Source organism: Vibrio sp. 1CM2L (assembly GCF_023161695.1).
GTDB classification, from domain to species: domain Bacteria; phylum Pseudomonadota; class Gammaproteobacteria; order Enterobacterales; family Vibrionaceae; genus Vibrio; species Vibrio coralliirubri.
In genome coordinates this window covers 1-115,343 of record NZ_JALNTT010000004.1, presented here as the reverse complement: position 1 = coordinate 115,343, position 115,343 = coordinate 1, and the positions used below count along the sequence as shown (strand labels likewise).

Genomic DNA, 115,343 nt, shown 5'->3' with positions numbered 1-115,343 from the left:
ACATTGTCTAATACTTTCTCTTGAATGCTTTGCCATTGCTGGGTCGGAACAGAATGACGTTGCGCAGATAGCATTAGGTTATCAATGCTGCTCCAAATCTTATATTCCTCGGAGGCGCTGATGATGTCGGCGTTAATGAGAGCCAACTTCTCTGCATTGTGTTCTGGGTACAGTTGACGAAGTTGAGCTTGGTAACGAAGGTTAAGGCTCACGTAATCTTGATAGTCTTTTACGACGTGTTTAGCGAGCTTCACAACAGGCGACAGCGTCGGGCGTCCTCGTTGATTAGTATTCATCATACTGACTCTAATGCAGAGAATGGTTTTGCCAGAGGTAGCACTTTGACGGCATTCCAGTGAGGCTTACCTTTTACTTCCTCAAGCTCCATATAAACTCTCTGACCTTCCTCTAAGTTAATTTCACCATCAAATTCAATGACACTGATGTGAATGAGTACATCAATATCACCGTGATCAGGTTTAGCAAAACCAAACCCGTTTTCTAGGTGAAACCAGGTGATGTAGCCACGAGTACAAATCAAATCGGACATTTACGAGATTAACTCAGTGAATAGATAATGAGGTGATTCTATCAGTGGGCGCTATGACTAATTTTGATTCAAATCTATTTAATAAGTAATTAATTAAATCCAAATTCTATGTGGAACCCGACACAAAACCCTCGGTATTTGCCAGCAAATCATGACTTAGAACAAGTTTGATTCCGACGGCGCTACAGCTCGACTCCTTAAATCGCAAAACTTGACTCAAAAGGGCGCAAGTCCGTTCATCCATTTGATGTGTTGGTGGGTCATTCCATGAAAAAACAAACTTCAATGCTTCCAAGTACGGTTGCCGTTAATCGCAGAACGCCGAGATCTTCTATGAAGATTTCGGCGTTAGCTGTGCTGGTGGCCGGAGCATTAACGAGCTACGGAGCCTTGGCTGAAAGTGTCAGCTTAAGTGAGCTGTATCAGCAATCTCTCGACAATAACCCTGCGTTAAAAAGTGCAGCACTAGCCATTGATAGTGCGACTTATGGTGCAGACAAAGTAGGTGCCGCGTATTTACCTCAGGTTGATGCAAACCTTGCGTATGGTGTGCTTCGTAACAGCTACACCACACTCAACGAGATAGACACCAACGCGGCACAGGCGTCTATTTCTGTTGGGCAAAATCTTTATAACGCGAAACTGAACGCGGCAAATGAGCTAAGTAATCAACAGGTTGAACTCAGCCAAGTCTCACACCAAGTTGCGTTAGAGAGCCTCGCTTTGCAAGTCGTGGTGGGTTATTTCAATGCCCTTAAAGCGCAAGAGTCGTTAAAGCAAACCAAAGCGACACAAGAAGCGATCGAAGAGCAGCTTAAGCAAACCGAACGTCAATTTTCATTGGGGATGATTCCGGAAAATGACGTGATTGATGCGCGCGCTCAGTTCGATTTGGTTTCTGCATCGGTGATTGTGGCTGAAAACGAAGTTGAGAAATCATTGGACGCGCTTTACGAGCTGTCTGGCAATGAGTTTACGTCGGTTTATCCACTGAATACTGACCGTTACGACGCCAATATCCCAACGCCAGAAAATGCGCTGACATGGCAGGAAAAAGCGCAGCAATTCAACCCTGAGATGCAAATTCAGAAACAATTGGTTGAGCTAAGCAAGCAGCAGATTGAACTTGCGCAAGCTGGGCATCAACCGTCGTTAGGCTTGGTTGCTGAGTACCGTTATACGTTTGCGAGCGAGATTCGTAGAACCGAGATGGGTCAGTCAAAGCAGCAGTTTAATAGCATTGATGACAACTCAACTGTGTTTGCAGGTGTAGCAATGACTTTGCCTGTTTACCGAGGCGGGGCAACCAGCAACGAAGTACAACAAGCCAAAGTTCAATACCAACAAGCCCTTCAGCTTCAAGAGCAATCTTGGAGAAGCGTGACGCGACAAATCCGCGGTGCAGAAAAAGACCTCAATGCCCTTATTAGTGCTCAGCAAGCCTATGCCAACTCTGTTCATTCTGCTGAACGCTCACTTGTTGCGACTCAACAAGGTTTTGAAATTGGCAGCAGAACGATTGTCGATGTGCTGAACGGAACTCGTCAGCTTTATGCGGCGAAGCAAGATCTGACTGAAGCGCAAATTGATTTCATTTTGGTGTCACTGCAGCTCAAGTTCTTGGGTGGCGAGCTTCTACCTGAAGACATCAGTGCAATTAACGCTGGGTTGAAACGCTAGTCGAAAAAGCGGGTTAAAGCGCTCGCTCGAAATCATGGCGCAAGCGCCGAATAGAAAATAGATCAAATGTGATGGCACCTGAGATTAAACCTCAGTTTAAACAGGAAGCGGTCACTCAATGTATCGACGTATTTGTAGAGAACACACGATGAAAAAAACAATAACGTTATTAACCGCAAGTATCTTACTTGCAGGCTGTGGTGGTAATTCACAACCTACGGAGCAAACTGCTGCTCCAGTACCTAGTACACCTGTGACTGTGGTGCTTGCCGAGGAAATGGCACATTCGCCAATCCAATACCACGTCGGAAGAATGGAGGCGGTTGAATCTGCTCAACTGACACCAAGAACCAGTGGTTTCTTGTTAAGTAAACTCTTTGATGACGGTGCCTTTGTCGAAGCGGGCGCTGTGCTTTTTGAAATTGACCCAACGTCATACCAAGCGGCATTTGATGCAGCAAAAGCAACCTTATCTGAAGCGCAATCGGCACTGAGCTTGACTCAGCTAAACCATGAAAGAACCACTCAGATGTTGAAGTCGGGCGGTATTTCACAGTCGCAGCTCGATTTGAGTATTGCGGAGCTAGAGATGGCGAGATCTCGAGTGGTGTCTGCGCGAGCAAACGTAAGAGTTCAGCAAGATAACTTAGACCAAACCCAAGTTAAAGCACCGTATTCAGGTCAGTTAGGGAAAAGTAACTTCTCTATCGGTGACATGGTAGGACCTAACTTTGGTCCATTGATTGACCTGATCAAGATGGATCCGATCGATGCCACTTTCTCGATTAAAGAAAGCGAACTGAGTCAATATCAGCTTCAAGGTAAGCAAGCGACATCAGTATTGCTTGAGCGTGATGGCCAATTGACGGATTACCAAGGCAACATCGCTTTTGTTGATAACAAAGTGAATGCAGCCAGCGGTACGGTGACGATTTCTGCCTCTTTTGATAATAGCGAAGCGGGTCTGCTGCCAAATCAATTTGTTCGTGTTGGGCTAACCAGTGCAGAGCCGTTAAGCGGCGTGCAAATTCCTCATAAAGCGATCCATCAAGATCAGCTCGCTCAATATGTACTTACCATCGAAGAAGGCAACGCGGTACGTCGTGATGTCGTTGTAGGTGATCGAATTGGACAAGATGTTTTCGTCGCAAATGGCTTGGACGCCGGTGAACCAGTGATTGTTGGCGGACTGCAACGTATTCGTCCTGGTGCTCCTGTTTCAGTTGCGGAGTAATAGATTATGATCAGTAAATTTTTTATCGACCGACCGAAATTTGCGTTTGTTATCTCGATCTTCCTGACCTTGATTGGTTTGATTGCGATTAAAACCATGCCGATTTCAGAGTACCCAAGCGTGACGCCTCCGCAAGTTCGTGTCGTCGCGTTCATGCCGGGTGCCAGTGCTGAAACTGTAAAAGAGGTGATTGGTAATCCAATTGAAGAGGAAGTGAACGGTGTTGATGGCATGGTTTACATGCAGTCGCGTTCAACCAACGATGGTCGTTACTTCTTAAACATTACCTTTGATAACAGTGTTGATGCCGATATGGCGATGGTTAACGTATCTAACCGCGTTGCTGTTGCTGAAAACATGCTGCCGTTTGAAGTTCGTGCTCGTGGTGTGCGAATTCGTAAAGCCGCGCCGGATGACTTGCTCGCGATTGCTTTCTACTCTGAAGATCAATCCATGTCAGAGCTAGAGCTTAATAGCTGGGTTGAAGCAAACTTCATGGAGCGTATCGCTCGTATCTCTGGCTTGGCGAGCAGTGATTTGATTGGTGCGACCTATGGCATGCGAGTGTGGCTTGATATGGACCGCATGGCGTCATTAGGTGTGACAACGTTTGATGTGAAGAACGCGATTCGTGAACAAAATGCAGTAGTGCCTGCAGGGCGAATTGGCCAAGGTCCAAGTCGTGAAAATGCCGCATTGCAGTTTAACTTGATCACACAAGGTCGACTGTCGAGTGCAGAAGAGTTTGAACAAATTATTGTAAAAACCTTAGCAGACGGCAATCAAATCTATCTGAAAGATGTATCTAACGTAGAGATTGGCAGCCAATTCTATGATGCCTACGCAACCTACAATGGCGGAGATGCTGCTCTAGTCGCAATGCAGGCTAACCCAGATGCCAACGCTTTGGAAACAGGCGCTGCGGTTAAATCGGTATTGGAAGACATCGAAAGCATCATGCCTGCCGGTATGACTTACGCGATCCCATACGACACCACTTTATCGGTTGAAGCGTCTATTCGCAGTATCGTCGAAACCTTAATTGTTGCTGTCGGGCTTGTGATTGCGGTGACTTACCTGTTCTTAGGTAATGTCAGAACAACACTTGCACCTGTGATCGCGATTCCTGTGTCTTTGATTGGTACTTTTGCTTTCATGCAATTGGGTGGCTTTAGTATCAATACCGTTACCTTATTTGGCTTGATTCTGGCGATTGGTATCGTGGTGGACAATGCCATTTTGGTGGTTGAGAACGTAGAACGCATTCTCAATGAAAACCAAACCATTGATGCCAAAGAAGCCACCAATCGAGCGATGAAAGAAGTCACTGGCCCGATTGTCGCGTCAACATTGGTCATGCTTGCGGTGTTTATCCCTGTGGCATTGCTGCCAGGCATCACGGGGCTGATGTTTGCTCAGTTCTCTATCACCATCTGTATTGCTTTGGTGCTATCCGCTATCAATGCACTCACTTTGTCACCTGCACTATGTGCAATGGTTATGAAGCGTAACCCTAAGCCTGCTAAGTGGTTTGTGGCATTCAATGCAATGTTCGACAAAGTAACAAACGCGTATGGCAAAGCAGTCTCTTTATTGGTGCGTAAATCAGCTGTGCTTCTGGTTTCGTTCGCAGTGGCTATTGCTGCGATGGTGGCGATGAATGACAAGCTACCGACGGCATTTGTTCCAGCTGAAGACAAAGGCGTGTTGGCGCTCGCGATGTTCTTGCCTGATAACGCATCGAAAGAGCGTACTCATGACTTGATTCGTCAAGCTGAAGCGGTATTAAACCAAGACCCAGCAATTGAAGACTTCGCAGGTGCGATTGGCTTCAATGCTCTGACCGGTGGTGTTGCCGCTAACTCAGCGACCATGTTCGTCAATTTGAAAGACTGGGATGAGCGTCTTGCAATGGATGGCGACCATACACAAGCTGCGGTTGCCCAGCGCATCAACATGCAATTGTATGGCATTGATAAGTCGATGAGCATCGCTATGGGTCTACCACCTATTCCAGGTATTGGTATCGGTGATGCACTTGAGTTCATGGTGCAAGACACGTCTGGACGCACTGCTCAAGAACTCGCGCAAGTGACTTACGCAATGATGGCAGCGGCCAATCAAGCGCCAGAAATCACCAATGCGATGACGACTTATCGTGCAAATGTTCCACATTACAACGTCGAAATTGATCGCGAGAAAGCGCGTCAGTTAGGCGTACCACTCAGTGCAATTAACGATGCGATGGCGACACATCTAGCGTCTTCATACGTTAATGACTTTGCACTAAACGGAAGAAGTTACCGAGTTTTTGTTCAAGCTAAAGGGGAACAACGAAATGATCTATCTGATGTGCTACGCATACATGTCCCGTCGGCGCTTGGCGAGCAAGTTCCGTTGTCTGCTGTCGCTACGATCGAACCGACATTAGAACCTGACCTAGTTACAAGCTACAACATGTTACCTGCGGCACGTTTGCAGCTAAATCCAGCTCCAGGTTACTCATCTGGTGAGGCAATTGATGCAATGGAGCGTATCGCCGAGGAAGTTCTTACTCAGGGTTATACCTATGAGTGGACCAACATGGCTTATCAAGAGAAGTTGGCGGGGAACACGGCTCAAATCGCTCTGGTTTTAGCACTGGTATTCATCTACTTGTTCCTTGTTGCTCAGTACGAATCGTGGGCTCTGCCTGCTGCGATCATCATTGTGGCTCCAACCGCGGCTGTGGGCACCTTCGCGGCGCTATTAGCGGGTGGGCAAGCCTTGTCTATCTACGGTCAAATTGGCTTGATTCTATTGATTTCCCTTGCAGCTAAGAACGCGATTCTGATGGTCGAGTTTTCAAAGCTGAAGCGTGAAACTCAAGGTTTAAGCATCGAAGAGGCAGCAATCCAAGGCGGCAAGATGCGTTTTAGAGCCGTAAACATGACGTCATGGTCATTCATCCTTGGCATCTTGCCTTTGGTGTTTGCCAATGGTGCAGGGGCTATATCTCAGAACACCACTGGATTGGCACTACTGGGTGGCATGTTGATGGTGCTGGTGGTCGGTTCGATGATGACTCCGGGCTTCTATGCCATTTTCCAAACACTCCGTGAAAAGCTGAAAACGAAACAACAGTAACCCATAGCCTCAATAAAGTGACGGCAAAGGTGTGTTGTTGCTTTATTGATGGTTTTTACCCCTCGTTATGAATTTTAAAGATTGTTTTTACCGTCTGATAATTGAGGGAGGCAGGGAGTATTTCTCTGACCAAGTTATTAAACATGAGCCATGTGAGTACGGAAGCGGCTATGGCTCCAATGAGAATAAGGTTTACACATGAAAAAACTATTACTGACCGCTTCAATGTTAGCTGCAATGTCTGGTACTGCTTTGGCGAATGAAGAAGAAAGCCAAGTGATTGATCCATCAGATCTAACTCGTGTTTATACACAAGCGGCTTTTTTTGTTACTTCTGACGCTGATATCCGTTTGTCTTCAATGCTAACCGGATCATGGACTGAAACGACTCAGTTCGGTGGCTTTATCGAAGGTAACTTTGGCGACTCAGATGCTAAGCCGGGCAAAGATTCAATGGGCGTTGACTACCTTGGTAGCCGAGCTCAATATTTCCAAGTATCAGCAATTGATAGCTCATTGATGCCACGTGTTGGCTTCATGGCGGACTTCATCCACACTAAGAACTCGGCATTGGGCTTGGATGACAATACCTTGATGTCTGTCGGTGCTATTGGCTTGATTAACCCTGCTTATACCGGCGGTGCAATGCTGTTTCCAAACGTAAACTACACCATCGGTGAAGTGTTTGGTGAAACGGCAGACGGCTACATGCTAAACCTGTTTGCTACTATCCCAATGGGCGATTCTGGCGCGTTCGTTCAAGCATGGCCTGAGTACATGAACGTTTCTGGCGATACAGTGGAACTTGAATCGACGTCTTTCAACATCATGATGAACGCTCCTATTAAGGAAGACCGAACTCAGTGGCTAATGACGAAACTGCAATATGCATCTGCAGATGTCACTCTACCAACAGGCGTTACGCTAGAAGGTGACTACGAGCTAAAAGCAGAAGTCGGCGTGAAGTGGTTCTTTTAAAACACCTGAGTGAGCTAATTATGGTTCAACTAGCCATGGTTTAACTATCTATGGTTTAGCGACCTAACAAGCGATAACTGAGCTATGGTTTAAATAAGAAGAGAGCTAATGATGTTAGGTCTCTTCTTTTGTTTTATGGCGTTAAAGATAGTTTTAATCCAGTTAACTCGATGCTTGAACCATAATTCAACATGGTCATTTCGTTGTTTTAAGATTACACTGCGCCCAATATTTCAGAAGTACATATTTAGGTAGAGGTCACCATGGACCAAGAACATTACGAAGACGCTGATTACGAAGGTCAAGAGCTGGGCGAAGAAGGCGAAGAGATTGAAATTGAAGCAATTGGTATTGATGTTTCATCACAGCCAATCGAGCTCTACAAAGTGTTTAAAATTGCTAACCTAGTGAGTGGTGGCGGTGAAGCTAAGCACATCATCTCTGAAGGCTACGTAGCGGTAAATGGTGAGCTGGAAACGCGTAAGCGTCGTAAAATGTACGATGGCGACTTCTTTGAATTCAACCAAGAATACTATGTAGTGGTGTGTGATCAGCCAGTACAAGAAGAATCAGAAAAGCCGAAAAAGAAAGAAGCGCCTAAAAAAGAGAACAAGGCGAAGAAAGGTCAGTCTAAAAAGGATTCTAAGAAGAAAGAATCTAAGAAAAGCAAAGCAGAAATGCTAAGCGCAAAGGCTGAACCAAAGAAAGAGAAAAAAGAGAAGAAACCGAAAAAGAAAGCGGACACGCCGAAGCCAACACGTGATGACAAAAGCGGCCGTAATTCGATTGAGTTCTTCTAAGTTATAGTTCTAAAGTACAGCTCTAAACTGCTGATCTAAAACTATTCTTTCAAAACGCAAGCAAGGTTAGACCTAGGTTTACGTTAAGCAAATATCAAAAGGCTCACTATTTAGTGAGCCTTTTTTGAATGAGCTAGGTTGAATTTAAATAGAACCCTAACTGACTTGTTCTACTTTGTTTGATTGCTTAGAGCGCTTGAACGCGTAAATCATATAACCGATGACGCTTGTAGCAACAATAACAGAGCAGATTCGGACAAAGTTAATCAACATCGGTGCGTTCTCAATAAACTCGTTAATTCCCCAAAGTAAAACGAGAGAGAATACAAACATGATGAGTAGCCCCCAACAAGGTGCATCGACTTTACCCGGCACAACATACCAACCATCTTCTTTGATCGGTTTGTTCAAACGAGCATATTCTGCTTGTTGACCTTTGACGGTGTAGAGGTGCATTTCTGTCTGTTTACCGGTTAGCAACAAGCTTGCAGCGTATGCGACAGTAGCATTGACTAACACACCGATTACACAGTACCAAGGCCAAGCAATATCAGTCGCAACAGCAACATACCAAATCGCCAAGAAGCTTGCAGCAACACCGATTAATAGTCCCTTCTCTGTAATATGTTTAGAATAAAAACCAAGCACGAACATACAGAAGTTTGCACCTACAAAATAGGAACCTGCTTTACTTAATATTTCTAAAACTGAGCCGGTGCTGGTTGCAAACATGAAGGCTGGAATGATGATACATAACGCCCACATAACCGTGAAGAAACGCGATACTTTGAGGTAATGTTCCTCTGACTCGTTTTTCTTGTAAAAGCGTTTGTAGAAGTCAGAAACAGAGACGGTAGCCATAGAGTTAAAAGCGGAATCTAGACTAGACATGCTTGCTGCAAGAATAGCTGCAGCGATGATTCCCATCAGGCCTGGCATACCATATTCGCTGGCATAGTGCAGGATGATGGTGTTGCCATTTTCGAACTCTTTGCCATCGTAATAAGCGTTGAATAACACGCCTAACAGGATAAATACGAAGTAGATGAAGAAAGCAACGTAACCCATCATTAGCATCGCTTTTTTCGCATCACCCATGTTTTTAGCCGCCATACAGCGTTGAACCATCATTTGGTTACCGCCATAAACAGTGGTGTGGAACATTGTCATTGCGATAACGCCAGCCCATACGGTGGTAACTTGGCTCAAATCTAAATTGGTTTGTAACGCATTCGTCATGCCTTGTGACTTGAGATCTTGCATCACTTCGGTCATGGGTTGTGGCATGCCATTCCAGACGGCTTCAATGATGATAAATGCGCCAAGAAACAGAATGACCGCTTGGATTACATCTGTCCAAATAACGGCGGCAATTCCCCCCATTACGGTATAAATCAGTGCGATAACAGTAACAATGACGATGCAGTAAGTAACGTCGATACCGGTAATGAACTCGAGGATTAGTGAGGTTGCATACAAGACTGCAGCTGAGCTTATTGCTTGTTTAATTAAGAAGATCAAAGACAGAGTGATACGTGAGGCTTTACCAAAGCGTCGTTCTTGATACTCATAAATTGAGGTTAGACCGTTGTTGTAGAAAAACGGCATAAACACAGCAACGATAAAGAAAATCACTAACGGGTAGTTTAGGTGGATAGCGATCACTGATAAGCCTTCTTTGTAAGACCAAGCTGGTCCACCTAAGAAAGACATAGCACTGACATAGGTACACACAACGGAAATACCGATGGCCCACCATGGAATATTTTTATCGCCTAATGCAAATTGGTTAGCGGAAGTCACACGTCTACCAACGAGTGCACCCATAACTAAAGTAAGGACGATATAAGTACCAAGAATTGTCCAGTTTAAAGCTCCAAACTCATACATGCTCACGTCCTTTTAATTGTTCATCCATTTGCTCAAACAGATCGTAACCAAGCTGTTTTAATATGTGCGCTATATCGATAGCGACCCAGTTTTCCTTGAGTAATTCTCCTTCGCGTCGCCAGATATCCATAACACGAAGTTCGATGTGCTTGCCTGTAGGTGCTAACCCTAACCAGCCACTGCTACCAGTATGTGTACCGTGCATGTGTGGCCAACCACCTGTGGATACGTAGTCATTTTTGGACAAAATGTTGAGCTCTATATCGACACTTCGATCAGGGAACGCAAATACAAAAGGTCCTTGATGGTGGTCTCTGAAACCTTGAATTCCACGTGTCGTACCAATTGCAGCAGGCCCGTACCACATGAAATCGTCATGCCAGTAGTTTTCTAGATCCATTGAATCAAGGCGCTTTCCGTCAAATCGACCCAAGCAAGCCAACATGTCTAGGACTAGCTTTTGGCTTTTCTGGCTCTCTTCAGCTGCGATGCTACCCGTATGTATACCGTCTTGAGTCGCTGGGGCAGGGACTAATCCAGCATGACCTAAGCTTTTTCGTAACGGATTAACGCCAGCTTGTTTCATTGCATCAATAAAATCAGGGATTAGATAGGATTCAATAATTTGACCATCTTGGATGCAAACCATTTCGGTGTAGCGCAAGTAGAGCGTTTTTCCTGTTGCTGGAATACCATATAACGGTTGTGTAAATGTGCCGACAAAATAACCCGTAGAGTTTACCCAAGTGCGGCCTTCGTATTCACCTTGCATAACGATTGATGGACGTCGTTCAACATCAGGAAGGGAGGTTACTAGCGGCAATAAGAATGCTTGCTCGGTCGCCTTGACACCAGAGACGTCATTAATCGGATGAGCGACACACCATTTAACATCAGCATTTAGCATCTCGTGGACTACTTGAGTACGTTCTGATGAGTGAGCGTTAAAATAGGTTTTGTAGAAATTCTCAATCAAGCTGTTCAAAATAATACTTCCTTATATAGTTAACCGATTTGGATTAAAATCTGTTTCCAGACCGCACTTTCATCAAGTAGCGTAAACTCTCTACGTAGACCCCAAGGTCCAAACTCTGCATGGCTGATTCCCATGATGTAAACGTCTTTTCCTGTAGGCTTTCCAAACATACCGTAGCCTTCATGCTTGCCTTGCAACGACCAACGAATAGCAGCACGTGGTGACATCATTTCGTCATTGCGACCAATACGGTGGTGAATTTTGAACTCAGCGTTTGGAAATGAAGAGCGAAGTGACATCCAAAACTGGTCTATTTCATTATGAGAGAGTGCTGTTTGCCCACCCGTGTATTCGCCGATACATGCGCGGTCATATTCTGTTGGTATTACTGAGAACTCAGCATTCATTACACGTCGTAGTATGTCTTCATAGCGCTGACCGTATTCACTGTCATTACCTACGCCAAGGTAAGGGCCTTGTATGTCGACCTGAGGAGTGAAAGGGTATGAGCATTGTTCAACGCCACCCTCTACTTCAATTTGTTGACGGGCGTACTCTTCTGACGTCATACCCAGTTGGTTTGAAATCGCAGCGATGTCTCGGATCATCCACTCATCATTGATTTGATTATTGATGGCATGGCAGTCTGCGATAATTCGAAACTTAAGTGTTTTATTCGTGGCTTTACCAAACACGCCATCATTAGTATGAGTTGCTGTTGAAATGATTCGATGTGACGAAAGCATGCCTTGTTCAGGAGTCCCTGACCAAATAACGTCTTCACCCAATAAGGTACGGTTTGGGAACTCGGCTAACGTGCCCATGGTCGCGCTAATGACCTTTTCGTTTCCCTTCGTTATGGAGAGTGGTGTACGGACGATAATGTCAGGTGAGTAATAGTTATGCAGGGTACTCAGACCTCGATCTTCCCAAATTTCTTTAGTGATACCTAGTATGTAGTCTGGAAAATCTTGCCATTTAGAATCAAAGCCAACCATAGCCATTTATCGCCTCCTGATGCGTCAAAAGTTTCGTTATTGAATTAGTTTTGGTTACGTATCCAATATTGCCTTTTGTTGCTATTGTGTCAATGAGGTGTATTGCATATGTTTCTTTATTGTGGATTAGATCTGTTTTTTAACAATTCACTAAATACGGCTCTCTTAAAATAAATTGAATGAATATTAATTATTGATCGAGTGTATATGAACAACAAAATTGGGTTTAAAGGCAATGCTTTGTTATTTAACTTATTGTATTTAATTGATATTTAGTTTTCGTGAAGAAGTGGGTATTAAATCAGATAATGCTCTGTGATGATTTATAATATCGACGTGATGACGAGAGGGAATTTAGAGTAATGATTCTAGTTTGATGGAGTTTGACTTTGATTGTTAATTATTTGTTTAAGATTGTTTAACTAAGAATGAATTCGCATGCAACAATAAGTTTGAGGGTGATTGGATTGAAAAAGCCACTCAAAGGTGAATATCAAGTGGCTTTGTTCCCGGAAACGTTTAAGACAATAACTCCGGAAGAAACAGTGATATGGCTGGAATAAAGGTGATTATCATTAAAGCCACGAGTAGAGCACCTATCCATCCTATTATGGCTCGAGACAAGGATTCAATGGGTATATTACCGACTTGGCTTGCCATAAAGAGGTTGGCGCCGAGTGGAGGCGTCACGAAGCCTATGGCCAAGTTCACGATCATGACGATACCAAAGTGAATTGGGTCCATTCCTAATGCTGTAACAATAGGCAACAGGATTGGGGTCAAGATAACAATCGCAGCGAGCGTTTCCATGAAGGTGCCAACAATCAGCAGCAATGCAGTGATACAAAGCAAAATAAGTAACTTGTTGTCAGTAATCGACAGGATGAACTGTGCGATTTCGGTTGGCAGGCGTTCAAGCGTTAGGATTCGACCAAAGGTGACCGAAGCGCCAACAATAACGAGTACGGCACCAACCAGTAGCGAGGATTCTAAAATGATCTTCACGACCTTTTTATAATCCAACTCTTTGTAAACAAACATGCCGAAAAACAAACCATACAACACACCGATAGCGGCTGATTCTGTTGGCGTGAAGATACCAGAGTAGATACCACCAAGAATGATGACAGGCAGTAACATTGCCCATATCGCTTCTTTTAATGCTGTAATTCGCTCCGGCCATGTCGCTTTTGTTTCGTTGCCTTTGTAGCCGCGAATTTTGGATACGATCAAACAGTAGCCGATTAACACTAAACCAACCACAAGCCCGGGTACGATTCCTGCCATGAACATTTTAGTGACGGATACTTCGGCGGTGATTGCGTAGACGATCATCACCACAGATGGTGGGATAATCACTCCAATGCCACCTGAAGAAGCAATAAGTGCGCCAGCAAAACTGCGGTCGTAGCCCTTTTTGACCATAGATGGAATCATTGTTAAGCCAATAGCCGCAACGGTTGCCGAGCCAGTACCAGAAATCGATGCGAAGAACATGCACGCTACGATTGCGACAATACCCAAACCACCAGTGAAGTGACCAAAGAAGACTTCAGCAACATGAAGAAGGCGTTTGGATATGCCGCCTTGGCTCATTAAGTTACCAGCAAGCGTGAATAACACGACAGCAAGAAGAGGGAATGAATCTAGCCCTGTGACTAACCCTTGAACTAAAAACTCAACGTTTAAGAAGGGGAGGCTCAATATAGCGAGCATGCTTGCGCCAGCAAGTGCTATCCCAACGGGAACCCCAATAAGAAGCAGTAATCCGAAACTACCAAATAACAAAGCAGAGGTCATAAGCTTAACTCCAACAAACGATTAGAAGTGCGATGTTTTGCTTTCAAGTGACGGTAACGATGCTGAGTGAGTCGAACGGGTTTTGGCGAGTAAGCAATGGTTGAAATACGCTTGTTGATACTGACCACTAAGCGAATGGAACTCAAGACGGCACACACAAGGACTGATGCGTATAAGCATGCGATTGGGATTTCCATTGCTGGCGCTATCTGGCCTAACTTTAAACTGCGCCCAATAACCTTGAAACCAAACCACGCCACAGTACAACTGAAAGCTAGATAAATAAGGTCTGAAAGGATCAAGCTGTAGTGGGTTAAGTTCCCCGGTAGTTTGTCGATGAATAGACGAATACGAATATGTCGGTCATCGCGAATACAGTAGCTGATGCTTAAGTACATTGCCCAAACGAAAAGATAGCGAGCGAGCTCTTCTGCCCATGCAATTGAGGCGTCGAATAGGCGCAATGTAATCTGTAAGCATAATAAAGCGGTCATTAACGAAATAGAGAACACAATAAGTGTTGGTTCGAAGTATCGGTCGAACAGGCGAAACCATTTCATACGTCACTCCTAGGAGATGTTGAAAAGGGCATTGAATGCCAGTGAATACACGACAGAATAGGCTTTAGGGCACTCGTTTATAGAATGCCCTTCAAGACCTGGGATAACGATGGTTAGATCGTTAAAATTATTTGTCGGTGACAGGTAATCGATGAAACGAGGCGCTATTTACAGATGCTCAATCTCAGTAATCACGCTATCGAATAGTTCTTCACCTGTTTTACTACGCAGTTCTTGGTAAACGGCGGCATTCATTTTTTCTTTCATCTGAGCTCGAACGTCGGTTGGTACCACATTCACTGTCATGCCTTTGGCTTCAAGCTCTTTAATGACTTCTTGGTTCTGCTTCGCCGCGAGATCACGCTGTACTGCAATGGTTTCTTGGCTCACTTCATTGATAAGAGTTTGTTGATCGCTCGGGAGAGAATCCCAGAACTCTTTATTCATGAATAGCACGTAGTTAGTGTAAATATGGTTAGTTAGCGATAAGTACTCTTGTGCTTCATAAAAACGCTCAGCGTAAATAGAGTAAACCGCGCTTTCTTGTGAATTGATTAAGCCTTGTTGTAGTGATGTGAAGATCTCACCCCAAGAAAGCGGTGTCGGTGCCGTACCTACCGATTTCCAAGCACTGATTTGTGTTGGGTTAGACGCTGAACGAATCTTTAAGCTGTTCAAGTCTTCAATGCTATTAATCGGTTGCTTGTTATTGGTGATGCTGCGGAAGCCAACTTCCATGAAACCTAAGCCATGAAAGCCTTTTGATTCCATTGAATTAAGAAGTGGTTTGCCGATCTTGTCGCTGTCCAATGCTTTGTGTGCTTGCGCTTCGTCTTCAAACAGGTAGAAGACATCAAGTACGTTGAACTCAGGTACGTAAGGTGAAAGTAACACCGATGCGCCAAACGTCATCTGTAAGTTACCTTGCTGAACAAGCTCTGTGGTTTCTCTTACATCGCCCAGTTGACGGGCAGGGTAGATTTCCACTTCAAGCTCTCCGTTAGAGCGAGATTCCAACTCTTTTTCGAAGTGAAGCATTGCTTTATGGACGGGTGATGTTTCTTGGCTGTCGTGAGCAAGGCGGATCACATTGCTTGCAAAGGTATTCATGCTAGACAGCGTTAAGCCGAGGGCAGTAATCGAGGTAAAGATTGCGCGTTTCATCGTTCTTCCTTGTTCATCACATGGCTTTTATGTGCATTCATTTGAGCCATGTTGTTCAGTGGGTTATTTATCCGCACTTCATATCCTAATTTTTGCATACGAATCCAAAATATAAACACACAACTAACAAGTCAATAACAAATCCATAAAAGTGATAAAGAAGTTAATTTGAATCGATGAAATTTTAGACAAGATCACAGAAAGAAGCCCTAACATGGTATTAGGGCTTCTACTCTAAACTGAATGGGTTTTATTGATGGGAAAATAGAGACTTTCGCAAGGCTGAGTGTAGGTTATGTCAGCCAACCCCTTTATTAACTTAATGATGTACTACCGCGTTCTATGATGGTGCCGGGTTCAAGTAGGTACTCGCCCTTCGCATCTTCATTGTCGTTAATCCGTTGCATCAAGTCTTCGACGGCACTTTTTACGATTTTATCGATAGGCTGGGCAATGGTGGTGAGGTTATAGCTTGGCCAAGCAGCCATAGGGATATCATCGACGCCCATAATTGCGAAGTCTTGTGGGATGTTACACCCAAGCTTTCTCAAACCATCCATAACGCCCATTGCGAGAATATCATTGGCACAGAACACGGCGTCAGGTTTTGATGTGTGTTCCATCAGCTCTTTGGCTGCTTCTAACCCTGCTTCAAAACTGTATTTTGCGTTGATGAAGATAGGGGAGGCCGCTTCACGTGTTTTTGCGGTTTCAGAGAAGCCTAACCAACGTTTGTCACTGGTCATTGATCCTGCGTCACCACTTACGTATGCCAGCTGTTTGTAGCCTTTATCAAGTAAATAATCAGCCGCTTGTGTGCCAGCTTGCTGGTTGTCTAAGCCAGCGCTGTTCGCATTAATGCTTTCTGTATAGCGGTTAATGAGGCTTAAGTGAACGCCAAACTTTTCACACTGTGCAAATGCTCGGGAGGTTAGACGGCTGGTGGCGATGATTAAACCATCAACTTGATATTCAATTGCACGCGAGATAGCGAGATCGAGGTCATCTTTGTCGATAGGGCAGAGCACCACTTGACCGCCACGCTTTTGAATTTCCATCGCGAGCGCACGAGATTGCAAGTCGTACATTGGGTTCGACTCACTATCGAGTGCGATAGCTACAAGTCCTGAGCGATTAGAAATCAAGCTACGAGCAATAGCATTGGGTGTATAGCCAAGCTTGGTAGCGGCATCCATCACCATTTTTCGCTTCTTCTCACTGATACTTGCAGTCGGGCTAAATGCCCGAGAAACGGTAGATTGAGATACGCCAAGCATCTTGGCGACATCAATAGAAGTAACTTTCGCTTTTATGGTGAATCTCCTTATAACGCGATAAATCCAAGCGCAACGTCATAGTCAATGAGTCTGGTTTGATAATTACAATACGTGTAACCGTTGAAATCACAAAGAAAAATTATGAATTCATGACGGCTTGCTCATTTCGAAAGCCATCAATGATCATTTTGTGTTCAGAACCCACACAAAAGAAGGACACGCCAAGTTCTTTCCAGTCACGCGCAGCCTGAGCATTTGCGACGAACATACCTACAGGTTTGTTTGCTTTTTTAGCCGCCTCAATGATCTTGATGCTTGCTTCACGCACGCACTCTTCCTTAACGCTCGCTGCTCCGTAAGATACGGCTAAATCAACTTGCCCGATGAACAGTGCATCAATGCCTTCAACTTTTGCTATAGATTCAGCATTTATCACCCCCTCAGGGTCTTCTATTTGTGCAATTACGACGGTGTTATTTTTGCTGTCTTCTAAGTGGTTCGCCATCGGTTTGGTTGCGTACTTTGCTGCTCGGCTTGAACCGGCATAACCTCGGCCGCCTTCACCGTAATGAGACATTTTCACCAGTTTCTCTGCTTGTTCTGCACTGCATACGTGTGGGATCTGAATACCAGTCGCCCCGCAATCTAGCGCATTCAATATGGTCGATGGGTGGCTGTCTTGGACTCGAACAACGCAAGGAAGTTGGTTGGCACGTGCAGCAAGTAGACAAGCATCCAGAGTCGAACGATCAAAAGGTGCATGTTCAGCATCCAATACAACGAAAGGCAGACCTGCTAGCGCAAGCACTTCAATGATGTGTGGGTGGGGCGTTTTGACAAATGTGCCGAGCAGTTCTGCGTGGTTTAGTGTGTTTTTAAAGTTATCCATTTCTTTTATCTCTCCATTGCAAAGGTATGCAAAACTTAACATGTGTGGTTGTAAAAAAAGAGTAAAAACTATGTGATCAATGCAACATTATATGATTGTTTTTTGCTATTAATAAATGCCATGTTGATGGTGATTATGGTTAAAGTTATTATTTAACAGTGGTTTATGTGCTTTTTGTTTGGTTTTGTCTTCGATTTGCCAAGTGTTAAAAAAATGTTTATGTTTATTTTGCATTCGTATCCAAAAGTATACAAAACAAAGAATAAACTCTGTTAAAACCAATAATCAGCAAACACTAGGCATACGCCACAAGGAGAATTACGCATGGCTCGCATTCTAAAACACGGCATCACTGAAGAAGCATCAGCATCAAACAACGCGCAAGTGCGCCAAACGGTAGAGAACATTCTTTCTGACATTGAAAAGAAAGGTGACAGTGCAGTACGTGAGCTTTCAGAAAAATTTGATAACTGGTCTCCGGAGCAGTTTCGCTTAACAGATGAGCAAATTCAGGCATGTGTGGACGCATTGGACGAATCTACCAAACACGACATTGAATTTGCACAAACACAGGTTCGCAACTTCGCTCAAATCCAACGTGACTCAATGCACGACGTAGAAGTTGAAACGATGCCAGGTGTGGTACTAGGACACAAAAACGTGCCAGTAAACAGTGTTGGTTGTTACATCCCTGGTGGTAAGTACCCATTAGTAGCCTCTGCGCACATGAGTGTTCTTACTGCAAAAGTGGCTGGCGTGAAGCGTGTTATAGCTTGTGCTCCTCCTTTTAACGGCCAACCAAATGTGGCGATTGTTGCGGCAATGGCGATGGCGGGTGCGGATGAGATTTACTGCTTTGGTGGTGTTCAAGCAGTTGGTGCGATGGCGCTTGGTACTGAAACGATTGCACCGGTAGACATGATCGTTGGCCCAGGCAACGCGTTCGTAGCAGAAGCAAAGCGTCAATTGTTTGGTCGTGTTGGTATCGACTTGTTCGCTGGTCCAACAGAAACATTGGTTATTGCTGACGAAGAGGGCTGTGACCCAGAATTAGCGGCAGCGGACTTACTTGGTCAAGCTGAGCACGGTTACAACTCTCCAGCGGTGTTGCTAACGAATAGCGAAACCTTTGCAGAAGAGACAGTAAAAGAGATTGAACGTCAGCTAACGATTCTTCCTACCGCTGAAGTAGCTGGTAAGGCTTGGGAAAACTACGGTCAGGTTATTGTTTGTGATAGCTACGAAGAGATGGTTGAAGTAGCAGATGACATTGCTTCTGAACACGTACAAGTAATGACAAAAGATCCTAAGTACTTCCTAGATAACATGACTAACTACGGTGCGTTGTTCTTAGGCCGTGAGACCAACGTTTCTTACGGTGACAAGTGCATCGGTACTAACCATACATTGCCAACGAATAAAGCTGCACGCTACACCGGTGGTCTTTGGGTCGGTAAATTCATTAAAACATGTACTTACCAACGCGTAACGGAATCAGCTTCGCTAAAAGTAGGTGAGTACTGTTCACGCCTATGTGCACTAGAAGGTTTCGCTGGCCATAAAGAGCAAGCAGACATTCGTGTACGTCGTTACAAAGAAAAATCGGTAGAGGCATAACATGACAAAACTCGCCTTAGTTACAGGCGGCAGTGGCGGCATTGGTGCCGCCATATGTCACAAGCTCGCAAAATCTGGTTACCGCGTTGTGTTTACCTACAACAGTAATGAAAGCGCAGCTCAAACAATCTTAGATACCTTGCAAGGCTCAGGTCATGCCATGTATCAACTCAATGTTGAAGACAGCTCTGCGATTGGCTCATTAGCGGACCAAGTTAAAGAGTCGTCTGCTTCATTAGATTTGCTAGTGAACTGTGCAGGCATGACAAAGTTTGTCGCACACAATGACTTAGCATCCTTGAATGATGAGTTGATAGACAAGATCTTCCGCGTCAATGTTCGTGCGCCATTCGCCATGGTGCGTGCGTTTGAACCCTTACTTCGTAGTGCTAAAGGTTGCGTGGTCAACATCACCTCAATTGCGGCGCAAACCGCAATGGGCAGTAACGTGGCTTACTGTGCGAGTAAGTCTGCAGTCGAGAATATGACACGATCTTTAGGTCGAGCATTGTCTCCTGACATTCGAGTGCTCGCTGTCGCTCCAGGCTTAGTGGATACCGAATTTGTCAAAGGGCTAGATGATGAATGGCGTAATGCACAAGAGCAATCGACACCACTAAAGCGATTAGCCAGTGATGAAGAGGTTGCCAACGCTGTTTATGCCGCTGCGGAACTACTGACATTTTCAACGGGTAATACCATCGCGGTGGATGGTGGCAGGCCGCTAGGTTAGGTAAGAAGGAATTTAGAATGACTCTACAAAATACAATAAATAATAATCTCGTTCGTTACATGGAGCTGATCCCGGGTACAAGTGCTTTCATTGATGCACGTACTCCGGGAAGCGATCTAAAAGATAACTTCTGCATCATTGGTGCTGGTGTGGCTGAAAGCAGCCGTCAGCATGTTCATATTCGCGAAACGGCTGGTTTTAACATCGGTGCTGCTGGTCAGCCTCCAGGTATCAAAAACTCTCTGCACTCTCATCATACTGCTGAGCTATTCGTGGTCTTCAAAGGTCAGTTTAGATTCTATTGGGGTAACGAAGGTGAACACGAAGCGGTGCTTTCACACGGTGATGTCATCTCTATTCCGACCAATCTTTTTAGAGGCTTTGAGGTAGTAGGGCGTGATTACGGCTTTATGTACTCTGTGTTAGGTGGCGATAACTCCGGTGGTGGTGTGGTTTGGCACCCAAGCGTAATTACTGATAGCCAAGGTTACGGTTTGTATCTGAAATCAGACGGTACATTGGTGGATACCATTGACGGTGATGCTATTCCAAATGAGTCTGAGCTGATGCCTCTGCTAACGAGCGAAGAGTTGAGCAAATTTGATACTTACACGGCTGAACAGATGATGCCTTTTGTTGCGCTGAAAAAGGATTATCGAGAGGTTTCTGGTGATTTTGATAAGCCGGGCGTTAAACAGTTTGCGTTAACAGGACACCCATCATCTGACTACGACTTCCAAGTTAAAAGCGTTGATGACGTCAGCATCATGGCTTATGAATTGACTGAAGGTGCAAGTATCCCAGTACACAAACGTAGTGAGAAGCAGGTACTGATTAACTTTGAAGGTGACACGTTGTTAAACATCGTCCAAGACGGCGAGCAGGCGCAAGTCTTGCTGACCACTGGTGATGTGTTCAGTGTTCCAGACGGCGCGTCATACAGCCTTGTAAACCTGCGAGGCACTAGCTTTACTTACGTTGTTCTTGGTTCTGATCAGCCACAAACTGTATAGGGTAACGAATGATGAAACCAGAAGTACCACTGTTATGGCTACCTGGTTTGTTGTGTGATGAAACGTTGTTCCAATACGTCAATAAAGAGCTGCCCAATTGGGTGGCTCCTTTTACTTGTGATTTAGGAACGGAAACATCCATGCAAGCCTTGGCGAGTAAAGTCCTAGATAATGCCCCTGATAGTTTCGTGCTTGGTGGTTTATCTATGGGCGGCATCCTTGCGTTTGAAGTCTTTCGACAGGCACCAGAACGCGTGAAAGGCTTAATCTTAATGGACACCAATTCCGCAGATGAAAAGCCAGAGGTGTCGGAGAAAAGAAATGCTTTAGTCGATAAAGCAAAAGCAGGGGAGTTTGAGTCAATAACCCCTGATATTTTAATGCCAGTGCTTATCCATCCGAACCAGTTAGCGAATCAAGAGCTGACTCAAAGAATCACGCAAATGGCGAATAACATCGGTATGGAAAGGTTTGAGGCTCACGCTCAGGCATTGGCGACTCGTCCTGACGCTAGACCACTACTGGCCGATATTCAGGTTCCTACGTTGATCATTACTGGAAAAGATGACCTGTTATGCCCAATCGACAATCACCTGTTAATGGCAAAACACATCAAACAGGTATCACTTCATGTCATTCCTGATTGTGGGCATTTAGCGACGATGGAACAGCCTAAGATCGTTGCGCAGCATATTCGTAGCTGGTTTGAAGCCAGTCAGCTGTGATTCTTAATAGTGAGCTGGCGAAGTCACTTTTCATGTCGAGTATGCAATATAAAGTGGAGTGCGCTTTATATTGCAATTGCCACTGCATCTAAACATGAGAAGCCTTTGTTGATTTATGAGTCGCTTTCAACCTGATTCGCCACAAACTCTACAAACCTATCCCTGAGTGGGTTGTCACTCTCTCCATTCCAGATTAACCCGACAGGCCAAGTCGCGTGTTCACCTTCTAACTCAATGAATTCCACATCGGTGTTACTAATGTACTGCGCACTGCTGGGTACTATGGTGAAACCGATATTGGCCGAAACCAAGGCAAGTAGAGTCAGAATGTCGTCGGCTTCTTGTGTCTTAGATAAGTCGATTTTATTGGCAAGACAATATTGTTGAATCTGTCTGTCTAATCCGGGGCCACGGTGCTGAGCCAATTTTAGATAAGGCCATTTCGATAACTCAAAGAGAACCTGATCGTTACCTGGCGCTTGCTTGAGAAGATCTTTGTGCACCGCAATCACAAGCGAATCATTGAATAGGGTTAGACTTTCTAAACCCAAAGAGTTAGGTATCCGATTGAAGCTGATATCGAGATCATGGCTCAATAACTCGTCGGTCTGTTGCTTAGACGGTGTGTCATTTAAAGTGACATGAACGTCTGGGTATTGCTGTTTATAAGCCGCAATCAGCTTGGGCGCTTCATGATAAGTGGACACGCCAAAGCCTATGTTCAAATGTCCCTGAGTTCCTTTCACCACAGAGCCTGAAAGCTGCTCAAACGCCTGCATTGAATGAACTAAACGTTGGGCTTCTGTCAGTAATGTTTTACCCGCATGCGTCAGCTCTGCGCCATTTCTGCCACGAGAGAATAGACTCGTCCCAATGTTGGATTCAAGTCGTTGGATCTTTTTGGTAAGAGCTGACTGAGTGATGCAGAGCTGCTCTGATGCCAGGCGATAATTGCCCGATTTAGCTAACTGACAAAATGCCTTCAGTAAATCAAATTCCATTCCAAATGCTCATTGAACTAAGAATATCTTTCATTATATGGAATTGAATCGATTTTTTATACTGAGTCCAGACCAAATCAGATTAAGCGAAATTGAGGACGAATCATGAAGAGAGATATTAAAGTAGCGTCGGTTCAATTCAACCATCATGCAGGTGACAAGGCGTATAACCTATCTGTGATAGAAGAATATGTTCGACAAGCTTCGGAGAGTGGTGTGGAGATCATCAGTTTCCCAGAGATGTGCATTACTGGCTACTGGCATGTGTCTGCTTTGTCGCGAGACGAGATAGAAGCACTAGCGGAACCTGTGCCGAACGGTGAATCTACTCAACAGCTGATTGCACTGGCAACACAGTTTGGGATGAGTGTTGGCGCAGGCTTGATAGAGCAGGGTGTGGATGGCGAGTTATACAACACTTATGTGTTCGCGATGCCAAATGGAGAAGTTCAGAAACACCGTAAACTGCACACCTTTGTGAGCCCACATATGAGCAGCGGCGACCAATACACTGTGTTCGATACGCCCCACGGTTGCAAAGTCGGTATCTTGATTTGTTGGGATAACAACTTGGTTGAGAATGTTCGAATTACCGCATTGAAAGGCGCCGATATTTTGATTGCACCACACCAGACGGGCGGTTGCCAGTCACGTAGCCCCAATGCGATGAAGCGAATTGACCCAGATTTATGGTTTAACCGAGATGAAAACCCAGAGGTGATTCGTGCTGAAATGCAGGGTAAAAATGGGCGCGAATGGCTAATGCGTTGGTTGCCTGCAAGAGCACACGATAACGGTATGTTTGTGGTGTTCAGCAATGGTGTGGGTGTTGATATGGATGAAGTGAGAACAGGCAATGCGATGATCTTAAGCCCTTATGGGGAAATCATCACCGAGACGGACAGCGTTGATGACGATATGGTGATTGCGAATTTGAAAGCGCAAGAGCTAGAGATGTGTACCGGGAGACGTTGGATTCGTGGTCGTAAGCCTGAGCTTTATCATTCGCTGACGCAGTCGTTAGGTCATGAATTGGATCCACACCAAGCGCGTTTTGCAGAGAAGTAATGGTGTAAGCTCGGGAGAAAAAGGATGTATTAGTAGCGGTTAGAAGGGTGGGGAAGTTGAAAGAGAAGTGAGGGTTTTTGATGTAGTCTACCCACTTAAATCATGTTTAAGTGGGTAGACTATTTACACATTAAGCATTAGGTATCAAGCATCTAAGTTCTATTCTCAGTGTCTTGTATGAGAAGAAGTCAGCTCTGATGCACGCAATTGAGCAACGGCTTTCGCCAATTCTAGCTGAGCTTGTGCAAAGTTAATGTCTATGTTGCCCTTGTTGATGTTCTCTAGAGCGGCATATTTCGCTTCTTCTGCGCGAGCGCGGTCAATGTCTTTACCATGCAAGGCCGTGTCGGCTAATAACGTAACCACATCCGGCTGAACTTCCAGCATCCCACCAGAAACATACAGCACTTGGCCTTCTGATTTAGGGTCTGTAACAAACACGGTTACGCCCGGTTTGATCTTACTGAGAAGCGGGGAGTGACCGGGGCGAATCCCCAGTTCACCATCAGCGCCAGAAACGGCTAGGGCATACGCTGGACCTGAAAACAGCGTACCTTCCGCACTTACAATATTAAGTTGAAATGTATTATCTGTAATTCCGATAGCCATGGTGCACCTACCTCTTAGAGTGATTTCGCTTTGTTAAGCACTTCGTCGATAGAGCCACAGTACAAGAACGCTTGCTCTGGGATATCGTCATATTCACCGCTTAACAGACCTTTAAAGCCTCTTAGTGTTTCGCTTAGCGGTACAAAGACACCTTTCTGACCTGTAAACACTTCAGCTACGTGGTAAGGCTGCGTTAAGAAACGTTCAATCTTACGAGCGCGAGATACGGTCTGTTTGTCTTCAGTAGACAGCTCATCCATACCAAGAATCGCGATGATGTCTTTTAGCTCTTTGTAGCGTTGCAGCGTTGTTTGTACTTTTTGTGCAATGTCGTAGTGCTCTTGGCCAACCACAAGCGGGTCCAACTGGCGAGAGGTTGAATCCAATGGATCAATCGCAGGGTAGAGGCCCAATGCCGCGATATTACGAGACAGTACAACGGTCGCATCTAAGTGAGCAAAGGTTGTTGCTGGTGATGGATCGGTCAAGTCATCCGCAGGTACGTATACCGCTTGGATAGACGTGATAGAGCCTTGTCTAGTCGAAGTGATACGCTCTTGAAGCACACCCATCTCTTCAGCCAGTGTTGGTTGGTAACCTACTGCTGAAGGCATACGACCTAATAGTGCTGATACCTCAGTTCCGGCAAGCGTGTAACGGTAAATGTTATCAATAAACAACAGTACGTCACGACCTTCATCACGGAAGCGCTCAGCCATAGTCAGGCCTGTCAGTGCTACACGTAGACGGTTTCCCGGTGGCTCGTTCATTTGGCCGTAAACCATGGCTACTTTGTCTAGTACACCTGCTTCTTTCATCTCGTAGTAGAAGTCGTTACCTTCACGAGTACGCTCACCTACACCGGTAAATACAGAAAGACCTGAGTGGGCTTTGGCGATGTTGTTGATAAGCTCCATCATGTTGACGGTTTTACCTACGCCAGCACCACCGAACAGACCAATTTTACCACCCTTAGCGAATGGACAGATAAGGTCGATAACCTTAACGCCTGTTTCTAGAAGCTCAGTGCTGTTTGCTTGTTCTTCATAAGAAGGGGCTTCACGGTGAATCTCGTAGTTCTCTTTCTGACCGATTTCACCACACTCATCGATAGGTTGACCAAGCACGTTCATGATACGGCCTAGTGTTTCTTCACCCACAGGAACCGTGATTGGCGAGCCTGTGTTTTCAACCGTTAGGCCACGACGTAAGCCATCTGACGTACCCATTGCAATACAACGAACGATATTGCTACCCAGTTGTTGCTGAACTTCCAATACTAACGAGCTTGCTTCGTCGCTAGTCACTTTCAATGCATCATAAACGCGTGGGCTGTTGCCGCCGCTGAACTCGACGTCAACCACCGCGCCGATTACTTTAACTATTTTTCCAACACTCATTCTTAAATCCTCAAATTCTGTTCTTGACCCAGTCTTTTCTAGCCCTAGACAGCTTGGGCACCTGAGACTATTTCACTCAGCTCTTGGGTAATGGCAGCCTGACGCGCCTTGTTGTAGACCAACTGCAAGTCATCAATGAGTTGGCCTGCGTTATCAGTCGCCGCTTTCATAGCGACCATTCGGGCTGCTTGCTCACAGGCAATGCTCTCAACAATGCCTTGATACACTTGCGATTCGATGTATCGATGTAACAGTTCTGAGAGTATGTCTTTAGGTGCTTGCTCATAGATGTAGTCCCAACGACGCGCTTTTTTAGGCTCACCACCTTCCTCTGAATCTGAAGGGTGGGGGAGCAACTGCAAGGTCGTTGGCGCTTGAACCATGGTGTTGACGAACTGGTTGTAAACGAGATACAAGCTATCGATCTTGCCTTCGTCGTAATGACCGAGCATCGCGTTCACTGTACCTAAGATGTCTTCTAACTTAGGGGTATCGCCAAGACCTGACGTTTGTGCAATAACGTTGCCGCCGCGTTGGAAGAACGAGATAGCCTTAGATCCCACTAAGGTTGTTTCTACCTCGACTCCCTTGGTGCGCCATAGCTCCATTTCTTCTAATACTTTCTTGAACAAGTTTGAGTTCAAGCCACCACACAAGCCGCGATCGGACGAGATAATGATGTAAGCGACACGCTTAGGTTCACGCTGTTGCAGGTAAGGGTGCTGGTATTCCAGCGAACCCGATGCAACATGAGAGATAACTTTTCGCATGTTCTCTGCGTAGGGACGAGTTAGCGTCATGTTGTCTTGAACCTTGCGCATCTTACTTGCTGCAACCATTTCCATTGCGCTAGTGATTTTCTGTGTGTTACTAACACTGGCTATCTTGGTGCGAATTTCTTTAGTACTTGCCATAATCTGCTCCTATTTGTTTTGATTTCCAGCTAACAAACCGGAGCACTTACCAAGCTTTCATCCCAACAAAACCTTCTAGGATCTCTTTAAGAGCGCCATCGATTTCGTCGTTGTAATCGCCTGTCGCGTTGATTTTTTCGAACAACGCAGGGTTTTGACCTTTGGCGTAAGCAATCAGCTCTTCTTCAAAACGGGCAATGTTGCTTAGTTCAACACCGACCAAGTAGCCTTTTTCTGCCGCGTAGATAACCGTTGCTTGCTCAGCGACTGACATTGGAGAGTATTGTTTTTGCTTCATTAATTCGGTTACACGCTCACCATGGTCTAGCTGTTTACGTGTCATCTCATCTAAGTCAGAAGAGAACTGGGCAAAGGCCGCCAGCTCGCGATATTGAGCTAATGAAGTACGGATACCACCAGACAATTTCTTGATTATCTTGCACTGCGCCGCACCACCCACACGAGATACCGAGATACCTGGGTCTACTGCAGGACGTAAGCCTGAGTTAAACAGTTGGGTTTGAAGGAAAACCTGACCATCAGTGATTGAGATTACGTTGGTTGGTACAAACGCTGATACGTCACCCGCCTGAGTTTCAATGATAGGAAGCGCCGTTAATGAGCCTGTTTGGCCTTTCACTTCACCGTTAGTGAACTTCTCTACATACTCTGCATTCACTCGTGCTGCACGTTCTAGTAGGCGTGAGTGAAGGTAGAATACGTCGCCAGGGAAGGCTTCACGACCCGGTGGGCGTTTCAATAGCAATGAGATTTGACGGTAAGCAACGGCTTGTTTTGATAGGTCATCATAGATGATCAGCGCATCTTCACCGCGGTCACGGAAGTATTCACCCATGGTGCAACCCGCATAAGGGGCTAGGTATTGAAGCGCTGCAGACTCTGATGCTGACGCCACAACGACGATGGTGTTTTTAAGCGCATCGTGGTCTTCAAGTTTACGAACCACGTTAGCGATAGTGGAGGCTTTTTGGCCAATTGCCACATACACACATTTGATGCCAGAATCTTTCTGATTGATGATCGCATCGATAGCTAACGCTGTTTTACCCGTCTGACGGTCACCGATGATAAGTTCACGTTGACCACGGCCGATCGGCACCATGGTATCAACCGCTTTATAACCAGTTTGAATTGGCTGATCAACAGACTTACGTTCGATTACACCGGGCGCAATCACTTCTACAGGGTCGAGTCGGTCACAACTCACTGGGCCTTTGCCATCAATTGGCTCGCCTAATGTGTTTACTACACGGCCAAGAAGTCCGTTACCGACGGGTACTTCCAAGATACGACCTGTACCTTTCACTTTCATACCTTCAGAGAGGTCAGTGTAGGGGCCCATAACCACCGCACCTACTGAGTGGGTGTCGAGGTTAAGTGCGAGTGCGTATTTGCCACCTGGTAGCTCAATCATCTCGCCTTGCATAACATCAGCAAGGCCATTGATTGTGATGATGCCATCACGAACCGATACGATAGTGCCTTCATTGCGAGCCTCGGTGCTCACATTAAATTTCGAGATGCGTTCTTTGATTAGATCGCTGATTTCATTTGAATTTAATTGCATAATTGTTACCTATCTCGCGTGAAGTTGATGAGCCAGTCGGTCAATTGATGTGTTTAAAGAACCATCGATAACGGTTTCACCCGCCTTGATGACCATTCCACCTACTAACGTGTCATCAATAACCTGCTTCATTTCAACCTGACGCTCTAATTTCTTCTCAAGTGCAGCTGTTAGTGACGTAACTTGATCCTGTGTCAGCATTTCTGAACTGGTGACAGTGACAGGCACTACACGTTCATGTTCGTCCTTTAGCTCGCAGAACAATTCAAACAGGTCTCTTACAACAGAAAGACGGCCGTTCTCGGCCAAGACTCGAATAAGATTAATGACGTGGTCATCAACGAGTCCTTGGCAAATATGAATGATGAGGTTTGCCAGCTCTTCTGTTTGGTGTGTAGAAGCACCTTCTGCTGAAGAAATCTGACTAGCGATCGTTTCTTCTTCCGCGACAGCCACAAGAATGGACAGCATTGAGTGCCACTCTTGTAACTGGTTTTCACCTAAAGCAAATTCAAACGATGCTTTGGCGTAGGGATGAGCAATATTGGTGTAATCTGACATATTGCCTCTCCTTAGAGTTCGCTAATCATTTGGTCAACTAGCGCTCGGTTCGTTGCGGAATCTAGGTTTTTGCTAATCAGTTTCTGTGCACTTTGAATTACTGCGTCTGCCATATCTGCCTGAAGTTCACGGCGTATCTTTTGGCGTTCGCCTTCTAGCTCAGCTCTACCTTGTTCTAAGATGCGTGCCTTTTCTTGCTCGGCTTCTTGTTGCGCTAAGCTGATGATTTCATTGCGGCGTTTTCGGCCTTGTTCAACCAGTTCAGTCACATCTTTTCTTGCATCTTCGATGAGTTGCGCGCCATTTGATTTCGCTAGTTCTAGCTCTTTCGCAGCGTTCTCTGAGTGGCGTAAACCATCAGCGATTTCTTTTTGGCGCTCGTCTAACATCGCGGTGAGAGGGGGCCATACATATTTCATGCAGAGCCAAACAAAAATCACGAATGAGATTGCTTGTCCAAACATGCTTGCATTTAAGTTCATACCTTCCTCACTAAATCTTGATTATGTATAAATCGATCTTTCAAAGCGGTTTGATTAAGCCACGGCGAAGATGATGTATAGACCGATACCAACACCGATCATCGGTACTGCATCCACAAGACCCATCATGATGAAGAATTGAGTACGAAGCATTGGAGTAAGGTCTGGTTGACGCGCAACACCTTCAAGGTATTTACCTGCTAAGTTACCAATACCAGATGCTGCACCTGCTGCACCTAAACCGATCAGTAATGCACCTGCTACATATAAAACTGCGCTTACGATATCCATTTGTATCTCCGAAAATAATTTGTTAGTTAATTTTTTAGTTATTAATTAGTGGTGTTCTTCTGTTGCCATTCCTAAATAAACAACGGTCAGTACCATAAATATAAATGCTTGTAAGAATACGATTAATATGTGGAATAAGGCCCAAGGTACACTCAGTGCCCACTGCATCCACCAAGGCATTAGTGCAATAAGGATGAATATCATCTCGCCTGCATACATATTTCCGAATAATCGTAAGCCTAGTGATATTGGCTTTGAAATTAATGTTATTAATTCAAGAACTAAGTTAACAGGATATAAAAGAGGGTTATCAAATGGCTGAGTAGTTAGCTCTTTGATAAAGCCTTTCAAACCTTTATTTTTAAATGTATAGGTTAACAGTAGAATAAACACACCGAGTGCCATCGACATTGGTATATTTACGTCTGCTGTTGGTAGGTCTCTAAAGTGCTCTAGACCCACAGCTCGTGTTAACCCCGGGATTAAATCAATGGGTAATAGGTCGACTGCATTCATTAACAACACCCAAACAAAAGTGGTTAATGCCAGTGGCCCTATTAATTTATCTTCCGCTTGAAAAATCTCTTTGACGAGATTATTCACAAAGTCAAAGACAAGCTCGATAAAACATTGAAAACGACCTGGCACGCCGCTAGTGCCACGAGTGGCTACATAGCGAAATGCACCGATGAAAAGTAAACCTGTAATCCAAGATACCAACATCGAGTCAATGTTAAACGCCCAGAAACCATCACCTGTAGTTAAGAAGGTTAAGTGATGCTCTATGTATTCGTGAGCGGTAGTTACTTGATCCATACTACGCGTACTCCGATCTATTAGAGGCGGTAATAAACGGTGTTAAGAAGTATCCAACCATAGTAAAGATGTACGCATATAATATTACTGGGTTATCCAATTTGAAGAACTGGAACGCCAAGATAAACATCAAAAACGTATATGTTATTTTTACGACACGACTCATTTGCATTAAGTCACGTAAACTATAATTAGGATTCTTACGCACCTTTAGGCTTGCATATATAAACCCAAACAGCGGTGGCAACATTGCAATTACGATGCCCAAAGCTGATGATTCCATATCTACTTTATTACCAAAAAACACTTCATATAAAACTACACCGATGGCTAATACTATTTGGCAGAGAACAACTCTTTTAGCGGCAACAAGGATGTCGCTACTAATCCCATTAAGCCTCATAATAAAACCTTATGTTAAACAGTGTAAGTTAATATAAAACACAGTTTAAATTTAACTTGTTATTACATTTCACTTGTTAATAACACTTGATTTGCTTTAAAGAAAAACCTTTGCTGGTTTTATATCTCCTGACGAAATGAAACGAATTAAGCTAATTCACTATCGTTTCGACAAAATATAAATTACGCCTAAAATTATGTGATCAAAACGACAAATATTGACATCAATAATTCCATTTTTGAAATGAGTGTTTTTCATTTATGAAAGTAATAGTTCTATCACTTTATTCATGAATATTTAAGATGCTTTATCCTTGTGAAAATGAGGGTCTTTTTAGAAGGGAGTAGCGAGCTAAATTTTCAACTTATGATCTTATCAATTAAGACTATTCAAACACTTAGGTTCATTTACAAGCTGAGTTGTGAAGTGTGATTTTGGCACGGGTTAAGCTTGTTTGAGGCAATGATGGAAGCTCTCATTTTTCTGGTAAATTAAACGTACGTCGCTCCTTATCAATAAGCGAATATTTTTTATATTGTTGTCAGCTTGTCACTATTTGCGTGTGTGAGAGTGAAAATTCAGCGCCTAAATGTTGATGATATAGGAGTGAAATGGGGGACTGGGTGTGTGTGAATCATGGTGCGGAGAAGAAACACCGAGTTTTGAGGAAGTAAATGGCAGCAAAACGCTGCCTAATTTACTTAATCTAGGCTCTCTTATGACTCTTCATAACTGAGGTATTGAATACATAAGTCATGGAAAGCCTGTGCTTGTGGCGAGATCGTACGATCAGACAGTCTAAAAATGCCGATTTGTCGTTGCAAGGGTGGGTCAATTAACGGAATCCACACCAAGCGGGTTTCATTGGTTGGGAAAGCCAGCTTAGGTAGCGTGGTCACGCCTATCCCGAGCTCTAACACCGAAAACAGCGAGGTGATGTTCTCGACTGAGTACAGGGCTTGTTCACTGAGCATTCGCGCAGGTGTTGGGTCCAGTAGGGTGCAAGTCCCGTTACGAATGAAGGGCTGCTTTAACAAGGTTTGCCATTCGATTCCTTCCCGTTGAGAGGCAATAGGGTTGTCTTTGAGGCACACCACACCGATAGGATCAGAAAGTAAAGGCGTGAAGTCGATGCTCTCTTCTTCTAAATGGGAGCTATTGCCGAGGGCAACATCCACCTCGCCAGATAATAATCTTGCTTCTACACCTGCCGCATTATCATCAATCAAACTCACTTCTACATTCGGGTACTGCTCACAAAAAGCCCCTAAAACACTAGGGATTAGTTTTGCGGCCACCGAAGGCACGCTCGCTATTCGAACTCTTCCTTGTTGTCCTGCTGCCGCTGCGCGCAAATCATTGTCTAATGCTTTGTAAACATTCAGAAATTGAATGATCTTTGGCAAGCATATTTCGCCAAAAGGCGTCAGTGTCGATTTGTTGCCTGTTTCAAACAGTGGCTGGCCGAGTATTTTTTCCAACTCTTTTATCGAAGTTGAAAGTGCCGCTTGCGATCGATTTGCACGGTGAGATGCCGCTCGAAACCCACCTTCTTCGACCACCAAAACAAAATGTTTTAACTGTTGTAGCTTAATACTCATGGCGCGAATCCTTCTCTAGCCCTTGCTATACCTTACTTTTTGCAAGGTGATAGATTTCATTTATCAAATGCACAAAATTTACCGTTAGATTTATCAGTCGTCAAGGTGCAGTATTTAACCATCTTGAAACATAGTTGTTACAAAGTTGGATGAAATCGTGAACGAACAAACTAAAAAACACCCAGTAAAAACCGAGCTTTTCGCTTCAAAAGCACCCCTAGAGTGGGCAATCGTTAATAACGGCACTCTATACACCGCGCAGATTCCAATTGATGAAACTGGCGCAGTAGTAGAAGGCGGTATTGAAGCGCAAACGCGTCAGACTTTTAACAACCTTGTTCATACGTTGGAGTGTGCAGGCGAATCTATGGATTCAGTGCTGCAAGTTCTGATTTACGTGACAGACCGTGAATACCTAAAAACGGTAAACAGCGTATATGGAGAATACTTCAATGCACCTTATCCAAACCGTGCTGCGGTCGTCGTTGCAGGGTTAGCAAGAGAAGAGATGTTGGTTGAGTTCGTGGTTTACGCATCAGCCTCTCAACCTGAATAAAGATACTGTGAACTGAGGCAATTTGCGGATTAAAGCTGTTTTGAATTAAAGCGGTTTATTGATACAAGCGACTTGGTTCAGTTTTAGATACAAGATTTAAACGTAATTACTTATATAAATTAACGTTTTATTCATTAATCAGATGGTTGCCAGACTCAACCGCAACCTAACCGTTACAAGGACAGAATGATGACTCAATTACAGAATGTTCAAGCAGAAAACGCACTTTACATTGGCGGCGAATGGCAAGCGGGTGTAAGCACCGTAGCGAACATTAACCCATCAGATATTTCTGAAAACATCGGTAACTTTGCACAAGCAAGTGCTGAACAAGTTCAACAAGCGATTTCAGCAGCAAAGCACGCTCAACCAGAGTGGGAAAAAACGCCGATTGAGCGTAAACAAGCAGTGCTTCAAGCAATTGGTGATGAGCTGATTGCACGTTGTGATGAACTAGGTAAGTTACTTTCTCGTGAAGAAGGTAAGCCTTTTGCTGAAGGTCGAGGCGAAATTTACCGTGCAGGTCAGTTTTTCCAATACTTCGCGGCTGAAGTGCTTCGTCAAATTGGCGACAACGCAGAATCCGTTCGCCCAGGCGTTTCTGTTGAAGTGACTCGTGAAGCTGTTGGTGTTATTGGCATCATCTCTCCTTGGAACTTCCCAACAGCAACAGCAGCTTGGAAAATCGCTCCTGCGCTTGCTTTCGGTAACAGCGTTATCTGGAAACCAGCAAACCTAACACCAGCGAGTGCGGTTGCGCTTACTGAAATTATCCACCGTCAAGGTATCCCAGCAGGCACGTTCAACCTTGTTCTGGGTAGCGGTTCAACAGTCGGTGATGCACTGATCAACTCTAAAGAAGTGAATGGTGTGAGCTTTACTGGTTCTGTTGATACGGGTCGTAAGGTTGCCGCTGCAACAGCGCCAAACTTCGTTCGTTGCCAACTAGAGATGGGCAGTAAAAACGCACTTGTGGTTGCTGACGATGCTGATATCCAAACTGCGGTTGATGCAACGATCGCTGGTTCGTTCTCTGGCGCAGGTCAAAAATGTACAGCATCTTCTCGTCTAGTGGTTATGGATGGCATTCACGACCAATACGTTGAAGCACTAATCAAACGTATGAGCGAGCTGAAAGTGGGTCACGCACTAGAAGACGGCGTGTTCATGGGCCCTGTTGTTGACGGCAACCAACTTGAAGCAAACTTAGGTTGGGTTGAGAAAGCACGTCAAAGCGGCGGTGAGCTAGCGTTTGGTGGCGAACGCTTGAGCATGAAACATGAAGGCTTCTACATGTCTCCAACGCTGTTCTTGAACACGAAGAACGATTGGGAAGTGAATCAAGAAGAAGTGTTTGCACCAATGGCAAGCGTGATTCGAGTGGCTGACCTAGAAGAAGCGATTGCGACAACCAACGATACTCGCTTTGGTCTAACGGGCGGCATCATTACTCAAAGCCTACGTACCAGCGCAATGTTCAAGCAACAAGCGCAAACAGGTTGTGTGATGGTGAACCTGCCAACAGCAGGCACCGATTACCACGTACCGTTTGGTGGTCGTAAAGAGTCTAGCTTCGGTCCTCGTGAGCAAGGTCAATACGCGAAAGAGTTCTACACAGTAGTGAAGACGGCTTACCAGCGTCCTTACTAGTCAGCTCTCTATTGATAAGAATTGGCCTGATTCACAGAGTCAGGCCAACACCCAAACCCAACACAGCAAATGAAATAAAGACGTGATTTAACCCATTTTTGAAAACATGTTATTTGAGCGTGTTTTCAAAACCGAGCTAGAACACTGAGCTTTCAATAGGAGTGGTTATGTACCAGCAACGGATTGTTATAGATGGATTGCAATACTGCAATTGGAACAGAGAATATTTCCAAACACTAAAGGCGAGCGGCATTACAGCAGTTCACGCTACCGCGGTTTATCACGAGACAGCTCGTGAAACCTTATCTCGCTTTGCAGAGTGGAACTTAAGATTCGAGCAGAATGCAGACATTATCATGCCAATTCATTCAATGGCGGATGTTGAAACTGCAAAAGCGACCGGCAAAGTCGGCATTTTCCTTGGTGCTCAAAACTGTTCTCCAATCGACGATGAGATTGGTCTTATCGAAGTGATGCGCAAGCAAGGTCTTTTGATCATGCAGCTTACGTACAACAACCAGAGCTTATTGGCGACGGGTTGTTACGAGAAGAACGACACCGGTATCACACGTTTCGGTAAGCAAGCGATCGAAGAGATGAACCGAGTGGGAATGATCATCGATATGTCTCACAGTGCGGAGCGTTCAACGCTTGAAGCGATTGACCTGTCTTCTCGTCCTATTTGTATCAGCCATGCGAACCCAACGTTTGCTCATGATGCACTACGAAACAAATCAAACGATGTGATTAAAGCCCTAACCGCACGCGGTGGCTTAATCGGATTCAGCTTATACCCATTCCACCTACCAAACGGCAGCCAATGTACGTTGGAGGACTTCTGTCAGATGGTTGCGACGACAGCCGACATGGTTGGCGTTGAACACCTAGGAATTGGCAGTGACCTATGCTTAAACCAGCCTCAAGCGGTTCTAGAGTGGATGCGAAATGGTCGTTGGTCGAAGGCAATGGACTACGGCGAAGGTTCTGCAAACAACTCAGGTTGGCCAGATGCACTGCCTTGGTTCTGTGGTAGTTCGGGTATGGAAAATATTTATAACGGATTGATGCGTCATGGTTTCAGTGAGTCTGAAGCTGGGCAAGTCTTGGGAGAAAACTGGTTTAACTTCTTGAAAGATGGCCTAGAGCCGCAAAGCAAGGGTTAAGCGTTTCTCGCTAGTCATCATCTAATAGGCAGCCTGCTAACAGACGTTCATTTAGTCAGTGCTGCTTTAAACAAATTCATTATTTAAAAGGAACAACGGTCTATTTCGCAACGCGGTAACCCAAACATGGATTAGCCTGCCCAACACAAAAAACAATAGGGCGGGTGTTAAATACACCCTTGTAGTCATCATTCAAATGACAGCTGCAAAGAAACCTCTGGAGTCAGAGTATGTCTGATTTAACCAATAGCGTGAAATCTTCAAACGTAAATGCGGGTCAAGCACACACAACAAGCAGTAAAACAAGTAATACAAACCAGTCTGAATCGACTTCAGACAAATTAGGACTTACCAACCCAGCACTATGGTACAGCGGCGGTTTTATCGCTCTGTTCGTAACGCTTGCTTTATTTGATGGCGAACTGTTATCAAGCCTAGTAAACACAGGCTTTGCTTGGTCGGTAAAAGTATTCGGTCCTTATTGGCAAATGCTTCTTCTTCTGACTTTTCTTATTGGTCTTGGCCTGGCGGCAGGGCGAACAGGCAAGGTTATCCTAGGTGGTATTGCTAAACCTGAAATGGATGGCTTCCGTTGGATGGCTATCATCTTCTGTACGCTACTTGCGGGTGGCGGTGTATTTTGGGCGGCAGCAGAACCTATCGCACACTACGTTAACCCACCACCGTTGTATGGCGCTCAAGAGAACGCACAGCAAGGTGCAGTGAACGCGTTATCGCAGTCATTCATGCACTGGGGCTTCCTAGCGTGGGCAATTGTGGGCAGCCTAACGTCTATCGTGGTTATGCACCTTCACTACGACAAAGGCTTACCGCTTAAACCTCGTATTCTACTTTACCCTGTATTAGGTGAAAGAGCACTGAAAGGCCATACAGGCGCACTGATTGATGCATGTTGTATTGTCGCTGTAGCGGCGGGCACCATCGGTCCTATCGGCTTCTTGGGCTTGCAAGTGAGCTACGCGCTGAACGAACTGTTTGGTATTCCAGATGGCTTCACAACACAGCTGATCATCATCTTGTTCGCTATCGTTCTTTACACACTGTCGGCATTAAGTGGTCTTAACCGCGGAATGCAAATGCTAAGCCGTTACAACGTAATTTTGGCGATGGCATTGATGGTTTACATCCTTATCTTTGGCCCAACGAACTTCATCTTCAATGGCTACATCCAAGGTGTAGGCAGCATGATTGATAACTTCATCCCGATGGCAACATACCGTGGTGACGAAGGTTGGTTGAGCTGGTGGACAGTATTCTTCTGGGGTTGGTTCTTAGGTTACGGCCCAATGATGGCAATCTTCATCGCACGTATTTCACGCGGTCGTAGTATTCGCCAATTGGTATCAACGATTAGCTTGATTGCACCGTTTGTTACTTGCTTCTGGTTCACGATTGTTGGTGGCTCTGGTCTTGCGTTCGAAATCGCAGACCCAGGCAGTGTAAGTAAAGCGTTTGAAGGCTTTAACTTACCAGGTGCGTTACTGGCAGTAACTCAGCAATTACCAATGCCGATGCTTATCTCAATTTTGTTCTTGATCTTAACCACGATTTTCATCGTAACGACCGGCGACTCAATGACTTACACCATCAGTGTTGTGATCAGTGGTGAGACAGAACCGAATGCAATTATTCGTACCTTCTGGGGTGTGATGATGGGGGTAACAGCGTTAATTCTGATTTCCCTAGGCTCTGGCGGTATTTCAGCGCTGCAATCCTTCATTGTTATTACCGCGGTACCGGTGTCCTTAATCTTGCTTCCATCACTTTGGAATGCGCCTCAAATCGCAATCAAGATGGCAAAAGAGCAAGGTTTTTAGAGAGCAGGGTTTTTAAACAAAAGGGCTCTGTAAAACAAGAACGAATCAGCCTTTGAAAGAAGGCTGATGCAAGATTCCGAAAGGAACAGAAAAACCGTACTGGTGAAGATACATCGGGCGGCACGTATTTAGGTCAATCGATCTAGTCAGGACAAATAATAAGGGGTGAGCTCGCTTACCCCAAATAACGTGAAAGCTAACCAACACACTGTAACAACGAATGCTTCAAATGATGGCAACGATCGGTTCTGAATGGCTAGCAAAATCCTATAACTATAAGGTGGTGAGCAAAATGGATGCACATCGTTCTACCTACACTGAATCAGCACTACGTGACGCGACTGTCGTCATGGCACCGGAAAGGCTAGGTGCAATGCACCAAACACGTATCAGCTTCGTTAGAACTCTGATTCGTAAAATGGCGCAGCAAGAATGGAAAGTGACCAAACATGAGTGGCAATTAGACGCTCAAGGTTTTGGTCATGTTATCTATAAGCTTGCGACGCCAAACCATGTTTATCATTTGGTTGTTTTCTGCGATGAGATTGCAGATGACGAGCGAAATGACCGTGTAATTGCTGAAAAGTGGGACGTAACGTTTGCGCTTGTTCTTGGTGATGTTGATGTCGCCCTACTTGAAAGACTTCGTGCGAATGTACCGCTTCAAGAAGCAGGCCGTAATCCAAATAACGTGCTTGTGTTGGCACGTGCAAACAAAAGTGTACGTGTGTTTGAACATATCGTTAGTCACTTGGCTAAAGGTGTTCAACCAACGCCAAAAGAGCTGGCTGAAGTGGGTTATATCCTGCGAACGACAGCGGTTTACGGTAATGGCAAATTTGGCATTGCTGACTTTAAAATCTTAGAGAAAAATGAAGATTTTAATCAGTCGTTTAGTGCACAAATGTGTGCGGTTTATATGCTGCGTGAGTTCAGCCTAGATTGGGTTCATTACCTAGCCGAGCAACAGGGCGGTGAACAAGCAATTACCTTGCATAGAGGATTACAGCGCTACCTTGGTGTTGGTAATGCGACTGGTTTAGGCATGGCGCCATACCTTATTAACCACCCAAGTATTGTCGATCAATGGATGACCACTCGTGAACATGCATTGGCGGACGTGTTGGCTAGTCAGACCGATACGGCGTTGATCGAGCCACTACGTAGATACGTTAAAAAAGCGATTTGTCATTTAGAACAAGTTGTTACCATCAATGAAAACCAGCAAGAGTTGAACAAAACCGCTGTTGATGAGTTAAAACACGCAGAACAGTCACTAGAAGCTTCTGTAAACCATTGCGATACATGGGCGCAGTTAGTTGAACAATCTAAGCACATGAGTATGGAAGCCCAAGAAATCCTTATCTCATGCTTGATGGAATTGTACCCAGAATTAGTGGACGCCCATCAAGAGCAAATGAATTGTAGCGAAACACTCTCGCTTCCTAGTGGCAAAAAGATCCAAGACCTTTTGGTTGTGTTAGAAGAAAAGTACCGTTGGGCGATTACGACTGACTTTACCAAAGCAGAAAACAACTACTGGTTCTGGTATCGCTCTCAGGACAAAGAAGAGCCAAGGCTCGGTGTTCGAGGCGAGGAACTCGGCGAAGAGCGCGAACTGCCGTTAGATATCGGCCGTCAAGCTTATCGTTTGTACCATGCTTTATTGCAATTCGCACCAGAGCTTTCATTGGCTGAATTCCTCGTTAAGCAGCCACAACACCGTGCAATTGCACGCCGTGTATGGACGCTAGGCAACAAAGCAATGGGCGACATTCAAATGAATGTACTGCATCAAGATTCGCCGCCAATGCACTTACTACGTTGCAAGCTAGCGATGTTTGGTGCAACGAAGTTTGATCCTCGTTCAGACCGTTGGGTACGAGTGACGTTTTTCCAAGGCGCACCGCTGCTTGATGAAATTCATCAGGACGAATGGGTGTTTCCAATCTTACCAAGTGAAGCGGAGATCGCTAACTCACAAAAAGCTACTACACATATCAACGCTCAACATGGAGGTAAATCGTTATGATCGTTTCTCACAATGAACTGGTAGCGGCCGTTAATAAAGCCTTTTTGGGTATGCGTCGTACATGTGGTGAAGCCGATGTGATAGCGAATATGGTGGCAGATTTACAAATGGTTGGCTTGGATGGTGTTCGTCATTTTAACAATGCGAGCAATTTTATGGGACTAGAAGACGATTGCCCTGTAGACATCAAAGTGACAAGCGACAACACAGTTGAAGTGGACCTGCACAAGGCGAGCTTAGCGTGTCATCTTCCTGTGGTGATGGATTACGCCATTGAAAAAATGGTCGGCAAAAAGACGCTGAAAATCGAGCTAAACAACTGCCACAACCGTTGGTTAGCGTACAGTGAGCTTGTGAAACTCGCGGCGAAAGGTATCGCGTGTACCGCACGTTGGGATAATGGCTCAAACCCTAAGAGCACTTTGTATGTGCTTAACCGTGGTTGCGTTGCACCAGAACTGTTTTTATCAGATTCGCCACTGACATCGGACGAACATGTCCACAATATGACCATCGAACTTTCCGTCCAGGATTTCGATATCGAACGTTTGTCAGATGGCTACCAAACACACATTGAGTCGGAAGCACTTTTTAAAACTCAAGAGAAAGCGTGGAACGATGGCATTGAAGTTGATGAGGCAGAGTGGGGCGCGTTAAAAGAAACCGCAACGGCCATTCTTGTCGAAAGCAGCCAACGTTCGATTCAAGGTGCAGGTGAGCTAACGACTTCATAATTTAGTGCTTAGTGCTTAGTGCATTGATAGCATTATTGATAACACCCGCTATAACAGATAAAACCAAAGAGCTTAACGTATCCTCACCTCGTTAAGCTCTTTTTATTTGTCTCCCGTTTTCATCATTCCTCTCAATAGACCGCCTCTTAAACCTCCTGTTTTGAAACAAGTTGTTACGCGTATAAAGCTAATTGGGCGATTTAATGAAGTACCTTCACATTCAGGCTCAACAAACGGTTTCATTTACAAGCTAGTATGCGTATCTTGCTAAGGAAGGTGCCAAAGGGCGCCGTTTTTATTCGTACCGATGACTTTAGAATCAGATAAAAAAGGAATGAAGCGTGCAAGCTAACTTTATTGATGGAACCACCCTGTATCGTCAGCACTCATTTGAGTTGCCACTCGACTATCAAGCAAAAGATGGACAACAGATCCAAGTTTTCGCACGTGAGCTGGTTGATCTCGCTAAAGATGGGCAAGAACTGCCGTGGTTGATCTACTTTCAGGGCGGCCCAGGTTTTCCTTCTCCACGAGTGAGTGGTCAATCGGGTTGGCTAAAGCGTGCATTACAAAACTACCGTGTCCTGCTGCTAGACCAACGTGGTACAGGCAACAGCACGGTTATCAGCCATGAAACGTTGGCGCATTTGTCACCAGAACAGCAGGTTGAGTACTTAACGCATTTCAGAGCGGATAACATCGTTCGTGATGCGGAAGCGATTCGTGAGCAGTTCGGTATTAAGCAATGGTCGACGATTGGTCAAAGCTTTGGTGGCTTCTGTACACTGAGCTATTTGTCACTGTTCCCACAGAGCTTGCAACGTTGCTACGTGACGGGCGGTATTCCGTCTATCGATCGAGAAGCTGACGATGTTTATCGTGCGACTTATAAGCGTGTTGAAGACAAAAACAGAGCCTTCTTTACTCAGTTCCCACAAGCGCAAGCGATGTGTCGTGAGATCTCTGATTACCTGCTTAACAATGATGTAAGACTGCCCAACGGTCAGGTGTTCACGGTTGAGCAGTTCCAACTTATTGGCATTAACCTTGGTGGCGGTGAAGCGAACCTTCCTATGTACCTCACTCTGGAAAGTGCCTTTGTTGAAGTGAACGGTAACAGACAGCTGAGCTACAGCTTCCTAAATCAAATGCAGCAAGAGCAGGGATATTTAACTAACCCAATTTACGCAATTCTGCATGAATCGATTTACTGTCAAGGTACAGCGTCTAACTGGTCGGCACATCGAGTACGCGAGCAGTACCCGCATTTTAACTACCAATCGGGCAGTGAGTTCTGGTTTACCGGAGAAATGGTCTACCCATGGATGTTCGATCAACTTGAAACGTTGAAGCCATTACGCGAAGCTGCCAATCTATTAGCTGAAAAATCGGATTGGGGTACTTTGTACAACGCTGAGCAGCTGAGCGAGAATACGGTTCCGATGGCGTGTGCGGTTTACGCAGATGACATGTACGTAGAGCTGGATTACAGCCGCGAAACATTGGCTAATATTCCGAACTCAAAAGCGTGGATTACCAACGAGTATGAGCACAATGGTTTGAGAGTGGATGGTGAACGAATCGTCGATAAGCTAATGACGATGGTTGATGCATTAGAAAACTTGCCAAAATAATCAAACTCTCTGCGTAGGTTATCTACGTTAGAAGCTCTTTACGTTAGAGACAAGATACGTCAAAAACAAGAAAACGCTGCATCCGTGCAGCGTTTTTTTTATGTCATCGAACTATTCGATTTAAGGAACTAGGAGGGGTAGCCCTTGAAGCCATTAAGGTTGGATGACGATATCTTGATTTTCAGTGGTCGATAAGCTGGCGCGGTTCTGTTCGATAAGCTGAGCAGCATAAGAGGGAGTCACAGCTTGAATTTCGCCTTTTGAACGAATCGTTAATGCTTCCCACGCATGATCACGGTATTTGCCTGTTTGTGTATATTCAATAAGTACTCTCATGATTCTTCCATCCGATGTGTGGTTAACGTGCTACTAACATTAGCGCCATTATTGTGGTTACACACCTGTTAAAAATGGAACATAAGATTAACCAAATGAGAATGCGTGTAACTTGAAAAACAGACCCAACTGCACTTATCGCAATTAACCGTACTTATAGAAATTAACCGTATTTATCGCAACTAACAGTATTTATCGTAACCAACTTTACTTATCGTAACCAACTTTACTTATCGTAAATAGCGTCCATAAAAAAACGCTGCACGATGGCAGCGTTAAAGTTGAGATAGGTTGAAGATTGCTTAGCTGTTTTCTAAGCCAACAATCTTGCGTGCAGACATCACTGCACTATCCAAATCGGTCAATCTACCAGCACTTGCTGGACCAAGAACTGATGAATACAAAGCCAACTGCTTCTCAAATGATAAATCTAATTGGTTATATAGATTTTGGCGGATTTGAGCGTGTTGCTGTGGCTTTGCGCTCGATAGGCCTTCCAACGTATCGTAGATGAGTGTAGTTGTATCCATAACTGTCCTTAGTACATCTTTAGAAAATTTTGCATATTATGCACTTGGTGTCATCTTTGTTCTGCGAGATTGATCGCATTATGTGCAGCTCTGCTTAATTGTGTAATCAGTTAGTTACAATTGTGTTGTATGGCAAAGTATCGAAAACTTGGGTTTGGGCAAAAGAAAAGGAGACACAGTGGTCTCCTTTTGGCTTGTTAGCAAAGATAAAAGTTACGTGCTGTTCGCTGTTTATTGAGCCAATCGGCTACGCACAGCTACAGCGCCTATCGTATGTTAATGTTCTTATCTCGATTTTCGTACATTTCAGGTGTGGTGTGTAATCCACCCGCATAACCTGCTGCTTCAAGTGTTTCTCTTACCTCTCTAACATGCTCAGCCGTGACTGGTTCATTTCTGGCGCCAAGGTTTAAACGCACAAACGTGATTAACTCAGCTAAGCGTTGATCCGACAGTACATCCTCAAAACTTGCCATCGGCATGAAGTTTCGATCTTTGTCGAGATAGGTGGGTTGCAAGCCACGAACGGTTACTGCAATGGTGTTGAATGGGTCGCTGTGCATGATAATGCCGTTATTCAGCAGAGTAGGGGCGATTGGATCGCGACCTTTACCATCGTCACCATGACACGCCCCACAGGTTTGACGATACGTGGTGTAGATTTCACTGGCATACGCAGCTTCATCAAACCCTCTAGGCTGCAACTGAACGGCATCACTGGCAATGGTGTTGTTAATATCCCCACTGAGTAGGTAATAGGACATCGACTCAATATCTTCACGTGTCATCAAACTTAGGCTGTTTTTCACGACATCAGCCATACCCGCAAAAGCGGTGCCTTTGTCTGAATGCCCTGTGTGTAAAAAGTCGGTGAGTGTTGCTTCATCCCAACCATCGATATAGAGCTCATTAGCTGTGATATCAGGCGCGTTCCAACCGTCAATCAAGTTACCTTGGAAAATACGTTCTGGTATCAGTGCTTGGGCAATGTTTCGTGGCGTATGGCACTCCGAACAGTGGCCAAGTCCTGCGACCCAATATTTGCCTTGCTGCCACTTATCGACATTCTCAATTTCTCCTTTGAGCTCCTCTGGTACTTCATAATCAATAGGGTCTGTATCCATGAATACGATGTTCCAGCCAAGCAAACCTAAGCGAATATTGGATGGAAACATCATGCTGTTGTCATCATTGCGTCGCGGCACGGCGGTGATGGACTGCATGTATTCCCATAAATCCACCATGTCTTGGTCGGTCAGGTATTGATAAGAGGTGTAAGGCATTGCAGGGTAGAGGTAACCATTCTTACCTTTACCTGCAACTAATGCGGCTCGGAAATCATCGAAGTCATAAGTCCCGATCCCTTCGGTGGTGTGTGGGGTTATGTTGGTTGAATACACGGTACCGAAAGGGGTCACAAACGGTAGGCCGCCAGCGAAGGGTTCGCCACCTTCTGCACTATGACAAGCCACACAATCACCGGCGTAAGCGAGATATTCTCCGCGCTTAACAGATGATGCTTTCAAACTCGCGAGCCTTTGTTGTTCTACTTCACCAGCGTGTCGGATATAAGCCCCAAGCGCGAGTATTTCGTTCTCGGTGAGCTGCTCATCAAACGCAGGCATTAGGTTGTTCAAACCGTAATTAATGGTGTGCTGAATCTCTTCAATACTGCCGCCGTGAAGCCAGATGTCATCGGAAAGATCAGGTACACCAATCGCTGGGTTAGCGACAGCACCATCAGCATGACAAGACGAACAGTATTGGACGAACAAGGTTTTACCGAGCTCGACTTTAATCTCCGGCACATCGGTATGACGTTGGTTGAGAGACGCTAGGTAGTAGGAGACCTTCGCCACCTCGTCTGGGCGCATGATTTCACTCCAACCCGGCATAGCACCGTTCCGGCCTTTGGCAATCGAATGAATCACAGCTTCATCACTGCCACCATAAAGCCACTCTTGGTCTATCAAGTTAGGAAAGTGCTTTTGTCCCTGAGCATTATCTCGGTGACAAGCAGCGCAGTGAGTTTGGAATAGAATTCTACCGCTGTTCACGATCTCTGAGACGGCAGCTAGTCCTTCTAACGTGGTTTCACTGGTTTGTGCAAATTGCTCATTGAGAGTGGTGGATGGTGAACTGAGCTTATCATCGCTTTGTTCCCAATCGACTAAGCCTTCCCACTCGCCAAGCCCAGGGTAGAGCACCAAATAGCCTGCAGATAAAAGAAATGCGACCGCATAGCTTACAAATAACAGCTTAGGTGGAGGCGCATCTTTCTCTTCAATACCATCAAAGGTGCCAATGGTGTGGTCGTGATCGGCCTTGTGATTGCTACGCCAGTATTTAACGACAACAGACACCATCAGAACAAAGAATATTAAGGTTAAGAGTACCGCCCATAGATTCCAGAATGTGCTCATTGTGATACCTCCTGTGACGTATCTTTACCCAGGCTTTGTAAATAGCGAATCAGCGCTTCACCTTTGGTTTTGCCTCTTACTTGTAAACGGGCATCACCAATTTCTTGATCGGTATAAGGCACACCTAAGGTACGTAACACTTCCATTTTGGCGCTGATATCATCGCCAGTCAGAGTCTGCTCAAACAGCCACGGGTAAGAGGGCATGATCGAGGTCGGTACAACTTTTCGAGGATCAATTAAGTGAATAACATGCCATTGGTCAGAATACTTTCTGCCTAAATTAGTGAGGTCAGGGCCAGTACGTTTAGAGCCCCACAAGTTAGGAAACTCATAGATATCATCTGCTTCTTGGTTCGGGCGACCATTACGTTTCACCTCTGGCTCTAGAGGGCGAACCATTTGTGTGTGACAAACATGGCAGCCTTCACTGATGTAGATGTCTCGGCCTGCTAACTCAATCGGTGTGAGTGGCATCGCTAAGCTGCCTTTGGCAATATCGTCGCCACGGACAATGCTTGGCACTACCCAGACCAATAAAGAGAAGGAGGCCACGACAACAGTGGTCAAAATTAAAATGACGATTGAATGTGTAAAGTCTTTACTCATCATTTAAGCCCCCTCATTAACGGTGTGTTTAGCATCATGTACTGCGGGCATACGAACCGTTTTGTACAAGTTGAAAGCCATTAAGAACAATCCAAGTACAAACAGCGCACCACCAAAGAAACGCATGAATAGCCAAGGTGCTTTAAAGTCCATAGCTTCTACAAAACTGTAAATCAGTTCGCCATTTTCATTTTGAGCGAGCCACATATACCCCTCGCCGATGCCTGCGATCCAAAGTGCTATCGCATAGATGGCGACGCCAGCATGAGCGAGCCAAAAGTGCCATTTAATCAATCGTCGTGACCAAAGATCGGTTTGGCCCCATAAGCGTGGAATGAAGTAGTAAAAAACCGCTATCCCTGACATTCCAACCCATCCGAGAGCCGCGGAATGTACGTGTCCGATGATCCATTCGGTGTTGTGTGCCACCATGTTAAACCAGCGAATGGCGAGTAGCGGACCTTCGAATGTCGCCAAGCAGTAGTAAAGAATCGCTGAGAAAAAGAATAAAAGAATGTAGTCGGACTTCAGCTTTTCTTTGTTTTGTAGGAGGGTCATTGCGCTATTAAACGCACCCGCCCAAGAAGGGAGCCACAGGATCAATGACATCACGATGCCGATGTTCTGAATCCAGATAGGAACGGAAGAATAAACCAAATGGTGCGTTCCGGCCCACGTGTAAAAGCCGACCAAGCCCCAGAAATGGATCACAGACAAACGGTACGAGTAGATAGGTCGATCCGCCGCTTTAGGTATGAAATAGTAGTTCATACCAATCACACCAGCGGTCAGCAAGAAGCCAACGGCATTATGTCCCCACCACCATTGAACAATGGCATCTTGAGCGCCTGCAAACACAGAATAGGACTTCATCGCCAACACAGGCATCGCGAGGTTGTTCACGATAAAAATCATTGCAACGACGATGATGAAAGCAGCAAAGAACCAGTTAGCCACAAAGATATGGCTGACCTTTCGTTTAGCAAGGGTGCCAAAGAACAACACCGCATACAGCACCCAAACCAGCACAATCATCAAGTCGATTGGCCATTCAAGCTCCGCATATTCTTTTGAGGTAGTGTGGCCTGCGGGTAAGGAAATGACCGCAAGTAACAAGATGAATTGCCAGCCCCAAAATACCATCCATGAAAGGCTTTTGTTGAACAAGTCACAATGGCCTGTTCGCTGGGCAATGTACAAAGACGTCCCCATCAAGATATTCACGACGAAGCCGTAAATCACTCCTGATGTATGTAACGGACGCAGTCGACCAAATTGGAAATATTGAGAATCAAAGTTTAAGACTGGCCAATATAATTGCGCGGCGAGAATCACGCCGATGATCATACCTACAATCGCCCACACTAAGGATGCGATGATGAAGTACTTCACGACCTTGATGCTGTATTGCGTTGTCACTTGTTCCATAACAAGGCTCCTTGCCTAGATATTTTGAATCGCTGACTTAATTTGAATCGCTGAGCGAGCTTGCTTCGTTGCCGAGCACTGAGTAGAAATAGGAAATGTCACGAATGTCTTGGTCTGAGAGCGTGTCGGCTTGTTGTTGCATAAGAATCGCTAAGCCACTGGTTCTTTCTCGAGTCTGGTAATCTTTCAATGAAGAGATGAGATAACCCACTTTTTGACCGCGAAGGTTCGGGTAGGGATCTTGTGTTGAGATGCCATCAGCGCCATGACAGGTCATACACACTTTGGCTTTTTGTTTACCTAATTCGAATTGTTCTTGATTAACTTCAGCAGAAACAGGAAACATGACCAGCGTCATTACTAGGGTAGAAAGTGTCGCCATGGGGTTAAATTTTTTTATATTCAAACTCATTCTCGATTCCCTTGATTATGAAATGAGTAAGCTTTCTAAGATCAATACACGAGATCAAATGGTGAAGTAGAAACGACTGGAACTCGTTATTAAGTCTCTTAAAGCTGCTTACGTTCGATTAAAGGTTATGCAGCAACCAGCATTCTCGCTACTTACTTACTCATATTTATTGTTAATTTTGTTGTTTGATACGTATTCATAAGGCTGATTGGTTTACTTACGCAGAGTAAAATACGAGTTTTTCTTACTCGATGGTCGAGAAGGAATACGTCAAGCGGCTAGGGAGCGCTGAACGAGAGCGGTGATGGAAGAGACAGAGAAACGGCGAAGTTATTGAAAAACAGCGAGGTGTAGGAGCATTCGGAATAAAGCGATACCAATCAATCTGAGTGGTATCGGTACAAGTTAAATGGTCAATTTATACTAGACTCAATTTAGTGACCTTTTTAAATGGAGTTTAGTATGAGAACTGTATTCTTGTTGATGCTTTGGCTTTGCTCGTTTTCGATTTTTGCTGCCTCTGAGTTAACGGTTTTCGACCACTCTGGGCAAAAACATGGTTTTAGTAGAGAGCAACTCCTGTCACTTCCTCAAAAAGAAATTACTACCACCTTGCCTTGGGTCGAGGGTCTGACCGTTTATAGTGGTGTGACGTTACAAACGGTGCTTGAAAATATGGATCTACCGATATCATCACAAGTCACTTTCGTAGCATTGAATGACTATAAAATTGCGGTGCCCAAAGAAGATTTTGATACCTATGAACCCATCATTGCGATTAAAAAGAATGGTGAGTTTATGTCTGTGAGAGAGAAAGGCCCGTTTTGGTTGATTTACCCACTCTCTGCGAACCCTGAGACCAATACCCCTGATTTCCATGCCAAAATGATTTGGCAGATTCGTGATATTCACCTGTAGAGGCTAATTATGAAGAAGCTGTTGTCTATGGCTGCAATCAAAGTCGTTGTTTTGTCTTTGGCCGTGGTTGTTCTATCCGTCAATATCTACAGCGTTACTCGAATTAATGACATCAACAAGAGCTTTTCTAATCGCCAAAATGAGGCTACATGGTTTGTTTTTCAACTTGTCAAAGAGTATGCAAACTTCTTGATGGTTAGCCACGCAAAGACGATTGATTATGATGAACTTTGGTTGGCTTATGACATTACTTGGAGTCGTTTTGATATTCTGATCAACAGCACTGAATCGTCCAATTTTATTCGCTCAGCAAACTTTAAGCCTTACTTTACCTCAGAGTTTGAAAAGTTTAAGTCGCTAGAATCGTCAATCAAGTTGGTCAGTACAGGGCAATTACCTAAAGAATCGCTGCAGAAGAAAGTCGATATTTGCTACACCACCTTGGTTGAATTCATTAACGAAAAGTTTCGATTACAAAGCCCAGTTATTGAAGAAAATACGTCCATGGTAGGCAAGTTTGTTGTTGTTCACCAAATTAGCAGCGCCTTTCTTGTCTTGATTCTGTTGATGACAGGCATCATTTTCTATCTCGATTTTTCCATCAAACGAAAACTTCATTCTACCGACTTTATTACTGGCTTTCGCAATCGAGTCTCGCTCATGCAGTTTGTTAAAAACAGCTATCCAACAAACGGTAATTTCGACCTTTACTTTGTACGCATCAGAAACCTCAATGAGATTAACCAAAAGTATGGGCTTGAATATGGTGATCTGGTAGTGAGCTCCGCCGCTAAGTCTCTGACGGCAAAGGTTCCGGAAAGTACTATCTCGTTTCGTAGCAGTGGCAGCCAATTTCTATTCTTCATTCCTGAGCACTTGTACACGAGTGATGAGATACAGGAAAAGTTCAATGACGTGCTCAAGGATTATATTTCGGCGGGCAATTTAGAATTGATGATTGACGCTGTAGTTAGGCATAAGAAGAATATCAGCTCTAAAGATATGATGGAGCTACTGACGACAATGCAAAGTTAATCCCCGCATCAGCGATAAGTTAGATCATTAGGTTTTGTTTACTTTACTCTCGCCATTCTCCCGCTTCACTAACATGGCTTTTGCCATCCTTTATTTGCCTCCTCATTCAATGTGTAGCCAACGCAGAGCTCCTGCTCTGATGAAGATAGTTCTACTACTAGTTATAGCTATAGTGGCTTTCCGCGCTTGAATAGGAAGAGAGGCTTTGAGGTTTAGGTTTAGGTTTAAGGTTACTGCTTTTGAGTGAGTGCAACGATTCGCTCGTTAGATCTCGAACTGCTAACAGACTGCGGGTTTAAAATTGCTTGCGGGTTGTGGTTTCGAACAAAGTCGATGAATTCCAGATAAGTGAGTGGCTGACTGAAGAAGTAGCCTTGTATTAGGTCACAGTTGGCTTTTCTGAGGTAATGATACTGTTCTATCGACTCAACACCTTCTCCGACGACTAGCGTGTCACAAGAGTGACCTAAGTTAACCATAGATTCGACCATCTTGCGGTCGGCCTTGTAGTCTACCATGTTATCGATGAAGCTCTTATCAATTTTGAGCTCATCCACAGGGTAGTGGAGAAGTTGGTTAAACGCTGTGTAGCCCGTACCAAAATCGTCTAGGGAGACCTTTAAACCTAAGCTTCTGAGGCTCTCGATAGTTTGCACCGTAAGCTTGGTACTTTTCACGTAACTGGTCTCGGTAATCTCTATAATAATATTGCCAGGTGGCACTTGATAACGTTCGAGTACTTTACGGATGTTGTCGGCAAAATTTCGGTTGTAGAGCTCCATCGCCGAGATATTAATCGACAGGGTGCCCTTGTATTGATGAAGTTCTGAAAGCTCTTTATAGCTTTTGATAGCGGTGCTAATGACCCACATGTCGAGCCTGGCAATAAGGTTACTCTTTTCAGCAACTGGGATAAATTCTTCTGGTCCCGCATCGATATCAAATAAGGCTGGGCAACGAATCAGGCACTCCGCGCCATCTATCTGAAGTGTCTTGGCGTTAAAAATAGGCATAAAGCGAAGTTCAAAGTTATCACTTTCGCAGCACTCTAAGAGTCTTTTCTCTACAACGTCATGACGTTCCAAGGTATGTAACAACTCTTCGCCATAAACAATACGACTTTCGCCATCACTATGAGACTTCGCATTAGCTAACATTTCATCGATGCATCGGTGCCAAATCTCATCGAATTTTGGCGTGTCGAGCGGTAAAACACCTGTTGCGAGTGATAATCGAAACCCATAGTAGTCAAGGAAGGTGGTGCCGGTCAGCGTATTGTTGATGTTCTCAATTTCTTCGTTTATCACTTGGTTCTTACCCATCTCCAAGATCGCGATAAACTGATTCCCTCCCAGTCTTGCCAAAGAATAATCACTGCAACTAAAGCCCAAAGATGCTTGTTGGTTTTGTAGTGTCTCTTTCAGTGCTTTAGCTAAGCTTATCAGTACATTATCACCAACTTTTGCACCATAGAGGTCGTTGATTTTACGAAAATCGATGATGTCCCAACAAACCACATAGCAGTGTGGGCTCATCGAGCTTTTTAGTCGTACATCAAGGTGTCTGATGAAAGAGCGTCGGTTAGCTAGCTTGGTGAGTTGGTCGAATTCGGCTTCGAACTTCAATTCGGTTAGCGAGTCTATGTACGCGTTCTTTAAACCATCAATTTCACTTTGCCCTGATGAGCGTTTGAAGTATCTAAGCTTGAGCCCGCCGATGGATATCTCTTGCAGTAAGTCTTTAAGCGGGCGCACGAGTTGGTAACGCACCACTAAATGCACGATCAACATGATCGTAAAGAGAGTGCCAAAACCACCTAACAAGGTTTGTTTAGCGATGATGGCTTTCTCATGGTTGAACTTTTGTTCTCGAATATTTACTTGCGCGATGAGATGTCGGCTGGTCATCTGCACATTGATATTATCTTGGGTTTGCTCAATTGATTTGATAACGAATTGGGTATTTTCAATGTTGGCAGCGTCTGAGGATGGCTCGATTAAGAACTGAATATTGTCATCGTCATTGTATTTGATTAGCAGGCTAGAGAGTTGCATCAGAGGCCCGTCAGCAATCAAGATGTAGCGATTTAAACTGTTACTTGCACGTTTGTCTTGAGGAAGGAGGTAAGGGTCAATTGCCGCAACATACGAGTATCTGAGCTCTCCACTGATCGAGATATAAGAGAAGCCTTCGTAGGAGAGTTCATTTTTGCTGATTAACGAGGTGTATATATCGAAGACTCTTTCGTAAATCTTGTCAGGGATTTTTAGCCCCTCGAAAGGGTCGGCTCTGAGAGTAGAAAGCGTTAATTTGAATTTAGGGTCCACGATATAGACATTACGTTGCCCGAATTGATTGACGTGGTTCTGGCTTAATACACGAAGTACTCGTTTCTCCAATAGCGATAGAGTCGTGTAGTCGCCTGGGTTTTGAATATAGCGAAGAAACTGTAACGAAGACCCAATATCTTTGACCAGTAAGGATAAGCCGAGTTGCTCATACTCTGCAGCGACTAAAGCGGTGTTCACATCAGATTGCACCTTGTCTAGGTACATATGCTTAGCATGATTTGACGCGAAGTTGTATGACACGATTCCTGCGATCAGAAAGACCAACAGTAGCGTCGGTAAAAGTACGAAATAGAGCTTCTTCAAAACAGGCATGAGTTATCTCAAACTGTCGACAATACGATTGCGAATTTGAATGCTACTCGGTTCTAACGGCTGATAAAGGTAGCTGCGATCTAATACTGCTTTACTCGGGAAAAGTTCGGGATCGTTTTGATACTCCTGAGAAGTGAGTGCTTTTGCTTTTGAACTTGGTGTTGCAAACCATGAATCCATTGCGTTTTGAGCGGCGATTTCAGGTTGTGATAGGAAGGAGAGGATAGTGGTTGCCTGTGGAGATAACTCTCCGTTGTTAATTGCAGCCATACACTCTAACCATAAGGTCGTTCCTTCTTGAGGCACTGTGTAGGCCCAAGATGCCTCAGGTTCGGCATCATTAAGCACATAGCTGTCACCTGAATATCCGTAGGCGAGGTCGATATTGGCTAAGCGCTCAAGCTGGTGGATATGGTCGATGACATACTCATTGCTTTCGAGATGTGGTTTTTGCAGTTGTAGCGTTTTGTACGCAACACGAAGTTCTTGTTCATTATTAGTAAATGGGTCAAATCGATTGACCAATAACGCCGTGCTCACCAAGTCGGTGGGGTCGTAGTACATACTTATACGGCCACTGACTTTAGAGTCGGGTTCAAGAATCGCCATCCAAGATTCTGGGGCGGAGACTTTATCACTGCGATAAAGAATACCGGATGTTCCCCACGCGTAAGGAATTCCATACTCACCACACCCATCCGCCCATCTGGGATCAAAATTGCTTTCAATGGATTGTTGTAAGTCACTTAGGTTATGGAACAGGTTTTGTTTGGCTAATGCCTTAAGTTTTACGCTTTCGACGATGACCAGTTCAAAAGCGCCTCGACGCTCGCTTAATAAAACCTCATCCCTTATTGACTCATCAGAGAAGAATTGTTGCTTTAGTGAGATGCCGTAGGTATCACTTAACTGGGTAACGACGCTGTCAGATAAAAATTCATCCCAATTGTAGAGATAAATATCATGCTGCTGGCCAAATACAGGGCTAGCCAAAAAGGATGTTGACGCGAGAATTGATACACAAAACGCTTTCACTGACGGATTCCCTTTCGTACGTGATAACTAAATCGTAGCCCAAAATCTGCGACATGATTCAAATTTAGGCACTTAATTTAACTTCAACTTCATGCATTTCATGCAAATAGCAACTTGCTACTCCTAATTGATACCGAACCTTTATCGTGTGAGGCAAGGATGATTCCGTCGTATCGTATTCAACACAAGTACGTATTCCAGTTTATTGTCCGTGAATGGATTATTTAAATTAATATTCATCATAATATCCATTCTTACAAGTTATTATGCAAATATTAAGCATTAAATAATGATGTGGTGATTACCTTTTTCGGGTTTTCGCTCGCATTAATCGTCGTTATTCCTTTGTTTTGCCATTGCGATTTACTCTTATGCTCAATGTTCTTTTGTCCCTAAAAACACTTCTATAACGTTTCGTCTGTCATTTGTTTCGTTTCTCAATAAGTATCGATAAAGTTGTTGCTAAAGACTTGTAGCACAAGGTATTTGTGCTTATTGTGGTCAGCAGTATCTAGGTTATGTCCCAACGAGCCATGATTGCCGATTTGGGAAACGTTGTGCATTTTAGGAGTCATTGTGGATTTAGAGATATATCAAGTAGATTCGTTTACAACTCAAGCGTTTAAAGGGAACCCTGCCGGGGTCTGTATCTCTAAAGAGCCGTTGGATGAGTCGTTAATGTTTTCAATCGCAGAAGAGATGGCGGTATCCGAAACGGCTTTTCTTGCGCTTAACACGATGACGCTTAAATGGTTCACTCCCGAAGTCGAAGTGAAGCTATGTGGGCATGGCACACTGGCAACGGTTCATGTAATGAAAGAACAAGGACTGCTTGAGACAGGTGATAATGTCGTGTTTAACACTTTATCTGGGGAGTTATCTGCCGCAGTTTGTGAATCGTCTATCGAGCTTGATTTCCCTAGCACCAAACTGTCAGTACATTCTGAACCCAACCTCACGCTGCTTGAACATTTAGGTTTAGAGCCGCATCAAGTCGTTTCATTCAGAGAATTTGACTCTAAGCAGTTAATCGAAGTTTCCAACGAACAAATGTTATTGGAGCTTTCACCAAACTTTGATGCGTTAAAAGGTATTCAAGGGCGAGGTGTTGTGGTGACAGCGCTGGCATCAAATACCGAACTTGATTTTGTTTCTCGCTACTTTGCACCTTGGGTAGGGGTTAATGAAGATCCTGTTACCGGCTCGGCACATTGCGCATTGACGCAGTACTGGGCAGAAAAGCTCAACAAAAGCAGTTTCAGTGCTTATCAGGCGTCTCGTCGTGGTGGTTATGTGTCGACAGAGCTCTTAGCTAATGGGCGAATAAAATTAATCGGTTCTGCGACCACTGTGATTAGTGGCGTGTTGAAGCTTTAGGTCTCTATAAAAGCTATAGAGCGCTGTTTGACCTGTATCGTTGGAACCGCCTAGTACGTTTTATTCGACTGTTCACAGTTAAAAGAGGTGGCTAGGGCGTAATGTATTATTGAAGGAATCACCGTGTCTGCCTTTTATCTTTCTCAAGTATTAGTCGCGATAGCCATTTGTTTTGATCTTCTGTCATTCCAATTCAAGGAAAGGAAGAAAATCGTCACTTGTCTGTTCTTTGCTGGCGTTCTTATTTCGAGTCACTTTATCCTTCTTGAACAATGGACAGCGGCGAGTTTAATGACGATTGCCACGATTCGCTATTTGACGAGCGTATTTTCTACCTCGTCTAAGTTTAAATATTTGTTCTGCTCGATGTCGGTGGTCGCAACCGCAGTGACTTACTCGGGGCTGACCAGCATATTGAGTTGCTTTGCCTCCGTATTTCAAACCTTTGCTGCCTTCAATAAAGATGACCGTCGATTAAGAGAATTGATGATCATCGGAACCAGTTTTTGGTTGGTTCACAATTACTTAGTTGGCTCGCCAACAGCGGTTGTTATGGAGGCGCTGTTTATCTGCAGTAACTTGGTGGGTTATTACCGTTTTTACTTCAGAAAGAGTGCTGTTGCTTAGGTTTTACAGTGCAACTAAGGCCCAAGTTGTTAACCAATTCAAATCAATTCAAATCAATTCAATGCTAGCTAGGAGAGCTTGATGCCAAACATTTACAATGATGTTCCTTCATCAATACCTAATGAGATATTCAATGACCTGATTGCCAACGACAGTGTTCGAATCGAAAGAATATTGTCGCATGGGCACAGTTCACCAGAAGAGGGTTGGTATGACCAAGATGAGAACGAATGGGTGATGGTGATTGAAGGTAAAGGCGTCATCGAGTTTGAAGATGGGCGTGTTGTTACCTTGTCTAAAGGGGATTACATCAACATTGCTGCGAGAGAAAAGCACAAGGTTATTGGTACAGATAAAGATACGGTGACGATCTGGCTCGCTGTGTTTTATCGTTGATATCTTGCTCTAAAGCTGAGGCTGTTAGGTTATAAAGCTTACTGATTCAGCTGTTTATTTGCACCTCAGAAAGGACTTAAGACAAAAGGAGTATGTCGTGGTTAGAATTCGAAACTATCAAGCGAGTGATGACAAAGCATTGTGGGAGATCTTCTTTCATACCGTACGTAACGTGAATGTTCGAGATTATTCTCAACAGCAAGTCGAAGCTTGGGCACCCAGTAGCTTTGATTTTGCGTTATGGCAAAAGCGTATGAATGGGTTACAACCCTTTGTAGCTGAGCTCGATGGCTGCGTTGTTGGCTATACTGACCTGCAACCCAACGGCTTGATTGATCACTTTTTCTGTCACCACGAATATCAAGGGAAGGGTGTAGGGAGAGCGTTGATGGAACATGTTTTCACTGTGGGTCGAGTTCGTGGCGTATCGAGATATTTCTCTGAAGTAAGTATTACCGCAAGACCTTTTTATGAGCACCTTGGCTTTAAGGTGGTTAATGAACAAGAAGTCGAAATGCGTGGCGTAAAGCTGACCAATTACGTGATGGAAAAGGTAGTTGAAGATGGGCAAGGCAGCTGAATAGGTGGACTCGTGTTCTTAGGGATACAGCCATCGAGTTTGAAATATTAATGAACCTTTTTAAGGATAACTTTTCCTGATCTATTGATATTGTCGATGAGTTCAAATTGTGTGCAAGATAATTTGTCTAATCTAAACATTGAGTGAATACAAGGAGTGTTGTTCATGAGTCATGTGAGTAGATCTAAACTATATACATTAGTGTCGATGTTGTCCTTCGCTGCTGGCGTTCTTGCCTTAGATGCTGGGGTATCGGGGCTATTTCCTCTCTTTGTTGTTGTCATTTCATTCTTTTCATTCGTCATCAACTCGTTTCTTTGTTTGTTCGGAGGTAAACGTGAAGATGGCTTTGATGCCTATCAAAAAGCAAATCAGACTCGGTCGGGAGCACTGGTCAAAGGCCTAGAAGACTCGAGCAAATAAACCTACGTCTTCAGGCGAACGGTAATCTCATTTGTGATACAGTTTTTACCTGCTTTTTGTTCTCTTATTCAAGAAAAATCATCACTTTAGAGATAATATTCACTTCAACTAATATCAGTGAAGGAAGAAAAGTGGGTATTGAAGCTTTAGCGTTTGTGATGGACGCATTAATCACCGCATGTTGCATGTATATCGCCTCTAAAATGTCTTTCGTGGTCGCAGATTTTAAATCCCTTCTTACTATTGCTGTAATCGTTGCTTTGGTGTCATTGATTCCAACAGTGGGCTGGGTGTTAGGGTTGATTCTGTTTGTGTTCCTACTCGGGAAAGCGACGCACTCTAGTATTGGTGATTGCATCTGGGTGGTGGTCTTCACGAAGGTGGTATCGATGGCGGCATTTCTGATATTCGGACGCTTGTTTATGTAATGAGGGTTCTTGCTTATCAAAAGGCAGGCTCGGCTAGTTTGATACCTATCTTTACTTGGTATTTAAACATGAAGAGGGAGTGAACCTGTCACACCCTCTAAGAACCTTTGGACTGGGTTAGTCTTTGCTATTTAGGCAGTAACACACCATTGATCACATGGATGACACCATTGCTCGCTTCAACATCTGCCATCACGACCTCGGCTTTATTAATCATGACGCTACCGTGATCTATCCCTACCATTACCGCTTCGCCTTGCACTGTTACAGCACTATCAAGTTTCATCACTTCTGACGCCATTATTTTTCCTGGCACCACATGATAGGTCAGTACTGCGATTAGCTTGTCTTTGTTTTCTGGCTTCAACAGCATATCAACCGTTCCTTCTGGTAGTGCAGCGAACGCTTCATCCGTCGGCGCAAACACAGTGAAGGGACCATCACCTTTCAATGTTTCAACTAAGCCTGCCGCTTTTACTGCCGCTACCAAGGTATTGAAAGAGCCGTTTTCAGCCGCCACGTCAACGATGTCTTTCTTCATCCCGTGGTGATCAGCGTGAGCAAAAGCCGTAAAAAGAAGCGTCGCAACTAGCACTGACATGGTTTTGATTAATTTATTAAACATATTGTCTTCCTTTGAGTTTTGTCCGTTATTTTCGAGAGGTATTACGAAGGCCCAATCGTGATAGATCAATTTGTTGTGTCTTTGAGTGAATGGTTAACGATATCGACTGCGCCAAGCGAATAAATTTATATTGTTAAATGCTTGTTATAATTTCATTTTAATGCTTATAGTTATTTGATGATTATTCAAATAATGGATGTGAATATGAGGTTTGTTTTACCAGTAGTCTTTTCTGCATTGGCTTCAATGCCTGCATACAGCGGCCTTGCTCCAAGTGAAGGCTTCAGCGGTAACTTCAGTGTATTAACCGGTTTCTACTCTGACAGTAGTAATTTGAGTACTGAACAAGATTCGAATCAAGCCACCAACACCCAGGAAGGGGAGAGTGAAAACCAAGGGCTACTCGGCTTTTTGGGTACAGTTCAATATACTTTTGGCGAATCGCTGACTCACCAAGTGTATGCGGGTACGACGCGAGAGGATATTGCAACAGGTACCATCGCGTTTGAGATCGGTTATAGATACCAACTTTCTGGTGGCACTATATTAGACTTTTCTGTTCTTCCTACGCTTATCTCGGGTAAGGCTTGGTCTGACCCATATGCGGTTGGCGTCAATCGAAACGAAACCGATGTAAAAGGTAATGTTGGGCGATTGCAAATGACCAACATAGGCGGCACTGGCTTTCGAACGGATTTCGCGATTGGTGAGTCTGACGTTGATGATGAGTTATCGGGTACCCTAGGCACCCAACCCATATCGTCAGAAAAAGCAATGCTTTTAGACAGGGAAAGAACCTATGTATACGCCAAAGCAGGGTATCCTTTCATCTTGCCTAACCAAGCGGGTGTGTTCGTCCCATCTATGGTGTATTTTAATTCAGATGCAGAAGGCAGTGCGTTCAGCTTTGATAGCTATGGTATTGAATTAAACTACGCGAAGCGAATTGGCCGCCACGGTTTTGTTGTTACGTTAGATGCACATGATCGCCAATACAATGAAGCCAATCCAATCTATGAAAAAGTACGTGATGAGAACGAGTATGGTGCCTTTTTAGCGTACGAGTTTGGTGGTTTGATGGGCTATAAAGACTGGTCGTTTATTTCTTTACTGGGTTTAAGAAGCATAGACTCTAATATCGATTTCTATAATTCAGAACAAGTATTAGCGAGTGTGGGTGTGGATTATAAATTCTGATATTCGCACTATGTTAAAACACGAATCAAAGCACAAGTTTAAGTTCAGTATTTCTATTTATTTAATTATTTCGGGCACTTACACCTTTAAAGGTTGTAGGTGCCCGTTGCTATCCGTAATATGAAAATGAACTTATGGATAGAAATAATAGGATAAGGAAGCGCTTTGGAAATACAAATTAGACATTTAGAAGCAACGGATAGCCAAGATATTTTCGATATTTATCGCCGCCCTTCAGTTTCAGAAAACACCTCACAAAAGCCTTATCTTAGTTCTGACCAAGTGGAGCGACTGTTTGGCCATTCAGACCATTTCACTCTGGTTGCGGAGGTATCCGGCAAAGTAGTGGGCCACATTACTTTATTCATGACCACCAAGGTAAGAGACAGGCACTGCGCGGGTCTTGGTATTGCGATTCACCCGGATATGTATGGTAAAGGGGTTGGTAAGGCGTTAATGCAAGAAGCGATCAATCAGGCGGATAACTGGCTTAACCTCGTGCGTCTTGAGTTAGAGGTTCATGCCGATAACCACGCCGCTATTGCTTTGTATGAACGTGTAGGTTTTCAGTTAGAAGGCACAAAAAGACTCAGTACGTTCAAAGGCGGTAAGTACATTGATATGTTGTTGATGTCGAGAATACGACCAGATTACCTATGAAGGCGAAGTGACTCGATATAACTGAAACAGTTGAATAAGATATTAATTAACAAAGTCATTTTAATAAAACCCTCAAACTTTATTTGCTTGAGGGTTTTGTGTTTATAAGCATTCGTCACTATCAGATCTTTTAATAATATCGCTATGGATTATCGATGCCAAAGCCATTTCGCAGTGCAAACTGAATCAGTTCGGTATGGTTGTCGAGTTCCAAAATATCCAACATGCGGTATTTGTGTGACTCAATGGTTCTAGGGCTTAAAAAGAGGATCTCAGCACATTGCTTTGCGGTATAACCTTGTGCCAATTGAGTCAGAACCGCACACTGCCTTTTGGTCAGCAATAATAGCTTTTCACTCTCGTTAATATTATTGGTTTCATCGCTGGTGACACTACGCGTCATTTTGGAATGCTGCCAAAAACAGAGCCAGATATCACTCAGCAATTTGATTCGCTTCATTTCAGCCTCTTCAATTGGCTTATCGTAACGATTGAACCGTGAGAAGCCGATAGCTCCCCACTGCTGACCAAACAACGAAAGGCTTACAATCCCATGCCAATGAGCACCTTCTTCATAAAGTACACGTAACGGGTCGAGTTTATGGCTCTTTAGTGTTTCTTCAGGGAACAACTGCCAACACTCTTTTGAACGTAAAAGCTTAAGGTAATCAAGATAATTGCCTTTTAGAAAGCGTTCCATTTCAAGCGGTGGAGTATCTGTTTGGGATACGGAAATACTTTTTCCTGTATCCAGAAGAATCATTGAGTTTGGAAATAGGGTAAGCCTGTCGAGCTTAAACCAAGCGAGCGCTTCTCTTGCCAGTAACAAAAAAGCGCTATCGAAATCTTTGGGTTGGCATGCGGTCAAAGTGTTGGTTTGGTGAGAGAGGAGATCCTCAAAGCTCGCGAATGGGTTGTTTTTCATATCGACCGTCTTTTGTGGTTTTAGACAAAATAGCGGCAATAACTGAAGTGTGTCAACCTAATATTAGAATGTCGTTCTGAATAAGGTGTGGCGAGTATTCTGAAATGCTACTGAGTAATTTATTAGTTTTATCGAGAAACGATTAGTGAAATTCACACTGAACTCTGTATAGTAGCAACCGTTTGCTTCGTATAACCCCAATGATATGGTTTGGGGGTCTCTACCAGCTCCCGCAAAGTGCTGATTACGAAGGGTTTAGATCACAATTGTGTTCTTACTCTTTGTAATGGCGTTCAAGAAAACCTCCTGTCTATTATTCAGAGTAAGTGCACACCTAAAATCCATAGTAGGTGAAACATGAACGCATTTATTCAAGGGCTCCCAAAAGTAGAGTTGCATTTACACATTGAAGGCTCGCTCGAACCTGAGTTACTTTTCCAACTTGCTCAACGCAATGGCATTGATCTGCCTTATTCATCCCCAGAGCAACTAAGACGTGCATACGAATTTGATGATTTGCAATCATTTCTGGATATCTATTATCAAGGTGCCGATGCATTGCGCACTGAACAAGATTTCTATGATTTAACTTGGGCGTATTTAGAGCGCTGTAAAGCCGACAATGTTATTCATACTGAGATTTTCTTTGATCCTCAAACACATACGGAGCGTGGTATTGCATTTGAAACTGTGATTAACGGGATTCATCGTGCGCTCGAAAGTGGTCAAAAACAGTTAGGTATCTCTTCTCAAATCATCGCTTGTTTCTTACGACACCTGTCTGAAGAGAGCGCCATTCAAACGTTCGCTGATGTATTGAAGCATCAAGATAAGATCGTCGGGGTTGGACTGGACTCTTCTGAATTAGGACACCCACCCGAGAAGTTCAAGCGTGTATTCCAACAAGCAAAACAAGCGGGCTTCTTAACGGTGGCGCATGCAGGAGAAGAAGGGCCTGCTCAAAACATTGTCGATGCGATTGAAATGCTCAGCGTGAGTCGAGTGGATCATGGTGTGCAGTGCATGACAGACGAAGTTTTAATCGAAGAACTGATTGAAACCAAAATGCCACTGACGGTGTGCCCACTGTCGAATATTAAATTGCGCGTATTTGATGTGATGGAAGACCACAACATTGTCGAACTGTTGAGAAAGGGTGTGGCTGTAACGATTAACTCGGATGACCCTGCATACTTCGGTGGTTACATGTCGGATAACTTTAATGCGGTGAGCCAAGCTCATGAGATGACGTGCCAGGAGCTAGCGCAGTTTAGTTTGAATGCGATAGACGCGAGCTTTATTGAAGCGCCATTGAAGCAGCAATATCGAGAGCTTGTTCTAGGTTACTTAACCAAAACTAAAACTAAAACTAAAGCTAAAGCTGATTCTGAGTAGTCTGTCGTTTAGACTTCGACGGCCAAAACTCTGAAGCATAGCGCCTTATAACGACCGACATATGTTGGTCGTTTTTATATTGGCTGCAAGCGATTGTTAGACCAAGGAACGACTTAACTTATTAAAGAATATGATCTTATTTAGCAAAAAACAGCTTACCTTGGCTGTGATGCACTACATTTAGAGGGAGTGTAGAGATACAGTAACCACGCTGTATAGATACAGAGTTAGCGATTGTCGGAGGAGGAATACAGCGTTGTTAGACCCAACAATCAGTGAACAAATAGAGTGGCCATGTGAATTACCACAAGAATTGATCGATAGCCTAATCGAAATTGCTGTTTTCAAAACGAGTGTTCATAGCCTCGAAATTACCCAGAAATTCCAAAACCTGCCTGGCGTTTTCTATATTCTCAGCGGCTCCGCGGGAATCTGCTTTTCTACCGAAAATATGAAAAGCATATCCGGAGGTGTGATTGGACGGGGTGATTGGATAGGTGCTTTGACTATTCATGCCAACTACAACCTCTTTGCTGTGGCAGAGGAGGTAGAGCCTATCACTATGGTACTGTTTCCCGCCGAGAAGGTGTTAGCGCTGGCTGAAGAGCAGTGCATGGTATTCAAATGGCTGCTGCATAGTGGGACCAGAGCGCAATCTATTTGGATGCAAGCTTACTTATCCTCGATTCATGAAAAAGAGCAGAAAACCATTTACGTTTTGTTGGAACTTGCGGCGCGCCAGAATAATATTGCAGGTGCAACCGTGAGTATAAATATCTCACAAACTCAATTGAGCACCATTACCGGGATCTCGAGACCCAGATTGAATGAGGTGCTTAAGGGTATAGAGCAACAGGGCTTAGTGAAGATCCAAAGAGGGAAGGTGTTTATCACCGATATTGAGGGTTTGTATGAGCGTATTTCACCAATGAATTTGATGATGCGCGATCCTGTCGCTGATATTAAGGTGTGAAACTCTAACAGCAGAGCTAACCTTTGGATTATTAGATTTCAATGATTAATAAATATCAAAGAAAAAATTATGCACAGTGTTCTTTTAGGAACATACATCAGAAGAGAATATCTATAATGTTCACTCTAGATTTATAAATTGAATTAGAGCGGAATAGAATTGTTATGAAAATGGCTGTATTGGAATATAAAGTATTGGGACTTGGTGACTGGATTAAAACAAGGGTTTCTAGCCGCTGTGCTCACTTACTGGCAGCTGAGTATAAAGCGCTAGGGTGGCCAACTAAAGTGGATGGTAAAGTGTTATCGACTGAGTCTGCTTAATCTCTAAAAGCCTAAATCATCTAGATGAAGACAAAAAAGAAGCTGGCAGTGTGCCAGCTTCTTTCATTTTTAAATTAAGACCATTGAGCTACTTGTTCACGTAGTCTTTGAATTTCTGCTTGGTTTCAGCATCCGCTTTTTCGTACCAGAAATAGAGCATCTCTTCAGCTGTATTTGCTGCATTTCCGTCAATCTTTGCTGGAAGCGTTACTGGTTGTGCTACAGCTGCTGCCGCGCCCGCGCTAGCACCTACTGTAAGTGCAGCGATGCCACCTTTCTGGTTGTATTCCTTCGCTTCTTGCGGGTACTTACGACCAATCTGCATGCCATCTTTGATTAGCTTATCTTGCTTAACACTGATTGCATTTTGGTTTTCATCAACCAGTTTCCAATCTAAGTTTTGAAGGCCTTTTTTCGCTTCGTTGGTGTTACGGAACTTAGGCATGTCAAACGTCAATGCTGTGTCTGTCGCATCAAAAGTAGCAATGATGGTATCGCTATCGACAAACTCGCGGTCGTTACCTTGGCTGAAAGCCAGTTGATATTTGAAAACGATTTGGTTCACGCCATCTGGAACGGTGATCGTTTTGCTCGAAGAGAAGAAACCACCGTCGAGATCAGGTTTAGCCTCATTAACAGCTAAGACTTCGACTAAAGCATCTGCGCTAGAAGGAACTTCAATTGTTACGTCAGCTAACACTTGTGGTGCTGCGATAATTGTGGAAAGCAGCGCAATGGATTGTAATGTTTTCATAGTCATACAGTTATTTAGGTGAGTTATATTACACTCGCATGCATAAAGCAGTATTTCAAGCTACCTTGTCTCGATTTGGAAAAATTCACCGAAACTTAACCAAAGCCTAGTTTTTGAACGTGTCGATTGTACGGTTTCTGTGCGAGCGAGGGCGTGATCTTGCACTTTCCTCTGTCACGTCATCATCGACGTCCAGTGAGGCTTGAGAAGAAGGTAAAGAGATATAAATAGGAATAATTGCCGCCACCCAAATGGCATAGATGGTAATGACTCGGTTGAAGGCGACGAACCAGGTTTCACTGCCGCTACCAGACAAGTAGTAACCCAATAAGGTAAGTAAGGTGCAGGCAATAGCCCACATCACGGCTGATAGTGGATCTTTCGTTGTGGCTGCGAGTAAGACTATCGTAATGTAGGGCACGGCCATGGCAATGCCCAAAGGTACATGACAGTCGACCACAAAAATGATGGTGGCACCGAGTGCTAAGAATAAATGTGGGCCAGTGCTAGGTAAATTTACATTCCAAATCATATTACACCTTCTGTTACCCCGTTTTTCGTTGCTGGTGGAGTTTGTGTATTAAGCGTGTTGCTTGATGGCTGTTGACCATTAACCGATTGATGAGTTGCTGAAGTAATTCAGCCTCGGGCATGATGTGCTTCTCCGTTACCTTCTCAGCCTCGGTTGCGAGCTCGAATACTTCACTCATTTCATACCTTGATGCAATCGCTTTAACCGCCTTTAATGTTCTGGATAGATCATCTTGCTTGGCATCCGAAAAGAGCTCTATCAACTCATCGATTTCGTTTTCTAGCTCATCAACGAGAGAAGTTAAGCATTTGAGCTTTTCGTCTGATTTAAGCTCATCGTTAGCTAAGAATTGGCTACGCGACAGTTCTTCTTCTGTGAGTGGCAGTTTGTTCTTAGGATGACGCGTTAATATGGTTACGTTGCTTTCTGCCTTGTTTGGAAGATTGTGCGCGTTAGCGGAGTTATGGCGGTTGACTTCAAACTGGTGATGAAATTCATTGATGGCGTTTTGTAAGCTGTTTTTCTGCAATGGCTTGGTGAGAACGAAATCTGCACCCGAAACGATGAATTCATCGTGAGCTTCTTTGAATACGTCCGCTGTACAGGCGAAAATAACGGTAGTGAGCTTGAGTTCGTCGCGGATTTTTTGAATCGCTTCGATACCACTCATGTTGGGCATGTGGTTGTCCATTATGATGAGGTCGTATTGATTTGATGCTAGCTTATCGAGTGCTTGCAAGCCGTCGTAGGCGTTCTCTACGGTTAAGTTGATTGATTCACAGAATTTCCTAATTACCATTGCATTGATTTTGTTGTCTTCGACTAACAATACCGACAAGTTATCGAGTACATCATTTGCTTTAAGCGTCTCTTTTTCGACGACTTTTTCTTCGGCTTCATGTATTTCAAGAGGAAGTGAGATGGTAAATCGAGTACCGAAATTAAACTGGCTGGCCACTGTGATTGTGCCGCCCATCAGTTCGACTAACTGTTTCACAATGGAAAGCCCTAATCCTGTTCCGCCAAACTTACGAGTCGTTGAGAGTTCGGCTTGTTCGAATGCCGTGAATATATGGTCGATCTTGTCTTCTGCTATACCAATACCCGTATCCGTCACTAAAATATTCACGCTTGGTGGAGTAGTAGGGGCTATCAAGAATTCTACTTCGACCTTTCCTGACTCAGTAAATTTGACTGCATTGCCTGCCAAATTGAACAGTATCTGACGCGTACGTGCTGAATCACCAATAAGCTGAAGATTGGTTGGGACATTGTCTTTAATGATAAAAGCGAGGCCTTTGTCTTCTGCAAGAGGCGTCAGTGTTTGATCAAGGTGTGTCACGACGTCAGTAACCGAGAAGGGGCTTAATTCGAGCTCCATTTTTCCTTGTTCGACCTTAGAAAAATCAAGAATGTCATTCAATATGGTGACGAGATGCTGACCAGAGTCGATGATGATTTGGGCGTGTTTACGAGTATTCTCGCTGTGTGAATCCTCTTTGATTATCTGAGCAATGCCTAATACGCCATTCATTGGGGTGCGTAACTCGTGGCTCATGGTCGCGAGAAAGAGAGATTTTGCTTCGCTGGCTCTTTCTGCTTTGTCTGCGGCTTCTTGGTAAGAGACGTTGTTTCTCTTGAGTTCGAAGATTCTGAGGATAAACAAGGTGAACGAGAAGGCGAAGGTCAGTAGTGCAAGTGTGAGGATCAGCTTAACGGTAACGTCTTTGAGTTGGTCTTGAAGCTCAGTAAATTGGTGTTCTATGTGCTCAATATACTCAGTGCTATGTAAATCAAGAACTTGAGATAGAAGAAGGCTATGTTGTTGGTTAAGTTCGACAAATGTCTGTGAAAGATTCGCTAAGTCTGAATCTACGCCCGAATGTTGCATATTAACGCCTGAAAACAACACGCTAGCAAGGAGCTCACTCTGAATGATGAAGTCAGATTCTACGCCAGAATTGTTATTTGTAGGCTGACTATTCGTGAGTCGCTCAGTCATGGATTGCAGAATGAACTGACGAGCGACACTGAGCCCAATGAGCTTGTCTAGTGTATCGACATTCGACATAGACGCATCATGGAATTGATCAAGCAGTTCCAGTGTAGGAAGGTGTTGAAAGAAGGTCGAGTGTATGTTTTCACCTTGATAGCTATCTCTGAGCGCTTGCAGTTCTTTTTCTAGGGTGACTAAATCTGCAGACATTTGGTAAGGATTGGAAATCTCGGTGAGCGCAGAGTTAGTTATGTGGTCGCGCATCTCCAGAACCTCATGCCCCAACTCACGAATGGCTCCTCCATATTTCGAGACTTTATCATGCTCTGAATACGTCAATACGATAAAACTGATCAAAACAACAAACAGGGAGATAAACACCAAAAAGACGAGTCTGACTTTATTCATTTTCAAACTCCAATAACATTTGAGGGCGGTTACCTGTTAGGTTTTCTAGGAAGACTTTGATATCGTTAATGGTCTGTTTTTCAAACGTTTTACCGAGTTGGCTTTCACCCATGATCTTTATGGCTTCCTCTAGAGTAGCGGTTTGTCCGTCGTGAAAATAGGGCGCGGTTATCGCCACGTTTCTTAAGCTAGCAACACGAAATAAATGCTTGTCTTGTGGTTGCGCGGTAAACATAAAACGGCCTTGGTCTTCACTTCGCTCGGCTCCTGTTTTCGACAACCCAAAGTAACCAAATCGCATCACCATGCCGCCACCAATATTGGTTCCTTGGTGGCAACGAATGCAGCCTTCTTCTTGAAAGGTTTCCCAACCACGTTTAGCGGTTTCAGACAGTGCTGCGTTGTCACCTTGTAAATACAGGTCGAAAGGGGCGTTTGGTGTCGTCAACCCCTGCATAAATTCAATAAGTGCTGCCTTAATTGAAGCTTCGTCAATGGGCGTCGATTGTTCTTGGAATAAATTGATGTAAGTATCCGATTGAGACACATAATCCGTAATGTGTTGCCAGTTTGAATCCATTTCATCGACGTTGTGCACCGGGCCATCGATTTGATCGTCGAGGTTATTTACTCGGCCATCCCAGAAAAACCGATAGTTAAAGACTGCGTTAAAAACGGTGAGTGAATTTCTCATTCCTGCGCCGTTTACGCCAATCGAAACAGGAATCACCTCTGCGCCGTTGGTTTGCAGGCTATGACAACTTTCACAGCTCACACTGCGATTAGAAGAAAGATTCGGGTCTTTAAATAGCACCCAACCAATTTTGGCAAGCTCATGATTTATCTCGGGGGAATTTGGAATCGGAGATATGGGTTGGCTTGAAGCCACGGTTTTATGTGCGTGTTGTGAATGAGAAGAGTGTGGTGAAGCGTGAGAGTCATCATGATCGCTTTCATGGGCGTGATTTTCTTGGTGTTCGAATGAAGTGTGCGTTTTCGAAGAGGCCGCGTCATAAACTAGCAAGGCGACTGAAACGACAATGACAGTGATGCTTATTCCTGCTAAATATGGCGTTTTCATAACATTAGTCCATCTAGTTTTGACAAGTATGGCAACTCAGAATCCTTCTGATATCACCCTCATTTCACTTTCCAATGATAGGTGTTATTTATAAACCTAGTTGCGCATGTGTGATGTTGCAAGATAAGGGGTAGGAAATTAAATCGCTTAGGCGGTTATCTAGCGGGGATTGATGGGTAGCTCTAGTTAGAATTGGATGAAGCTCTTTCAATTGAATTCAAGCCGAATGATGTTAAACGAAAAAAGCCGTGGCCACTCAAGTGAGTAACCACGGCTTTCGTGCTCGATTATGTATTTGCTATAAATCTTAGTGCAATACACATCGATACAGTTTGCATCGCCTAGATAGGCTTATTTAGCTTGCGCTGCTGCCGCTTCTAGTTGCTTAAGTTTACCTTGAAGCATGTATGCATTCTGGTTGAAGTTACCAGGGTTCAGTACTTGGCTGTTCTGCATTGGGTAGTCAGGTAGCGTGTTCATGAACTCTTGTACTTTGCCGCCTACTGGTACGAATAGCCACATGTTGTCTGCCATCCAACGTAGGTACATGCCAGATTCATGCGGTGCTTTTTCGAATGGGTCTGCACGTAGGTGAACGACTTGAGGCCAGTTTGGTTGGAAACGCACAGCATCTGTGATGTTACCGTCCATTACCGCGAACGAAATCTTGAAGTCATTCCAACGTACCGCGTTTAACTCAGCGTTTGCAGAGAAGTAAAGCATGCTGTCACGAGGGCCTTTCTCTTCTTTACCTTGGAAGTAAGGCAGGAAGTTGTAACCATCTAGGTGTACACGCCAGTTTTTACCGTTGTAAGTTGCACCTTTGTCAGATGCTAGCTTCTCAACCACTTTATCATCACCAGCGGCTGCTAGTAGAGTAGGGATCCAGTCTTGGTGGCCCATGATGTCGTTGATCTTCGTTCCCGGTTTGATAGTACCAGGCCAGCGAACTAGCTGAGGAACACGCATACCGCCTTCGTAAGTTGTACCTTTCTCACCGTGGAAGTAAGTAGCACCACCATCAGGCCAAGATACGGTTTCTGCACCGTTATCGGTCGAGTAGATAACGATTGTGTTGTCTGCGATCTTAAGCTCATCAAGCTTGTCTAGAAGGATACCCACTTGGTCATCGTGCTCTAGCATGCCGTCTGCGTAGATACTGATACCAGATTTACCTTGGTATTTCTCTTGTAGACGAGTCCACACGTGCATACGAGTCGTGTTGTGCCAGATGAAGAATGGTTTGTCAGCTTTCACTGCTTTTTCCATGAACGCTAGAGATTCTTCTAGGAACTCTTCATCTGCGTGCTCCATACGCTTACGCGTCATTGGGCCTGTATCTTCAATCTTACCGTCAGAAGTCGATTTGATTACACCACGAGGGCCAAAGTTCTTACGGAACTCAGGATCTTTAGGGTAGTAGTATGTCTCTGGCTCTTCTTCCGCGTTCAGGTGGTAAAGGTTACCGAAGAACTGGTCAAAACCGTGGTTCGTTGGAAGGTGTTTGTCTTGGTCACCCATGTGGTTCTTACCGAACTGAGCTGTCATGTAGCCTTGTTCTTTAAGAAGGTCAGCGATTGTTGGAGCCCAATCAGGGATACCGTGGTCAGAGCCCGGCATACCGATAGTCAGTAGACCTGTACGGAAAGGTTCTTGACCGGTAAGGAATGCAGCACGACCAGCAGTACACGATTGTTGACCGTAGTGGTCAGTAAATAGTGCGCCTTCGTTAGCAATACGGTCGATGTTGGGTGTTTCGTAACCCATCATACCGTTGTTGTATGCACTGATGTTGAATACACCAATGTCATCACCCCAGATAGCAAGAATGTTTGGTTTTTCTGCTGCTGTTGCCGCTGAAGAAGCTGCTAATAAGCCAACACCTAATGCTAGTTTATTAATTTTAGTACCCATAAGGACTCCGATTCACTTTTAAGATTAATGCGTTAGAACAACACATCGATGAGCAAATGTTATTCCCAAAATTCCGTTCCGTCCTTTTATAGTGCTTATAACCAATCGTTATGATGTCTAGGTAACCTATTGATTAATATCAGTTCCAGTGGGTGGCTAGAATAAAGCCTTAGTTTGTATGTGTGATCCTAATCATGTTTGTTGGCGTAAACCTTATCGATGATTTCTGTATCCGTATCTCAATGAAAATGACAAAAAGATTAATAGCTTAGGGAATCTCGCGCATGCGTAAAAAATGAACTATACGTTGTAGGGCAGGATGCAAATAACTTACGAAGAGGTTTTTATGACAGCGAAATATGGCGCTAAACGTCGATTAGCGATTTTGGGTACAGCAATGATGGCCGCGTCCAGCGCCACTTTTGCGGCAGAAAAGCCAAATATATTGGTCATTTGGGGGGACGATATTGGTCAATCCAATGTGAGTGCATACACCTTCGGTCTCATGGGTTACAAAACTCCGAATATTGATAGCATCGCGAAAGAAGGGATGATGTTTACCGATTACTACGCAGAGCAATCTTGTACTGCGGGTCGATCTACCTTTATTACGGGACAAAGTGTATTACGAACGGGTTTGAGTAAAGTAGGCTTGCCGGGCGCAGACATTGGCTTACAAGCAGAAGACGCGACAATCGCAGAAATGCTGAAACCTATGGGTTACATGACAGGTCAATTTGGTAAAAACCACCTTGGCGATAAAGATGAATTCCTTCCAACAGCACACGGGTTTGACGAATTTTTTGGCAACCTTTACCACCTAAATGCTGAAGAAGAACCAGAAAATGAAGATTACCCAACTGACCCAGAGTTTCGTAAGAAATTTGGCCCTCGTGGCGTTATCAAATCATTTGCTGATGGCAAGATTGAAGATACTGGTCCACTAACGCGTAAGCGTATGGAAACGGTCGATGAAGAAACACTAGACGCGGCACTTGATTTTATGGATCGCGCAGTGAAAGCGGAAAAACCATTCTTCGTGTGGTGGAACGCAACACGTATGCACTTTAGAACGCACGTGAAAGCCGACAGTAAAGGTGTAACCGGTGTTGGTAACTACGCTGATGGTATGGTTGAGCACGATCGACACGTTGGGCAACTATTGAAGCAAGTGGATGAGTTGGGAATCAAAGACAACACGATTGTTTTCTATTCAACGGATAACGGCCCTCACATGAACTCGTGGCCTGATGCGGGTACAACCCCGTTCCGTGGTGAGAAAAACACCAACTGGGAAGGCGCATACCGTGTACCAGCCATGGTTCGTTGGCCTGGTAAGATTGAACCAGGAACCGTATCCAACGAAATCATGCACCATATGGACTGGATGCCAACCTTCATTGCCGCTGCTGGTGATGACCAAATCAAAGAGAAACTACTCAAAGGTCATACTGCCGGTGATAAAACGTTTAAGGTTCACTTAGATGGTTACAACTTCCTGCCTTACCTAACGGGTGAAGAAGAGAAAGGCCGTCGCTCGGAGATCTTCTACTTTACCGATGATGGTGATTTAGCGGCGCTTCGTTACAACCAGTGGAAAGCGGTGTTCATGGAGCAGCGTGCAACGGGTACGATGCAAATCTGGGCTGAACCGTTCGTGACGTTACGTCTTCCTAAGCTGTTTAACCTGCGTATGGACCCATACGAAAACGCAGACATTACATCGAACACATACTACGATTGGTTGTTAGACCATGCTTATATGTTCGTTCCAGCACAAGCGTATGTCGGCAAGTTCCTAGAAACCTTTGCTGAATATCCGCCACGCCAAAAAGCCGCGAGCTTTAGCTTGGATCAGGTAATGGAAAAACTTCAGGAATCTCATAACAAGTAAGTGATTGTTTGAGTGAAACTGAACAGACGAAAAGAGCTCTTAGGAGCTCTTTTTTTATGCGCATACCGATGAGTAAATCTCGGTCGTGAATATGAGTCACAACAATCGAGCTCACTGCCACTAAATAATTGTAAATTCGTTGTTTTTACGTCTACCTTATTAAGCATAAGGATGTATAAAAACAAGGAATGTTATGTCTGCATGGTTGTGCTTACTGGTAAACGGATTGAAACGCCAGCGAGTCGCAGTATTATCCGCAATCTTGTCTCCACTGATGTTGTCGCTGTTCAGTTTGAACGCTTATGCCAACGAGCAAGATCCTAATATCAACTCTGATATTTCAAAGACCAGTTCTGTAGCTTCACACGTTAGCTCTGACGCTTTACCTATCGGCTCTAAAGCCACGTATGTCGGTTCGGAAGCGTGTATTGATTGTCATAGTGAAGAAGTCGAAGCGTGGGAGGGCTCTCATCATGATATGGCGATGAAGCACGCTACAGACGAATCTGTATTAGGCGATTTCAACGATCAAACAGTCACTCATGACGGTAAACCCAACCGATTTTTTCGCAAGGGCGAAGAGTTCTGGGTCAATATCGAAGGGCCAGACGGCCAGTTTAAAGATTACAAAATCAGCTATACCTTTGCCTTTGAACCACTACAACAATACATGGTTGAATTTGAAGACGGCCGTGTACAGTTGATTCCTTTCGCTTGGGACTCTCGAACTGAGGGCGAAGGCGGCCAACGCTGGTTTCACCTCTATCCTGATACCACCAATACCGATGAATTCTACTGGACCAATAGCGGTCAAAACTGGAACTTCATGTGTGCCGATTGCCATTCAACGAATCTAGAAAAAAACTACGACAGCGCGAGTAATGCCTACAACACCACATGGTCGGAGATTAATGTCGGTTGTGAAGCGTGTCATGGCCCTGCGAGTGAGCACGTTGAGCAGGCCAAGCTAGCCAAAGCTAACGGCGGAAAGGATGTTCAAGTCTCGGCGCATTATGGTTTTGATCGCGACTTGTCGAAGTCGGTCAAAGAGTGGATCTATCAAGAGGGTAATTCAACCCTGCAACCAAAAGACATCATCCATACCAACCAAGTTCAAACCTGTGCTCAATGCCACAGCCGACGTACTCAGTTGAATGAAACAGGTGACCACGTGAACGGGTCATTCTTTGATAAGTATCGCCTGAGCTTAATTACTCCTGAGCTTTACCACAACGATGGTCAAATCTACGATGAAGATTATGTTTACGGATCTTTCCTTCAATCCGTGATGGCTGAAAAAGGCGTCACATGTACTAACTGCCACGATCCCCATACCGCTGAACTAAAAATTGCGGAAGAAGCCGTGTGTAGCCAATGTCACATTGCATCAGAATACACGCCTGAAAAGCACACATTCCATGAAGCGAATACTGAAGCTTCACAATGCACGACTTGTCACATGCCAGAGACGACTTACATGGAGGTCGACCCAAGGCGTGACCACAGTTGGCATATCCCGCGTCCTGATATTAGCCAACACATTAAAACGCCGAACGTGTGTACTAGCTGTCATGAAGACCAAACCGACCAGTGGGCAGATAAACAAATCGGCGAATGGTTCCCAGATTCTAAGTACCGTAATCAGCAGCACTTTGCCGTTGCCTTTTATGCAGACTCAATAGGACATCGAGGGGCAGAGGATGCTTTGGCGTATTCGGCTCAGGATTCCAGCTTAAGCAATATCATTCGAGCATCGAGCTTAGAACGTTTGGGCGGTAATACGGGCAAGAACACGCTTATCTCGCTGGCAAGAGCGGTGAAACATGATGACGAAATGATCCGTTTGGGTGTGGTGCAAGGCTCGTCTGGTTTCCCATTTACTGATCGTTGGCAGATTCTAGAGCCGCTACTGAAAGATCCTGTATTGTCGATTCGTTCAGAAACCGCAGGCGCATTAGTGCGTTACTGGGGAGAAATGAACCCTTTGCAGAAAGACCAAATCAAACCTGCACTGGAAGAGTACATTGAGATACAGCAATTTAATGCCGACAGAGGGTTTGGACGCACTAACCTAGGAAATGTTTACCGAGATTTAGGTCAGCACGATAAAGCAATCGAATTCTATTTAGGTGCTATCGAGATTGAGCCTTACTTCGAAAACAGCTACGCCAACTTGGCGGATTTGTATCGAGCGCAAGGTAACGAAGCAAAAGCGTTGTCGACTTTGAAGCAAGGTATTGAAGCTCAGCCTAAATCGAGTGTTTTACCATACAGCACAGGACTGTCTCTGCTTCGTGTAAAAGATTACGAACAAGCAACAGACTACCTTAAACAAGCCGCTGAAACTGCGCAAACCGACCCACAATATTGGTATGTGTACGGATTGGCTTTGGAAAAATCAGATGTGCTTGCAGCTAGTAAATCACTGCACAAGGCTTACCAATTTAGCCGCAACCCACAGCACCTGTATGCCCAGTGTGAAGTGTTGGCGCGAAACAGCCATATACCGGGCGTACCAAAGGCGTTTGAGCAATGTATTTCATCATTGAGCAAAGTGGCACCGCCGGAAGCCATTAACCAATTGAAAGCTAGGTTTAAATAAAGCGATGAGGTGAGCTTGGCTATCGAGCTTGCTGCTTATTCCGCTTGTAACCAATTATCGCGTTTATAACTAATAGTTATGGGGCTTGTGAGTAGGATGTACGCAGCCAGATTGAATTAAGGGAAGACCTATGAACCATGCGCAACAAGCAATAAACCAACTGATTGAACAAACAGAGAAAAGTGTTATCGGTCAGAGCCACGTCGTTCGGGCTCTGGTGATAGGGTTATTGACTAATGGCCATGTGCTTTTAGAGGGACTTCCCGGTACAGCGAAAACTCGCTCAGTAAAATCGCTGGCGAATCTACTGAACACCAGTTTTGGTCGAATTCAATTTACGCCAGACCTGCTGCCATCTGATGTGACGGGCACAGAGGTGTATCAAGAGCTTGATGGAAAGCCTCAGTTGCATTTCCAACCGGGTCCTATTTTCAACAGCATTGTATTAGCCGATGAAGTGAACCGTGCGCCTGCAAAAGTACAGGCTGCTCTGCTTGAAGCGATGGCGGAAGGGACGATTACTGTGGGTGGTCACACTCATATTCTGCCAGATCTGTTCATGGTATTAGCTACGCAAAACCCAGTTGAGCAAGAAGGTACGTATCCACTCCCTGAAGCTCAAATGGACCGTTTCATCATGAAAGTGACGGTCGACTATCCAGAAGATGAAGCTGAACGCGACATCATTCGACTTGTGCGCAGTGAGGAACTCGGTAGCGAAACCAGTTCAGAATTAGTCACGCCACAACATATTGAACCTGAGTTGGTACTTGAAGCTCGTCGCCAACTTCCAGACATTGCCGTTTCCGATTTGGTTGAGAACTACATTGTGGCCTTGGTGATGGCGACTCGTAAGCCAGAGCGTTACCCAGAATCAAACTTGTCTAAATGGATAGAAATTGGTTCAAGCCCGCGTGCTTCTATCGCATTAGATAAATGTGCTCGCGCTTATGCATGGCTGCAAGGACGTGACCATGTCACGTTAGATGATGTGCGTGCCATGTTGCCAACCGTGTTAGGTCACCGATTCTCGCTGTCTTATGATGCATTGGCCGATGGTGTTGACCATCAAAGAGTGGTTGAAGAACTGCTCGATAATATCGAGATTGGATAACTAGGGGGCGTCATGGCGAAGCCAACACAAGCTCCCAGATCGCAAGGCCTTGATCCACGACTGTATTGTGATTACTCAAGGTTAGTGCGAATTCAGGCTCAAGCTGAGTCGTTTTCGCTACTGCCTCATCTAAAGGCGGGCAGCGTGCTGTCGGGTAGACACAACTCATTGTTCCGAGGTCGAGGTTTGAATTTCGAGGAGCTACGTCACTATCAACTTGGTGATGACATTCGTAACCTTGATTGGAAAGTCACGATGCGAACAGGTAAACCTCATGTTCGTAGTTATACCGAAGAGAAAGACCGTAATGTGATGATCTGTGTTGATCAGCGCAGCTCGATGTTCTTTGCGTCTCAAAATACCATGAAATCCGTTGTGGCCGCTGAAGTCGCAGCATTGTGTGGATGGCGAGTGCTGAAAGATGGTGACCGTGTCGGCTTCGTTTTAGCCTCACATCAAAAGCTCTTTCATACCAAAGCGCAGCGTTCTCAATCGGACTTATTGGCTCAGCTAAAACATCTTACCAAAGCCAATCAAAGCTTAGGTGTCAGTGTGAGCGACAGCGAAGGTGTTGGTTTTAGCCAATGGATTGAACTGATCAAACGAATGAGATTAAAGCAGTCGACCTTAATCTTTATTAGTGATTGGCGAGATTGCCAAGAGCAACATCTTGACCGACTAAAACAACTGCAACAACACAACGATATCTTAGCCATTATGGTCACCGATCCATTAGAACAATCTTTGCCTCAAGATTTGGCAAGCGCAAACTGGGTAGTGGGTGATGGTCGCTTTCAACTTAATCTGGATAGCCAATCTAAGGTTAACCTCGCAAGTGAAAGCCTTGCTCAAAAAGCAGCACTCCAGAAGCAGTCGCTTGCTAAATTGATGGCGATGAAAAACCTTCCTTATATCGAATTAGACACGTCAGGCAATCACATATCTCAGCTTCAAAAGCTGGTGGGAGGGCGCTAGATGGCTGTAGAACATACCCCTCCAAGTACTTATATTCTTCGCGATCTGCACGATGTCGCCATTCCCGAGAGTGTGAGCTGGATGCCGCAAACCATTGGTTGGAAGATCCTCGGCGTTATTCTGTTATTGGTCGCTATCTATCTGGCCTATCGTTTGGCGCAGAGATGGTGGAATAACCGTTATCGTAAAGAAGCGCTTCAAGAGCTCATGGTATTGGATGCAAGAGACAAAAACTCAACAGAACGAACCTTTAAAGTCCTCAAAGTGGTGCTTCGCTACCTAGACAGCAGCAATGCTAAGTTGTTTGGCCAAGCTTATGTAAACCGTTTGAATGCCTATCTGCCTGTTAACGCTAACGCGAGTGAAAAGAGCAATGCGTTCTTTGCTGATGAAGTCTCGGAATTATGGATGCAGAGCTTAATTGACCCTAATGTGCGTTTGAGCTTTGAACAGCGTTTAGAGGTGATTCAAACTGCGATGATGTGGTTAAAGCTTCATAAACCCGATGTACAAACAAAACCGAATGTACAGGTAATGGCTGAGGGGCAAGACAATGTTTGATGTTTTATCTGCCAGCTTTGAATTTGCGCATCCGCTATGGTTTATCGCGCTGCCTCTGCCGTTGTTGGTCTACTTCGCCGTGCCAGCTTATCGAACTAAGCAAATGGCGATTAAGGTGCCATTTTTTCGAGAATTGGTTGAAGCGATTGGAGAAGCGCCGTCAGAAGGTGCAAGCCAGCTAACACCTAGCTGGTGGCAACGAACCACGCTCATTATTACTTGGGTATTGGTCGTGTGTGCGTTAGCGAAACCAACCATTCTTGGTGAGCCACAAATTCGCGAACAATTGGGTCGGGATGTGATGGTGGTGGTCGATTTGTCAGGTTCAATGGCAGAACAAGACTTCACCTCTAAACAAGGCGACAAAATCTCTCGTTTAGATGCGACCAAAGAGGTGTTAGCCGATTTTGCGAAAACTAGAAAAGGAGATCGACTCGGTTTGATCTTGTTTGGTGATGCAGCGTTTGTACAAACGCCATTTACCGCGGACCAAGATGTATGGCTTGAACTGCTTAATCAAACCGATGTCGCGATGGCAGGGCAAAGTACGCACTTAGGCGATGCAATTGGCTTGGCGATCAAGGTGTTTGAACAAAGCGAAAAGCAAAGTGCTGCCGTTCAAGATTCAAACGTCGATACCAACGAAAAAGAGAAAGTCGTGATCGTATTAACTGACGGTAATGATACGGGAAGCTTTGTTGAGCCTATCGATGCCGCAAAAGTCGCTAAGGCTAAGGGCGTTCGAATTCACGTTATTGCGATGGGAGACCCGCAAACCGTTGGAGAGGTTGCTCTGGATATGGAAACCATCAAGCGTGTGGCTCAAGAGTCTGGTGGCGAAGCCTTTGAAGCACTTAACCGCGATGAATTGACCAAAGCCTATGCTCAGATTGGTGAGCTAGAACCTCAGCTGTATGAGAGTACCACTTATCGCCCTAAACAGGGGCTGCACCACTACTTGATGGCGATTGTTGTAGTGATGTATTTGACCGCATTCAGCTTAGCAACGATACGCCGAAGATCGCTGTTCGTTTCTTCGGCTAAGAATTTGAAAGGAGAGAGTGATGCCTGATTCTCTCACGATACAACAGTTTTTTACCCAGTTTCATTTTATCCGACCATTGTGGTTGTTGGCCTTTATTCCAATGTTTTTCCTATTATGGGTTCGTTGGAGAGAAGAGACCAAACCAACGTGGAAAGACATTTTACCGGCACATTTACGTGATGCATTGACGATTGGCGAAACAGGCTGGCGCAAGCAGCTGCCGTTGAAGCTATTGGTGGTGATTGTGACTATCGCCATCATTATCTGTTCTGGTCCAACATGGCAACGTGAAGCATCGCCATTTGGTGAAGATAAAGCGTCGATGTTGGTTGTGCTCGATAATAGTGAATCTATGCTCGCTAAGGATTTGCCTCCAAGTCGCTTGGAACGATCTAAGCAGAAAATTAGAGACTTATTGGCAGCTCGCAAAGGCGGTAATACGGGCTTAGTGGTTTACGCAGGCAGCGCACACGTGGCGATGCCTGTCACTCAAGACAGCAAGGTATTCGAACCGTTTCTTGCGTCTATCACACCCGACATTATGCCGGTTTCAGGTAAATCAGCAGAAGAAGCGTTGCCGCTCATAAACCAGCAATTGTCTGGTGAGTTAGGTTCGTCAGTGTTGTTGGTATCAGATGGTGTGAATCCAAGTACGACGCGAGCTTTTGAAACCTTTTTCAACGAAAACCCATATCAGTTGCTTATTTTGGCTGCCGGAAATAGCGATGTGGTGAGCGATAACCCTGTTGACCTCGATTCATTGCGCAATTTAGCGAATAAGACAGGTGGTCGAGTGATAGAGGTGACCGTTGACGATTCGGATATTCGACAACTGAATCAAGCCGTTGAAAGAAACATGCAGCTCAACGGCGAATCTTCAATGCCTTGGAAAGACATGGGCTATGGCCTGCTTATTCCAATGGTGATCATCATGTTGTTGTGGTTCAGAAAAGGATGGTTGGTGCAGTGGTGTGTCGTTGGCCTAGTGATTTCAGGCAGTATTTATTCACCAAACACTTTAGCGAAAACAGTCAACTTAACCGCTGAGAAACCCGTCGTGGTGGAGTCGGTTACGGCTTGGGACAAAACAGCTCAATGGTGGTGGGACTTATGGTTAACGCCCGACCAGCAAGGTCAACGCCTGTTGAATCAGAAAGAATACCTTGAAGCGGCAAAACATTTTACTGACCCAATGCGAAAAGGTGCGGCTTACTACTATGCTCGTGATTTTAAGCTCGCTCACAGTGCATTCCTGCAAACCAAAACTGACCTTGGTTTATACAACGCGGCGAGCGCGTTAGCCAGACAGCGTGAATATCTTGCCGCGCGAGACCTTTTGAAATCATTAAGCGAGAAAGAGGATCTGTCACCAGAACTAAGAACGGATGTCGAAAACAATCTTGCTGTACTTAGTGGAATTGTCGAAGAGGTAAACCGAACCAGTGAAAGCCAGTCCGGAACCACAGATGGCCCTGAAGAGTCGTTAGAACTCGAAGACGATCAGCCGCGAACGGGTGATGGCGCTGAAGAAGAAACGGTCGCAGAATTGATGCTTAAGGAAACACTTAACGCGAATGAGATTTTGGGCAGCCAAGAGCTTGCCGACAAATGGTTGAAGCGAGTAGAAGCCGATCCTAAGTTCTTCTTGAAGTCCAAGTTCCAAATTCAGTTAAGAGATCCTGCACCGTCTATTGAACAGACGCCAAAACAGGAACAGGCATCAAAACAGGAGCAAACCCAATGAGTCGATATGATTTAGCTCTTGAAGCCATTCAATCAAAGAGAGTGCGATTCAGATCCCATAAGTGGTTACTGTCGATGACTCTTATATTGAGTTGGTTTTCTCCTTTTGTTGCTTCTGCTGCCGATATCTTCGATCTCCAAAAAAGTGGTGACGTTGAGCTTATCGCTTGGGTTGGTGAGAAACCCAAGTCAGGCGACAAGATAACGCCGACCAAAGTCAGCGTAAATGAGCAGGTCATTCTGAACATTGAGGTGGCGACACCGCGCTGGTTAACAGGCGGCACTCGAATTGGCAGTATCGAAATCCCTAACGTGATCGCTAAGCAGCGTAACCAACTCGCGACGAACTACACAGAAAGAGTCGGTGGCACCACATGGTCACGTCAGCGTTGGGAAGTGACGCTTTATCCGATGACTTCTGGCGAGTTTGTTATTCCAACCGTACCGGTTCGTATCCAAGTTTCTGCTCCTGATGGTTCAAACGTGGGCGGTACGCTTTACACGCAGCCGATTAAGTTTGAAGCTTCGTTGCCTTCAGGTTTACTCGATAATGAAACGCCTTGGTTTTCCGCGACAGAAGTAGATGTAGAGCAGCAATGGCAACGTTCAAGTGAACAGCTAAAAGTTGGCGATGCCATTACTCGAACTATCACGATTAAGGCAAAAGACAGCCTTTCTGTGTTGCTGCCAGACGTGCTAACCAATGAGTCCACTCAGCAGTTCCAAGCTTACCCACAGCCCAACCGTTTGGATGATACTCAAGAACGAGGTGATTATCGCTCAAGCCGAGTTGAAGAGACGGTATATGTGATTCAACAAGGTGGTGAGTTTACGCTCCCAGAGTTTTCATTTCAGTGGTGGGACAGCAAAAATCAACGCCTTGAAAGCGTGGTGATTAAAGGGGATGTGTTTGAAGCCAAACACACAGTCCAATCTTTCATCAAGGCCTACATGTCGGTGTTTATTAGTGTTGGTTTGGCTCTGTTAGTCTGTATTGCGTTGATTGTTTCCGTTAAGCGTTACTACGCAAATCGCCCAACACCGAGTTGGCTAGTATTACGTCGTTTACTCAAGCAAGGTAATTGGGCTGCATTAAGAACCTTTATCTACCGTCAATTGCGAAGCGAAACCACTCAGTTGGAACTGAATAAAGCGCAGCTAAGTAAAGAGCAACTGGGTAAAGCGAACGAACAAAAGCGTTGGCTAGAGGATAGCGAAGCCCTTCAACAAGGATGTGAAGATAAAATCGTATTCACTCGTTTATGGAAAGGGTTACGTAACTTGCCCAACGACAAATCAAGCCAGAGTCAATCTCGTTCAATTGCCGCTCGCTTGAAAATCCCTAAAGCCTTGCCAGACTTAAAAGATAGAACTAAGTAGCAAACTTTAGTCATTCGCATCGAACATAATCGGCAGGTTCTCTACTATGGGGAACCTGCTTCTTTAATATGGAACTGTATGAAAAGTACCGAACTAAATCTAATTCCTATATTTGTTGCTATCTATGAAGAGCAGAACTTATCTAGGGCTGCTAATCGCATGGATATAAGCCAACCAGCAGTGAGTAAAGCACTTGCAAGGTTGAGAGATATCTATGATGAGCCACTGTTTCACCGCACCACATCAGGCGTAGAGCCAACCACATTTGCTATTGATATCTATCCTGCAATGGCTGCCGCACTTAAAAACTTTACTTCTACCTTGTCCGCATCAAGAGACTTCGATCCTAAAACATCTGGCCGTGTGTTTTCCATTGCCTGCGTCTCGGCAGCGAGCTACGAAATGATGCCAAAAGTCATGCAGTTAATCAGCCAAGTCGCGCCAGGTATCGCGTTAGAGGTTCACCCGCTGTTTACCGAAGACTATGAGTCCGATTTAAGGCTTCAAAGACATGACGTGATTGTTGATATGACGCCTAAAGGAAGAACCATGCTTAAGCATGAGGTGATTTCTACAGAAGAGCTAGTCGTGGTGTGTAGTAGTGATCACCCTACGGTTGGCGATACGATCGATATGGAACAGTTCTTAGCACTCGAGCATGTGGTGGTCTCTAGGTGGCATGCGCGCAAAAGCTTATTGAGCTCTGAGCACTACAGTGATCTTGAGAAACGTAGAATCGTGTATCGTGCAGCGGGCGTTGTAGAGATGCTGCCTGTTATCGAAGGCTCTGAGTACATCGGTGTAATGCCTATTTCATCGGTGCGTTGTTTTGCTGAAAAGTACTCGGTTAAAACACTGCCATTACCCTTCGAGTTGGAAGATCTTGATATGTGTATGATTTGGCATCCAAGCCGTACTAATGAACCAAGCCATAAGTGGTTACGAGCTAAGATCAAAGCGGCAGCAAAAGAGTTATCAAGTTAGCCTATACAAGGACATAGCCATGGAAAGCATTCGCGCGATTTTAAACGGAAAGAAAGCCAATATCCCGGAATTAAGGCAAGCCATCTTTGCGGTGAGGGACAATGATATTGACCTGCAAGTTAGAGTGACTTGGGAATCGTCGGATATGTTCCGTTTGGTAAGCGAGGCAATATGCGATGGTGTTAAGCGCCTGATTGTGGCGGGTGGCGATGGAACGGTGAATGAAGCCGTTAACGCGCTCAACCAGTTCCGTGTCAGTGAGAGACCACAATTGGCGATTATCCCGATGGGCACTGCGAATGATTTTGCTACCGCAACGGGAATACCTAATGATATTCAGGGGGCCTTTGAGTTAGCGCTGGAAGGCAAGGCGTTTGCGGTTGATAGCGTGCGTGCGAATGACCGCTACTTTATGAATGTCGCTGCGGCGGGTTTTGGTGCTGAAGTCACAGCTGAAACGCCAGTCGAGCTTAAAGATTTTCTTGGTGGTGGCGCGTATACGTTAACAGGTGTGGTGAAAGCACTCGGCTTTAAGCCTTACAGTGGCACGTTGACCATAGACAAAGGTAGCTTTACTGGGGAGATCCTGGTTGGTGCTTTTTGTAATGGTCGCTTAGCGGGTGGAGGACAAGAGTTAGCACCCAAAGCATTGATTGATGACGGCTTGATGGATCTTACTTTGGTCAAAACCTTTGTGGCTTCTGATTTGCCAAAAGTCATCGAAGAGCTCAAACATCCGGCGGACAATGGCAAGTACATTGTCCATACTCAAGCTCGTTGGTTAGAGATCGATTTTCCTCAGTCACTGCCCATTAACCTTGATGGTGAACCTTATCGTTCCAACCAAATACGTTTTGAAGTCATGCCATCCAGCATTTGTTTGGTGTTGCCAGAAAACAGTCCTTGTTTGGTAAAAAACCGGTAAACCACTTCGGTTGGGCAAACGGAGTGATCGACCGATAGGGTCATTCACTCCGCTAAGATTTGTTATGCCTCTTTTTGCGTTTGCTCTGAATTAAGCAAGAAGTAAGATAACCAGTCATCAATTGGCAGAGGACGCGCAAAGAAATAGCCTTGAGCGTATTTACAACCGATCTGGCGCAGTGTCTTCACATGGCTCTGGGTTTCAAGGCCTTCTGCAATCACTGAAAAGTCGAGTATTTGTGCGAGCTTGAGAACCGCGCAAGTAATCTCATAATCTACTTTTGACGAGTTAATATCTTCAATAAAGCTTCGATCTAATTTTACGCAATCGGCGGAAAGATTCTTCAACACCGACAACGAAGAATAACCCGTTCCAAAATCATCGATAGCGATCTTGTAACCTTTAGAATGAAGTACCTCAATGGTTCTCGAACAGGTTTCAAAATCACGCATCATGTCTCTTTCGGTAATCTCAAGCAGCAATTGATGAGGTTGGCAATCCGTTTCATCCAATATCACTTGTAGCTGCTCGGCGAGGTCTGTCATATAGAACATTCTCGCTGAGAAATTGATTGAGAAAATCACGCCTTGTAGGTCTATTCCCGTTCGTTGCCATTCAGTGATCAAGTTTGCCACTTTCTTAAACACCCATTTATCTATGTCGATAATGAGGTCACTTTTCTCCGCAACCTCAAGGAAATCAATCGGTGGCAGTAAGCCCAATTTAGGATGTCGCCAACGAATAAGTGCTTCGGCGCCAATAATGCCCTGTGAGTCTAAGTCGACCTTAGGTTGGAAGAACACTTCAAGCTCGTCGTTAGCAATCGCTTGATGAAGTCCGATGTTGGTTTCGATTAAGTCGTTCACTTCATGGGTCATTTTATCCGCGTAGACTCTGTATTGATCTCTACCATTACGTTTGGCGTGATACATGGCGGTATCCGCGTTGCGAATTAAGGTTTCACGATCCAAACCATGAGTAGGGTACTCACAAACACCAATACTCGCGGAGACGAAGATAGAATTATCATCGATGTAATACGGCTTTCTTAATGCTTGGTTCAAGCGATCGGCGATCGGTTCACCTTCTTCTAAGCCAATGTTGGAATAAACAACCAAGAACTCGTCGCCACCCATTCGAGCAACAAAGCCTTTATCGCCGACTAGGCCACTCAAGATGTCAGAGACATTGACTAATAAGTTGTCTCCGGGCGCATGGCCTAAGGAGTCGTTAATGGTCTTAAATTCATCAATATCGAGATAAAACAATAAGAAAGAGGCGTTGCTCTCACTGGATTTTCTAATCTCTTCATCCAATTGTTTGGTGGCCAACAGTCTGTTAGCCAAATTCGTTAGTGGATCATGGTGCGCGAGGAAGTCGAAATTCTTCTTTTCTTCAGTGAGGTCGAGATAGGCCTCAGACAGCCTTAAAGCCATGTCGTTATAGGCTTTTTCTAAGTGAGACCATTCGTCACTTCTACCCAAGTTGATCGGGTTTTTGAGGCTGCCGGATTCTAAACGGTCGAAGCCATATCTAAGGGCATTGAGTGGTTTTCGAATGTGGTGTCTAACAACGTGGCTAACCAGCAACATCGATAGCACGACGGCTGAAATGCTGATAACAATCGCATTGAGCCTTGATAGGCCAATCTCTTGTTCAAGCTGGTCGGTTAGTTCTAAGGCTTGGCTTTGTACACGTGATTCGGTTTTTTCTACCATCTCCAACAAGTCACTTTGGGCAACTAGCAGTGATGCCATCACCAACCAACGCTGTTCCAGATTCGCTCGAATGCGTTTTAAAGCCGCGTTGTATCGTTTTACCGTTCGATGAATTCTTTTCTTCTCAGCAATCACCGCTGAGGTTTCGATATCAACGTTTTCTAAATGGAGTAAGAATATATCGAGCTCTTTCTCGACCTCGATAAGCAGGACTTTCTCCGTTTCTGGCGTGATACGGCTGTGAATGTCACCGACCATTTTCCCCGAAGTGAGAAACGACTCTCGTAGCATGTTGATGAGATCCAATTCATTGTTATAACGAATGAAATTGGGTTGGTCCAAGTGCCTTAGCTTGCTGTCGGCGATCGCAAATTCGAGTTGATCAAGTTGTTCGGCTAACGCAGCGTCTATTTGATTGGTCTGCTTAAGGATTCGATTCAGTGCTAGCGAACTGCCTAAGAAACGGTGGAAGTTATCGATAAAGGCATCGATCTTTTGCGAGAAACCTTCGTTGGTCGAAAGATCTCTCAGTCGTTGCAGTTGGAAATCAACATTGAACGCTTCTTCAGACAGCGTGGTTTCACTGAACAAAAAAGTCTGTTCCAGCAGCTTAACTCGAGAGGTGAGCGTAAACACGCGACGACTGATTTCAGAGTTAACAATCAAATCTGACACGTGTGTCGAGGTTTCCGTTTTGAGCGTCGACTCGACGTAATAGAGCGAGCGGATCACCATGATGACCGCAAGGCTAACAATCAATAGCGAAACCAGATTCGAAATAATGAGCCGTTGGGTGATGTTTATCTGAGGTAGTTTCATTGTGGCTTCCAAATTTTCAGATACGCTTCACGGTAGCCATTTTTAGGGTCGTAGATGCCTTTGTCTGACTGGCTGATGAGTTCTTCAACATTATCGGGCGTGACGAGATGCACAGGGGCAGAGTAGCCACTTGGAGGCATCTGGTTGAATGCTCGATTGAGCTCGTCGACAATTTGCCAACCTTGTAGATATAAGGGTTCAGGTACAGTTGCCAGTTGGAATTGACCGCTATTGATTCTTTTGTACGCGGCTTTGCTGCCGTCACCCGCTGAAATGTTTTGTGGTATTAGTCGATACTCTTCGAGGTTAGATTCCAAAGAAGGGATCGCATAATCAATGTAGAGGTCGTTGATGGCTAAGATATGCGTTATTTTTTCGCCATATTGCTCATCAAGGTTCTTCAACGTCGCAGGCATCTGTTCGGCAATTTTATCGAGCGGTAAGTAGTTCAGCTCAAGTACATCACAGGTACCGCAACGCTTGATGGTGTTGACCATCGCGTTGGCTTTGATCATCGCTATTTCATAGTTCGGGTCGGTAAACACCACGGTTTTTGCTCGCCCGTTTGAGTTCACAATCGCGAGTAGCGCGGCTACCTCTGCCACATCGAGAGGGTCGGTTGTGATGTTGGTGTATAAGCCGATTTCAGGGTTGCCACCGACCAGTTCAGTCGCGTGCCAGCCAATAACAACGATTCCGCGATCTTCCGCTTGTTTCAAAATGGTTTTGTGTCGAACAGCATCAATGCCACCAAGAACAATGGCATCGGGTTCAAAGCCAATCGCTTTTCGGATAGCTGCACCTTGGCGTACTTCTGAGCCTAAGCCATCAATGAACCTCAGATGCCAATTGATATTTGAAATGGCCTCAGAGATGCCTTTACCCACCCCGTAAACGCCACCATTACGTAAATCAGACGCGACAAAAATAACGTTTTTTTCATGACGCACCGCAGGGCCTTGCATTGGGCCATCCCAAGTTCTCTGGTTAGAAACCGCTCGCATCACTTTTTCTTCAGCATACTGGAAGAAATCGTCTTCATGATTACCCGCAAAACTCTGAGAGTAGCAAGTAGTAGCGAGCAACAAACTCGCAAAATTTAATCTCTTATTCATATGGCTTATAAAACGCTTTAACTTATAATCGCTCTATATTTATAATATTGTTAATAAACATTCAAACATTTGGTAACAGTTATGCCGGGTCAACTTTATAAAAATATTTTACCAACCCTACTGACAGCGTGTTTTTGCCTCCCTTTGTACGTCAATGCTGACGGGGTAAGGTCGGAGGCTGATGTAAAGAAACTTGAAAAATTTCAAGAGACTGTAAGTGGCGAGCCAATTTCATTAGCTCCGATGTCGGTAGAAAAACCGGTAAGAATTGCGCTGATTTATCCAAGTGCAGATATTTCTGACTTTTGGACAAGAAATTACACCGCATTGAAGCAAAGGCTCATCGCTTTGGAGCTGCCTTTTGAGATCAGTGAGTTTACCTCAAGGCAAATTGAGCACTCATTACAAACCCAATACACGGAGCAAGTCCTGAATTCTGAGACGCCTTATGACTTCGTCATTTTTGGTCCTTCTGAATTGGGTATCCAAGCCAGTAATATCCAAAAACTGTCCGCTTCAAAAGATTTCAAAACCTTTATTTGGGCGTTTCACACGCCTAATGAGCAATGGAAACATCAACCAGACAGTTGGTTTGATTTCTCAAGCGCGATGGGGGCTGAGGTGCTTTGTGACCATGTGGTGAAAGAACTCGGAAATGAAGTCGAGTTTTCAGCTAATCGAGGAATCCCGGGAATAACAGATACTCAACGTTCACAAGGTTTCATTGATTGTGTTGAAGAAAAAGGCGATTGGTTAACAGTGTATGAACACTTCGGGCAATACCAGAAGATAGGTGGCGCCGATGGGATTCGTTTGGTACTCGGTAACTTCCCCGAAGTGACCATGGTTCACAATGCTAATACTGCGATGACCATGGGAGCGGTGGATGCTTTAAACAAGGCTGACATGTTGTCTGAAATCTATGTGACGGGTTGGGGGGGTACTGCGAAAGAGATAGAAAAGATTCGTTCCGATGAATTAGACGCGACGCCTATGCGAATGAGTGATGACCTTGGTGTGGCAACGGCCGAAGCGATTAAGTTTCACTTGGAAGAGCGAGAGGCAGAAGTCCCGTTGGTTTACTTAGGTCGTATCACCGTTGTGCACAACAAGATGAATGACGACCAATTAAATCAGCTAACCAGAGAAGCGTTTCGTTACTCGGGCAAGAATTAGGTTCGATTCAATCTATCCGTTATCAATCAAAAAGAGCCGCTTATCTGTTTTGACCTAGTAAGTCAGAATTAGATAAACGGCTCTTGTATTAAGTGGGTGCTGGATTCGAAATCTGGCTCACGAAACCTTAGAGATTGAGTCTACTCAGTGATCTCTTGTAACACCTCTCCAATAGACCCACTTGGTTGGGTAATACCCAGTTTGTTCGAAAGCGTTGGTGCAATATCATATGGCGTCACTGCTCGCGATACCTTCTTAGCTTCAACATCGTAACCTGCAAAGATCACAGGCACATGTGTGTCGTACTTCCACGGAGAACCATGTGTAGACGCAATTTGAAGGCCTTCCATGTCGTTAATGTAGCTGCGCGGTGCAAATACCACGTATACATCGCCAGAACGAGCAGGGTGGTAGTTGTTTTTAATTAGCTGCATCACATGCGTGTCCGGTACTTGGTTAGCCGCAATGTCACTGCTTGATACAGCAAACGCAACACCTTTCACTTTTGCAATTTCATCCGCAATAGCTTCTTGGACCTTAGCCAGATCAAGCTTCTTCTCAGCGATCAGATCATGATTCAGATAGATGTAAGGTTGTGCGTACAAGCGAATCGCGTCTTTGGTTAAACCAAATTCATCCTTCAATCGTTTCTCAACACCACTCGAGAGTAATGTGTCTTTATTGAAGTATTGAGCTTGATTGAAACCAAGCGCATTTGCCGCAGGTGAAGATTCAGGTACACCGTGGTCGGCAGACAGCACAATCAATGTGTTTTCTAGCCCGACTTGGTTATCAACGGTCTTGAAAAGCTTAGCGAGAGTCTTATCAAGTCGGATAAGGTTGTCTTCTGTTTCTAGGCTTTCAGGGCCGTAAAGGTGCACCACGTAGTCGTTTGAGGAAAAACTTACAGACAGATAATCGGTCACGTCACTTTGGCCAAGCTTCTCTTGCATCAGCAATGTGCTAGCGAAGTTTTCCGTGATCTCGTCACCAGCAGGGCTCACGGTTAGGGTGGTGCTGTAGTATTTGTAGCTTGCCGGGCCATAAGGATGAGGGAAGGTGCGTTGGAAATCACCGAGTTTCACTTTGTGTTCGGTATCGTGTTCTTGCAACGTGTATTTTTCACGCGGTAATGAGAGCTCCCATTTCTGTTTGGAATACTGAGCAGCAATCGCTTTCTCGTTCCAGCGCGATACCCAATCTGGATACTCGTCGTAGTAATAGTTACTGGTGACAAACTCAGATTGTGCTTTGGAGAACCAGAAGGCTTTACCGCTGTGTCCTGCTAATGAGATTGCGCCGCGGTCTTTCACAGACACACCGAACACTTTTGATTTGCCACTATTGGAAATCGTTAGCTCATCACCAAACGTGGTGGAAAGTATTGGCTCTGGAGAGCGGCCGTCGCCTTGTGCTGTCTTCTGCGTTGGGTCTATTTCTGTTGCTTTATCCACACCTGCACCAGAGGTCAGCATTTGGTAGTTACCGTCTTCTACGTTATACACCAAACGTTCTTCGCTACGGTCATACCAAACATTACCTACCATGCCATGTACGCTGGGTGGAGCGCCTGTTGCAAGCGACACATGGCCCACGATCGTTTCCGTGTTGCCATGTTGGTAGTTTGCGTTGGTGTAGTAGGTACCATCATCCATTAAGTACCGGAAACCGCCTTCACCGAAGTTGTGCTTATATCGTTCGATTAGATCTGCGCGCAGGCCATCTACCGTGATTTGAAGGACTAGATTTGGCTTTTCCTCAGCTGAAGCTGGGAGAGCGCAGAGTAACGCGAGGGTTAGTCCTGAAAGCTTGGTGTATTGCATAGAGTTTCCTTATTCACTGTTACCGCTGAGTTCTAATGTTTGGTCAGGTTTGTAACGTGTGTACAGTGCGAATCGTATTTTTAGTATTGTTGGTGACGATTAGTGAACCATAACCTTCGGCATCTTTAGTTAGTTCGCTTTGCTAGCTAGTTCACAGCTTTAGTTCGTATCCTTAACTAAACGCAGCCCCATATCTGACATAGTGATCGATTGGCTTGCAAAGTCACGACGGTAACTTTCAGATTCATTTTCGTCATAAGCAAAGCTGCCACCGCGAACCGATTTGTGCGATAAACCAACGTCGCTGTGTTTTGCGTTGTTAGGGTTGTCTGTTGGACCGAATCGGTAGAAGGTGTCATCGAAGGCATCGATAACAAACTCGCCCACGTTTCCTGTCATGTCATATAAGCCTAGTTCATTTGGTTTCTTTAGCCCGACTGGATGTGCGCTATTTTTAGAATTTGCTGAGTACCACGCAACATCATCTAAGTTATTGGAACCACTGTAAGTATAGCCTTTACTTTTGTTGCCACCTTTGGCTGCAAATTCCCATTCAGCTTCAGTAGGCAAACGGTATTCTTCGCCTGTAAGTTCGTTCAATTGCTCGACGAAGTAGTTCGCTTGTTGCCAGCTAAGGTTATTGACTGGAACTTGTGGGTTTTGGAAATAACTGAGAGATGAACCCATCACCGATTCGAACAATTCTTGAGTCACCTCAAACTTCGCAATATAGAAACTATCTACAGTTACATTACGTGCAGGACGCTCTGCTTTGGTCGCTTCTGGATCGTTCGACCCCATGGTGAATGTGCCGCCTTCAACCAACACCATCTCTTGGTCAATTTGTTGGGCGATAGGGTGTGTAGGCACGCTTGCACAGCCACTCAGAAGAATAGTCATGGTGACGCTGCTAATTGTTGCTAACTGTTTGTAATTAAGAAATTTCATCACGTGCCTCAGATGTTCGAAATAGGGTCTAATTCTAACGTTTAAGGTCATTCCTATTGGTTATAAAGGGTATAACATGTCACCTGATCGAATAGGAATTATGATGGGTCCAGAATACTAAAATAGGTAGGTAAATCATGCATATTACTCAAGGTCCACAATATAATGGTAAAGCGTCTAAGCGCTTGCATGTCATGGCTAAGCCGATTGGCGCAGCGTGCAACATTGACTGTAAATATTGTTACTACCTAAGTAAGCAAGATTTGTTGGAGTACAAGAAAGGCAGTTCTCCAAGAATGGATGATGAGACGTTAGAAACCTACATCCGACAATACATCGAAGGTCAAAACACACCAGAAATCATCTTCTCATGGCAGGGCGGTGAACCGACCATGCTGGGTTTGGCGTATTTTGAACGCGTGGTTGAGTTACAGAAAAAGTACCGACCTGAAGGTGTGTTGATTTCAAACGATTTACAAACCAATGGCACATTGTTGAATGATGATTGGGCCGTATTTCTTGCGAAGAATAACTTCCTGATCGGTTTGAGTATTGATGGCCCTGAAATGCTTCACAATGCTTATCGTGTCAACAGAGCCGGCCGTGGCACATTCAAACAAGTGATGGCGGCGGTGGAGCTGCTGCATAAACACCAAGTGAAGTTCGCAACGTTGACTTGTGTGAATAACCTCACCAGTCAAAATGCACTTGAAGTGTATCGCTTCCTACGTGATGTGGTGAAGTCACCGCAAATGCAGTTTATTCCTATCGTTGAACAGAAAACGTTCAGAACGGTCGCGCCACAAACATCCCAAGTGAGCGAGCAGCTCAAACAAGGCGACAAACGCCTGATCCCCGGACATAAAGATTCGATAATGGAATCGTGGTGTGTGTCGGACTTGGCTTGGGGTAACTTCCTTATTTCTGTGTTTGATGAGTGGGCTAAGAACGATATCGGCAAGGTGTTTGTTCAGTATTTTGAAGCGAGCGTAGAAACATGGATTGGGCGTCCGAACCCACTGTGTACCTTGAACGAGATATGCGGCAAGGGTTTGGCAATGGAGCCAAATGGCGATGTTTTCTCATGCGACCACTATGTTTACCCTGAGTACAAAATTGGCAATATTCATCACGAGAAACTTGATGATTTAGCGTACAGCGCACCACAGCAAAAGTTTGGTTTTGCTAAATCCCGTACACTGACCAGTCAATGTCAGCAGTGTGATTACAAGTTCGCTTGTCATGGTGAGTGCCCTAAGAACCGCTTTATCAAAACTCGTGCAGGCGAACCGGGCTTGAACTACTTATGTGCAGGTTGGCATAAGTTCTTTTCTCATGTCGATAAGTCGATGGCGTATATCGCTCGCGCGATGGGGCATCCTGTTGCTCATGGTAAATTCAGCGACTCAGTATTGATGGCGCATCGAGCAAAACAGGTGCAACAAGCCACGTTCGAGACCAAGTTTTAACTTGTTCTTTGGATCAACAGGTCCAAGATAAATTTAATCAGATACGAGTCTAAGGACAGGCTAAGTTCTCCAGTTTAAGGTAATACTATGATGAAGAAGAGTTTAGCGACGGCTGTTGCTTTATTGGTTTCAACGTCCGCATTGATTTCAACGTCTGCGATGGCTGCGAATAGCGTTCAACAAACGGTTGACGCGCCAGCACAAAATATCAATCAAGTGCTTGAAATGACGGACACTCAAACCCGCATTCAACAGTTGTCTTACATGGCACAAGATCAGAATCAATCTGTTGAAAATCGTACTGGTGCACTGCAAGAGCTTGCTTCATACCCAAGCCAAAATGCGCTGGTGGCGGTGGCAAGAGGCTTAAAAGATCAAAACCCTGAAGTGCGTGAAGCGGCGGTTATCGGTTCTGAACCTTACCAACTTGAACATCGCTGGGCGTTAATTTCACCCCTACTAAAAGACAGCGATACCATGGTTCGCCACACGGCAACATCCAATTTAGTTCGTGACTTCAATGCGTTAGATGACGAGCAGAAAGCACAAATTGAACCACCTGTAACAGAGCTGATTAGCTTCTTGGAAACGCAAGAATCTGAAAAGTACCAATTACTGTTTGCTGATGTGCTTCGTTGGCACAATGACTGGGATAAGGCGGAAACGGTTTATCTAGAGCTGATCAATACGCATCCAAAAGAAGCGCAAGTTTGGTTGAGCTACGCAGATAATTTTCGAGCTCAGAACAAAGATAAGCAAGCAGTCGAAGTATTAGATCGTGGTTTGGAGAGCGTGCCAAACAACGCCGCTCTGCATTATTCGAAATCGTTGACTCTGGTTCGCCTTGAAGACAAAACTGCGGCAGCCAAAGAGATTGAAGTGGCTGCGAAGCTAGCGAAAGATAACAGCTACTACTGGTACCTAAATGGGGTATTACAAGAAGAGTTGGATATCGACAAGTCGACTAAATCGTTCGAGAAAGCATATTTGATCTCTGGTTCTCCAGAGCAGCTATACGCGGTATGCGATATCTATGTGCGTTACGGCAATGAAAAGACCGATGATTGCTTAGGTGAGCTAGGTAAAGTGGCTCCTGATTATGTAATTGAGCAGTTGAAAGAGAAGCGAGTAGCGCCAAGCTCATAATATCCTAATGAGTAATTGGCGAAGCCGATAATGAAAAGCCAGTCGACACGTTCGACTGGCTTTTTCGCATCCATGAACTGCTTAGATAAGGCTCAAGCGACTAAAGACAAAATAAGGGCAAGCCTGTTACTTGCCCATTTCGTTTTATTATTCACCCATAGAGCTTGATGCACGGCGTCTGTCGGTCGCGCCATAGATCTTGCCATCTTTGACTTCAATGGCATTCAAGCCACTGACGACGGGAATGACATGCACCGGATAACCGAGTTGCATGAACTCTGGTACTAACATTTCGGCGTAGGTTTTCTTCTCGACGAGTAAACCTGTTGGGTCATAAGGCTTGGTGCGATCAATCTTGGTGCCATATTGAATGTTTGGAAGGTCAATGGCTTCTTGCGCAGACAAATCCCAATCGAGAACGCCTACCACGGCTTTCAACACGTAACCCGGAATTTGCGAACTGCCTGGAGAGCCGACAACTAAACGCAGGTCGTCTTTTTTATCCATAACCATTAATGGTGTGATTGCAGAGCGTGGTCGCTTACCTGCTTCGATGGCGTTTTGAGTCGGTTTACCGTTTATGGTGGGTTTAGTGGAGAAGTTCGCCATTTGTGCGTTAAGAATTACACCATCGACCATCACTCCAGAGCCCATGCCCGTGCCGACGGTGCTAGTCATGGCAATGGCATTACCGTCTTTGTCGATAATGGATATGTGCCCGGTATCTTGGCTCTCAAAACCTTGATACTGAGCGTAATCAGTATTGGATAGCTTGCCTGCTTTCGGGTTTGTTTTTGAAATACCACTCTCTGGAATGAGCTTACGTCGCTCATCGATGTAGGCTTTGTCGAGTAGGGCAGCAACTGGCGCTTCGATGTAATCTGGGTCACCGGCATAAGCGATGCGATCGGCCTTAGCGATTCTCATGGCTTCGGTCATCAAGCGCCAAGGTTCAACATCGGTTTTAGACATGTCGGCTAAGTCATAGGCCTCTAACATTTCGAGGCTTTGAGCAACCATCACGCCACCAGAGGCTGGATAACCGAACGAGACAATCTTGTTGCCTCGGTAGTCGCTTTCAATAACCTCACGTTGTTTCACTTGGTACTGTTCAAAATCTTCAATAGAGAGTTTTGCATGGTCGGCGTCGATTCGGCTGTTAACCGTTTCAACGATGTGCTTACCAAACTCGCCACCATAAAGGTACTTATCACCTTGTTGAGCAATGTTGCTCAGAGTGTCGGCAAGTTTGGGGTTCTTCATCAATGTGCCGGTCGGTTTGATTTGGTCGCCATTCCAATACAGGGATTCAATTTCTGGGTCTTCAATCAACCTTTCTTGTTCGCGAACCACGATGTCGTAGGTGTAGCTGTTCATCGCGTAGCCCTTGCTTGCCAGTTCAATTGCGGGTTGAACAAGCTCGGACCATGGCAGTTTTCCGTATTGTTGATGAGTGCTATAGAGCAAACGAAGTGTGCCGGGAACAGCAACAGAACGAGCCCCTAAAATCTCGTTTCGACTTAGCGCTTCTCCATTTTCCATGAACATGTCTGGAGTAGCAGTTGAAGGGGCTTCATCTCGTCCATCAAGTGCGAGGAATTGATCTTTGTCTTTTTGGTAAAACAGCGCAAAAGTACCACCGCCGATCCCTGTCATATCCGGTTCAACCACCGACATTGTCATCTGCATCGCCACCATTGCATCGACTGCATTACCGCCTTTTTTGAGTATCGAATACCCAGTGCTGCTTACATATGGATTCGTCGCACTTACCATAAACTCTTCGCCAGTTTCGTCTGGCGTAATTGGAAAAGGATTTGGCTCAGCCGCGAAACCGACCGCTGAAACCAAACTTAAAGATAAAGTAGCTATTCGCATGCGTTCTCCGTTTAAGGTATCTGTTTATTCGCTTTTAGGTTGACCAAATTAAGGTAGTGAAGTTCGTGAGTTTGCAGCCTTCTTACACAATATTGACGGCTCTGACATTAATCGCCAAATCACCTAAATGTTTCTGTATTGAAGGATAGTTACGACCAATGTTATGGCTTGTTAAGCATGACAATTCAAAGACATAAAAAAGCCCAGACTGTTTGATTAGCTTGGGCTTTTATTTCTATAGACGATGATTTTTACGCATGATTAGAAAACGAAACTCAGCATGATGGTGTAAAGGACGGCATCTTTGTCATCAAAGGCACTTCGTGGATAGAACTCTTCGACAAACGCACCGTTTGCTTTGCGAGCTTCAAAATATTGCACTTCACCATTAATAGAGACATTTGGTAGCACATCGTAATCCACACCAATTAGGTAGCTGTTTCCTGTTAGGTGTTCGTGTGAATCAAACTCTGCCCCGTAAACGACGTATGGAGTGAATAAATCTAGTCTATAGCCCAAACTCGCGTACATCGAGGACGAGAAGTCACTGATCTGTCCTTCACTTGCAAGCACCGCTTGACCTAATTCATACTCAGCACCTAACGACCAAAGTTGGATGTGTTGGTTATCTGCTGTTGGGAGGGTACCAACGTTTTTAATCTTTACTGTTTGGTCAAAATTTGAATCTAGGAAAGATAAATTCCAACGATAATTTTCACCACTCAATTGAAGGTTGGCACCGAACATTCGATTGGTTTCAAATTCCAGCTCAGTACTCGAATTAAAGTCGACTTCGTTTTTGTCTTTTATACCGAAGAAGGGGGAGAGTAATAGCGTTGCTTCGTCACTGACATCATGAGTCCAACTCACTTTAATACCATTGAACGCAGTAATGCCTAAGACGGAATTGTATACCTCTGTCGGTGGCCTTGCTGTCATATAGGCTTGGCCCACATAGTAGTACTCAGAGGCAAGGAATAATGGTAGTCGTAATCGACCAACGCTGACATCAAAGTCATTAAATTCATAACCTAAGTAAGCCCACTCTAACTGCGGCTCACTCCAATCATATTGGGGTGGCTTTACAACTTGCACGGAAGCTTTGAATGAATTGTAGAAGTAATCGAGTTGAACACCAAATGTGGTATCACAGTCGTAACAGCTCTCATCAGTAAAACCGCGGTTGATGATTAATGGATTATCGTTATCCGATGTTGCCCAAGACGTTGAGCCAAAGCCACTGAGGGATAAATTATCGGTAAGTTCGATATTCGCAAAAGCCGGAGAGGCCATTGAGGCACATAACACTGACGTAATTATTCTTTTCATATTATTTCTCCGAACTTATAACGTAGAGAACGTTGGCATTTTGAGGAACCGAAGAGAGTGGGGAGTAACCAATACGGTTTGGTTTGTCATCAAGCCAGTCCACTAAGCTGTCGGTTGATGCCGTTTTGATTTCTCTTGGATAACGAGCTTTTCCTGAAAAAGATAACCCAGCCCAATGTGCATTCATTTGAGCGGCATTTTTTCCAAGTAAAAGCTGATAAAATTGTTCTCTCTCGGCGCTGTTCTCAGGCCAGTCTGATAGTTCTACACGTTTGCCATTGAGGCGCTTGGTTTTTCCTCGGTATAGCTTTCTCGCTTTGTTTATCGATATCTCTTCAAACCCAGAGTCTAAAGAGAATATGGCGTAATCTTCTGCGGCATGAGCGGGGCTGAGAAGGAGTAAGCTTCCTAACAACCCTATCACTGCGGGTAGCAGCGCTCTGCACGAGAGTGTTTTAATTGTTTTGATCCAATCCATTGGTTTCTCCTAACAAGTCGCACTTTCTATTTGGTGGAACAGTTTTTCTTTTCTTACGGGCTTCGCTACGTACCCATCCATTCCTGAATCAAAGCACTTTTGAATATCATCATCGATAACACTGGCGGTTAACGCGATAATAGGAGTTTTGCTTAAGCCTTGGTTTTTCTCGTGTTCTCGAATCTCCTTAGTTGCGGTGAAACCGTCCATAACAGGCATCATGCAATCCATCAAAATAATGTCGAAGCTACTGTCGTTCTGGTACATATCAACGGCAATTTGTCCGTTGTCTGCTATTTCAAAGGCGTAGCCGGCTTTTTTAAGCATCACTGAAGCGACTTTCTGGTTCACGCGATTATCTTCAACCAAGAGAATCTTCTCAGATTTGCTTGGTACCGTGTTCAACTCAGGTTGCTCTGGCAATGTTTGTTTGGTTGTTTGTACGCTATGAATCGGTGTGACCGTTGAGTTTAAAGGTGCTGCAGGTACGCTTTGCGGCAGTGGCATCGCTTCTACTGCTGCGAGAACCTTCTCTTTCAACATCTCGAATTTGAATGGTTTAGGCACGTAATCGTCCATGCCTACGTCGAAACATTTTTGAATATCATCATCAATCACACTGGCTGTAAGAGCGATGATAGGAATACGACGAGCGGAGTTAGCCTCTTTTTCAACGCGGCGAATATTAGCTGTTGCTTCAAAGCCATCCATCACTGGCATCATGCAGTCCATAAGAATTGCAGCGTAATGCGGGTTGGCGGTAAACATGTCGACCGCTTCTTGCCCGTTATTAGCGAACTCGAATTCGAAACCGCTTTTACCAACGTGAAGCCCCGCGATTTTCTGGTTGATCTTGTTGTCCTCGACGATAAGAATCTTGTGCTGAATTGCCTGACCTTGTTGATTGGCTTCGGACAGCTCAGCAAGACCTTGTGAGTCACAAAGTTCAATGGCTTTTATTAAGCGCAAGCCGAGTAGGGGCTGTGATACTTGAGCGGTAATACAGTGCCCAATATCTGCGGGGTCACTTAGGAATGAACGAATCAAACAAATCGTTGCGCCATTCTTGTTGAGTTTGTCTAGGTTGTCTGAATAGTCACTCGCTTGGAATGAATCGTCTTCAGCAAAAATAACGGTGGTTGGTTTGTCGTGTTTTTTCGCAGAAATTTGCTCGTTAATGGTATCCGCGCTGTTGGTTTGCTGAGTAACTTTCAACCCATAGAGATTAAGGTCGCTTTCTATACGTTCAGAAAGCATGTTCTCGTTACCTAGAATATAGATATTTGCTGAGGCAGTGCTTGGTTTCGGTAACATCAAATCAACGGCCAATGCTAGGTCGAAGTAGAAACAACTACCTTCACCTTTAACTGAATCAAGTTGTATCTGGCCACCCATTAATTCAACCAACTGAGTACTAATAGCAAGGCCAAGACCGGTACCACCGAATTGTCTGGTTGTTGAATCATCCTCTTGAGCGAAGGGTTCAAATATTTGTTTTTGTTGCTTTGAATCGATACCAATACCTGTGTCGCTAACGGCAAATCGAATGGTGACATTATCGTCCGATTGTTCGAGTGTTTTGATCGATAGTGTTACGCCACCTTCAGCCGTGAACTTAACCGCATTCGACATAAAGTTCATCAAGATCTGTCTTAAACGGTGATCGTCTATCATCACGCGTGCCGGTGTATCAGGGCTGATATCGACGTTAACCGATATTTTTTGCTCTTTGGCTTTAGGTGCAACAATAGATGCTATGTCGTAAATCGATTCTCGAATTGATGCTGAATGAGGGCTGATCAACAGCATGCCAGATTCGATCTTAGAGAAGTCCAAAATGTCGTTGATAAGGCTTAATAGCAATTGAGAAGAGGTCTCAATGGTATCGACATAATCGCGTTGTGTTGGTGTCAGCGGTGTATCAGACAAGATCTCAGAAATACCAATAACCCCATTCAATGGAGTACGAATCTCGTGTGACATGTTTGCCAAGAAGCTACTTTTGGCCTTACTGGCTTGTATCGCGTGATCTTTTGCTTCTTCAGCGTCTTCTTTAGCTCGCTCGGCGTCTTCTTTTGCTACTGTCAGTCTATCTTTCGCGAGTTCTCGTTCGATGGTCAATCGTTCAACTTGTTGAGCAAACAGACTGAGTTCATCTTTACCTTGGATCAATTTATCTAGACAAGGGCGCGTGTCATCATTTTCGCTTTTTAAGAAAGCTAATACCAAATTTAGGTTGTTGGTGACTTGTCTTGCCAAGCTTAGGGTTAGCCCCATAACGATCATTGCGAGCACAGCAACAATGGAAATAAACAAGGTTCGTTGTACTTGCGCGTCGTAGATGGCTTGCTCAACCTCTTGTTGGAATTCTTGCTTGATCACATTGCCTAGGCTTTGCAATAAATTAAGTCGAGCACTCATCGCCTCCAACCCTACAGATACTTCTTGAGGCGTCAGTTGGCTGATAGCGTTTAGATCGAGTAGTGCGTTTCTGATCTCTTGGCTTTGTGCAAAAACATCATTTCGAAACACTTCAACCATTAGTGAAACTTGGTGTTCGTTGGCATTCAACGAAACAAAGCGCTCTAGGAACAACTGTTGTCTTTCGCTCAAGGTTTTGATTTGCTCAGCGAGTTCTGGGTCGTATTCTTGGGTGCTTTGGAATATCTCAATCAATGAAGTACCTAGCTTGAATTCTTCGTTTGACCAGAACATCAACCATTCAAGTTGTTGCAATGCGGTGAGGTGTTGTTGAATTTCACGCTTGGTGTTTTCGAAAGGGACTTTTTCGACTTCAAGTAACAGTTGTTTGTATAAATCACTCTGCCATTCGAGGGCGTCCAATTTATCGTAAGTGTCAGTCGCTTCCATCGTTGATAGAGTCGCTTCACTGAAATCTGAAACCAGTTGATTCATTTCATCAGAAGCGCCTAAAAAAATGATAGGCGAGAGTGTTTTCAATTCTGCCTTTACTTGGCTGCTTTGTGTTGCGAACTCTTCAGGGCTAGAAGCGAGGGTGCTTCGATATAAGACCGAGATATCTTGAAGATACACAGATAACTGATTGGTCCGCTCAAAATCGGTTAATTGAGTCGTTAAAATATAAGCTTGTCTGCCTGCAAGGAACAGCAGTAGTGAAATGGGAAGTAGAACTAAGCCAAAGAGTTTATGTTTGACTGAAAGGTTATTCCAGACCGTAATTGCCATATAAGGATCCATCCAACTGTCGTTATATAAAAACAGTAGAATAAAAATTCCGATATGGAAACTTTGAAACGGTAAATTTTACGTAAGTGTGGGAGGGGTATAAGTTCTTGTGATTCCAAAGCTTATTTTGAAATGCGTTCTTTTATTAGTAATTTATAGCGTTTGGCAGTTTGTTTAATTTTATGCTTATTGATGAATAACTTAAAAAGCGTATTAATGAGGACGATTGTTATCGAGGCTTAATTCGAAAAGAAGTTGCTCTAAAACCGTTTTTGCAGAGGGTTCTAATGTCCAAATACCGAGCATTCTGTTTAGTGCAGCGCGATACACTCTGTTTTTGAGTAGGAAGGCGAGTGTGCTCGTATCGTTGTTAAAAACGTGTGTTTGTATGATTGTGAGCTCTGGTTTATTTGCGATTTCAATTTTCTGTAGGTTAAAAGCAGGCAGGAATGAACACTCGTACCAAATCTCAATGATCTCTCGAAGTTCGATTTCTTCTTCAGGCACGTCACAGCCCTGAAATATATGATTCTCAGGAATTGCGGATAAGTAAGCTACATCAAGCTTGTCTGCAACGAATGTGTACATTTTCTTCCTTGTTACCTGTGGTATTGGGGCGAATCATCTCTCTCACTTATGATTTTGTCAATTACATCCATTTCCCTAAATAGCGAATTGTGACTAAGCGTTGAGGTTTTAGCTCAAGCTGTTTAAGTATTTGTCTGTTAAGCCAAAATATTTCAAATTCCCATCCGGCTCTAACACTAAACTCATGTTTGATGTTGCGATCAAACCAGGGTCATTAGTCGAAAAAATCACGGTTTTATTCAACAATTTATCGGAGAACAGGCGATTAAAGTATTGAGCGTTTTCTTGCTCTGCACCGTTGAACGGTTCATCAATGATAATCAGAGATTGCTCACAGTTACCTAGGCCAAGTGCCAAACGCAATTTTTGTTGAATTCCATTCGGGAGACTTTTGCATTTATCCACGCTTAACTGAGTAGCCAAGCCTTCAGGAAGCCATTCATCTAATTCAAAGAAGCTGATCATCTCTTGCATCTTGTCTGTTGGAATCAGCCCGTTGTGTAGAATGAAGTTGGTCTCAAGTGAGCCTTCAAAAATATGTAAATTGAAAGGAATGTAGTTAATCGACGTGCGATAACGGTAGCTATTGAACTGTTTAATGTTGTAACCATCGACAGATACAGCGCCTTGATAGCGGTCTTCTAACCCAGCAATGATTGAGATTAAGGTGGTTTTGCCGCAGCCCGTAGGGCCACAAATGACCACTTTGGCACTGGGTGGCACTTTGAAACCAAGGTTGGTTAAGCCGGTCGCCGCTCCTGCATATCGGTGACTGACACCGCTGCCCACAATGCTGCCTTGGAACTGGCGAATAGGTGGGCTTTTTTCTAAGGTCAATTTGTCGTCATTCATCGACATCAGGTTGTTTATCTGTGCTGATGAAGCCTTGATCGATTGGAACTTGGAAATTGAGTTATAGATACCCATGATTGGGCCTAACGCTTTCCAAACCAAAATTACGGTCGCGAGCATGGCACCTGCATCAGAAGTGCCTTCCATCACGCCGATTACCGCGGTCACGATACTTGCTGTACCAATCACTTGAATCAAACTGCCGCCAGCGGCCTGAATCTTACTGTTCGTTACGGCAACGTTCTCTGCATCGCTGGTGCTTTGCATGTGCGATGCACTGAATCGAGATTGAACGACACGAAGTAAAGGTAGGCCTTGAATGGTCTTGATACCACGAAGGATTTCGTTCCATTGATACGAGACCATAGCATTGGCGCGCGAACTTTTGGATGTGGCTTGCGAGTAGATATAGCGCGAGTAAATACAGAACACTAGCATCAGTATTAAACCACCCATTACCACCAATGCCGCTGTACCAGACATCAGAGCTATGGCGATGATAAATACAATCACAAACGGCATATCAAAATAGCTGAGGGTTGATTCTGCAGTCACTAAGCGTCGGAACGTATCGATATCTTTCAAACGAGCTAACTGGGAAGATACCCCAGCTGTAGATGTCATCGCATAAGGTAGCCACAGTAGCTTAGATATAACGGCTTGCGAGATGTGCACGGCGAGATCTTTACCGGAAGTGGCAATGATGTTGACCCGCATTTTCTTAAAGAAGTATTCAGAGAAGCCGACAATGATGGCAAACAGAGTCAACCAATACAGTGTCGCCTCAGAACTCGAAGTCAGTGCGAAGTTATATACACTCATAATAAAGAATGGCTGCAGTGCACCGAGAATACTGATGACGAAGCTGAGAATGATCAGGCTTTTAAGTTCATTGTTATAACGATAGAAAGCGTATTTAATCCAATTACTTCTGTCTTGCGATTCCGGAGGTGGTTCGCGGAACAGACGAGAATATTCGCTAATCGCAATCAGCAAACAGGGCTTTTTGCACATTGGGTATTCAATAGTGTTGTTGTTCGTGTAATCAAACAGCAGCAACTTTCCATCTTTGGTGCCTAAGAAGATCGCACTTAGATTCTCTATTTCAATAAAGCATGGGTGAGGGTGCTTATCGATATTCTCGAGTGTCTTTAGCTTAGTCACATCACAGCGATACCCAAGGCGCTCTATGGTTGCTGTGAAGCTGTCGCCATCTTTGGGTTTTGGAATAAAAGCATCGCTGAGTATAGCGGGAGTGCCTTCCCATTCGAGTGCTATCAGGGTGTAGGCCAAACCACGAATAAGTGGCGATTGACTGTAACGTTCGTCGTATCCACTAGATTCAAAATCCAAGACACGTTGCGGCACATTATTGAAGTCTACTAGGATACTCATTGCTCACCTCCGGTAAGTTTTACACGTTTGAGGCGGTGGTTAAGTTTGTCCATTTTATTACTGGCGATGATCAAGATTTTGTCGTTGGCACGATAAGCCGTACTGGTGAGAACCACTCTCGCAAATTCCTCATCAAATACACAATCGATATCATCAAATATCAATACACGCTTACTGGCGAGTAGAGCGCGAACCAATAATAAGGCGTAGCCAACTTGGCGAGAGAATGGGTTACGCATATGGCCTTTGAGTTCTGTATAAAACCCTGCAGGAAGCCCATCGATTTGTGCCTTGATGTTCATGGTTTCACACAGTGCAAACGCCGTGTTATTCAAGCTTGGGCGGAAACAGGTTAGGTTATCGATAATCGTCCCTTCTACGAAAGAACTGGTTTTATCAACCATCAGCACGCTATTGCGCCAAACGTTGTAATTGACGTCATCCAAAGGCGTGTCGTTAATCATGATATCGAGTTTGCTATCACTGTTCTGACGCGTAATACAGTTAGCGAGGTGGGTCTTGCCTGAACCACTTTTCCCTGTCAGCAAATAGGCTTGGCCTAGTTCGAACTCGATGCGCTGCTTTTCAGAATACTTAACCGAAATACGTTCAACCTCTGTTGTCTCGTGTTGATGTTCAACAGAAGCTGCCAATTCAAGCAGGTCAGCGATACGTTGGATATGGAGTTTGTTTAATTCCCAGCGGCTCGCGGTACGCATTACTTGCTGGTAAGGCGCAAAATAACGGTTGGTCAGCATGATGATCGCGGCCATGATGCCTTGACTCGATTCCATATTGATTACGGCAGTCGCCAAGACCACCACAACGCAAGCAATGGATAGCTGTTGGATGAGCGCCAAAATCAAGCCAAAGTTCGACTCGATTTGCTCATATTTGATGTTCTCCACTTCACGCTCTTCGACCATTTGTGTCATCAAGCTTTCAACGCGGTACTCCATGTTTCGCGCTTTAATATCAAGCGGGCTAGAGATGATCTCAATGATTTTGGAGGTAGTTAACCCTTCGATGTCTGACTTATTCTGCAAGCTACCAATTTTCTGTTTGGAAAGACTCCAAGCGAAAATCGCTAATACGGCCGAGGCAATTAGAAGGGTGATACCAGCCCATATGTTGATGAGACCGATAATAAGTATAGTAATCGCGCTAACAGCAAGGTTGATAAGCGCTCGAACCGATTCTCCACCAAAGAAGGTCTTAAGTTCAGGAATCGTTGAGATTCGTTCTAGGTATTCGCCTGGCTCCAAACGGCGGAATTTAGAGATCTCCGCCAAACAGATGGATTGGAATACCTTGTTGGTTAGGTTGGTTTCAAACTGCCTCATGATAACGGAAGATATCTTCTCTTCCTGACTTTTTAAGTGGTAGTCGAGGAAGATGGAAATCAAAATAATCGCGAACAATAAGAACAGCGTATCTTGTGCTTGGTTGGGTAACACTCGATCAAAAATGATCAGAATAGAGAAGGGCAGTACCAAACCAAACAGGGTCGATATTATCGTTGAGAAAGTCAGATAACACTTATCTGCCATGTTGATCTTTTGCGAAAACTGCTCAGTTTGCATTATGACCTCCTTTCCTCAATGACTCCGTTGAGAGAAGATGTTTTGGCACCAAATCTTGATTGTCTCGTCCCTCAATATCACTCATTAATTGCATCACGCTTTCGATAGATTGAATTGAGAGTATGCCCTTAATTTGCTCAAGCTTGATGGTCTCGATGATGTAGTCGTATCGTGCGCTTTCGTAGTCTCTTAACGCGCTGAACAGTTTACTTTCCGCCGCCAGCAAGTCGGTGATAGTACGCGTGCCCAATTGGTAGGCTCTTTGGATCCCTTTATAAGACGCGTAGTTGGCGCGAATGATGTTTTCGTAACTGCTTATAGACTGCGAGAAATCGTTAATGTTGAGCACTGAGGTATTCACGCTGTTACGTGTGGTATAAAGCGAATCTTGGTAAAGCAGTTCAGTACGCTCGATGGCCGTTGATGACTTCTGATAGCCGTAGTAATTAGAGCCACCGGATAAGAGAGGTACAGAGAGGTTTAATCCGACACTGGTTGAGTTACTTTCGCCCGTTGCTGTAATGTCAGTTTTGTCGTAGTTATTGGCGTCATCGTGTCGATAGCTGGCTGAAAGCGACACGGTCGGTAAGAAGTTCGAACCGCTCTCTTTCAAGCTTCTGCGGCTTCTTTCTACGTTTTTCCTTGCTACCAACAAGTCGTTATTGAGCTTTAACGCCTGATCCATGATCGTGCGTTGTTCGGTTTCGTTGATCTCTTTTAAAGGCACGCTTTCGTATATGTCTTGCGACGGAGTAATAGGGTATTGAATTTGAATTGAGAGCCCGTTGAGAATGACACGACGATCTTTCTGCAAGGTTCTTAATCGGTTCGACACACCTTCTTTCTGAGCAATTACTTCGTATAGCTCACTGGCTGCGGTGTTACCAAGCTCTACATTACGTCGCATTTGATGTTCACGTGTTTCGGACGATTTAAGCTCAACCTTGGTCGCTTTGATTTGGGCGTTGTTTTTTAAATACTCAAAGTATTGAGAGCCGATTTCCGAAATGGTGCTTTGGATTTTGTTCTCGTGTTTAATCTCTTCGATATTGAAGTCGAGCTTTGCTGTCCCATATTTGAAAATGTCACCAAGATTGAATATGGATTGCGAAAACGAAAGGCTGTAGCTGTTTGAGTTATAGCTAGAGGTTTCATCCGGCACGCTCGATAGCAAGGTTTCATTCTCGTTCCATGTGGTATCGGCAGCACCATTGAGGGAAGGCAGAAATTTAGAGCGACTGATACCAATGTTGTACTCGTTTTCTTCAACACCTTTATCACTGGCGCGAAGAGACAGGCTGTTTTGCAGGCCGAGCTCTACCGCTTCAAGCAGGGTAGTCGCCGCTGCTGAAGGTGTCGTGCTTAATAAAAGTGCAGCCATGATGCTGCTAGTTAAGTTTTTGTACCGCCACATACTTGTTGATCACCTTGATGATTTGGTCGCTTTTATAAGGTTTGCTGATCACGTAATCCATTCCGGCCTCAATACAAGCCTGGTGTTCGTTACTGCTGGTCAATGCGGTTGCACCTATGATGGTACAAGGGTTTTTCTCGTTTTCTTGTTCGAATTGGCGAATGCGTTTTGTGGCTTCGATGCCACCCATACCCGGCATGATGCAATCCATGAAGATGATGTCAGAACGCTTATTCATGAAGTGCTTCACCGCATCGGCGCCATCGCCAACCATGTCGGGTTCATATTCTTGCTTGGTCAAGATTCGTTTCAGTAAGATCTGCTGAACTCGGTCATCCTCTACGATAAGGAATGAGCTGTTTTCCATCTGTTCTTCCGATGCTTCCGCTTCCATAATGGTGAGCAGGTTTGGAATGAACTCGTAAGGAATAGCAGGAGCGTTGATGATTTTGTCCACAAAGCTATGACACTCTTGTGCTTGCTGAGTGTTGGTCACTGACAACAGTAACTTGGTGTTTGGGTGATTCTTAAGCTGAGATTTTACCGTCTTACTCAACGACGGCAGTTTGTTGGGTTCAAAGGTATCGGTCAACATTATCGCATCGTAATCACCGAACGTTTTCGCCGCAGAGAAAAGCTCATTTGCAGTGCGAATTTCGGTGATCTCTAGCCCCAAGTTACTGAGCATTTTTTTCATCACATCGATACGAACTTGAGTATTAGCACACAAGAGTAAACGCTTGCCATCAAAGCGAGTTTTCTCTGTGTGGAAGTTCTTAGCCTTAAGATCCAGTTCAATCTGGAAACGTTCCTGAGCCCCTGATTGGAACCAGTGACTCTCGTAATATCCGTAATCTTTTAATACGCTTTTTGCTAAGTCATCTGTGCTGGCTGTATGGTCTTTGTGGGCGCTCCAATGGAGTTTATTGAGCTTGGCAACAGAGACATCCAGCGTTGATAAGAAGTTGAGGTTGATGGTGACACGGGTATTTTCCATGTCAGAAGCCGCACCCGATTCAATCGTCACAAACAGCTTCTTATTTGATTTGAGTTGAATAGCGTTAGAAAGTTGAAGGAACAGTATCCAGAATAAGCTGGTGGATTGGCCTGCAACACGATTCGGCAAGTTGTCTGAGATAAAACAGTCAAGTTCGCCTTCATTTCGCTGAATTTTGGCACTGATATGAATCATCAATTCCGACAAGACGTTGAGTAGTGAAAATTCTTTCGATTTACTTTCCGTACCCTGTGAAATCAAGCGATTATAGTTTTCTGCTAACTCAGATAGTGTGCTACACGCAGAGGTAATATCCTTCGCCATCAACACGCCGTTTTCATCGGTTTCTTGAACCAGATATTGGACGCCACCGTTGATGGTGTTTGTAATTCCGCGAATCTCATAACCGATTAACGCATACAACTGTTTGTAGAGATCGTTATTGCGCTTTTGGTCTTCTAATTTACTGAAGATAAGTTTGAGATGAGAGTAAATCTGACGCTGCTTGGGGTTGATGCTCACTTCATTAAGAAGCTCTTCAAGACGTTGTAAATCTAGCTGCTTCAGCTCTTGATACAGGGCATCGAATTCATAGTCGATTTCGCGTTCGTTCGAGCTGGATTTTTTCAGTTTCAACATAGCAACTGAGTTGGATAGAATCGTGATAACAGCCAATATCACGACCACCATAAACAACCAGATAAAGAACTCGTTCTTCTCAGACATCAAGTCATTCGCATGGTTGTTAAACATGGTGCGATAGTTGTCATCCATCTTCAGGTAGTTATTGGTCAATGAAAGGTACAACCCCAATACGTCGTTACGTGTTTTGGAGCTATCAGAGAAACGATTAATCGCCAATTCCAGTTGTGTGTATTCGGTTGCTCCAACCAAGCTGAACTCGGTTTTGTTCAAAGAGGCTAAAGAGCGAAATTCATCAATTTCACGCTTCAAGTTAACCAGGTTGAATTCGTTAGTACCGCAAGTGTTGGTACTTAAGCACTGCTGCAGAGTTTGAATATCTTGTTCTATGGTCTGATTAAGCTTCTGGGCTTGTATGAGCAGTGGGGCGCTTTGCACTTGTGCGACTGAGTCTACTTTTGACCAAGAAAAGTATAAATAGAAAGCGAGCGCAGCCAATACCACGCAAAATAGTATGCTTAAACGTAGAGCGGGTACGGAAATATTGTACGAAGGTTTCCTGCTCATTGATTATCTCTCATCGAAAGCATCCTCTATGGCTGACATCACAGGTTTCGCTGCGTATTCGATCACGCGACGTGAGCCTGTTTTTACATCGGCGGTAAATTCCATATAAGGTGATAGCTTGTATTGAGTGCCTCCTCGTTCAAGAAAGTTTCGGTCAATTTCAATCTCTGCTAAATAGAATTCAGCGTCTTCTTCTTCGTATGATGAACGGCTGATTGAGGCGATGGTTCCCTCAACAAACCCGTATTTTGCAAAGTTATAGGTATCCATTTTTACTTTCACTGCCTGACCAATTTCGACAAACCCCATGTCTTTACGTGGGATCTTCGCTTCACCGTGAAGGGAGTTATTGATCGGTGCAATATCGGCGATACTTTCTCCTGGAGGAATCACAGCAGAGCGGAAATTGAAATGCAGTTTGTCGACCACACCATCCACCGGAGAGTAGACGATTAAGCGATCAACCTTGTCGGAATGCTGTGGTTGTAAGATTCGCTTTAGCTTGAGGTCTTTATTTGCTTGAATGATTTGCGCTTGATACTCAGAGTTTCGGTTCTCAACCAAGTCACGGTGTTGCTTTTCCAATTTGTCGAGTTGGAAACGCTCATTCATCACAGACTCGTCAAGGTTCTCAATCTCACGCACCATATTCGACTCTTGTACTTTCATGTTAAGTACGTCGACATATGACGCCATCTCTTCTTTATAGAGGGTGTTTTTGATGTTGAGCTGCTTACGTATCAGAGAGAGTTGATTCTCTGAGCTTTTGCGACGCTTTAGCATTGAACTGATTAACGAGTTCTTGTGCTTGATATCGTGAGTGATGAGTTCTTCATTTGAACGGTTTTTAGAGAACTCTTGCCTCCACGTATTCATGTTGACCTGAACTTGCTCAGGGTATTTCTCAATGAAGGCGTCGAAGTTAGGTTCTACCATGTCGCGTAAGCTTTCATAACGAATCTTATCGAGCTCAATCTGAATAATTTCAGTATTCACGGTATCAAGTTGAGTGTTACGGTCGAGTGAGCGTATTCGAGCGATAGGTTGGCCCTCATAAACGACTTCACCTTTCCTGACTAACAATTCTTCTAATATCCCGCCTTCTAAATGTTGAACTTTCTCGACATCCGATTCCAATAGCAGCTCTCCACGCACGGAAACAACAATGTCGATACGTGCTTGTGACGCCACGGCGATAGCGACCAAAGCGAGCAAGAATATAATGAGCAACGTTTTGTGAACGCTGGTCATGGCACTAGCAAGTACAATAGTGTCATCAGCTGTGACCTTAGAAGCCTCGTTATTGGAAACAAGTGCTTTTCTGAGGTGATGTTCTATTTGGTTATTGCTCATGACTGACCTCGGTTACTTGCCATCTATTACTTCCTTAATATCCAACAAGTGGTTGATTTGTCGATTGACGTTGTGCAATTCAGTTTTTACATCCTCTATTAGATCTTCCGGCGCAGGGAACTCGTGTCTACTCAAGTGTTCCAATTTGGCCATTTTGGGCGGAAGGTCTTGGTCGCAAAGCAACGTTAAGATGGTCTTCAACTTTTTTGAGTAACTATTGAGTTCATCAAAACGATTACTCTTATGAAGCGCTTCTATATTTAGGGCTGCGTCAGAAAAGTCATTGTAAAAGTCGCCTAATAGCAATTGCAGCCCTTTGTGGTTGTTGTCGACCGAGCGCAACAAATTCGTCATGTCTATCATCACTTCACTGCCTTAATTGCTTTAATCACAATAACTAAGGATCTTTAAACGCAGTTTTCAAATTTTTTTTGATTCTTTCTCTTTAAAAAGAAATTATGAAAAATGTTGTATAAAAAATTGGTTTTTCAAAATGATGTCCTTTAATGCCTCTATAAATACGATCAGTTAGCTAGTAGCAACGGAGGCTGTAATGGCAGGCGAAAATAACCAAAACAACCAAAATGAAGATCTAAATGACGCGGTAGAACAAACGGACACGAACGACGCGGGTACGCCCTCCCAACAGCAAAATCAACAAAATCAACAAAATACGATTGCGTCGACAATAGCGACGGGTGCTGAAAATGCGGATGCGGCAGACGAAGTTAACCAGGCTTTAGACGAAAATCCGAGTGGTGCAGGTAATGCTGAAGATGCCTCGGCTTCTGGTGCGGCTGTGCAAGAAGAGACGCCAGAAAGTGATGGAGACTCAGACGCTGCACAATCCAATGTAGTTGGTGGGGCCGCTTCTGAAGCTGGTTCGGATAACGCTGCTGGCAGTGGTGGCGGTGCCGGAGCGGGCGCACAAGCTGTAGGTGGTGATAACGCAGAGGCTGCGACAGGTGGTGCAGACGCAGAAGGTAATGATGAACAAGGCCAAGCTGCGCGTACTTCAGCAGCGCCGAGTGCGACATCTTCAGAGTCGGGTGACCAGCAAGTTGGTGATGATCTAGATTCACAAACAGTAGAAGAGACATTTGCAGTTGATGTTCAAGCTTCTGACGAAGAGACCATCAGCGAAGTAGAAGATGACTTTGATTCTGAAACGGTAAGCGAAACGTTTAAAATCAAAGTCGAAAGTGAAAATGATGCACCAGAAGCTGAACAAGATCTGGCTTACATCATGGATGAAGATGGCTCCATAACATTCACTCAAGAACAATTACTCGAATACGCAAGTGATGTAGATGGGGACGAGCTTGTTGCTTCTAACGTCCAAGTTGGTGCTGATGCAACAGTTCAAGACAATGGTGATGGTACTTTCACCGTTGTTCCTTCAGCTGATTTTAATGGTGAACTTGACCTTACTTTCGACATCAGTGACGGCCAAGAAACGATTAGCAGCGCAATTGATTTAACGGTACGTCCGATTAATGATGCTCCTGTTCCTGAAGATAAAACGTTTGAAATTGAGGAAGATGGCACGCTCATTTTCACCGATGCTGACCTATTAACCGGTGCTACAGACATTGAAGGTGACAACCTAACGGTTGAAGGTGTGACTTACGATGGCGGTGACGGTATTCTTACCGACAACGGCAATGGTACATATACCTTCGCTCCAAATGAGAACTTCAATGGTGACGTAAACTTCGGTTTCGATGTCTCTGACGGTACCGATACGGTGTCAGCGAACATCGATGTGAGTGTTACGGCGGTTGATGATGCGCCAGTATCGGGTGACCTAGCGTACTCAATCGATGAAGACGGTTCGATTCGTCTAAGTCAAGAGCAATTGCTTTCTCAAGCATCAGATGTGGAAGGCGATGATCTTACTGCTAGTGGCTTAACGGTCGGCGGTGATGCAACAGTTACTCAGAACGATGATGGCAGTTTCACCATCACGCCAGATGAGAACTTCAATGGCGACATCGATATCAGCTTTGATATCTCAGATGGCACTAATACGGTTCAAGCTTCAGCAGACTTAACCGTTAACCCAGTAAATGACCTGCCAGTACCACAAGATCAACAGTTCAGCGTTGAAGAAGACGGCACGTTAATCTTCACCGATGCTGACCTATTAACAGGCGCAACGGACATTGAAGGTGACAACCTAACTGTTGAAGGTGTGACCTACGATGGCGGTGACGGTATTCTTACCGACAACGGCAACGGGACTTACACCTTTGCTCCAAACGAAAACTTCAATGGCGATGTAAACTTCGGTTTCGATGTGTCTGACGGTACCGATAGGGTGTCAGCGAACATCGACGTAAGCGTAACAGCCGTTGATGATGCACCAGTGTCTGGCGACCTAGCGTACTCAATTGACGAAGACGGTTCGATTCGTCTAAGCCAAGAGCAGCTGCTTTCTCAAGCATCAGATGTTGAAGGTGATGACCTGACGGCCAGCGACTTAACGGTTGGCGGTGATGCAACGGTTGTAGCTAACGATGACGGCAGTTTCACGATTACGCCAGATGAGAACTTCAACGGTGACATTGATATCAGCTTCGATATCTCAGATGGTACCAATACGGTTCAAGCCTCTGCAGACTTAACCGTTAATCCAGTAAATGATTTACCAGTACCTCAAGATCAACAGTTCAGCGTCGAAGAAGATGGCACGTTAATCTTCACCGATGCAGACCTATTAACAGGTGCAACGGACATTGAAGGTGACAACCTAACGGTTGAAGGTGTGACTTACGATGGCGGTGACGGTATTCTTACCGACAACGGCAATGGTACATATTCCTTCGCTCCAAATGAGAACTTCAATGGTGACGTAAACTTCGGTTTCGATGTATCTGACGGTACCGATACGGTGTCAGCGAACATCGATGTGAGTGTTACGGCGGTTGATGATGCGCCAGTATCGGGTGACCTAGCGTACTCAATTGATGAAGACGGTTCTATCCGCCTAAGCCAAGAGCAGCTTCTATCGCAAGCGTTTGATGTTGAAGGCGATGACCTTACTGCTAGCGGCCTAACGGTTGGCGGTGATGCAACAGTTGTGGCTAACGACGATGGCAGTTTCACGATTACGCCAGATGAGAACTTCAATGGTGACATCGATATCAGCTTTGATATCTCAGATGGTACCAATACCGTTCAAGCTTCAGCAGACCTTACGGTTAACCCAGTAAATGATTTACCAGTCCCTCAAGATCAACAGTTCAGCGTTGAAGAAGATGGCACGTTAATCTTTACCGACGCCGACCTATTAACCGGTGCTACAGACATTGAAGGCGACAACCTAACGGTTGAAGGTGTGACCTACGATGGTGGCGACGGTATCCTTACTGATAACGGTAACGGCACGTACACCTTTGCTCCGAATGAAAACTTCAATGGCGATGTAAACTTCGGTTTTGATGTATCTGACGGTACCGATACAGTGTCAGCAAACATCGATGTGAGCGTAACTGCCGTTGATGATGCACCTGTCTCGGGTGATCTAGCGTACTCAATTGACGAAGACGGCTCGATTCGTTTAAGCCAAGAGCAGCTTCTATCGCAAGCCTCTGACGTGGAAGGCGATGACCTTACTGCTAGCGGCCTAACGGTTGACGGTGATGCAACCGTTACTCAAAACGATGATGGCAGCTTCACGATTACGCCAGATGAGAACTTCAATGGTGACATCGATATCAGCTTCGATATCTCAGATGGCACCAATACCGTTCAAGCCTTAGCTGACCTAACCGTTAACCCAGTTAATGACCTGCCAGTGCCTCAAGATCAACAGTTCAGCGTGGAAGAAGATGGCACGTTAATCTTCACCGATGCAGATCTATTAACAGGTGCAACGGACATCGAAGGTGACAACCTAACGGTTGAAGGTGTGACCTACGATGGCGGTGACGGTATCCTTACTGATAACGGTAACGGCACGTATACTTTCGCTCCAAATGAGAACTTCAATGGCGACGTAAACTTCGGTTTTGATGTCTCTGACGGTACCGACACGGTATCTGTAAACATCGACGTAAGCGTAACAGCCGTTGATGATGCGCCAGTGTCTGGCGACCTAGCGTACTCAATCGACGAAGACGGTTCGATTCGTCTAAGCCAAGAGCAGTTGCTATCGCAAGCGTCTGACGTGGAAGGCGATGACTTGACGGCCAGCAGCCTAACGGTTGGCGGTGATGCGACAGTTGTAGCTAACGATGACGGCAGTTTCACGATTACGCCAGATGAGAACTTCAATGGCGACATTGATATCAGCTTTGATATCTCAGATGGCACCAATACGGTTCAAGCTTCAGCCGACCTAACCGTTAACCCAGTAAATGATTTACCAGTCCCTCAAGACCAACAGTTCAGCGTTGAAGAAGATGGCACGTTAATCTTTACTGATGCAGACCTGTTAACCGGTGCTACAGACATTGAAGGTGACAACCTAACGGTTGAAGGTGTGACCTACGATGGTGGCGACGGTATCTTGACCGACAACGGTAATGGTACTTACACGTTTGCTCCGAATGAAAACTTCAATGGCGATGTAAACTTCGGCTTTGATGTCTCTGACGGTACCGATACGGTATCTGCGAACATCGACGTAAGCGTTACTGCCGTTGATGATGCGCCTGTGTCTGGTGACTTAGCGTACTCAATCGACGAAGACGGTTCGATTCGTCTAAGCCAAGAGCAGTTGCTATCGAAAGCGTCTGACGTGGAAGGCGATGACCTAACGGCCAGCGACTTAACGGTTGGTGGTGATGCAACGGTTGTAGCTAACGATGACGGCAGCTTCACGATTACGCCAGATGAGAACTTCAATGGCGACATCGATATCAGCTTCGATATCTCAGATGGCACCAATACCGTTCAAGCTTCAGCAGACCTAACCGTTAATCCAGTTAACGATTTACCAGTACCACAAGATCAACAGTTCAGCGTCGAAGAAGATGGCACGCTCATCTTTACTGATGCAGACCTATTAACCGGTGCCACGGACATTGAAGGTGACAACCTAACGGTTGAAGGTGTGACCTACGATGGTGGCGACGGTATTCTTACTGATAATGGTAATGGTACCTACACCTTCGCTCCGAATGAGAACTTTAATGGCGACGTAAACTTCGGCTTTGATGTCTCTGACGGCACCGATACAGTCTCTGTAAACATCGACGTAAGCGTAACTGCCGTTGATGATGCGCCAGTGTCTGGTGACCTAGCGTACTCAATCGACGAAGACG

At 44.7% G+C, this 115,343-nt stretch carries 95 protein-coding genes and 1 riboswitch (1 of these 96 running past the window's edge); of the genes, 44 read left to right on the top strand and 51 right to left on the bottom strand.

Annotated elements, in window-relative coordinates; genetic code table 11:
* Positions 1–299, bottom strand: partial view of a hypothetical protein gene (locus MSG34_RS15350; protein WP_248338319.1) — the 5' end (the start) only. It extends 1,090 nt beyond the left edge of the window; only the first 299 of its 1,389 coding nucleotides appear in the window; its start codon is at positions 297–299; its stop codon lies beyond the left edge, outside the window.
* Complete coding sequence (locus MSG34_RS15345; protein ID WP_048608625.1) at positions 296–550, bottom strand: cold shock domain-containing protein; 255 nt, start codon at positions 548–550, stop codon at positions 296–298. Before MSG34_RS15345 ends, MSG34_RS15350 begins: the two co-directional genes overlap by 4 nt.
* A gap of 267 nt (positions 551–817) precedes the next feature.
* Here MSG34_RS15345 and MSG34_RS15340 point away from each other — a divergent pair, with 267 nt between their 5' ends.
* The 5 genes from MSG34_RS15340 (at position 818) to MSG34_RS15320 (ending at position 8,368) form a co-directional block, all read left to right on the top strand.
* Positions 818–2,230, top strand: coding sequence for a TolC family outer membrane protein (locus MSG34_RS15340; protein WP_248338317.1), 1,413 nt, complete (start codon positions 818–820; stop codon positions 2,228–2,230).
* A 148-nt stretch (positions 2,231–2,378) separates the two neighbouring features.
* Positions 2,379–3,464 (top strand): efflux RND transporter periplasmic adaptor subunit, encoded by a 1,086-nt coding sequence (locus MSG34_RS15335; RefSeq protein ID WP_248338315.1) that lies wholly within the window; start codon positions 2,379–2,381, stop codon positions 3,462–3,464.
* Between the two features lie 6 nt (positions 3,465–3,470).
* On the top strand, positions 3,471–6,590 hold the full coding sequence (locus tag MSG34_RS15330; RefSeq protein WP_248338313.1) for an efflux RND transporter permease subunit: 3,120 nt from the start codon (positions 3,471–3,473) through the stop codon (positions 6,588–6,590).
* Positions 6,591–6,788: 198 nt separating this feature from the next.
* On the top strand, positions 6,789–7,568 hold the full coding sequence (locus MSG34_RS15325) for a hypothetical protein (RefSeq protein ID WP_243584905.1): 780 nt from the start codon (positions 6,789–6,791) through the stop codon (positions 7,566–7,568).
* Positions 7,569–7,831: 263 nt separating this feature from the next.
* Complete coding sequence (locus MSG34_RS15320; RefSeq protein ID WP_048611027.1) at positions 7,832–8,368, top strand: RNA-binding S4 domain-containing protein; 537 nt, start codon at positions 7,832–7,834, stop codon at positions 8,366–8,368.
* 156 nt (positions 8,369–8,524) lie between these two features.
* Here MSG34_RS15320 and MSG34_RS15315 read toward each other — a convergent pair whose 3' ends face one another.
* From MSG34_RS15315 to MSG34_RS15280, 8 genes are all read right to left on the bottom strand, one after another.
* Positions 8,525–10,258 (bottom strand): sodium/solute symporter, encoded by a 1,734-nt coding sequence (locus MSG34_RS15315; RefSeq protein WP_248338311.1) that lies wholly within the window; start codon positions 10,256–10,258, stop codon positions 8,525–8,527.
* Positions 10,251–11,249, bottom strand: a complete 999-nt coding sequence (locus MSG34_RS15310; protein WP_348983365.1) for an ester cyclase — start codon at positions 11,247–11,249, stop codon at positions 10,251–10,253. Before MSG34_RS15310 ends, MSG34_RS15315 begins: the two co-directional genes overlap by 8 nt.
* A 14-nt stretch (positions 11,250–11,263) precedes the next feature.
* Positions 11,264–12,238, bottom strand: coding sequence for an ester cyclase (locus MSG34_RS15305; protein ID WP_248338308.1), 975 nt, complete (start codon positions 12,236–12,238; stop codon positions 11,264–11,266).
* A 513-nt stretch (positions 12,239–12,751) separates the two neighbouring features.
* Positions 12,752–14,032: a TRAP transporter large permease gene (locus tag MSG34_RS15300; protein WP_050643927.1), complete on the bottom strand. Its 1,281-nt coding sequence runs from the start codon at positions 14,030–14,032 to the stop codon at positions 12,752–12,754.
* Positions 14,029–14,592 carry a TRAP transporter small permease gene (locus MSG34_RS15295; RefSeq protein WP_086774247.1) on the bottom strand — a complete coding sequence of 188 codons (564 nt, stop codon included), beginning with the start codon at positions 14,590–14,592 and terminating at the stop codon, positions 14,029–14,031. Before MSG34_RS15295 ends, MSG34_RS15300 begins: the two co-directional genes overlap by 4 nt.
* Before the next feature lie 168 nt (positions 14,593–14,760).
* Complete coding sequence (locus MSG34_RS15290) at positions 14,761–15,756, bottom strand: TRAP transporter substrate-binding protein (RefSeq protein WP_086774248.1); 996 nt, start codon at positions 15,754–15,756, stop codon at positions 14,761–14,763.
* 314 nt (positions 15,757–16,070) lie between these two features.
* Positions 16,071–17,033 (bottom strand): substrate-binding domain-containing protein, encoded by a 963-nt coding sequence (locus tag MSG34_RS15285; protein ID WP_248338306.1) that lies wholly within the window; start codon positions 17,031–17,033, stop codon positions 16,071–16,073.
* A gap of 139 nt (positions 17,034–17,172) precedes the next feature.
* Entirely contained in the window at positions 17,173–17,922 is a 750-nt protein-coding gene (locus MSG34_RS15280; protein ID WP_248338304.1) for an aldolase/citrate lyase family protein, read from the bottom strand.
* 324 nt (positions 17,923–18,246) lie between these two features.
* Here MSG34_RS15280 and hisD point away from each other — a divergent pair, with 324 nt between their 5' ends.
* From hisD to MSG34_RS15260, 4 genes are read left to right on the top strand one after another with little or no spacing between them, the layout of a single operon-like run.
* Positions 18,247–19,539, top strand: coding sequence for a histidinol dehydrogenase (gene hisD / locus MSG34_RS15275; protein WP_048608595.1), 1,293 nt, complete (start codon positions 18,247–18,249; stop codon positions 19,537–19,539).
* A gap of 1 nt (position 19,540) precedes the next feature.
* Positions 19,541–20,272: an SDR family oxidoreductase gene (locus tag MSG34_RS15270; protein WP_248338302.1), complete on the top strand. Its 732-nt coding sequence runs from the start codon at positions 19,541–19,543 to the stop codon at positions 20,270–20,272.
* A gap of 17 nt (positions 20,273–20,289) precedes the next feature.
* Positions 20,290–21,285 (top strand): cupin domain-containing protein, encoded by a 996-nt coding sequence (locus tag MSG34_RS15265; RefSeq protein WP_248338300.1) that lies wholly within the window; start codon positions 20,290–20,292, stop codon positions 21,283–21,285.
* An 8-nt stretch (positions 21,286–21,293) separates the two neighbouring features.
* Entirely contained in the window at positions 21,294–22,010 is a 717-nt protein-coding gene (locus MSG34_RS15260) for an alpha/beta hydrolase (RefSeq protein WP_248338298.1), read from the top strand.
* A 113-nt stretch (positions 22,011–22,123) separates the two neighbouring features.
* On the opposite strand, the gene MSG34_RS15255 is transcribed toward MSG34_RS15260, so the two are convergent.
* Positions 22,124–23,011, bottom strand: a complete 888-nt coding sequence (locus MSG34_RS15255; protein WP_248338296.1) for a LysR family transcriptional regulator — start codon at positions 23,009–23,011, stop codon at positions 22,124–22,126.
* A 105-nt stretch (positions 23,012–23,116) separates the two neighbouring features.
* On the opposite strand from MSG34_RS15255, the gene MSG34_RS15250 reads away from it, so the two are divergent.
* Positions 23,117–24,079, top strand: a complete 963-nt coding sequence (locus MSG34_RS15250; RefSeq protein WP_248338294.1) for a nitrilase family protein — start codon at positions 23,117–23,119, stop codon at positions 24,077–24,079.
* Positions 24,080–24,244: 165 nt separating this feature from the next.
* Here the strand turns inward: MSG34_RS15250 and MSG34_RS15245 are convergent, their stop codons facing one another.
* From MSG34_RS15245 to MSG34_RS15200, 10 genes are all read right to left on the bottom strand, one after another.
* Positions 24,245–24,688 carry a F0F1 ATP synthase subunit epsilon gene (locus MSG34_RS15245; RefSeq protein WP_017060844.1) on the bottom strand — a complete coding sequence of 148 codons (444 nt, stop codon included), beginning with the start codon at positions 24,686–24,688 and terminating at the stop codon, positions 24,245–24,247.
* A gap of 14 nt (positions 24,689–24,702) precedes the next feature.
* On the bottom strand, positions 24,703–26,088 hold the full coding sequence (atpD, locus tag MSG34_RS15240; RefSeq protein WP_019820615.1) for a F0F1 ATP synthase subunit beta: 1,386 nt from the start codon (positions 26,086–26,088) through the stop codon (positions 24,703–24,705).
* A 44-nt stretch (positions 26,089–26,132) separates the two neighbouring features.
* Entirely contained in the window at positions 26,133–27,002 is an 870-nt protein-coding gene (gene atpG, locus MSG34_RS15235) for a F0F1 ATP synthase subunit gamma (protein ID WP_248338292.1), read from the bottom strand.
* A gap of 46 nt (positions 27,003–27,048) precedes the next feature.
* Positions 27,049–28,590, bottom strand: a complete 1,542-nt coding sequence (atpA, locus tag MSG34_RS15230; protein WP_048608585.1) for a F0F1 ATP synthase subunit alpha — start codon at positions 28,588–28,590, stop codon at positions 27,049–27,051.
* Between the two features lie 9 nt (positions 28,591–28,599).
* Entirely contained in the window at positions 28,600–29,151 is a 552-nt protein-coding gene (locus MSG34_RS15225; protein ID WP_048608584.1) for a F0F1 ATP synthase subunit delta, read from the bottom strand.
* An 11-nt stretch (positions 29,152–29,162) separates the two neighbouring features.
* Positions 29,163–29,633 (bottom strand): F0F1 ATP synthase subunit B, encoded by a 471-nt coding sequence (locus tag MSG34_RS15220; RefSeq protein WP_017060839.1) that lies wholly within the window; start codon positions 29,631–29,633, stop codon positions 29,163–29,165.
* Between the two features lie 54 nt (positions 29,634–29,687).
* Positions 29,688–29,924, bottom strand: a complete 237-nt coding sequence (gene atpE, locus MSG34_RS15215) for a F0F1 ATP synthase subunit C (RefSeq protein ID WP_004730405.1) — start codon at positions 29,922–29,924, stop codon at positions 29,688–29,690.
* A gap of 45 nt (positions 29,925–29,969) precedes the next feature.
* The gene (atpB, locus tag MSG34_RS15210; RefSeq protein ID WP_048608583.1) at positions 29,970–30,740 is read right to left on the bottom strand and encodes a F0F1 ATP synthase subunit A; all 771 of its coding nucleotides are present in this window, start codon (positions 30,738–30,740) and stop codon (positions 29,970–29,972) included.
* Position 30,741: 1 nt separating this feature from the next.
* Positions 30,742–31,143, bottom strand: coding sequence for an ATP synthase subunit I (locus MSG34_RS15205; protein ID WP_048608582.1), 402 nt, complete (start codon positions 31,141–31,143; stop codon positions 30,742–30,744).
* A gap of 716 nt (positions 31,144–31,859) precedes the next feature.
* Positions 31,860–32,744 (bottom strand): LysR family transcriptional regulator, encoded by an 885-nt coding sequence (locus MSG34_RS15200; RefSeq protein ID WP_017060836.1) that lies wholly within the window; start codon positions 32,742–32,744, stop codon positions 31,860–31,862.
* 157 nt (positions 32,745–32,901) lie between these two features.
* Here MSG34_RS15200 and MSG34_RS15195 point away from each other — a divergent pair, with 157 nt between their 5' ends.
* The 7 genes from MSG34_RS15195 to MSG34_RS15165 all read left to right on the top strand — a co-directional run bounded on the left by MSG34_RS15195 (position 32,902) and on the right by MSG34_RS15165 (position 42,351).
* Positions 32,902–33,300: a RidA family protein gene (locus MSG34_RS15195; protein ID WP_248338290.1), complete on the top strand. Its 399-nt coding sequence runs from the start codon at positions 32,902–32,904 to the stop codon at positions 33,298–33,300.
* A gap of 189 nt (positions 33,301–33,489) precedes the next feature.
* Positions 33,490–34,950 carry an aldehyde dehydrogenase family protein gene (locus MSG34_RS15190; RefSeq protein ID WP_248338697.1) on the top strand — a complete coding sequence of 487 codons (1,461 nt, stop codon included), beginning with the start codon at positions 33,490–33,492 and terminating at the stop codon, positions 34,948–34,950.
* 167 nt (positions 34,951–35,117) lie between these two features.
* Complete coding sequence (locus MSG34_RS15185) at positions 35,118–36,113, top strand: membrane dipeptidase (protein WP_048608578.1); 996 nt, start codon at positions 35,118–35,120, stop codon at positions 36,111–36,113.
* A gap of 230 nt (positions 36,114–36,343) precedes the next feature.
* Positions 36,344–37,951: a BCCT family transporter gene (locus MSG34_RS15180; RefSeq protein WP_248338288.1), complete on the top strand. Its 1,608-nt coding sequence runs from the start codon at positions 36,344–36,346 to the stop codon at positions 37,949–37,951.
* A gap of 229 nt (positions 37,952–38,180) precedes the next feature.
* Entirely contained in the window at positions 38,181–39,983 is a 1,803-nt protein-coding gene (locus tag MSG34_RS15175) for a hypothetical protein (protein WP_248338286.1), read from the top strand.
* Positions 39,980–40,717 (top strand): DUF3726 domain-containing protein, encoded by a 738-nt coding sequence (locus MSG34_RS15170; protein WP_248338284.1) that lies wholly within the window; start codon positions 39,980–39,982, stop codon positions 40,715–40,717. Before MSG34_RS15175 ends, MSG34_RS15170 begins: the two co-directional genes overlap by 4 nt.
* A gap of 341 nt (positions 40,718–41,058) precedes the next feature.
* Positions 41,059–42,351 (top strand): alpha/beta fold hydrolase, encoded by a 1,293-nt coding sequence (locus MSG34_RS15165; protein ID WP_248338282.1) that lies wholly within the window; start codon positions 41,059–41,061, stop codon positions 42,349–42,351.
* 153 nt (positions 42,352–42,504) lie between these two features.
* Here the strand turns inward: MSG34_RS15165 and MSG34_RS15160 are convergent, their stop codons facing one another.
* From MSG34_RS15160 to MSG34_RS15135, 6 genes are all read right to left on the bottom strand, one after another.
* Complete coding sequence (locus tag MSG34_RS15160; protein WP_004730424.1) at positions 42,505–42,687, bottom strand: hypothetical protein; 183 nt, start codon at positions 42,685–42,687, stop codon at positions 42,505–42,507.
* A 302-nt stretch (positions 42,688–42,989) separates the two neighbouring features.
* Positions 42,990–43,217 (bottom strand): PAS factor family protein, encoded by a 228-nt coding sequence (locus tag MSG34_RS15155; protein ID WP_004730426.1) that lies wholly within the window; start codon positions 43,215–43,217, stop codon positions 42,990–42,992.
* A 266-nt stretch (positions 43,218–43,483) separates the two neighbouring features.
* Positions 43,484–45,640 carry a cytochrome c gene (locus MSG34_RS15150; protein WP_248338280.1) on the bottom strand — a complete coding sequence of 719 codons (2,157 nt, stop codon included), beginning with the start codon at positions 45,638–45,640 and terminating at the stop codon, positions 43,484–43,486.
* Positions 45,637–46,251: a cbb3-type cytochrome c oxidase subunit II gene (locus MSG34_RS15145; protein ID WP_017060032.1), complete on the bottom strand. Its 615-nt coding sequence runs from the start codon at positions 46,249–46,251 to the stop codon at positions 45,637–45,639. Before MSG34_RS15145 ends, MSG34_RS15150 begins: the two co-directional genes overlap by 4 nt.
* The gene (ccoN, locus tag MSG34_RS15140) at positions 46,252–47,676 is read right to left on the bottom strand and encodes a cytochrome-c oxidase, cbb3-type subunit I (protein ID WP_048608572.1); all 1,425 of its coding nucleotides are present in this window, start codon (positions 47,674–47,676) and stop codon (positions 46,252–46,254) included.
* 37 nt (positions 47,677–47,713) lie between these two features.
* On the bottom strand, positions 47,714–48,088 hold the full coding sequence (locus tag MSG34_RS15135; RefSeq protein WP_059018733.1) for a cytochrome c: 375 nt from the start codon (positions 48,086–48,088) through the stop codon (positions 47,714–47,716).
* A 462-nt stretch (positions 48,089–48,550) separates the two neighbouring features.
* Between MSG34_RS15135 and MSG34_RS15130 the strand changes: the two genes are divergently transcribed.
* Both MSG34_RS15130 and MSG34_RS15125 read left to right on the top strand, forming a co-directional pair.
* Positions 48,551–49,006, top strand: a complete 456-nt coding sequence (locus MSG34_RS15130) for a hypothetical protein (protein WP_017064717.1) — start codon at positions 48,551–48,553, stop codon at positions 49,004–49,006.
* 9 nt (positions 49,007–49,015) lie between these two features.
* Positions 49,016–50,041, top strand: coding sequence for a GGDEF domain-containing protein (locus MSG34_RS15125; protein ID WP_050649385.1), 1,026 nt, complete (start codon positions 49,016–49,018; stop codon positions 50,039–50,041).
* 230 nt (positions 50,042–50,271) lie between these two features.
* Here the strand turns inward: MSG34_RS15125 and MSG34_RS15120 are convergent, their stop codons facing one another.
* Positions 50,272–52,704 (bottom strand): bifunctional diguanylate cyclase/phosphodiesterase, encoded by a 2,433-nt coding sequence (locus tag MSG34_RS15120; RefSeq protein WP_248338277.1) that lies wholly within the window; start codon positions 52,702–52,704, stop codon positions 50,272–50,274.
* A 3-nt stretch (positions 52,705–52,707) separates the two neighbouring features.
* The gene (locus tag MSG34_RS15115) at positions 52,708–53,739 is read right to left on the bottom strand and encodes a spermidine/putrescine ABC transporter substrate-binding protein (protein ID WP_050646104.1); all 1,032 of its coding nucleotides are present in this window, start codon (positions 53,737–53,739) and stop codon (positions 52,708–52,710) included.
* A gap of 576 nt (positions 53,740–54,315) precedes the next feature.
* Between MSG34_RS15115 and MSG34_RS15110 the strand changes: the two genes are divergently transcribed.
* From MSG34_RS15110 to MSG34_RS15085, 6 genes are all read left to right on the top strand, one after another.
* On the top strand, positions 54,316–55,116 hold the full coding sequence (locus tag MSG34_RS15110) for a PhzF family phenazine biosynthesis protein (RefSeq protein WP_248338275.1): 801 nt from the start codon (positions 54,316–54,318) through the stop codon (positions 55,114–55,116).
* 123 nt (positions 55,117–55,239) lie between these two features.
* Positions 55,240–55,743: a YgjV family protein gene (locus MSG34_RS15105; protein WP_248338273.1), complete on the top strand. Its 504-nt coding sequence runs from the start codon at positions 55,240–55,242 to the stop codon at positions 55,741–55,743.
* 81 nt (positions 55,744–55,824) lie between these two features.
* Positions 55,825–56,139 (top strand): cupin domain-containing protein, encoded by a 315-nt coding sequence (locus MSG34_RS15100; protein ID WP_248338272.1) that lies wholly within the window; start codon positions 55,825–55,827, stop codon positions 56,137–56,139.
* Positions 56,140–56,236: 97 nt separating this feature from the next.
* Complete coding sequence (locus tag MSG34_RS15095; protein WP_248338270.1) at positions 56,237–56,719, top strand: GNAT family N-acetyltransferase; 483 nt, start codon at positions 56,237–56,239, stop codon at positions 56,717–56,719.
* 165 nt (positions 56,720–56,884) lie between these two features.
* Complete coding sequence (locus MSG34_RS15090; RefSeq protein WP_248338268.1) at positions 56,885–57,142, top strand: hypothetical protein; 258 nt, start codon at positions 56,885–56,887, stop codon at positions 57,140–57,142.
* A gap of 131 nt (positions 57,143–57,273) precedes the next feature.
* On the top strand, positions 57,274–57,570 hold the full coding sequence (locus MSG34_RS15085) for a hypothetical protein (protein WP_017064710.1): 297 nt from the start codon (positions 57,274–57,276) through the stop codon (positions 57,568–57,570).
* 127 nt (positions 57,571–57,697) lie between these two features.
* Here MSG34_RS15085 and MSG34_RS15080 read toward each other — a convergent pair whose 3' ends face one another.
* The gene (locus tag MSG34_RS15080) at positions 57,698–58,195 is read right to left on the bottom strand and encodes a fasciclin domain-containing protein (RefSeq protein WP_248338266.1); all 498 of its coding nucleotides are present in this window, start codon (positions 58,193–58,195) and stop codon (positions 57,698–57,700) included.
* 204 nt (positions 58,196–58,399) lie between these two features.
* Here MSG34_RS15080 and MSG34_RS15075 point away from each other — a divergent pair, with 204 nt between their 5' ends.
* Together MSG34_RS15075 and MSG34_RS15070 are read left to right on the top strand one after the other, a co-directional pair.
* Positions 58,400–59,392: a DUF2860 family protein gene (locus MSG34_RS15075; RefSeq protein WP_248338264.1), complete on the top strand. Its 993-nt coding sequence runs from the start codon at positions 58,400–58,402 to the stop codon at positions 59,390–59,392.
* 165 nt (positions 59,393–59,557) lie between these two features.
* Positions 59,558–60,052 carry a GNAT family N-acetyltransferase gene (locus MSG34_RS15070; RefSeq protein WP_248338262.1) on the top strand — a complete coding sequence of 165 codons (495 nt, stop codon included), beginning with the start codon at positions 59,558–59,560 and terminating at the stop codon, positions 60,050–60,052.
* A gap of 142 nt (positions 60,053–60,194) precedes the next feature.
* Here MSG34_RS15070 and MSG34_RS15065 read toward each other — a convergent pair whose 3' ends face one another.
* The gene (locus MSG34_RS15065; RefSeq protein ID WP_248338260.1) at positions 60,195–60,977 is read right to left on the bottom strand and encodes a LuxR C-terminal-related transcriptional regulator; all 783 of its coding nucleotides are present in this window, start codon (positions 60,975–60,977) and stop codon (positions 60,195–60,197) included.
* A gap of 167 nt (positions 60,978–61,144) precedes the next feature.
* Positions 61,145–61,244: riboswitch (purine riboswitch) on the top strand.
* 90 nt (positions 61,245–61,334) lie between these two features.
* Here MSG34_RS15065 and MSG34_RS15060 point away from each other — a divergent pair.
* The 3 genes from MSG34_RS15060 to MSG34_RS15050 all read left to right on the top strand — a co-directional run bounded on the left by MSG34_RS15060 (position 61,335) and on the right by MSG34_RS15050 (position 63,668).
* Entirely contained in the window at positions 61,335–62,372 is a 1,038-nt protein-coding gene (locus tag MSG34_RS15060; protein ID WP_248338257.1) for an adenosine deaminase, read from the top strand.
* A 256-nt stretch (positions 62,373–62,628) separates the two neighbouring features.
* Positions 62,629–63,345, top strand: a complete 717-nt coding sequence (locus MSG34_RS15055) for a Crp/Fnr family transcriptional regulator (protein ID WP_050712525.1) — start codon at positions 62,629–62,631, stop codon at positions 63,343–63,345.
* A gap of 164 nt (positions 63,346–63,509) precedes the next feature.
* Positions 63,510–63,668: a hypothetical protein gene (locus tag MSG34_RS15050; RefSeq protein ID WP_017070406.1), complete on the top strand. Its 159-nt coding sequence runs from the start codon at positions 63,510–63,512 to the stop codon at positions 63,666–63,668.
* Positions 63,669–63,756: 88 nt separating this feature from the next.
* Here the strand turns inward: MSG34_RS15050 and MSG34_RS15045 are convergent, their stop codons facing one another.
* The 5 genes from MSG34_RS15045 to MSG34_RS15025 all read right to left on the bottom strand — a co-directional run bounded on the left by MSG34_RS15045 (position 63,757) and on the right by MSG34_RS15025 (position 70,353).
* Entirely contained in the window at positions 63,757–64,422 is a 666-nt protein-coding gene (locus MSG34_RS15045) for a DUF2057 family protein (protein WP_050646096.1), read from the bottom strand.
* A gap of 106 nt (positions 64,423–64,528) precedes the next feature.
* Entirely contained in the window at positions 64,529–64,954 is a 426-nt protein-coding gene (locus tag MSG34_RS15040; protein ID WP_248338254.1) for a hypothetical protein, read from the bottom strand.
* 13 nt (positions 64,955–64,967) lie between these two features.
* Positions 64,968–67,358 carry an ATP-binding protein gene (locus MSG34_RS15035; RefSeq protein WP_248338252.1) on the bottom strand — a complete coding sequence of 797 codons (2,391 nt, stop codon included), beginning with the start codon at positions 67,356–67,358 and terminating at the stop codon, positions 64,968–64,970.
* The gene (locus MSG34_RS15030; RefSeq protein WP_248338250.1) at positions 67,351–68,439 is read right to left on the bottom strand and encodes a cytochrome c peroxidase; all 1,089 of its coding nucleotides are present in this window, start codon (positions 68,437–68,439) and stop codon (positions 67,351–67,353) included. The genes MSG34_RS15035 and MSG34_RS15030 overlap by 8 nt, the downstream gene beginning before the upstream one ends.
* A 351-nt stretch (positions 68,440–68,790) precedes the next feature.
* Positions 68,791–70,353, bottom strand: coding sequence for an arylsulfatase (locus tag MSG34_RS15025; protein WP_048611100.1), 1,563 nt, complete (start codon positions 70,351–70,353; stop codon positions 68,791–68,793).
* Positions 70,354–70,699: 346 nt separating this feature from the next.
* Between MSG34_RS15025 and MSG34_RS15020 the strand changes: the two genes are divergently transcribed.
* The 10 genes from MSG34_RS15020 (at position 70,700) to yegS (ending at position 83,576) form a co-directional block, all read left to right on the top strand.
* Positions 70,700–72,247, top strand: coding sequence for an arylsulfatase (locus tag MSG34_RS15020; RefSeq protein WP_248338248.1), 1,548 nt, complete (start codon positions 70,700–70,702; stop codon positions 72,245–72,247).
* 193 nt (positions 72,248–72,440) lie between these two features.
* Complete coding sequence (locus MSG34_RS15015; protein ID WP_248338246.1) at positions 72,441–74,849, top strand: tetratricopeptide repeat protein; 2,409 nt, start codon at positions 72,441–72,443, stop codon at positions 74,847–74,849.
* A gap of 130 nt (positions 74,850–74,979) precedes the next feature.
* The gene (locus MSG34_RS15010) at positions 74,980–75,963 is read left to right on the top strand and encodes a MoxR family ATPase (RefSeq protein ID WP_248338244.1); all 984 of its coding nucleotides are present in this window, start codon (positions 74,980–74,982) and stop codon (positions 75,961–75,963) included.
* A 12-nt stretch (positions 75,964–75,975) separates the two neighbouring features.
* Positions 75,976–76,938, top strand: coding sequence for a DUF58 domain-containing protein (locus MSG34_RS15005; protein WP_048608531.1), 963 nt, complete (start codon positions 75,976–75,978; stop codon positions 76,936–76,938).
* The gene (locus MSG34_RS15000; RefSeq protein ID WP_048608530.1) at positions 76,939–77,499 is read left to right on the top strand and encodes a DUF4381 domain-containing protein; all 561 of its coding nucleotides are present in this window, start codon (positions 76,939–76,941) and stop codon (positions 77,497–77,499) included.
* Positions 77,492–78,571 (top strand): VWA domain-containing protein, encoded by a 1,080-nt coding sequence (locus MSG34_RS14995; protein ID WP_248338242.1) that lies wholly within the window; start codon positions 77,492–77,494, stop codon positions 78,569–78,571. Before MSG34_RS15000 ends, MSG34_RS14995 begins: the two co-directional genes overlap by 8 nt.
* The gene (locus MSG34_RS14990) at positions 78,564–80,288 is read left to right on the top strand and encodes a VWA domain-containing protein (protein ID WP_248338240.1); all 1,725 of its coding nucleotides are present in this window, start codon (positions 78,564–78,566) and stop codon (positions 80,286–80,288) included. The genes MSG34_RS14995 and MSG34_RS14990 overlap by 8 nt, the downstream gene beginning before the upstream one ends.
* Complete coding sequence (locus MSG34_RS14985) at positions 80,285–81,667, top strand: BatD family protein (protein ID WP_248338238.1); 1,383 nt, start codon at positions 80,285–80,287, stop codon at positions 81,665–81,667. The genes MSG34_RS14990 and MSG34_RS14985 overlap by 4 nt, the downstream gene beginning before the upstream one ends.
* A 78-nt stretch (positions 81,668–81,745) precedes the next feature.
* Complete coding sequence (locus tag MSG34_RS14980) at positions 81,746–82,651, top strand: LysR family transcriptional regulator (RefSeq protein WP_065677125.1); 906 nt, start codon at positions 81,746–81,748, stop codon at positions 82,649–82,651.
* Between the two features lie 19 nt (positions 82,652–82,670).
* Positions 82,671–83,576: a lipid kinase YegS gene (gene yegS / locus MSG34_RS14975; RefSeq protein ID WP_059018693.1), complete on the top strand. Its 906-nt coding sequence runs from the start codon at positions 82,671–82,673 to the stop codon at positions 83,574–83,576.
* A gap of 62 nt (positions 83,577–83,638) precedes the next feature.
* On the opposite strand, the gene MSG34_RS14970 is transcribed toward yegS, so the two are convergent.
* Complete coding sequence (locus MSG34_RS14970) at positions 83,639–86,113, bottom strand: EAL domain-containing protein (protein ID WP_248338234.1); 2,475 nt, start codon at positions 86,111–86,113, stop codon at positions 83,639–83,641.
* Positions 86,110–87,228, bottom strand: coding sequence for a substrate-binding domain-containing protein (locus MSG34_RS14965; protein ID WP_048608520.1), 1,119 nt, complete (start codon positions 87,226–87,228; stop codon positions 86,110–86,112). The genes MSG34_RS14970 and MSG34_RS14965 overlap by 4 nt, the downstream gene beginning before the upstream one ends.
* Positions 87,229–87,309: 81 nt before the next feature.
* On the opposite strand from MSG34_RS14965, the gene MSG34_RS14960 reads away from it, so the two are divergent.
* Positions 87,310–88,404, top strand: a complete 1,095-nt coding sequence (locus tag MSG34_RS14960) for a substrate-binding domain-containing protein (RefSeq protein ID WP_248338232.1) — start codon at positions 87,310–87,312, stop codon at positions 88,402–88,404.
* Between the two features lie 140 nt (positions 88,405–88,544).
* Here the strand turns inward: MSG34_RS14960 and MSG34_RS14955 are convergent, their stop codons facing one another.
* Positions 88,545–90,227, bottom strand: a complete 1,683-nt coding sequence (locus tag MSG34_RS14955; protein ID WP_248338230.1) for an alkaline phosphatase family protein — start codon at positions 90,225–90,227, stop codon at positions 88,545–88,547.
* A 159-nt stretch (positions 90,228–90,386) separates the two neighbouring features.
* On the bottom strand, positions 90,387–91,175 hold the full coding sequence (locus MSG34_RS14950) for an SUMF1/EgtB/PvdO family nonheme iron enzyme (protein WP_048608517.1): 789 nt from the start codon (positions 91,173–91,175) through the stop codon (positions 90,387–90,389).
* 137 nt (positions 91,176–91,312) lie between these two features.
* On the opposite strand from MSG34_RS14950, the gene MSG34_RS14945 reads away from it, so the two are divergent.
* Complete coding sequence (locus MSG34_RS14945; RefSeq protein WP_248338228.1) at positions 91,313–92,644, top strand: anaerobic sulfatase maturase; 1,332 nt, start codon at positions 91,313–91,315, stop codon at positions 92,642–92,644.
* Between the two features lie 87 nt (positions 92,645–92,731).
* Complete coding sequence (locus MSG34_RS14940; protein ID WP_248338226.1) at positions 92,732–93,790, top strand: HEAT repeat domain-containing protein; 1,059 nt, start codon at positions 92,732–92,734, stop codon at positions 93,788–93,790.
* A gap of 147 nt (positions 93,791–93,937) precedes the next feature.
* On the opposite strand, the gene ggt is transcribed toward MSG34_RS14940, so the two are convergent.
* From ggt to MSG34_RS14885, 11 genes are all read right to left on the bottom strand, one after another.
* Complete coding sequence (gene ggt / locus MSG34_RS14935) at positions 93,938–95,668, bottom strand: gamma-glutamyltransferase (protein WP_248338224.1); 1,731 nt, start codon at positions 95,666–95,668, stop codon at positions 93,938–93,940.
* Positions 95,669–95,929: 261 nt separating this feature from the next.
* Entirely contained in the window at positions 95,930–96,997 is a 1,068-nt protein-coding gene (locus MSG34_RS14930; protein WP_086773918.1) for a sulfate ABC transporter permease, read from the bottom strand.
* 1 nt (position 96,998) lies between these two features.
* Positions 96,999–97,475: a hypothetical protein gene (locus MSG34_RS14925; RefSeq protein ID WP_017094534.1), complete on the bottom strand. Its 477-nt coding sequence runs from the start codon at positions 97,473–97,475 to the stop codon at positions 96,999–97,001.
* A 9-nt stretch (positions 97,476–97,484) separates the two neighbouring features.
* Positions 97,485–100,682: a response regulator gene (locus MSG34_RS14920; RefSeq protein ID WP_248338222.1), complete on the bottom strand. Its 3,198-nt coding sequence runs from the start codon at positions 100,680–100,682 to the stop codon at positions 97,485–97,487.
* A gap of 213 nt (positions 100,683–100,895) precedes the next feature.
* Positions 100,896–101,270, bottom strand: coding sequence for a hypothetical protein (locus MSG34_RS14915; RefSeq protein ID WP_050621561.1), 375 nt, complete (start codon positions 101,268–101,270; stop codon positions 100,896–100,898).
* 108 nt (positions 101,271–101,378) lie between these two features.
* Positions 101,379–103,517 (bottom strand): ATP-binding cassette domain-containing protein, encoded by a 2,139-nt coding sequence (locus tag MSG34_RS14910; protein WP_050621560.1) that lies wholly within the window; start codon positions 103,515–103,517, stop codon positions 101,379–101,381.
* The gene (locus MSG34_RS14905; RefSeq protein WP_248338221.1) at positions 103,514–105,100 is read right to left on the bottom strand and encodes an ABC transporter transmembrane domain-containing protein; all 1,587 of its coding nucleotides are present in this window, start codon (positions 105,098–105,100) and stop codon (positions 103,514–103,516) included. The genes MSG34_RS14910 and MSG34_RS14905 overlap by 4 nt, the downstream gene beginning before the upstream one ends.
* The gene (locus MSG34_RS14900; protein ID WP_248338220.1) at positions 105,090–106,514 is read right to left on the bottom strand and encodes a TolC family protein; all 1,425 of its coding nucleotides are present in this window, start codon (positions 106,512–106,514) and stop codon (positions 105,090–105,092) included. Before MSG34_RS14900 ends, MSG34_RS14905 begins: the two co-directional genes overlap by 11 nt.
* Positions 106,489–108,720, bottom strand: coding sequence for a response regulator (locus MSG34_RS14895; RefSeq protein ID WP_248338219.1), 2,232 nt, complete (start codon positions 108,718–108,720; stop codon positions 106,489–106,491). Before MSG34_RS14895 ends, MSG34_RS14900 begins: the two co-directional genes overlap by 26 nt.
* 3 nt (positions 108,721–108,723) lie before the next feature.
* Entirely contained in the window at positions 108,724–110,073 is a 1,350-nt protein-coding gene (locus MSG34_RS14890; protein WP_122080866.1) for an HlyD family type I secretion periplasmic adaptor subunit, read from the bottom strand.
* Positions 110,074–110,085: 12 nt separating this feature from the next.
* Complete coding sequence (locus tag MSG34_RS14885) at positions 110,086–110,439, bottom strand: hypothetical protein (RefSeq protein WP_248338216.1); 354 nt, start codon at positions 110,437–110,439, stop codon at positions 110,086–110,088.
* Positions 110,440–110,626: 187 nt separating this feature from the next.
* Here MSG34_RS14885 and MSG34_RS14880 point away from each other — a divergent pair.
* The coding region (locus MSG34_RS14880; RefSeq protein WP_248338213.1) for a tandem-95 repeat protein at positions 110,627–115,343 on the top strand (4,717 nt) is incomplete at its 3' end.

Excerpts from the sequence above, each read along its gene's own strand:
- MSG34_RS15345 (WP_048608625.1), bottom strand. The coding sequence starts at position 550 with ATGTCCGATTTGATTTGTACTCGTGGCTACATCACCTGGTTTCACCTA.
- MSG34_RS15340 (WP_248338317.1), top strand. The coding sequence starts at position 818 with ATGAAAAAACAAACTTCAATGCTTCCAAGTACGGTTGCCGTTAATCGC.
- MSG34_RS15335 (WP_248338315.1), top strand. The coding sequence starts at position 2,379 with ATGAAAAAAACAATAACGTTATTAACCGCAAGTATCTTACTTGCAGGC.
- MSG34_RS15330 (WP_248338313.1), top strand. The coding sequence starts at position 3,471 with ATGATCAGTAAATTTTTTATCGACCGACCGAAATTTGCGTTTGTTATC.
- MSG34_RS15325 (WP_243584905.1), top strand. The coding sequence starts at position 6,789 with ATGAAAAAACTATTACTGACCGCTTCAATGTTAGCTGCAATGTCTGGT.
- MSG34_RS15320 (WP_048611027.1), top strand. The coding sequence starts at position 7,832 with ATGGACCAAGAACATTACGAAGACGCTGATTACGAAGGTCAAGAGCTG.
- MSG34_RS15315 (WP_248338311.1), bottom strand. The coding sequence starts at position 10,258 with ATGTATGAGTTTGGAGCTTTAAACTGGACAATTCTTGGTACTTATATC.
- MSG34_RS15305 (WP_248338308.1), bottom strand. The coding sequence starts at position 12,238 with ATGGCTATGGTTGGCTTTGATTCTAAATGGCAAGATTTTCCAGACTAC.
- MSG34_RS15300 (WP_050643927.1), bottom strand. The coding sequence starts at position 14,032 with ATGACCTCTGCTTTGTTATTTGGTAGTTTCGGATTACTGCTTCTTATT.
- MSG34_RS15295 (WP_086774247.1), bottom strand. The coding sequence starts at position 14,592 with ATGAAATGGTTTCGCCTGTTCGACCGATACTTCGAACCAACACTTATT.
- MSG34_RS15290 (WP_086774248.1), bottom strand. The coding sequence starts at position 15,756 with ATGAAACGCGCAATCTTTACCTCGATTACTGCCCTCGGCTTAACGCTG.
- MSG34_RS15285 (WP_248338306.1), bottom strand. The coding sequence starts at position 17,033 with ATGCTTGGCGTATCTCAATCTACCGTTTCTCGGGCATTTAGCCCGACT.
- MSG34_RS15280 (WP_248338304.1), bottom strand. The coding sequence starts at position 17,922 with ATGGATAACTTTAAAAACACACTAAACCACGCAGAACTGCTCGGCACA.
- hisD (WP_048608595.1), top strand. The coding sequence starts at position 18,247 with ATGGCTCGCATTCTAAAACACGGCATCACTGAAGAAGCATCAGCATCA.
- MSG34_RS15270 (WP_248338302.1), top strand. The coding sequence starts at position 19,541 with ATGACAAAACTCGCCTTAGTTACAGGCGGCAGTGGCGGCATTGGTGCC.
- MSG34_RS15265 (WP_248338300.1), top strand. The coding sequence starts at position 20,290 with ATGACTCTACAAAATACAATAAATAATAATCTCGTTCGTTACATGGAG.
- MSG34_RS15260 (WP_248338298.1), top strand. The coding sequence starts at position 21,294 with ATGATGAAACCAGAAGTACCACTGTTATGGCTACCTGGTTTGTTGTGT.
- MSG34_RS15255 (WP_248338296.1), bottom strand. The coding sequence starts at position 23,011 with ATGGAATTTGATTTACTGAAGGCATTTTGTCAGTTAGCTAAATCGGGC.
- MSG34_RS15250 (WP_248338294.1), top strand. The coding sequence starts at position 23,117 with ATGAAGAGAGATATTAAAGTAGCGTCGGTTCAATTCAACCATCATGCA.
- MSG34_RS15245 (WP_017060844.1), bottom strand. The coding sequence starts at position 24,688 with ATGGCTATCGGAATTACAGATAATACATTTCAACTTAATATTGTAAGT.
- atpD (WP_019820615.1), bottom strand. The coding sequence starts at position 26,088 with ATGAGTGTTGGAAAAATAGTTAAAGTAATCGGCGCGGTGGTTGACGTC.
- atpG (WP_248338292.1), bottom strand. The coding sequence starts at position 27,002 with ATGGCAAGTACTAAAGAAATTCGCACCAAGATAGCCAGTGTTAGTAAC.
- atpA (WP_048608585.1), bottom strand. The coding sequence starts at position 28,590 with ATGCAATTAAATTCAAATGAAATCAGCGATCTAATCAAAGAACGCATC.
- MSG34_RS15225 (WP_048608584.1), bottom strand. The coding sequence starts at position 29,151 with ATGTCAGATTACACCAATATTGCTCATCCCTACGCCAAAGCATCGTTT.
- MSG34_RS15220 (WP_017060839.1), bottom strand. The coding sequence starts at position 29,633 with ATGAACTTAAATGCAAGCATGTTTGGACAAGCAATCTCATTCGTGATT.
- atpE (WP_004730405.1), bottom strand. The coding sequence starts at position 29,924 with ATGGATATCGTAAGCGCAGTTTTATATGTAGCAGGTGCATTACTGATC.
- atpB (WP_048608583.1), bottom strand. The coding sequence starts at position 30,740 with ATGGATCAAGTAACTACCGCTCACGAATACATAGAGCATCACTTAACC.
- MSG34_RS15205 (WP_048608582.1), bottom strand. The coding sequence starts at position 31,143 with ATGAGGCTTAATGGGATTAGTAGCGACATCCTTGTTGCCGCTAAAAGA.
- MSG34_RS15200 (WP_017060836.1), bottom strand. The coding sequence starts at position 32,744 with ATGAGTATTAAGCTACAACAGTTAAAACATTTTGTTTTGGTGGTCGAA.
- MSG34_RS15190 (WP_248338697.1), top strand. The coding sequence starts at position 33,490 with ATGACTCAATTACAGAATGTTCAAGCAGAAAACGCACTTTACATTGGC.
- MSG34_RS15185 (WP_048608578.1), top strand. The coding sequence starts at position 35,118 with ATGTACCAGCAACGGATTGTTATAGATGGATTGCAATACTGCAATTGG.
- MSG34_RS15180 (WP_248338288.1), top strand. The coding sequence starts at position 36,344 with ATGTCTGATTTAACCAATAGCGTGAAATCTTCAAACGTAAATGCGGGT.
- MSG34_RS15175 (WP_248338286.1), top strand. The coding sequence starts at position 38,181 with ATGATGGCAACGATCGGTTCTGAATGGCTAGCAAAATCCTATAACTAT.
- MSG34_RS15170 (WP_248338284.1), top strand. The coding sequence starts at position 39,980 with ATGATCGTTTCTCACAATGAACTGGTAGCGGCCGTTAATAAAGCCTTT.
- MSG34_RS15160 (WP_004730424.1), bottom strand. The coding sequence starts at position 42,687 with ATGAGAGTACTTATTGAATATACACAAACAGGCAAATACCGTGATCAT.
- MSG34_RS15155 (WP_004730426.1), bottom strand. The coding sequence starts at position 43,217 with ATGGATACAACTACACTCATCTACGATACGTTGGAAGGCCTATCGAGC.
- MSG34_RS15150 (WP_248338280.1), bottom strand. The coding sequence starts at position 45,640 with ATGAGCACATTCTGGAATCTATGGGCGGTACTCTTAACCTTAATATTC.
- MSG34_RS15145 (WP_017060032.1), bottom strand. The coding sequence starts at position 46,251 with ATGATGAGTAAAGACTTTACACATTCAATCGTCATTTTAATTTTGACC.
- ccoN (WP_048608572.1), bottom strand. The coding sequence starts at position 47,676 with ATGGAACAAGTGACAACGCAATACAGCATCAAGGTCGTGAAGTACTTC.
- MSG34_RS15135 (WP_059018733.1), bottom strand. The coding sequence starts at position 48,088 with ATGAGTTTGAATATAAAAAAATTTAACCCCATGGCGACACTTTCTACC.
- MSG34_RS15130 (WP_017064717.1), top strand. The coding sequence starts at position 48,551 with ATGAGAACTGTATTCTTGTTGATGCTTTGGCTTTGCTCGTTTTCGATT.
- MSG34_RS15125 (WP_050649385.1), top strand. The coding sequence starts at position 49,016 with ATGAAGAAGCTGTTGTCTATGGCTGCAATCAAAGTCGTTGTTTTGTCT.
- MSG34_RS15120 (WP_248338277.1), bottom strand. The coding sequence starts at position 52,704 with ATGCCTGTTTTGAAGAAGCTCTATTTCGTACTTTTACCGACGCTACTG.
- MSG34_RS15100 (WP_248338272.1), top strand. The coding sequence starts at position 55,825 with ATGCCAAACATTTACAATGATGTTCCTTCATCAATACCTAATGAGATA.
- MSG34_RS15090 (WP_248338268.1), top strand. The coding sequence starts at position 56,885 with ATGAGTCATGTGAGTAGATCTAAACTATATACATTAGTGTCGATGTTG.
- MSG34_RS15080 (WP_248338266.1), bottom strand. The coding sequence starts at position 58,195 with ATGTTTAATAAATTAATCAAAACCATGTCAGTGCTAGTTGCGACGCTT.
- MSG34_RS15075 (WP_248338264.1), top strand. The coding sequence starts at position 58,400 with ATGAGGTTTGTTTTACCAGTAGTCTTTTCTGCATTGGCTTCAATGCCT.
- MSG34_RS15065 (WP_248338260.1), bottom strand. The coding sequence starts at position 60,977 with ATGAAAAACAACCCATTCGCGAGCTTTGAGGATCTCCTCTCTCACCAA.
- MSG34_RS15060 (WP_248338257.1), top strand. The coding sequence starts at position 61,335 with ATGAACGCATTTATTCAAGGGCTCCCAAAAGTAGAGTTGCATTTACAC.
- MSG34_RS15050 (WP_017070406.1), top strand. The coding sequence starts at position 63,510 with ATGAAAATGGCTGTATTGGAATATAAAGTATTGGGACTTGGTGACTGG.
- MSG34_RS15045 (WP_050646096.1), bottom strand. The coding sequence starts at position 64,422 with ATGAAAACATTACAATCCATTGCGCTGCTTTCCACAATTATCGCAGCA.
- MSG34_RS15040 (WP_248338254.1), bottom strand. The coding sequence starts at position 64,954 with ATGATTTGGAATGTAAATTTACCTAGCACTGGCCCACATTTATTCTTA.
- MSG34_RS15035 (WP_248338252.1), bottom strand. The coding sequence starts at position 67,358 with ATGAATAAAGTCAGACTCGTCTTTTTGGTGTTTATCTCCCTGTTTGTT.
- MSG34_RS15030 (WP_248338250.1), bottom strand. The coding sequence starts at position 68,439 with ATGAAAACGCCATATTTAGCAGGAATAAGCATCACTGTCATTGTCGTT.
- MSG34_RS15025 (WP_048611100.1), bottom strand. The coding sequence starts at position 70,353 with ATGGGTACTAAAATTAATAAACTAGCATTAGGTGTTGGCTTATTAGCA.
- MSG34_RS15020 (WP_248338248.1), top strand. The coding sequence starts at position 70,700 with ATGACAGCGAAATATGGCGCTAAACGTCGATTAGCGATTTTGGGTACA.
- MSG34_RS15015 (WP_248338246.1), top strand. The coding sequence starts at position 72,441 with ATGTCTGCATGGTTGTGCTTACTGGTAAACGGATTGAAACGCCAGCGA.
- MSG34_RS15010 (WP_248338244.1), top strand. The coding sequence starts at position 74,980 with ATGAACCATGCGCAACAAGCAATAAACCAACTGATTGAACAAACAGAG.
- MSG34_RS15005 (WP_048608531.1), top strand. The coding sequence starts at position 75,976 with ATGGCGAAGCCAACACAAGCTCCCAGATCGCAAGGCCTTGATCCACGA.
- MSG34_RS15000 (WP_048608530.1), top strand. The coding sequence starts at position 76,939 with ATGGCTGTAGAACATACCCCTCCAAGTACTTATATTCTTCGCGATCTG.
- MSG34_RS14995 (WP_248338242.1), top strand. The coding sequence starts at position 77,492 with ATGTTTGATGTTTTATCTGCCAGCTTTGAATTTGCGCATCCGCTATGG.
- MSG34_RS14990 (WP_248338240.1), top strand. The coding sequence starts at position 78,564 with ATGCCTGATTCTCTCACGATACAACAGTTTTTTACCCAGTTTCATTTT.
- MSG34_RS14985 (WP_248338238.1), top strand. The coding sequence starts at position 80,285 with ATGAGTCGATATGATTTAGCTCTTGAAGCCATTCAATCAAAGAGAGTG.
- MSG34_RS14980 (WP_065677125.1), top strand. The coding sequence starts at position 81,746 with ATGAAAAGTACCGAACTAAATCTAATTCCTATATTTGTTGCTATCTAT.
- yegS (WP_059018693.1), top strand. The coding sequence starts at position 82,671 with ATGGAAAGCATTCGCGCGATTTTAAACGGAAAGAAAGCCAATATCCCG.
- MSG34_RS14970 (WP_248338234.1), bottom strand. The coding sequence starts at position 86,113 with ATGAAACTACCTCAGATAAACATCACCCAACGGCTCATTATTTCGAAT.
- MSG34_RS14965 (WP_048608520.1), bottom strand. The coding sequence starts at position 87,228 with ATGAATAAGAGATTAAATTTTGCGAGTTTGTTGCTCGCTACTACTTGC.
- MSG34_RS14960 (WP_248338232.1), top strand. The coding sequence starts at position 87,310 with ATGCCGGGTCAACTTTATAAAAATATTTTACCAACCCTACTGACAGCG.
- MSG34_RS14955 (WP_248338230.1), bottom strand. The coding sequence starts at position 90,227 with ATGCAATACACCAAGCTTTCAGGACTAACCCTCGCGTTACTCTGCGCT.
- MSG34_RS14950 (WP_048608517.1), bottom strand. The coding sequence starts at position 91,175 with ATGAAATTTCTTAATTACAAACAGTTAGCAACAATTAGCAGCGTCACC.
- MSG34_RS14945 (WP_248338228.1), top strand. The coding sequence starts at position 91,313 with ATGCATATTACTCAAGGTCCACAATATAATGGTAAAGCGTCTAAGCGC.
- MSG34_RS14940 (WP_248338226.1), top strand. The coding sequence starts at position 92,732 with ATGATGAAGAAGAGTTTAGCGACGGCTGTTGCTTTATTGGTTTCAACG.
- ggt (WP_248338224.1), bottom strand. The coding sequence starts at position 95,668 with ATGCGAATAGCTACTTTATCTTTAAGTTTGGTTTCAGCGGTCGGTTTC.
- MSG34_RS14930 (WP_086773918.1), bottom strand. The coding sequence starts at position 96,997 with ATGAAAAGAATAATTACGTCAGTGTTATGTGCCTCAATGGCCTCTCCG.
- MSG34_RS14925 (WP_017094534.1), bottom strand. The coding sequence starts at position 97,475 with ATGGATTGGATCAAAACAATTAAAACACTCTCGTGCAGAGCGCTGCTA.
- MSG34_RS14920 (WP_248338222.1), bottom strand. The coding sequence starts at position 100,682 with ATGGCAATTACGGTCTGGAATAACCTTTCAGTCAAACATAAACTCTTT.
- MSG34_RS14915 (WP_050621561.1), bottom strand. The coding sequence starts at position 101,270 with ATGTACACATTCGTTGCAGACAAGCTTGATGTAGCTTACTTATCCGCA.
- MSG34_RS14910 (WP_050621560.1), bottom strand. The coding sequence starts at position 103,517 with ATGAGTATCCTAGTAGACTTCAATAATGTGCCGCAACGTGTCTTGGAT.
- MSG34_RS14905 (WP_248338221.1), bottom strand. The coding sequence starts at position 105,100 with ATGCAAACTGAGCAGTTTTCGCAAAAGATCAACATGGCAGATAAGTGT.
- MSG34_RS14900 (WP_248338220.1), bottom strand. The coding sequence starts at position 106,514 with ATGTGGCGGTACAAAAACTTAACTAGCAGCATCATGGCTGCACTTTTA.
- MSG34_RS14895 (WP_248338219.1), bottom strand. The coding sequence starts at position 108,720 with ATGAGCAGGAAACCTTCGTACAATATTTCCGTACCCGCTCTACGTTTA.
- MSG34_RS14890 (WP_122080866.1), bottom strand. The coding sequence starts at position 110,073 with ATGAGCAATAACCAAATAGAACATCACCTCAGAAAAGCACTTGTTTCC.